This window comes from Amycolatopsis sp. NPDC003676, from assembly GCF_053587275.1.
In genome coordinates this window covers 1-115,343 of sequence record NZ_JBSFNS010000018.1, presented here as the reverse complement: position 1 = coordinate 115,343, position 115,343 = coordinate 1, and the positions used below count along the sequence as shown (strand labels likewise).

Below are 115,343 nucleotides of genomic sequence, written 5' to 3'. Positions count from 1 at the left end.
GCAATCCGGACGCATTCCTCGCCACCACCACGACGCGGCTGGCCATCACCGCGAGCCAGACCGCGCGCGTGCGGCACGAAACCTACGTCGGCCCGTGGCTGCCCGAGCCGATCGACGCCTCCGCCGACCCGCAGCTGGGTGCCGAGCGGGCCGCCGCGCTCGAGGTCGCGGTGCTGTTCCTGCTGGAGAAACTGCCAGCGACGGAACGCGCGGCGTACGTGCTGCGCGAGGCGTTCGACTACCCGTACCAGCAGATCGCCGACATCGTGCAGACCACCGAGGTCAGCGCGCGCCAGCTGGTCAGCCGGGCGCGCAAACACCTCGCCGCGGAACGCCGGACGCCCGTCGAACCGGAGGAACAGCGGCGGCTGCTCACCGCGTTCGTGGACGCCGCCCGCAGCGGCGACCTGGCGACGCTGGAGAAACTGCTCGCCGAGGACGTCGTCAGCTACTCCGACGGCGGCGGCGCAGTCCGCGCGACGCGGATCCCGGTGGTCGGAGCGGTCACGGTCGCGAAGTACGTCCGCGCGTTCGCCGGCCGGTTCTGGCCCGGCACCGAGGTGGGCTGGAGCGACGTCAACGGCCAGCCCGCGGCGGTGGTGCGCCACAGCGGAGCGGTGATCGCGGTGCTGACCGTGTCCGCGTCGGCCGAGGGCATCGACCGGCTGTTCTGGCTGATGAATCCGGCCAAGCTCGGGGCGTATACCGCCTGAGCACGGGGTACCCGGCGGGCATGAAGCGTCCCGGCCCGGTGCGCTGGCTGCACTACGTGTACGGCGGGGTACTCCCCGACGAGTACCGCGAGTGGGTGCTGCACGACGCGACCGCGAAAACCTGGGTGCTGCGCTTCGCGTTCCGGATCTTCATCGAGGCGCTGCCCTGGCTGATCGCGGGTTACGTCGTGCTCACGCTCGTCACGCCGATGCCCGCCGGGATGATCATCGCCGCACTGCTGATCAGCCTGCTGCTGAGCCTGTTCCTCACCGTCACCAGCGCCGACGAGCTCGCCGAGGTCCGGCTCACCAAGCACGGTTTCCCTCCCGGCGCGGGGAAAGAGGTCCGCAAACGCCGCGGCGGCGCGTCGACCTGGCCGTGACGTGCTTGCCGGAAGCGTAACCGCTGGGTTACGCTTCTTCTCGTGGATCTGGTCGCCAACGCGATCGCCGACCCGGTGCGGCGGGACATCCTGGCGCTCCTGCAGCGACAACGGCTGCCCGCCGGGGAGATTGCAGCGCGCTTCGACATCAGCCGGCCCGCAGTGTCGCGCCATCTGCGCGTGCTGCGGGAAAGTGGGCTGGTGCGCGACGAACTCGTAGGCAGGCAACGGTTTTACGCGCTCGACCCGCAAGGTTTCGCCGAACTCACCGCCTGGCTCACGCACCTCGTCGCGCCGCCCGCTTGGCAGCAGCGGCTCGACGCGCTGGAGACCGAGGTCCACCGCACCCGTCGCGAACGCCGCCGGGACACCGCTTCCGGAGAGGAAAACACCGCATGAAACCCGTGCCCACCGCGAGAGCGCACCGGCTCGCCGACAGCATCGACCTGGTCCTGCCCCGCACTTTCCGCGCGCCGATCGACGACGTGTGGGCCGCGGTCACCGAACCGGAACGCACCGCGCGCTGGTTCGGCCCCTGGAAGGGCGACGCGACACCCGGTCGGATGATCCAGGCCCAGATGGTGTTCGAAGAGGAGGAACCCTGGATGGACCTCCGCATCGACGCCTGCGAGCCGCCGCACCGCTTGGCTGTTTCGTCGACCGACGAATCCGGGGCATGGCGGATGGAGCTGCGACTGGAGTCCCGAGGCGCGGCAACGGAACTCCAGCTCGTGCACCACCTGGACTCGGCGGACAAGATCCCGGAAGCGGGCCCCGGCTGGGAGTACTACCTCGACATGTTCGCCGCCGCCTTCGAGGGCACGCCGAGGCCGGACTTCGCCGACTACCACCCGGCGATGACGCCCTATTTCACCGAATTGGCCGGAAAGTTTTCCTGACCAGGCGTCAATAGTCCACTTCGGACAGTCGGCAGCCGAACGAAATGTCCTTGAGCAGCCAAGACTTCCCCGGATGGCTGACGACGGCGGCCGGGGCCGAATCGCGCGGCCGACTGCCCGATCCCCGCCGCCATATGGAGTACACTGCTGTACCAGTTACTTTCAGTAGTCCCGCGTGACGAGGTGTGGGCCGGTCCGGTGGGAGGTGCACGGTGGACGCGACGCTGGGCAGCACTCTGGTCACCGATGCGCGAGAGGACGAGCGCACCGACGCCGAACTCCTCGCCGCCGTACGCGCCGGGGATTGCCAGGCAGGCGGCGAATTGTTCCGGCGGCACGTCACGCTGATGCGCCGCGTCGCCGCCGGTTTGGTGCGCCAGCAGGCCGAACGCGACGACCTGGTCGCCGAAGCGTTCGCGCGCGTGCTCAGCACGGTCGCGGCCGGCGGCGGCCCGGAATCGAACGCGCCCGCGTATCTCGTGGCCACAATGCGAAATCTGTTCGCACGATGGAGTCGCCACGAAAATCGTATCGATCTCTACGCGACTGTTCCGGAACCCGTAAATCTCGACGGCGGCGCAGACGAACTCGCAGTCATGCGCTCGGAAGACCGGCTCGTGTGGTCGGCCTACCGGACTCTGCCCGGCCGCTGGCGGACGGTGTTGTGGCGGATGTCCGCCGAGGGCGACACTCCAGCAGAACTGGCCCCGGTGCTCGGCGTTTCGCCGAACGGTGTCGCCGTGCTCGCCCGCCGCGCGCGCGAAGGGCTGCGGCAGGCGTACCTGCAAGTCCAGGTGCCGGACGCGAAGTTGCCGCAGTGCCAAGAAGTCCGCCGCCGGATGGGCGCGTGGCTGCGCGGCACCCTGCCCGCCCGCCGGGCCGGAGTCCTCGCCGGACACCTCGCCGTATGCGAACCGTGCCACGCGGTCGCCGCCGAACTGGCCGAGGTCAACCGCGAACTGCCCCGGATGACCGGGTGCTGCGACCCAGCGATCCCGGAACCTCGCTGACCCAATACCCCCGCGGCCCTTGCCCAGACGTACATGAGGGGAACCCTGAGGGAATCAGATTCCCTCAGGGTTCCCCTCACGTACCTTTCGCTATTCCCGAAGCCTCGCTGGCCAGATTCCGCGTGATCAGGTTGACCATGAAGTCGAACCGGTCATGCCCTTCCCCGGACGTCAGCTCCGCCGCATACTGCCGCGTGCGCGGGAACTTCTCCTCCGGCAGTGCGGTGAACCGCTCGATCAGCTCGTCCTGGCTGAGCATCCACTCGCCGCCGTGCTGCTGCCGCTGCCGGACCAGTGACACTTCCCAGGCGTACGCGGTGACGTAGAGCGTGAGCGAATCCAGCGCCCACGCGGCAGTCTGCGGTTCGATCCCACCAGCCAGCAGGATCGCCAGAATCCCCTCGCTGACCCGCAGCGTTTCCAGGTGCGTCGGCACCATCGCGAGCGCGGCGCGGGAGACGCCGGGGTACTTCAGGTACAGGTCGCGGATCTGCCCGTAAACGTCCAGGACCTGCTGCCGCCACTTCGCCGGGTCCGGTTCGGGCAGTTCGATCTGCGCACAGAGCCTGCCGATGAGCAGATCGTCGAGATCCTCTTTGTTGACGATGTGCGCGTACAGCGACGACGGCCCGGTGCCGAGCACCGCGGTGACCCGGCGGACGGTCAGCGCGTCGTAGCCCTCGGTGGCGACGACCTGCAGCGCGGCGTCGGTGATCCGGTCGACCGTGATGGGCTCTTTCCGCGGTTTCGGCGCCGCTTCGGCGCTGGCGGACGCGTGCCGGGCGGCGCGGCGCTCTCGGGGATCAGCGGGCATGTCCGCCACTATAGCTTGACACGAACTTAGTTCGTAATCTAGAACTTAGTTCGTGACTACTGAACTTAGTTCGTCCCCGCGCGCCGAGCCGCTTCCGCTGGTCCAGGCGTGGCTCGTGCTGGTCGTCGTGGTGATCGCCGACCTGATGGACCTCATCGACACCAGCGTCGCCGCCCTCGCCGGTCCCTCGATCCGCTCCGACCTCGGCGGCGGGCCGGTGACCCTGCAGTGGGTCCTGTCGGCCTACACCGCCGCGTTCGCGCTCGGCCTCGTGACCTCCGGCCGCCTCGGCGACCTGCTCGGCCGGCGCAGGTTGTTCCTGCTCGGCATGACCGGCTTCACCCTCGCGTCGCTGGCCTGCGGGCTCGCGCCCAGCGCCGGGTTCCTGATCGGGGCCCGCGTGTTCCAGGGCCTGTTCGGCGCGGCGATGATCCCGCAGGGCATCGCGCTGGTGAAGGTCGTCTTCCCGCCCGATCAGCTGCGCAAAGCCCTCATGCCGTTCGGCCCGATCATGGGCCTGGCCACCGTCGCCGGGCCGATCCTCGCCGGCTGGCTGCTGCACCTGAACCTCTTCGGCAGCGAGTGGCGCTCGATCTTCCTGATCAATGTCCCGTTCGGCATCCTCGCCGGACTGCTCGGCCTGCGCGTGCTGCCGCGACACAGCGGCGAAGACCGCGGCGCCCGCCTCGACCTGCGCGGCGTCGGACTGCTCACCGCCGCATCAGCGCTGCTCATCGTGCCGCTCATCCAAGGCCGCGAACTCGGCTGGCCTGTCTGGACGTACGTGCTGATGGCCGCCGGCGTGATCGCCTTCGTCTTGTTCGCGAGGTCCGAACGCCGCAGCAGCCATCCTGTCATCGCGCCGTCGCTGTTTTCCAAGCGCGGCTTCGTGTTCGGCCTGCTGATCACCGGCGGGTTTTACGCTTCGCTCAGCGGCTTCGTGCTCGTTGTGAACCTGCTGCTGCAGTCCGGTCTCGGCTGGACGCCGCTGCAGTCCGGGTTCGCCCTGCTCCCCTGGGCCGCCGGCACCGCCATCGCGACCCTGTTGTCCGGCGCGGTACTCGCCGCGAAACTCGGCCGCACTTCGCTCCACTTAGGACTCGCCATCGCCGTCGTCGGGCTGCTCGTCCTGTGGTGGTCGATCGCGCACTGGGGTGCGGCCATCACCGTCTGGCAGCTCGCCCCCGCGCTTTTCATCACCGGTGCCGGTTCCGGGTTGTTGTTCATTCCGCTCTTCGATTTCATTCTCGGCGACGCGACGCCCGAAGAAGTCGGCAGCGGTTCCGGAATGCTCAACGCCGCCCAGCAATTCGCCGGCGCCGTCGGTGTCGCCGCGCTCGGCACAGTGTTCTTCGCCCGCGGTGGGCCGTCTTGGATCCCTGCCGCTGAACTGGTTTTCGGCATCTGCGCCGCCTTGTACCTCGCGGTACTGGCCCTTGTCAGGTTCCTGCCGAAACACTCCGCTCAATCGTGAAATGAGTATCGCAGTGCCCAAAACCGCCCTGATCACCGGAACCAGCCGCGCCGCCGGACTCGGATTCGCCACCGCCCGGCTGCTGTCCGAACAGGACTATCACGTAATCCTGACCGCTCGCGACCTGTCCCGAGCCGAAGCCCTTGCCGCGCAACTCCCGAACGCCACTGCTTTGCGGCTCGACCTCGCCGATCTCGCCACCATGACCGCCGCCGCCGACTACGTCGCCGAATCCTTCGGCCACCTCGACGCGCTGGTCAACAACGCCAGCGACACCGTCGATTTCGCCACCCTGTCTGCTCTCGACGCCGACCTGGCCGCCGTTCAGTCCGCATTGGACATTGACGTCCTCGGCCCGTGGCAGCTCACGCAGTTGTTGCTGCCGCTGTTGAAAGCCGCACCGGCGGCCCGGATCGTCAATGTTTCCAGCGTTTCCGCTTTGCAGATCTCCACCGGGCTAGACCTCGGCGCGAGCCTGCGCGCCCCGGCGCATTCGTTCGCCAAGCACGCGCTGAACACTCTGACCGGCGTGCTGGCCTCGGCGCTGCGGGGCACCTCGATCCTCGTCAACGCCGTCGATCCGGGAGAAACCGCCACCCATCCCGAACGCGGCGACGAGGACACCGCCCGCCCCGCGCTCGACAGCGCCCGCGGCGTGGTGTGGGCCGCGACCCTGGCAGCCGACGGCCCCACCGGCGGCCTCTTCCTCGACAGCCAGCCGCTGTTGTCCCTGCTGCCCGGCACAAAAAACACCGCGGGCCCAGACCGTAACCGGTCCAGGCCCGCGGCGGGAAAGCCCTTGCTACACCAGGATCAGTGACCCAGGTGCAGGCTGTCCAGGTGCACGTTGCTCGCGTGCGACTCGAGGCCGCCCGCGACGTCGTGCAGGTGGTTCTGGACCTCGTTGAGCGGCGCGGCGTGCGCGGCGTCCGGCAGCTCGCCGGTCGTCGCGTGCTGGGTGCCGGTCTCGACGGCGTCCTGGACGGTGCTCGTGACGTGCTGCGCGGCCGCGTTGACGGCCGGAGCGTGCGCGGTCGCACCCTCGATGGCGTGGGTCAGCGAACCCGCGTTCGGGGCGGCCGGCAGCGACGGCAGCGCCGGAGCGTGCGGCAGCTCGCCGACGCCCGGGACCGACGGGGCGTGCGGCAGCGCGCCGACACCCGGGACCTGCGGCAGGGAGCCGACGCCCGGCACCTGCGGCAGCTCGCCCGCACCCGGCACGGCCGGGAGCGCCGGAACGGCCGGGAGCGCCGGAACGGCCGGGAGGCCCGGAACCGCGCCCGCGGCGTGGTCCAGCGTGCCGGACAGGTCGCCGGCCGAGGTCAGGTCGCCAGTCGCGTTGGTCAGGTCGGCGCGGAGGTCGCCGTGCTCGCCCACCGGGGTCGAGCCGATCGCCTCGTTGACGGTGCCCAGCAGGTGCGAGCCGCCCTGGCGGACGTCCTCGACGATGCCGCTGACCGGGCCGCCGACGACCGGCAGCTTGCCGGACTCGGACACGACGGCCTTCCAGGTCAGCGCGTCGCCGAGGTGGTTGGTGGTGGCGTCCACCGCGGAGCCGACGAGCTTGCCGTCGAAGACGTGCTCGCCCACCGCGTTCACGGTGTTCTGGGTGTCGATCGCGGCGGCGTCGACGATCGGGCCGACGACGGGGACCGAGTGGGTCGCGTCGGCGACGTGGTCCAGCACGCCGGAGACCGCGCCCAGGGCGCCGTGGGTGACGGTGTTCAGGCCGGTCGCGTCGGCGACGTTGCTGACGCCCTCGAAGACCGGGCTGAGGTTCGGCAGCGCGCCGGCGAGGCCGCCGAGGCCGTCGCCGACCTGGTGCGCGACCGGCTCGGCGGCGGCGTCGGCCTTGTCGAAGGCACCGGCCAGGTCGGCCGACGGAACGCTCGGGGCGGCGGGCACGCCCGGCACGGCCGGGATGCTCGGAGCCGCCGGAACGCCCGGCACCGCGGGAACGGCCGGGACGGCGGGAGCGGCGGGCAGCGGGGCGCTGTCCATGACCAGCGGCATGATGTCCTGCACGTCCGACGGGTTCAGCTCGCTGAGACCGGCGCCGTTCAGCACGCCTTGCGGGTCAGCTTTGTAGTCCGCCATCGACTGCGGGTCGTTCAGCAGGTTCAGCGCGAATTCGTGCAGCGTCTGCACCGGGCCCATAGTTCGTATTCTCCTGTGGTGACAACGGATCGGGGTGGGGTGTCCGAGAAACGGACGAGCCGGCCCCAGAGCCGGCTCCTTTTCCGAACATAGGACTCCGCCGAATGCCCGCCATCGGGGGGTCACCCGGGTTAGCCGGGGCACTCACTAGGGACTTTATCGATCCCCCGATTAGGGGCATTAGGGGATTCGGCGCGTCTGCACTGGTCACAGGCCTGCGCGCGGAGCACCCCGCCGAGCGCCGCCCACCCCACCGATCGGGGGACGGACGCGGGTCTCCCGGCAAGGTTCGCCAGGACCACCCATTGGTGTGACACCTACAAGGCTTTTCGGGCAGGGCCGGGCTCGGCGGGAAGGCCGAAACGACGACGAGACCGGGTTCATCCGGTTCCGCCGCGTTTCAGATACCGCAGGGAATCCGGACGCGGAATCCGCGTTGAATGGTGTCCGACGAGGTTGATCACGCTTCAATTAAGGAGATTCCGCGCGGAATCCGTCGGCAAGCTGGGGAAACGGCGGCTGGCGGTGAATCCGGCGCGGTCCTCGAGCGAGGATCCGGCCGCCGCTGGACCGCGCCCGACCCGGCCGGTGCGGCTTCGTCCGCTGGCTTCCGGCCGAACCGCGGCTGACGACAGCCTGCCCGGCCGAACGCCTCCGAGACGGCCCAAGCGGATGCCTCGCCTCGAATCCGGCACGGTCACCAGGCCGAAGCAGCCAGCCGCAACCCCACCTCACCAGGCCGAAGCAGCCAACCGAAACCCCACCTCACCAGGCCGCAGCCGCTGCGGCACGATCCCGTCCCGCAGCGGCTCCCGGCTCCCCTCAAGCAGTCGCGACCCGCACCGAGTCCGGCATTTCCAGTTCCTTCAGCAACTCCTCCTGCCGCCTCCGGTAGGCCGCCACGTTGGCCAGCTTGATCTCCTCGTATCCGCGCACCGAGTCCGGCAGCGCGGCCAGTTCGACCAGGCGGGCGTCGCCGCGGTCGGCCACCTCGATGGCGCGCGTCAGCGCCTGCCGGTACTCCCCGATCAGCGCCCGCTCGACCCGGCGGACCTCCGCGCGGCCGAACGGGTCCAACTTCGTGCCGCGAAGCTTGCGCATTGCCTTCAGCGCCGCGAACGCGGGCCGGACGCTTCGGCCGCCGAGGCTGATCTTGCGGTTCATGCCCAGTGCGCGCAGCACTGGCGGGTGCAGCCGGTGCGCGAATCGCGTGCCGACGCCGAACTGGGCTTCGATTTCCGCGGTCAGCTGCGGGTCCAGCGAAAGCCGCGCCACCTCGTACTCGTCCTTGTAGGCCATGAGCTTGTAGAGGTTCCGCGCGACCGCTTCGGTCACCGAAGCGCTGGCGCGCGTGCGGATCCGCTCGACGAATTCCGCGTACTGCCGCGCGTACCGCTCGTCCTGGTAGGCGATGAGGTCCGGGATGCGCAGGTCGAGCAGCCGGGCGAGCTCGCCGTCGGCCCGCACCAGCGCGCGCACCCGGCGGACCGCTTCCGCGTCCACCGCGGCCGGAGCCGAAGCAGACGACGACGGGGAGAGTTCCGCGTTGAGCGCGTCCGGGTCGGCGACCAGCTGCCGCCCGCGCCGGAACGCCTGCAGGTTGGTCTCCACCGCGGTCCCGTTGATCTTGATGGCCTGTTCCAGGCTTTCCGCGGTGACCGCCAGCGAGCCGGTCTGGTAGGCCGCGCCGAGCTGAAGGATGTTGGCGTATTGGTCGTCGCCGAAAATCTGCTCGGCGAGGCCGCGCGCGTCGAGGTAGTGGCCGGAGGCGGTCGCGTCGCCGAGCGCGCCGCGGATGCTCGACTGGTCCGGGTACGAAACTTCCTTGTCCACCACCATTCGCCCGGTCGGAACCTCCGAAGTGGACACCACGGCGACCGTCCGCCCGGCATCAGCCACGCCGAGGTACGCGGGATCGGCGGCGACCAGCGCGTCGCACGCCAAATACAGGTCGCATTCCCCGTTCGCGAGCTTCGGAGCCTGCTCAACTGCACCAGTGGAGATCTTCACGTCCGAAACGACCGCGCCGCCCTTCTGCGCGAGACCGGTCTGGTCGAGGGTGCGCACCTGCTTGCCGTCGAGAACCCCAGCGACACCAAGGATCTGCGCGACGGTGACCACACCGGTGCCGCCGATGCCGGTGATCCGCACAGCGACGTCAGACAACGTCTTCGCCGGCTCCGGCAGGACGTCCGCGCTGATCGGCGCGAGGTGCCGCCGCTTGACCTCGCCGGTCGGGACGACGGTCAGGAACGACGGGCAGTCGCCGTCGAGGCACGAGTAGTCGACGTTGCACGAAGCCTGGTGGATCTGGGTTTTACGGCCGAACTCCGTCTCGACCGGTTGCACCGAAAGACAATTCGACTTCACGCCACAGTCGCCACAGCCTTCGCAAACACGCTCGTTCACGAACACCTTGCGCGCAGGCGTTTCCTGCTTCCCCCGACGGCGCTTACGCCGCTTCTCCGCCGCACATTCCTGCTCGTGAATCAGCACCGTCACACCGCGATGCGCCGCCAGTTCTTCTTGCGTACGAAGAAGTTCCGACCGGTCACGCACCTCGACCCCACGCGGCAGCTTCCGCTTCCGCAGCCGCCGCGGCGCGTCCGAGGTGATGACGACCTTCGCCGCACCTTCAGTCAGCAACAGCGCAGCGACCTTCTCCACAGAAAGCCCGCCGACAGCGTCCTGACCGCCGGTCATCGCGACCGCCGAGTTGTAGAGCAGCTTGTACGTGATGTCGACGCCCGCCGCGACCGCCGCGCGCACGGCGAGGCTGCCGGAGTGCATGAACGTGCCGTCGCCGATGTTCTGCATCAGGTGCGGCGTCTCGACGAACGGCGCCATGCCGATCCACTGCGCGCCCTCGCCGCCCATCTGGGTCAGCCCGACGACCTCGCCAACCTGTTCCGGCTCCATGAACAAAGCCATGGTGTGGCAACCGATCCCGGCGCCGACGAGCGTCCCGTCCGGGACCTTCGTGGACGAGTTGTGCGGGCAGCCGGAGCAGAAGTACGGCGTGCGAGCCAGCAACGGCACCGAAATCCGCTCCCGGCGCCGCCGCCCCTTCCACGCCGCAACGGGTTCCGCCTCGGGCAGACGCTTGGCCAGACCGCTGGCGATGCGGTCCGGGTCCAGTTCGCCGAGTTCGGTGAACAGCACCTGGCCGTGCTGGTCGGACTTGCCGTACACGCGCGGCGCGCCGGTGCGGCCGTAGAGGATTTCCTTGATCGCCGGTTCGACCAGCGCGCGCTTTTCCTCGATCACCAGGATTTCGTCGAGGCCCTCGGCGAATTCCTGGATGATGCCGGGCTCGACCGGGTACACGACGCCGAGCTTCAGCAGCCGAATGCCGTAGCGGGACAGTTCGGACTCGTCGAGACCGAGCATCCGCAGGGCTTGCCGAAGGTCCAAATAGGACTTTCCGGCGGTGACGATGCCGATGCGGTCGTCCGGTCCGGACCGGACGATCCGGTTGATTCCGCTGGCGCGCACGTATTCCATCGCGAGCGGCAGCCGGACGCGGTGCAGGCTGTGTTCGAGGGTGATCAGCTCCGGCCCGAGAAGCCGGCTGTTCGGCTGGTGCTTGTACGCGCCCTCGGGCATTTCCGGCGCGGTCCATTCCGAATCGACCAGCGCGGTGCCGCCGGAGTCGGCGACGTTCGCGACGATCTTCATCGAGGACCACAGCCCGCTCGCGCGGGAAAGTTCGACCGCGTGCCTGCCGTGCTCCAGCACGTCCTGCGCGTCGGCCGGGAAGAACACCGGCATCGCGAGGTCGGCGAGCGCGTGCTCGGACGCACACGGGATGGTCGAGGATTTCGCGTTGGGATCGTCGCCGACCAGCGCGACCGCACCCCCGCGCGGGTCGGTGCCGGCGAGGTTCGCGTGCCGCAGCGCGTCGGTGGCCCGGTCGAGGCCGGGAGCCTTGCCGTACCACATGCCGACGACGCCGTCGTGCCGCATCGTGCCTGCTCGGGCGGCCAGCTGGCTGCCCATGACCGCGGTCGCGCCGAGTTCCTCGTTGACGCCCGGCTTGTGCACGATGTTGTGCTCGGCCAGCAGACCGGACCGCCGCGCCAGCTCCAGGTCGAACCCGCCGAGCGGCGAGCCCTGGTACCCGGACACGAAGGCGGCCGAGTCCGCGCCGTTCAGCCGGTCCAGCCGGATCCGGTCGAGCAGGACGCGCACCAGCGCCTGCACTCCGGTCAAGTAGACAGTGCCCGCTTCGCGCACGTACCGGTCTTCCAACGTGAAGGCGTTCATCCGCACTTCCCTTCCGCACGCCATCAGCCCACGGGCACCCGCCGTTGGGACGTGAGCCACCTCACCCCACCCCTGAGCCCGGGCGCAACGTGCCCGGCCACTGTAGTGGCAAGGACGCAAAGGATGTCGCGCGAGAGGGCGGATCGGGCAGATCTGTTGCGTACGATGCCGCTCATGGCCGAAGAACTGCTGGACGCGACCGACCACGAGATCATCGCGTTGCTCCGCGAGGACGCCCGGCGCACGTTCTCGGACGTCGCCGGGCGGGTGTCGCTCTCCACCGCCGCGGTGAAGCGGCGCGTCGACCGGCTCCGGGAGAAGGGCGTGATCACCGGTTTCACCGTGCAGGTCGACCACGCGAAACTCGGCTGGGGCATCGAGGCGTTCGCCCAGCTGCGGTTCTTCGGCAGCACGAACGTCGCCGAGATCGTGGAGACCACCACGCGGATCCCGGAGGCGCAGGCGGTGTTCACCATCGCCGGCGACCCGGACGCGGTGGTGTGGCTGCGCAGCCGCGACATGGCGCACCTGCAGAGCACGATCGACGAACTGCGGCGCAGCCACCGGATCACCAGCACGCGCACCCTGATCGTGCTCGATTCGTGGGTGCGCGGCGAGGACCGGCCGGAGTGACCTTCGGGCAGCATCGCGGCGATCCGGTTGCCGTCCGGTTTCGTGCGTCGGCATGGTCGAGGTGACGCTTCGAAGGGATGCCATGCCGAGCCACACCGCGACTTTCTCTCCCGCAGGCTGGACCGACGCCGCGCCAGGGGTCTGGACGAAGGACCTGCTCCAGTCACCCGGCGACTCGTTCACGCTGGTCCGGCTGGCTGCTGGAGCGGTGTGGTCCGATCCCGGCAACCGGGTGTTGATGCTGGAAGGCACTCTCGCGCACCATCGCGCCGGTGCTTACCTGGCTGCTGACGGCACACTGTCCAGCACGGACGGCTGTCTCGCGCTGAGCATCAGCGGCGAGCGGCTCGGGGAACCGGCCGAGGACGTGTTCGGGCCTGCCGGCTGGCAGAAATCGAGCCCCGGACTGTGGTTCCGGTTGCTGCTCGACGTGGCCTTTGACGAGACCTTCGACGAGCGCGTGGTCGGACTGTCCTATTTCGAGCCAGGATCATTCTCGGCACCGCATCCGCATCCGACCGCGCACCGGTTTCTGTTCCTGGACGGGGAAGCCGACGACGAACTGGTCTTCCCGGACGGCACCCGCGTTACGGCTCGCCGCGCTCGTGGCGACTTCGTGGACTATCCCGCTCAGGTCGAGCACCAGACGTTCAGCCGCGGCGGCTGCCTGATCCTGTTCCTGCACGAACCCGCTGAGCGTGCTTAGCGCTTGCCGATCGGGCCGGTCGGGAGCACCGTGCGGCCCGCGGTGGCGTTGGTGACGACCGCGAACGAGCCGTACCAGGCGACCACCGCGGTGGCCAGTCCGAGCCAGCCGCCGATCTTGCCCGCGCCTTCCGCGCCGCCCAGTTCGCTGATGGTGAGGAACAGGAAAGTCAGGAACAGGAGGACGAAGACGCCGATGAGGACGGCGTTCGTGCGCAGCGCCGCGATCATCATGTAGCCGGTGAAGATGGTGAACACCAACAGGAACATTCCGGTGGCGGTCGCCGCGTCGGCGGGCGGGATCTTCGGGGCGAACTGCCAGACGTAGAAGGCGAAAGCCAGCCAGAACGCGCCGTACGTGCCGAATGCGGTCGCGCCGAAGGTGTTGTTCTTTCGGAATTCCCACATTCCGGCCAGGAGTTGGGCCAGGCCGCCGTAGAAGAGAGCTAGTGGGAGTACGACGGGCTCGACCGCTTTGGGGATCAAGCCCGCGTTGACCGCGCTCAGGACGAAAGTGGTGGCGGCGAAGCCTGCCAAGCCCAGTGGACCTGGGTCGGCGATGCCTTCGGCGGCGGTTGAGGTCGGGCGAGCGGCTGTTTCACTCATCGGATCCTCGATTCTGCTTTGCGGCAGGATCTTCACATCTGACACCTGACGCAACAGACTTGTCCACTGTCCACAAGGTCCCTCTTTCGAGTGGTGGCTAGTGCGGAATCGGGAATGGGGTTTATTTCGGACTTAGCGGGTGGTGCCGCGCATTCTTCGGGTATTCGACAGTCCATTGTGGATCGCTTTTGGCGGTCCCGCGGTGGGCCGCAGGTGCTGCGGCGGGTCGGTGAGCGAGTAGTGTCACCGGGTGACAGAAGCGTCCGTGGGAGGGGGAGGCATGCCTGCTGATCCGGTCGACGAGGCTCGGCCTCGGCGTGGTCGGCCTCGCGGGACCAGTGCGCGGCAACTGGAGGAGATCGCGCTGCGGCTGTTCACTGAGCAGGGGTTTCACGAGACGACGGTGGATCAGATCGCGGCTGTGGCTGGGGTCAGCCGGCGGACGTTCTTTCGGTACTACGACGCCAAGTCAGACGTGTTGTGGAACGAGTTCGACTCCGAGGTGGAGACGATCCGGGCGCTGCTCGCTGACGTGCCGGAGGATCTTCCCGTGATGGAGGCGGTCCGTCGGGCGGTGCTCGCGGCCAATCACTATCGGGCCGAGGATGTGCCTGAGCTGCGGATGCGGATGAATCTGCTCAGCACCGTGGCTGAGTTGGCGGCCAGTGCTACTCGGCATTATGACGCTTGGGAGCGGGCTGTGATCAGTTTCGTGGCTCGGCGGACTGGGCAAGCTGAGGATTCGTTGTATCCGCTGGCGGTTGGTCGTGCGGTGTTGGCGACCTGCCGGGCGGCTTATGAGCGATGGTCGGCTCGGGCTGATGCTGATTTGACGTTGTATTTGGATGCTGGGTTGCGGGCGTTGGCGGCTGGGTTCGCTGATGAGGTGCTTGTCGGGGAGCCTGGGGTTTGAGTCTCTCGGCTCTTCGCCTGGCGGCGACATTGCGGCTTGCGTGGATGCACCTCGAGTTGGGTGCATTGGCTGCGGTTCGCGACTGGGGCTAGCGCCCCAATGCGGCATTGGGTGCGTGGGACGCACCCAACGTGGCATTGGGGCGCATCGCGGTGGCGCGCGAGCGGGTGGGAGCGGGCAGCGAAGAGCCCCCTGCGGGAATCCAAGCCCGTGAAGGAGCCCCTCGCAGACTGCTTAAAGGTCGTGAGGGGAACCCTGAGGGAATCAGATTCCCTCAGGGTGGCCCTCACGTACATCTACCCGGCGCCAGAAAGCCGTGAAGGACGGTCCAGCAGGGTGGCTAGTGCGGCGGGGGCGGCTGCGGCACCGGTCAAAGGCTGCCAGCGGGCGCCTGATTCTCGAGCGAAGCGTTCTGCTTCTTCGCAGTCTTCGGCTGGGGCCAGGATCAATAGTTCTTCGCAGGCGCGTGCGGCGGGTAACGGGTCCTCGTCATCTGTTGCTCGGCAATCGGACAGCAGGAGGATCGTTTTTCTGGCCGCCCGCGAGGAAGTCAGTTGTTCATTCGCCTTCCGCAAAGCCGCCGCCAGTGCTGTGACTCCGTGGCCTCGCAGCGAAAGGACCGAATCCACTACCGACGCCTTCGAGCGGGAAGACCGTAGAGGGCGGATCACCTCCGCGGTTCGGGCGAACGAAACCACTGCGTGTTCCGCTGGTGCTCGCCACGAACACGCCGCGGCGGTGAGAGCGGCTGCTGCCAGGCGGGCCCCGGTCATTGAGCCGCTGGTGTCGATTACCAAGCACAGAGCCAATTCCGGGCGTGCCCACCGGCGGGCTACCAGGTCGTCCAGGGCTGGGACTCCGCCTACTGCGGCCGCGTCCACCAGGGCAGGCAGCGAGCGGTCCAGGTCTAGTTCGCCGCCTCGGTCGGCTCGGTCTCGGCGTAGTTTTCCTACTCCTCGGGCTCGGGCGACGCCGCGTCGTGCGACGTCGATCATCAGGCGGCTGGCTAGGCCTCGGGCGGCTGCGCGCAATGATTCATCGGTGGCTTTGCTCATCTCGACCAGCAAGGCCATGGCCTCGTCCGCGTCCTCACGGAACGCCGCGCTGAAGGCTTCTTCGTCCAGTACCCCGACTTCGGGGGAGATTTCCGCGAAGCGGCCGTTGCGGGACAATTCGGAGCGCGGGGTGGTGCTGCTCCGCGCGGAGCCTGGCCGGGGTGATCGCTGCTGTGGTGGGCCCGCCGGTGGCGGGCTCAGGCTTCCCCCGGCGGGTCACCAGCCTCTGAATCCGGCGGAGGGGTTTCTGCGCCGAAGACGGCCACGTAAAGTTCGTCGATTACTGATTCCGCGGTGCGGCCGCTGGATTCGTGCAGCCCGATCCGGCCGGACAGGGCGGCCAATGCGGCATCGTGGCCGATTCGCCAGTCCGTGGCGGAAGCGCCGCGGATTCGGGCCAATGAAACCGCCAGGCGTACTACGTCGATTGCGCCGCGTACGGAAGAGCCGACTCGCACATCGGCATGATCGCGGGTGCGGCGCACCAGATCTACTACTTGGTCTCGCCATTCGGCGGGGACTGGCGGGCTGCGGCGGGCAACGATGTCGGCTTCCTCGTCTTGGCTTTGGTAGCCCATGACGATTCGGCAGACGCGATCGTAAATCGCCGACGAGATTCGGGCGGTGCCTACTGCGTCGAAGGGGTTCATCGCGGCTACCAAGCGGAAGCCGTCGGCCGCGCGTACCCGGCCTAAGCGCGGCACGTGGAGTTCGGCTTCCGACATTACCGTGATGAGGACGTTCAGCGTCTCCTCTGGGATTCGGTTGACTTCCTCGACGTACAGCAGGCCGCCGGTGCGCAGGGCTTCGATCAGCGGACCGTCCACAAAGGTCTCTGGCACGTAGCCTTCGGCGAGTACTCGCGACGGGTCGAACTGGCCCACTAAACGCGCGGGGGTCAGTTCGGCGTTGCCTTCGACGAATACGAACGGTGAGCCGCCTGCCTCCGCGACCGCGCGCAGGAGCGTGGTTTTTCCGGTTCCTGGTGGGCCTTCCAGCACAACATGGGCACCGCAGTCGAGACCGGCCAGGAGCAATTCGATTTCGCGGCGGCGGCCGACTACGTCCGCGGTTAACCGGGGTACCGCGGACTGCGGACCGGAAACCGGCCCGCAGTCCGCCGACAAAGCCGTCACGGTGCGTCGTGGACCAGCACGCCGCGCACGTTCCGGCCCTCCAGCAAGTCGTCGTAACCCTGGTTGACCTCGTCCAGGGTGTACGTGCGGGTGATGATCTCGTCCAGCTTCAGGTCCCCGCTCTGGTACAGCCCGAGGATCTTCGGGATGTCCGTGGTCGGGTTGCAGTCGCCGAACAGGCTGCCCTTCACGGTCTTCTTGAACAGCGTCAGGATCGAACCAGGCAGATTGACGTTGTTGACCGACAGTTTGTTCAGCCCGGTCAGCACGATCGTGCCGCCCTTGCCGGTGGCGTTGAACGCGCCGGTCACGATCTCTTCGGTGACGATGCCCGCAGTCACGATCGTCTTGTCCGCACCGTTGCCGTTGGTGAACGACTGCGCCAGCTCGGCCGCCTCCTCCGGCGTCGCGACCGCGTGCGTCGCGCCGAGTTCCATGGCCTTTTCGCGCTTGTTCTCCAGCGGGTCCAGCGCGATCACGTTCTTCGCACCGGCGTAGCGCGCGCCCTGCACCGCGTTGATGCCGATGCCGCCGACGCCGGACACGATCACCGTTTCGCCCGGGCGGACGTTGGCCGCGTTGACCGCCGAACCCCATCCGGTCGGGACGCCGCAGCCGACCAGCACCGCCTTGTCCAGCGGCAGGTCGTCGTCGACCTTCACGACCGAGTTCTGGTGGATGGTCGAGTACTGGCTGAACGTGCCGAGCATGCACATCGCGCCGTACTGCTTGACCGGGCCGGGGCCGCTGAACGGGAACCGCTCGCCGGGCAGATAGCCCTCGAGGATCGTGGCGCCCATGTCGCAGATCGCCTGCTGCCCGGTGGAACACCAGCGGCACACGCCGCAGTTCGGGATGAACGAGCACACCACGTGGTCGCCCGGCTTGACCCGGGTGACGCCGGGGCCGACGTCCTCGATGATGCCCGCGCCCTCGTGGCCGAGCACCATCGGCAGCCGGGCCTCCAGGTCGCCGTGCGCGATGTGCACGTCCGAGTGGCACAGGCCGGCGTGCGTGTACCGGATCAGCACCTCGCCCTCGCCGGGGCCTTCGAGGTCGAGCTCGACCACCTCGATCGGCTTGCCCACCTCGTAGACGACTGCGGCTTTCGTCTTCATCGGGAACTCCTTTGTTCGAGCGGGCGGATCACAGCGCGATGTTCACGGACTTGGTCTGGGTGTAGAGGTCGAGCGCGGCCGCGCCCAGCTCCCGGCCCCAGCCGGACTGCTTGTAACCGCCGAACGGCATCGCCGTGTCGAAGCCGTTGTACTGGTTGACCCACACCGAGCCTGCCTTCAGTTCCTTCGCAGTACGGTGCGCCTTCGCGACGTCGCGTGTCCAGACCCCGGCGGCCAGTCCGTACTCGCTGTTGTTGGCCGCGGCGGCCACGCCAGCTTCGGCGTTGAACGGCATGGCCGCCACGACCGGGCCGAAGATTTCTTCCCGGACGATGCTGAATTCCGGTTTGACGTCAACGAAAACGGTCGGCTCGATGAAGTATCCGGTGTCGCCCCAGCGTTTTCCGCCGGTGAGCGCGCGGGCGCCGTCGGCGAGGCCTTCGCCGAGATAGCGCGAGACGCGGTCGAACTGCTCCTGGGAAACCATCGGGCCCAGCTGGGTTTCCGGGTCGAGTCCCGGGCCGATCTTCACCTGGCTCGCCGCCTGCGCGACCGCCTGGGTGAACTCCTCGAAGATCGTGTCCTCCACGTACAGCCGCGTTCCGGCGACGCAGCACTGGCCGTGGTTGAACATCCACGCATTGACCGAACCGGGCACCGCGAGGTCGAGATCGGCGTCGGCGAACACCACGTTCGGGCTCTTCCCGCCCAGTTCGAGAGAAACCTTCTTCAGGTTTCCGCTCGCCGCTTGGACGATCTTCTTGCCCACCTCGGTCGAACCGGTGAAGGCGACCTTGTCGACGCCCTCGTGTGCGGCCAGCGCGGCCCCGGCGTCGCCGAAACCGGTGACGATGTTGACCACACCGGGCGGGAATCCGGCTTCCTCGAACAGTTTGCCGAGCAGCAGCGCGGTCAGCGGCGTCTGTTCGGCGGGTTTGAGCACCACGGTGTTGCCCGCCGCGAGCGCCGGCGCGATCTTCCACGCGGCCATCAGCAGCGGGAAGTTCCACGGGATGATCTGCCCGCACACGCCGACCGGCTCGCGCAGCGTGTAGGCGTGGAACTGCGCGTCCGGTGCGAACGGCATCGACACATTCACCGTGCTGCCTTCGATCTTGGTCGCCCAGCCCGCGTAGTAGCGGAAGACGTCGGCGGCCCAGTTCGTGTCCACGGCCGTCGCGATGGCCGCGGACTTGCCGTTGTCGAGCGCTTCCAGCTGGCCGAAAATCTCCGCCCGCTCGGACAGCAGATCGCCGATGCGCCAGATCAGCCGTTCGCGCTCATTCGGCTTCATCGCGGCCCACGGACCCGCGTCGAACGCCTTGCGCGCGGCGGCGACGGCGCGGTTGACGTCCTCGGCCTCGCCGTGCGCGACCTCGGCGATCTTCTCCCCGGTGGCCGGGTCGTAGGTCGGGAACGTCCGGCCCGACGCGGCCGGGACCCAGCGCCCGCCGATCAAGAGCTCCAGCGGGCCGGAAACAAACTCCCGGACCTGGGTGTGCAGGGGGAATTCCACCGTTGCGGTCACCTGGCGCCTCCTCACTTCGTTGTGACGGAGGTCATCGTCACCCGGCGGACCGGGGGCGAAGTGTTACAGAAGTGGACAGTCGTCGGTCACGCCCAGCGCCTGCATGCGGCGATACAGCGTGGTGCGGCTGATGCCGAGTTCGCGGGCCGCGCGCAGCTTGTTGCCCTCGCTGGCGCGCAACGCCGTGACGATCGCGTTCCGTTCGGCGAGTTCACGCCCGCCGAGCTGCCTCGTGCGCGAACTGCCGCGGCACGCGGGCGGCAGCTGCGCGAGATCGATCACCCCCGTGTACGGGAGGCGGGAGACTTCGCGCATCGCCGCGCGGAGTTCGTGCAGGTTGCCCGGCCACGGATGCGTGCGCAGCGCGGCCAGCGCGGTGCCGGTGAAGTGCGGCTTCCGGTCCGGATACTCGTCGCGGAGCATCGTCACGGCGATCGCGGGCAGGTCGTCGAGGCGCTCGCGCAGCGGGGCGAGGGTGATGGTTTCCGCGCATCTCGCCGCGATCGCCGCGACGGCTGGGGACATGGCGTCCGACGGGACGGAAGTGAGCAGCAACCGGGCCGATTCGGGGTTGTCGAGCGCTTCGCCGACCAACGGGAGCAGGCTCTCCGGGAGCAGGTGGACGTCGTCCAGGACAACGGCGGTGTGCGGCTGCGCGACGAGGTCAGTGAATCTTGTTGCCCAGGCTCGGGGTTCCTCGCGGAGCGCGGCGGCGGCGTGCAGGACGACCGGATCGTCCACGCCGGCTCGCGCACGGGCCGCGGTGGTGCGGCCGGTGCCCGGTTCGCCCGTGACGAGAACTGAACGGGCGGGTTTTGTCGCGGCTGGGGCCGGTTTTCGGCCGCTGCTCGGTGCCTTCGCGATGCGGAATACGGCACCGTCCGTCGAACCCTCGACGCGTTCGGCTACGACCGAAAGACTGATTCCGTCACCCACATCGAGGCGGGTGTCGAATACGCCGCGTTCCGGGACTTGCGGAAGCAGCGTGCGCAGGAGAGTCGGATCAGCGGGACGGAGCTGTTCGATGCAGGTTTCGTTGGCGAAAACCAGATCGCCGCCGAGCACCGCGACCGGCACGCTGCGGTGGTGTGTGGCCTGCTGGAACGCCAGGAACAGCCGCCGTTCGCAGGCGCGGGCGCTCTCCAGCACGAGTTGTTCGATGTCGCCGACGACGCGTTTCACCAACGGCCCGAACAGCGGGTTGCCGCTGTCGCTCTCGCCGGTGATGTCGAGGACGCCCTCGATGCGTCCGGTGAGCGGATGCCGGATCGGATGGCCGTAGCAGCTGAACCGCTTCAAGGCGTCGGCGTAATGCTCCTGGCCGTGGATTTCCACCGCCTGGCGCGATTCGTGCGGCGTGCCGAGCGCGTTCGTGCCGACCCGGCCCTCGCTGAGCTGCGAACCGTGCAGGACGCCGATCTCCTCCAGCTGCCGTTGCAGGCCGCGCTCGCCGAACCAGCGGAAGACGAGGCGGCAGTCGCGGTCGGCGAGCAGGATGGAGAACCGGGTGCCGGTGAGCTGCTCGACGAGCTGGTCCAGCACCGGGCGGGCGGCGGTCATCAGCCGGCTGCGCGGATCGACCTCGGCGATCGAAATAGCGGCGCGGTCCAGCTCCGGCTCCACGCCGAACAGCCGGGACCGGCGCCACGAATCGGCGATCGGCGGCCGCAGGACGGCGGAGCCCTGCGACGGTATCCCTCCGAGCGACACTGCTCCTCCCGACTACCGGACGGCGACGTAGCGGTTCGTGTGACAGTACCTTCGCGGATCGACAAGTTCCAGACGTGCGTCTTTCTCGCTCTGGTCTGTCCTTTGTGGACAATGGTAAGATCGGGTGAATGCTGCGGCGTTTTCTGATGCTTTTCCTCCTGCTGCTCGGCTGGGCCGAATGGGAACACTGGCGATCCTCCCGGCGCGCAATGGGCGCCCGCCCCGGCACGACGGGAACCGGCGAGGCAGTCGTCGTGCTCGGGTACCGAAACGGCGGGTCGCGGGCCAATTTCGTGAACCGCTGGCGAGTGCGGGCGGCAGTACGTTCACAGGCGCCCGGACCGTCGCGACTGGTGCTGTGCGGCGGAGCCGTCGGCGGCGCGGAGGCGGAGGCCGCGCTGATGGCGCGGTACGCACGGGAGCACGGCTACCGCGGTTCGCTCGTGCTCGAAACCGAGAGCCGGTCGACGTGGGAGAACGTGCTCCACGCGGTGCCGTTGATCGAGGACGCGGACCGGATCAAGATCGTCTCGGATTCCTTGCACGCGGAGAAAGCGCGGCATTACCTGCGGAAGCACCGACCGGACCTGGCGGAGCGACTGGTGCCCGCCGCGGACTACCGATTCGGGGAGTGGCTGGCCCTGAAGCCGGTGCTGGCAGTCATGGGGAAGCGAAGCCTGCGGCGGCTGCGGCGGTAAGCCGGGGCGTCTCGCGGCGCGACTGCGGTGCGGAGCCGAGAGCGAACGTGACCCGGAGCGATCTCGCCGCGCGCCGACCTCGCCACCAAGCTCGGACCGGCGCTTCTCACCGCGCACTGGCGCCGCGAACACCGCGAGCAGGCCGCGCGGCTCGCCGCCCGTCGGCGCTGCGAGCGAGCCGGACACACCTCACCGCGCAAGGCATCGCGAGCAGGCCGCACGCAAGCAAACGCGAGCAATCGACGCGAGCCGCGCCCCTGCCATCCCACAAGCCCACCCCACCCCGCACCCCGCCGAAGGGCGCGCGCGTTCAGGGCTCGTGAGTGGCAAAACCGGTTAGAACCGGCGGTGCCACTCACGAGCCCCCTGGCAGATGCGCGTTGATCTTGGCCACCAACGTCTTCAGCCCGTCCCGCTCCTCCTGGTCGAGCGAAGCGAAGACCATCTCGTCCGCGTCAGCCAACACCGCGTCGAGCCCGGCGGCCAGGGCGGTCCCGGCCGGGGTGGCGTAGACCCGCTTGCGCCCGCCTTCCGTGCGCCGCTCGACCAGTCCGCGGCGTTCGAGCCCCTTCAACAACAGCGAGACGTTCGCGGGCGTTGTATGGCTCATCTCCGCGACGTCGCGCTGGATGACGCCGGGCTGCCGCTCCAGGTAGCCGAGCACCATGGCCTGCTCGAAGGTCAGGTCGCGCGAGCGGCTCCATTCCTCGATCCGCTTGCGCTGCGCCCAGCGAATCGACCGGAAAAGGTCGCCCGGCATCGGTTCCGGTCGCTTTTCGGCAGTCGGAGTTAAATCCTTAACAACTGGCTGCACGAGGGGCAGGAAAAGCTCGTCGACGATCGACCGGATCCGCGCGGGCCGGAGCGGGGCGAGGTCCAGCAGGAGGTCGTGCCGCATCAGCTGGAACGGCATTTCGAGCACCGTCCCGGAGAGACGCGCCAGGTCGATCTCGCCGCGAGCGTGGGCGCGCTGGTAGATGTCTCGCGAGAGCAGCCGGTCGCCGACGATCCGGTCCCGGACCTGCGCGGGCGTGGCACCGGCGCTGGCCGACAACCCGGAGATGGCCGCGGCCGCCGCGATGGCGAAGAATCCGGCCAGTGCTTCGCTCGCCGCGGTCAGGTACGCGAGCAGATCGCCGCGCAGGCTTCCGGTGTCGGGAACGATGATCGGGTGGTCGTCGCGGTGCCGCCGCATCGCGGCCAGCACGAGTTCGTCCTTGTTGGCCCACCGCCGGTAGAGCACGGCCTCGCTCGTGCGGGCGCGGACGGCGACCGACTCCATGGTCAGCCGCGAGTACCCGGCTTCGACCAGTTCGTCCCATCCGGCGGCCAGCAACGCGGATTCCAGTTCCTCGCCATGCCGGCGGCGCGCGGTTTCAGGGGCCACCTCGTCCACGATAGAAAGGTTTGTCTTTCTTAGCAAGTTTCCCTACTCTGGTGGAGAGGAGTTCTTCGGAGCCAGGGGGTAGAGAAATGTCGCGAGCAAACCTGTCCACGCCGGAATTGCCGGTACTGATCGCCGGAGCGGGCCCGACCGGGCTGACGCTGGCCTGCGAACTCGCCCGGCGCGGCGTCGCGTTCCGGCTGATCGAAGCGTCCTCGGGCCCGCGCCCAGGCTCGCGCGGCAAGGGCCTGCAGCCGCGCAGTCTCGAGGTGTTCGACGACCTCGGCGTCATCGACCGCATTCTCGCCAACGGCCAGGCAGCGATGCCGATCCGCCTGACCAGCCCCCGACGGCCGGACGAGCGGCGGCCCGACCTACGAGGAGCGTCCCGATGTCCCTTACCCCGCAACGGTCATCACCCCGCAATGGCGAGTCGAAGAAACCCTCGGCCTCCGCCTCGCCGAACTCGGCGGCGCGGTCGAATTCGGCACCGCGATCGAGAGTTTCGACCAATCCGCCGACGCCGTCACGGCAGTCCTTCGCACCGGCGACCAGACCGAAACCGTCCGCGCACAGTGGCTGGTCGGCTGCGACGGCGGACGCAGCGTCGTGCGCAAACAAGCCGGAATCGCCTTCGACGGCGAAACGGATGAACAGCTGCGGATGATCGTCGCCGACCTGGCCGTCGACGGCCTCGACCGCGACGCCTGGCACATGTGGCGCTGCGACGAGGGCTTCGTCAGCCTCTGCCCGCTGCCCTCCACCGACCTGTTCCAGTATCAGGCGTCCTTCGGCGGCGAACCCAGCCTCGACCTCGCCACCCTGCAAACGATCTTCGACCGCCGCAGCGGCCGCGGCGACCTCCGCCTGCACAAGCCGGAATGGACGTCCGTGTGGCGCTCCAACACCCGCTTGGCCGAGCGATACCGCAACGGCCGCGTCTTCCTCGCCGGCGACGCCGCGCACGTGCACTCCCCCGCCGGCGGCCAGGGCATGAACACCGGCATCCAGGACGCGCACAACCTGGGCTGGAAACTCGCCGCCGCCTCGCCCGCCCTGCTGGACACCTACGAGGCCGAACGCCGCCCGGTCGCCGCCGGCGTGCTGCAGTTGTCGACCGCGCGGCTGGCCGAAGCCGTCAAGCAGAAGAGCATCCCGATCCGCAGCGATCGGGACACGACCCAGCTCAACGTCAACTACCGCGGTTCCGTACTGGCCCGCGACGACCGCAGCGAGTCCGCCCAGCTCCGCGCGGGCGACCGCGCCCCCGACGCCCCCGGCCTCACCACCACGACCGGCGAACGCCGCCTGTTCGACCTCACCCGCGGCGGCCGCTTCACCCTGCTCAACTTCGGCCCCCGGTTCGAGTCCTCCGTGCGCACCTTCCACGTCGTCACCACCCCCTCCGCGGCCGACGAGATCGCCGATTCCGGCGGCCACCTGGCCCGCGCATTCGCCCCGACCGACCGCACCCTCGTCCTGCTCCGCCCCGACGGCTATGTCGGCCTGATCTCGGACGCGGGCGACTTCGCAGCTGTCACGGAGTACCTGCTCTAGCCTCTTCCCATGTCCGCCCCCGACGAACTGGCCGCGACGCTGTACGGCGCGGTCAGCCTGATCGCCCGCAGGCTGCGCCAGAGCCAGGTCACGGCCGAACTGTCCCTGCCGGAACGCTCCGCGCTGGCCCGCCTGGACCGCGACGGCCCCGCCACCACCGCCGCACTGGCCCGCGCCGAGCAGATCACCCCGCAGGCCATGAGCTCGACGATCAGCGGCCTGGCCACCCGCGGTTTCGTCACCCGCGACGCCGACCCCGCCGACGGACGCCAGATGATCGTCTCGCTGACCCCCGAGGGGGTTGAGGTGCTGCGCGCCCGCCGCGACGCCCGGATGCGCCAGTTCGAGGCTTCGCTCAGCTCGGGCTTTTCCCCAGAGGAGCTGGCTGTGCTTAAGGAAGCAGCACCGTTGCTGGAACGGCTAGGCCAGACGTTCTGAACCGCTCCACTGCGCGCCCTTGACTCGCTACGGTGATGTGTCATGAGCGGGCTGGAAGCGGGTGCGGTCAAGATCGGCGGGAAAATCGCGACACACGCGGCGAAGTCGTGGCTGCAGCGATGGAAGGACCGCAAGACCCGAGGCCTGAGCCTGGTCGAACTCGCCGCTGGCGCCGGACCGCTCGGCCAAGCGAACCTGGAGCGGTTGCTGCAGACCATCGGAACCCAGGTCGCGACTGAGCTGGAACCGGTGCTGCGGAACGAATATGCCGCTTTGCCGGAGTCCGAAGCCGCTGCGGTGTTCGCGGCTGTCGAAGATGCGCTGGGCGCGGTCGATCTCTCCGACGATGCCCTTCTAGCTGCTGATGCGGACGAGGAGCAACTCGCTCGACAGGTGCGTGCCCAGTGCCCGGCTAATGAGTTCCTGTCAGCGGCTGGGGCGGCGTTGTATGACGTGGCGTTGGACCAGTCGTGCCGCCAGCTGGTGCTGATCGTGCGGCATCTGCCGTCCTTCCAGCCGACGGCGTTGGTCGAGGTGTTGAAGCGGCTGAATCAGCAGTCCAACCAGCTGGAGGAACTGCTGGCCCGGCTGCCGAAGACGAGCCTGACCGAAGCGGGAACGGATCATGTCCAGTTCCGGAACGAGTACCTGCGGGTGCTGGCGGACAAGCTGGACCATCTGGAACTGCTTGGGCTGACGATGGAGGACCAGCCGACGTTGCCGTTGACGGTCGCGTATCTGAGCCTGAGCGTGACCGCGCAGAACCCACGACGGCGGGTTGCCCGGCGGCCGGACTGGTTCGAGCAGCACTCCGGCGGCACCGTTCGCGTCGAGGACGCGATTCATCGCTCGGACCGCACCCTCGTGCGCGGCGAGGCGGGTTCAGGCAAGACGACGCTGCTGGACTGGCTGGCCGTAACCGCGGCCCGCGGCGGCTTCACCGGACGGCTGGCCTCGTGGAACGGCTTCGTCCCCTTTCCGATCCGCCTGCGGAGCCTCCACAATGGCCAACTGCCGGATGCGGACGACTTCGTCGCGCTGGGAGTCGAAGGGCTGGCCAAGCGGGCACCATCCGACTGGGCAGACAAGGTGCTGCGCTCCGGCAAGGCGATCGTCCTGGTCGACGGAGTGGACGAGGTCGAGCCCGGGCAACGCCGGAAAGTCAAGGTCTGGCTGCGAGAACTCAGGTCGATCTACCCCGCGGCACGCATCGTGGTGACGTCCCGGTCGGCGGCCGCCGAGCAGCATTGGCTGATGTCGGAGGGCTTCGACTCGGTCACGCTCGAACCGATGACCGCCCCGGACATCCACGCGCTGGTGGAACGCTGGCATCAGGCCGCCGCACACGTCCGCCCCGGCGCGGACCTCGCCGCCGCCCAGCGCAGGTTGCTGAGCCAGCTCGACAACCGCCCCCATCTCCAGGCGCTCGCGGCGAATCCCCTGTTGTGCGCGGTGTTGTGCGCGTTGAACCTCGCCCACCGCTCAGAGCTGCCGCGCGACCGGATGGACTTGTACCGCAAGGCATTGTCCATGCTCGTCCACTCGCGCGACGCCGAGCGCAACATCCCGGCCCTGCTCACCGAACAGCAGAAACACGTCCTGCTCGGCCACCTCGCCTGGCGGCTGACGTCGGGCAGCAAGGTGGAGCTTCCGGAAGCCGAAGTCCGGGAACACCTGGAGTACCGGCTGAAATCGCTTCCGCACGTCGCCCACAGCCCGGACAAAGTCGTGAAGCACCTGGTGGAACGCAGCGGTGTGCTGCGTTCCCCGACCAAGGGCCGGATCGACTTCGTGCACCGGACGTTCCAGGAGTACCTCGCCGGAAGCGAAGCCACCGAGGCCGGGTACGTCGACATGTTGATCGCCAACGCCCACCGCGACACCTGGCGCGAGACGGTGGTGATGGCTTGCGGACACGCGAAAAACCACCAGTCGACGAAACTGCTGCGGGAAATTCTGGACCGGGCTGACAGCGAGCCTCGGCACGCTCGTCGGCTACGGTTGCTTGCCGCTGCCTGCCTGGAAACGGTCGGGGATGTGGATCCGGAGGTGATCGAGCGGGTCCGGCAGGCTATCCGGGAGCATCTGGTTCCGCCTCGCAGCATCCGGGAAGCCCGATCGCTGGGGTCGGTCGGGAGCCAGTTGCTGCATTATCTGCCGGAGAACCTGACCGGGTTGAGCGACGCCGTCGCTCGCGCGACCGTTGCCGCCGCGGTGGCGTGCACCGGGGACGAAGTCCTACCGCTGCTGCGGAACTACGCCCAGGATGACCGGGCGGAAGTACAGATGGAGCTCGCGCAAGCATGGGAGTACTTCGATCCCGCGCGCTACGCGGAGGAGGTTCTCGCTGACGCGCCGCTGATCGATGGATACCTCAATGTGCGCAGCAACCACTTGATCCCACACACGAAAAAGCTGAAGAACCTCACCGATTTGCGCATCGGCTTGTGGGACGGCGATTTCGCTGGGGTTTCGGACGCACCGGCGCTTCGCGACTTATTTCTGGTCTTCGCTTTCGAGGAGTCAATCAGCTTGAAACCTCTTGCCAGGCAAACCGGATTGACAAGGGTGTCGTTGCATGGAGCCCGCAGCTACACCGACCTGAACATCCTGAAGCGGCTTCCTGAGCTGGAACACCTTTCTCTGTACCGGCATACTCCCTGGCGGAGCATCCGGGCGTTCGGGGAGCTTGCGCATCTCACGTACCTGTCGCTGGACGCGTTGTCGGCCATCACCAGTCTCGACGTACTGGCAGATCTGAAGAATCTCGCCGACATGCACCTCACGGACTGTCCCGAACAGGCGATCGCCGCTACACCAACCCTCACCACCGTGCGGAGACTGATCCTCTCCGGGGACTCAGTACCTGACCTCGGCCTGCTCACCGATACATTTCCGAACCTCACCATCCTGGGCCTCGAGGGCAGCCCCGCACCCGATCTCCGGCCGCTGTTCGCTTTGCCGCTTCGGCGGCTGAGTCTGGATAACGAAGCCAATTACGATCTCGGCTTGCTGACCACCCATCCGACCCTGACCGAGCTGGCGATCTTCGTCGGCAACGAACCGCTCGACGTGACCCCGCTGAAGGACGGCCAGTTGACGTTGTGCGTCAGCCGGATAGACGAGCTGATCGGAGTCGACCAGCTCGGCCCCGGTGTCAAACTCGAGTACTTCTAGCCCCGTCCACAGTGGAACTCGGATGCGCATCCTCCGCTTCCTGGTATCCTCGCCAACGGACAGCAGCCCCGATCCAGAGGATTCCTATCGTGGTGGGTGAAGACGACATCTCCGGGTGAGCCCGGGGCACGGGCCATCACGGCACCGGCCCCTCGCTGATCCCTGCGCGGCGCAAAGACCGCGCGCGGAGGTTCCCCGTGCACGTCGCACGGGCTGCGAGGCATCCCGACCTCAGGCAAGCGCGCCGAAACCAGGTCGGATGGAGCCCAGAAACAGGCAGGTCGCGGATGGCCCCACCCAAGTCGTCCACATCACTTCGCAGGACAACCCTGCCGATCCACCGCGAGGCCGCACCATGTCCGATCTTCGTATCGTCCTGTCCGGGATTTCCTTCTCCTGGCCCGACGACACCCTCGTCTTCGACCAGCTCTCCGCCACCTTCCCCGCGGGCCGCACCGGGCTTGTCGCGCCCAATGGGGCCGGGAAGTCCACTCTGCTGAAGCTCATCGCCGGGCAGCTCAAACCGGCCGCGGGCAGTGTCAGCGTCGACGGGGTGCTCGGGTATCTCCCCCAGGACCTGCCGCTCACCGCGGATCGCACGGTCGCCGAGGTGCTCGGCATCGACGCGATCCTCAAGGCCATCTCGGCCGTCGAGGAGGGCGACGCGGCCGAGGAGCACTTCACCACCATCGGCGCGGACTGGGACATCGAGGACCGCACCCGCGCGCAGCTCGACCGGCTCGGGCTGGGCGATCTCACGCTCGACCGGCTGCTCGGCACGCTCAGCGGCGGCCAGGTCGTCTCGCTCGGGCTCGCCGCGCAGCTGTTGCGCAGCCCGGACGTCCTGCTGCTCGACGAGCCCACCAACAACCTCGACCACACCGCTCGCCAGCAGCTGTACGACGTGCTCTCCGACTGGTCGGGCTGCCTTCTCGTCGTCAGCCACGACCGCGCGCTGCTCGACCGGATGGACCGGATCGCCGAGCTCGGCGCGGACGAAATCCGTTTCTACGGCGGGAATTTCACCGAGTACGAGCAAACCGTGCAGGCCGAACGGGAGGTCGCGGAAAAGAATATCCGCAACGCCGAACAAGAGGTCAAACGCGAGAAGCGCGAAATGCAGCAGGCCCGGGAACGCGCGGCGAAGCGGGCCAGCAATGCGCAGCGAAATCTGTCCAGCGCGGGTCTGCCAAAGATCTTCGCGGGGACGATGAAGCGCAACGCACAGGAGTCCGCGGCGAAGGCGGACGGTACGCACGCGGCGCGGGTCAGTGCGGCGAAGGCCAAGCTCGACCAGGCGGAACGGTCGTTGCGGGAGGATCAGAAGATCAGCCTGGAGCTGCCCAAAACAGCGGTACCGGCGGGGCGGACGTTGTTTGACGGCAAGCATCTTCGGGTGCGCGGCCTGTTCGCGGGCGAGGGTGCGGATCTGTCGATCCGTGGTCCCGAGCGCATTGCGCTTACCGGACCGAATGGCGTGGGCAAGTCGACCTTGCTGCGGCTGATGCACGGCACGCTCACGCCGGACGCGGGCGAGATCAGCCGGGCGGACGGGCGGATCGCGTATTTGTCGCAGCGGCTCGATTTGCTGAACCCGGAACGCACGGTCGCGGAGAATCTCGCCGACGCGGCACCGGAAATGCTGCCTGCGGACCGGATGAATCTGTTGGCGCGCTTCCTGTTCCGGGGCGCGCGGGCGCACTTGCCGGTCGGCGTGCTGTCCGGCGGCGAACGGCTGCGCGCGACTCTCGCGTGCGTTCTCTTCGCCGAGCCTGCCCCGCAACTGCTGCTGCTCGACGAGCCCACGAACAACCTCGACCTGGTCAGCGCCGGCCAGCTGGAAAGCGCGCTCAACGCCTACCAGGGCGGGTTCGTGGTGGTCAGCCACGACGAGCGGTTCCTGGCCGAGATCGGCGTCGACCGCTGGCTGTGGCTGGAAAACGGGCAGCTGCGGGAAACGGCCGGGATCACGGAATGACCGCCCTGCGCGCGCACGAGATCGTGCGGGTGCTCGGGGAACGGCGCGTGCTCGACGGAGTGTCGGTCACCGCCGCCCCCGGTCGCCGGATCGGGGTGATCGGCGAGAACGGCACCGGGAAATCGACGCTGTTGAGAGTGCTCGCGGGGGTGGACCAGCCGGATCGGGGCGAGGTCGAACGGCCGCCGGATCTTGGCTTCCTGCACCAGGAAATGCCGTTCGACCCGGCCGAGAAGGTCGCTGACGTCCTCGATCAAGCCCTCGCCGCGGCCCGCGAAGTGCTGGCCGAGCTTGACCGGGTCGCAGCACTGCTCGCCGAAGCGCCCGAGGACGCCGCGTTGCTGGCCGAGTACGCCGAATTGCTCGACCAGGCCCAGCAACACGAGGCGTGGGACGCGGACCGGCGAGCGGAGATCGTGCTCACCGGCCTGGGGCTCGACGGGATCGACCGAGGGCGCACGCTCGGCTCCCTTTCCGGCGGCCAGCGCGGGCGGCTCGCCCTGACCGGGCTGCTGGTCCGCCGTCCGTCGGCGGTGCTGCTCGACGAACCGACCAACCACCTCGACGCCGAAGCCGCCGCGTTTCTCGAGGCCCAGCTGCGCGAACTGCCCGGCACCGTCGTGTTCGCGAGCCACGACCGGGCGTTCCTCGACGCGGTGTGCACCGACATCCTCGACCTCGACCCGGCCCCGGACGGCCCGGTGCGCCACGGCGGCACCTACACCGAATACCTCGGCTGGAAACGGGCCGAACGCGAGCGCTGGGAACGGCAGTACCTCGAAGAGCAGGAAGAACTGGAAGAGCTGCGCGACACGCTCGGCGTCACCGCGCATCGGGTCGCCCCGGGCCGCCTCGCGCCGGACAACGAGAAAATGGGGCTCGGCCGCAGGTCCGGCCGCGTGCAGAACCAGATCTCCCGCCGGACCCGGGCCACCACGCGGAAGCTGGACGAGCGGGAACGCGCCCAGGTTCCCGCGCCACCGCCGCCGCTCCGGTTCCGCCCGCACGCGCTGGCCGTCGAGAACCCTGAAGAAACCCTTGTCACGCTGGACAATGTGCGTCTGCCAGACCGGCTTTCCCTAGACCGCCTGGAAATCCAGACCGACACCCGGCTGCTGGTCACCGGCCCGAACGGGGCGGGAAAGTCCACGCTGCTTCTGCTCTTGTCCGGCGACCTCACCGCAAAAGGCGTAACCCGACAGCCCAACCTGAGCACCGGAATCCTCAGCCAGGACACCACTTTCGCCCGCCCGCAACGCACCGCCCGCGCCACCTACCTCGCCACGCTCGGCCCGGAACGCGTCACCGCGGTTCCGCTGAACTCGTTGGGATTGCTGACAAATCGCGAAGCTTCCCGACCGGTCGGCGAGTTGTCCGTCGGGCAGCGCCGCCGTCTCGCGCTCGCGCTCCTCATCGCCGATCCGCCGCACCTGCTGTTGCTCGACGAACCGACCAACCACCTCTCCCCCACGCTGTGCGACGAACTGGAGGACGCCCTCGGCAGCAGCCCGGGCGCGATCGTCGCCGCCACGCACGACCGGCGGCTGCGCGAAAACTGGACCGGGCAAGTCCTCGATATCGGACCCGACCACCGCGCTAGGCCGTTAGAGTGATCCGGACCGGGCGGGTGTCCAGTGGAAGGCCCGGGCGACGACCACTCCGCGGAACATCCGCCCGCGAAGGGAACGACCGATGAAGCACGAAAGCCTCCGCCGCCACGTCGACTCCGGGTTCATCCCGGGCGCGGTAGCCCTCGTCGCGCACGGCGACGACGTCGAGGTGACCGCGCTGGGATCTCTCGACGTCGAGGGCACCTCGCCGATGGCCCGCGACACCATCTTCCGCATCGCCTCCATCACCAAGCCGATCATCGCGGCAGCAGTACTGCTGCTGATCGAGGACGGCCGCTTCGGCCTGGACACCCCCATCGCCGAATGGCTGCCCGAATTGGCCGACCCGATGGTCGTGCGGACGCCGCAAAGCCCGGTCGACGACGTCGTACCCGCGGAAAAGCCGATCACCGTCCGCGACCTGCTGACCTTCCGCGCCGGCTACGGCTTCCCGTCAGACTTCTCCCTCCCGCAGGTCCAGGAGCTGTTCACGGTGCAGACCGACGGCCGCGAGGTCCGGCTGCGCCCGGAACCCGACGAGTGGCTCGCCCGGCTGGCCCGCATCCCGCTGCTGCACCAGCCCGGCACGGCCTGGCTGTACGACACCTGCTCTGACCTGCAAGGCATCCTCATCGCCCGCGCGTCCGGCCAGTCGCTGCCGGACTTCCTCGCCGAGCGGGTGTTCGAGCCGCTCGGCATGGCCGACACCGCGTTCGAGGTGCCCGCCGCCAAACGACACCGGTTCGCCAGCTACTACCGCGCGGGCGAGAACGGCCTGGAGCTGGCCGACGCCCCGGACGGCCAGTGGCGCGAGGTGCCGCCCTTCCCGGCCGGATCCGGCGGGCTCGCGGGCACCGCGGACGATTGGCACCGCTTTGCCCGAATGCTCCTTTCCGACGGCGAAGGATTGCTGTCGAAGGAATCCGTCCGGCAGATGACGGCCAACCACCTCACCGCGGAACAGATCGCGGCCAATCCGGTCTTCCTCGAAGGCCAGGGCTGGGGATTCGGCGGAGCGGTCGACGTCGCGCCGACGCAGCCGTGGCAGGTCGCGGGCCGCTACGGCTGGGTCGGCGGCACCGGAACCAGCGCCTACCTGACGCCGTCGAGGAGTTCGGTGGCGATTCTTCTCACCCAGCGCGGGGTGGACGGACCCGGTGGCATACCGCACATGCAGGACTTTTGGCGCGAGGCGGCCGCGCCGCAGTGATCCGGCGCGGGTCGCGCACTGTACTGTGGCCCGCGGGCACGAGGCAACGACGAGGGGTCAGACGTGGGCATCTTCGACAAGATCCGCGGCGAGTTCATCGACATCATCGAGTGGACCGACGACAGCCGGGACACCATCGTGTGGCGCTTCCCGCGCTACGACAACGAGATCAAGATGGGCGCCAAGCTCACCGTCCGCGAATCGCAGGCCGCGGTGTTCGTGAACGAGGGCCAGGTCGCCGACGCCTACCCGCCGGGCATGTACACGCTGCAGACGCAGAACATGCCGATCATGTCCACCCTCAAGGGCTGGAAGTACGGCTTCAACTCGCCGTTCAAGGCCGAGGTGTATTTCGTCAACACCCGGCAGTTCACCGACCTCAAATGGGGCACGCAGAACCCGGTCATCCTGCGCGACCCCGAGTTCGGCATGGTCCGGCTGCGCGCGTTCGGAGGCTACGCGGTCCGCGTGGTCGAGCCGGTCGCGCTGCTGAAGGAACTGGCCGGCACCGACCCGCAGTTCCGCACCGAAGAGGTGTCGGATTACCTGCGCAGCATGGTCATCAGCAAGCTCGGGCCCGCGATCGCGGCGGCCCAGGTGCCGATGCTCGACCTGGTCACCCAGCAGGAGCAGATCGCGGGCAAGATCGCGGTCGCGCTGAACCTCGAACTGCGCGAGGTCGGCATCGAGATCTCGAAGTTCATGATCGAGAACATCTCGGTGCCGCCCGAGGTCGAGGCCGCGATGGACAAGCGGACCCAGATGGGCGTGGTCGGCGACCTCGACCAGTACACGAAGTTCCAGTCCGCGAACGCGATCGAGGCGGCGGCGAACAACCAGGGCGGCGCGGGCGAGGGGCTGGGCATCGGCCTCGGCATGGCGCTCGGCCAGCGCGCGGCCGGACCGCAGCAGCAGCCCGCCCCGCAGCAGTACCAGCAGCAGGCTCCCCAGCAATACCAGCAGCCGCAGTACCAGCAGGCCCCGCAGTACCAGCAGCAGGCCCCGCCGCAGATGCCGCCGCCGCTGCCGCAGGGCGAGCAGTGGTTCATCGGCGCGAACGGCCAGCAGCTCGGCCCGTTCGACCGCGCGGGCCTCGGCCAGCAGATCTCGGCGGGCACGCTCGCGCGGGACACCCTGGTGTGGAAGGCCGGCATGGCCCAGTGGACCGCGGCCGCGCAGGTGCCGGAGGTGTCGGCGCTGTTCGGCGCGACCCCGCCGCCGCTGCCGCCGTCCTGAGCCGCGTCGACCTTCTGGGGGACCCATGACTGACCCACGCTCCCAGCAGAGCGGCGTGGCCAACACGACCTATCCGTGCGGCGGCTGCGGCGCGCGGCTGGAGTTCGCGCCGGGCACGACGGCCATGCAGTGCCCGTACTGCGGCTTCCGGCAGGAAATCGCCGCGGGCGACCGGGAGATCCGCGAGATCCCTTTCGCCGAGCTGGCGAACCTGGCGCGCAAGCCGGTGGGTTCGATCGGCAAGTACGTCTTCGTGTGCCAGCGGTGCGCGGCCAGGACGGAAACCAACGAGACCGCCAGCATGTGCCAGTTCTGCGGCGCGCCGCTGGTCATCGAGCCAGGAGCGTCCGGTCAGCTGGTCCCTGAAGGCGTGCTGCCGTTCGCGTTCGACCGGCCCGCGGTCAGCACGCATCTGAAGAAGTGGACGTCTTCGCGCTGGTTCGCGCCGACCGCGTTGAAGAAGGTCACCACCGCGGAGTCCACGAAGAGCACGTACATCCCGCATTGGACTTACGACTCGCAGACCGTCTCGGTCTACACCGGCGCGCGCGGCGAGTACTACTACGTCACCGAGAGCTACTACGAGAACGGCGAGCGCAGGACGCGCGAAGTCCGCCATACGCGCTGGTACCCGGCACGCGGACGGGTCGCGCGGAACTTCGACGACGTCCTGGTCCCGGCGAGCACCCAGCTGCCGCTTCCGGAGCTGGACAAGCTCGCGCCGTGGCCGCTGCTCGACTCCGCGCCGTACCAGCCGCAGTTCCTCTCCGGGCACTTCGCGCTGCGGTACGACGTGGAGCCGGAAAACGGCTTCGAAGAGGCGAAAAACCGGATGGCGCCGATCATCGCCGACGACTGCAAGTACGACATCGGCGGCGACACCCAGCAGCTGAATTCGGTCGACACGCAGCACAACAACGTCACCTTCAAGCTGATGCTGCTGCCGGTGTGGGTCGCGACCTATGTGTACGCCGGGAAGAACTGGCAGATCCTCGTCAACGGCCGCACCGGCGAAATCCACGGCCAGCGTCCGTGGAGCAAGGTCAAGATCGCCATCGCGGTGGTGATCGCGCTGATCGTGATCGCGGCGATTGTCTACTTCGTCGCGACGAAGGGCCACAGCACCGGCACGACGCACCATTCGGTTACGCACCACTGAGTTTTCGAAGGAAGTGATGTGCCGTGCTGATGGGCATGGTTCTCGGCGACCGCTGCTCCCGCGTTTCGCGGGAGCACGCGGGCACGCCGCTGTCTTGACCGGCGGGAATCCCTGCCTGCTCTCTGCGAAGCGTCGACGGCTGACTGGCCCTTCGACCCTTCCCGGGAGCATTCATGTCCACCGTTCAGTGGACCGAAAACGGAACCACCCACACCGCCCGCTGGCATTCCGGCAACGGAACTCCGCCGCCGGGCCGCATTGTCGTCGTCGATGATCGGCTGACCGCTGCCGCGGCGCTGCGTTTCGCCCGCGCTGGCACCGGAATGCTGTGGCGCGGCGATTTTCCCAACGCGCGGCAGCTCGTGCGCGCCATGGACCGACGGCTTCCGCAGCGTTCCGGTTCTTTCGCCGAGGTGCGTTCAGCGCGCTCGGAACGCGCCACGCTGCTAGGGAAAATCCTGGTCTCGGTAGAGGATGACTATTCGCTGCGGCTGCGCCGAGCCCCCGACATCCGGGCCGCCTGCGAGCACGCTTTCGGCGGTTTACCCGGCACGATGATCTCGTTGCGTGAGCTGCTCGGCGCCCTGAGCGCTTATCAATGGCACCAGAAAGGCATACACATCAAGGCTTTGAACGCTCGGCTCTATCCCGCGTACAGCGTGTTCGCTCCGACACGCAGCGAATACCTCGATCTGGTCGCACGGGAACCGTTGCCGGGCAAGGGATCCCCGGTCGTGTTCGATCTCGGCACTGGTACCGGAGTGCTCGCCGCCATTCTCGCCCGGCGCGGCGCCGCCGAAGTGGTGGCGACCGACCTGAACCCGCGCGCCGTGCGCTGCGCACGCGACAACCTGCGGCGACTCGGCCTGGCCGACCGGGTCCGCGTCCTCGAAGCCGATCTCTGGCCCTCGCAGCGGCGCGCCGATCTGGTCGTCTGCAATCCGCCTTGGCTGCCCGGAAACCCGACTTCGGCGCTGGAACTCGGGATCTACGACGCCTCGTCCGCCATGCTGAACCGCTTCCTCGACGGCCTCCCGGACCATCTGACGCCGCATGGCGAAGGCTGGCTGATCCTGTCGGACCTCGCCGAGCACCTCGGTCTGCGGACCCGGGCCGACTTGCTCGACCGGATCTCCGCGGCCGGACTCATAGTCGCCGGACGGCGAGAAACCACGCCACGGCACCGAAGCGCCACGGACAGTGCCGATCCCTTGCACGCGCAGCGTTCCCGCGAAGCGACAATGCTGTGGCGGCTAACCATGTCCAGAGCGTGACCCGGCGTTTCCACACTGGACTACACCAATCGAATATCCTCGCCGAAGACACGGGGAGGGACGATGCCCGTACCGGGTTTTGCCGCACCGCGCCGGGACTTCGTGCGGACGCTGCTGCATCGCGGCAGCCCGCCGGAGCGGCCGGACGCGGGCGAGGACCTCACCGCGGTCGGCGACGCGACGCTCGCGCGCGCCGCGCGGTACTGGGTCGTCGTTCCGGTCGCCTACCGGATCGCCGCGTTCGTGAAGGTGTTCATCGGATTCGCCGCTGCCAACGGCAGCACCGGACTGTTCCCGGTGCTGCCCGCGGCCGTGCTGGGCGTCGTCGCGAACGCCGCGTTCCTGTGGTGGCTGCTGCGCTCCGGCGGGCTGCCCGCGCGGCGCACGCGACGGGTCCTCGCCGCGGACCTCTGCGCGGGACTCGCGCTGAACCTGCTGACCGCGGTGCTCGCGCCGGATTCGGTGCAGCCGTTCGCGATCGACGTCACCTGGACGTGGCTGGTCGGTTCGGTGGCGATGTGGGCCGGGACGTCCGGGCTGCCCGCCGCGTTGCTGCTGCTCGCCGCGGCCGTCCCGGTGCGCGTCCTGCTGACCTTGGCGGGCGGGCTGCGGCTGGACGACCATCTCGCGATCAACCGGTCGATCGGCTGTCTCGTAGCGCTGGCCGTGTCGATCGTGGTGGCGTGCGGGATCCTGGTGCTGCTGGGCGTCGGCACCCGGTTCGCCCTCGACATCGGCCTGCGCCGCGGTCAGGAAGCTGAACGCAAACGCACCCAGCGGCTGCTGCACGACAGCGTGCTTCAGACGCTGGAAGCGCTGGCGATCGCCCCGTCCGACGACGCGGACCACGCCGCCGAACGGCTCGCCCAACTGCGCTCAGTCGCGCACGCCGAGGCAGCCGAACTCCGCCGGAGCATCACCGAACCGATCGAACCGCGCACGAGACGCGGCTTCGTGGTCGAACTGGCCGACGTCGCCGCCGACATGGCCCGCGAGGGCCTGCGCACCCAACTCGTGGCTGCCGATTTCGCTGACGACGACCGTCTTTCCGCCGATCGCCGCACCGCGATGTGCGAAGCGGTACGAGAAGCGTTGCGCAACACGGTGAAGCACGCCGGAACCAGCCGCGTCGTGCTCCGAGTGGAAGAACGCGACGGCGGCACCGCGGTGGTCGCCCGAGACCAAGGCCGCGGCTTCGACGTACGCGAACGCGGCCCCGGATTCGGCATCCAGCAGTCGATCGAAGCGCGACTGGCGGAGGTCGGCGGCACCGGGCAAGTGGAATCGACGCCGGGGCACGGAACCCGGGTCACGCTTTGGGTGCCGCACTGACCGGCAGCCATTCCCGATAGCCGGGACGGGACCGCCCGGCCGCGATGATTCCGCAAAAACCACCGCGAGGTGCCAATTATTCAATCCCTCTTTCGCGCACTTGTGTAACCATTTGATAACAAACAACCTCCGCTCCTATGCACCACGTTCGTAGGTTCACATTTCCTGCCCCCGAGGCTGATAATGGAGGGTCGTTCACCTTCAGGCCCAGCAGCGGGAGCGCTTGCATGGACACGCCGGACGAGGCACGCACGAATCGGACCGAGCGGAATCGCCGGATGCTCGAATCCTGGCGGGCCGGCGCGTCGATCACCGAGATCGCCAGGGAACACGGCCTGTCCCTGAGCTGGACCGGACGGCTGCTGCGCCAGGAAGGCGCCGTGCTGCCGGAAATCCGCCAGGGGGTGCGCCGGGAACTCGACGTACCGCGAATAGTCCGCGAGTACCAATCTGGTTCTACTATTCAGAGCATCGCGGACACGCATCAGGCGTCCTATGGAACTATCCGTCGCTTGCTGCTCCGGGAAAAAGTGACGATACGCCCACATGGCGGCCAGAATGCTCTCGATCGGCGCACGCCCGGCGACACCCAGCGACCCTGATCATCGCCTCAGGGGTGGGTGATTCCGGCCGCATTCCGTTTCTTTTGCCACCCGGAGCAGGTAGGGAGGAATAATTGGGGGTGCGGAATGACTGAGGCGCGGCCAGGGGGAACCGTAGCATCCGGCAGACCGGTGCGGGCGCCGGTCCAGCTGCCTCCCGCACCGCCCGTGCTGCTCGGCCGCACCCGGGAACTGGCCCGGCTGGACGAAATCCGGCTCCGGTCCGACCCCGCCCCGTCGGTCGTCGTGCTCACCGGTGTCGGCGGGATCGGCAAAACCGCGCTCGCCCTGCACTGGCTGCACACGCATCGCGCCCGGTTCCCCGACGGCATCCTGTGCACAAGATTTTCCTCCGAGGGCACCGAAACGACAGAATCCGCGAGCGGGGTACTGCACGGTTTCCTTGCCGCACTGGGCATCCCGGCCGATGACATCCCCGCCTCGCTCGCCCACCGGGCCGCCGAGTTCCGTGCGGTGACCGCGGATCGCCGGTTCGCAGTGCTGCTCGACGACGTGGTGCACAGCGCCGACGCCCGCGCCGTGCTGCCGTCCAGCGCGAACGCGGTCGTCCTCGTCACCAGCCGGTCCCAGCTGACCAGCCTCGCACTGGACGGCGCGGAAATCCTTCCGCTCAGCCCGCTTCCGGACCAGCCCGCCCGCGAGGTGCTCGCCCGCGCCGGGCAACGGCAGATCAGCCACGAGGACGCGCAAGACCTGCTGACCGCCTGCGCCGGTCTCCCGCTGGCGCTCGCCATCACCGGAGCGAGACTGCGCGCCCGGCCGCGCCGCAAGCCGCACCAGGAAGCCCGCCGCGGACGTATCCGTTCGGTCGGAGATTTCCCGGCGCTCTCAACGGTTTTCGACGCCTCGTACGCCACGCTCGACGATTCGGCCGCCCGGCTCTACCGAACCTGCGGCATCCTGCCCGGCCCGCACCACACCGTCGACGCGCTCGCCGACACGCTGCAGAGCTCGCCCGCCCACCTTGACGACGCCGTCGACGAGCTCATCGAAGCCAACCTCCTCCACGAACTGGAGGACGAAACAGTGGCACAGCACGACGTCGTCCGCCACGATGCCCGCGTGCGCGCGGAACGCCAGGACGCCGAGGCCGACCGGCACTACCTCGTGCGCCGCTACACTCGTTGGTACCGCGACCAAACCGTCACCGCGAGCGCCCTCATCCATCCTTTCCGGCCGAACTTCGCGGCCGAAACCGTTGCGGCGACGGGATCTTTCGCCGACCGCGACCACGCGGTGAGCTGGTGGCGCCGGGACCGGCCGGTCATCAACGCCGTCGCGAAAGCCGCGTCAGCGCACGGCTGGGACGAGGAACTGTGGCAGCTCGCCGAAGCGTCGTGGGGATTCTTCCTGCACCACCGGGATTACGAACCGTTCCTCGAACTGTGCACGGCGGGGATCGCCGCCGCCCGCCGATGTCAGCTCCCGCTGGTGGAAGCCCGGATGCACAGCCAGGCCGGTTTCGTCTGCGACCAGCTTGGCCGCTACGCCGAAGCCGCCGCGCACAACGCCGTCACCCTCGAAATCGGCGAACGAGAGCAGCACGGCCCGACCCAGGCCTCCGCGCTGGCCCGGCTCGCCAGGAACGCCCGAAGACAGCAAGAGTGGGAAACCGCGCTTGACCTGTATGAGCGCAGCGCCAGGAAGCACGCCGAGATCGGGCGTCCGCGAGGGGTCGGCATGGCCCGTTATCGCCGTGGCGAAGTGCTGATCAAGCTGGGTCGCGACGACGAAGCACTGCGGGAACTGGCTGAAGCCACTGCCATCCTGGACGAGCAAGGCGACGCCGCCCAGCTCGCCCGTGCGGTCATCCCGCTCGCCGCGATCCACGCCCAGCGGGGCGACTACCAGCGGGCGCGCACCGAACTCCGGCACGCGCTCGAAGGCGTCGAACGTCTCCAGTCACCGCATTTCCAGGCCGAGGTCCTCGCCGCGCTCGCCGGTCTCGAACGCGCCGAGGGCGACGAGACAAGCGCCCAGCGCCATCTCGACGAGGCCCGGCGACTCAGCGGGGACTCCTTCGAGCCGCCGCACTGACCACACCGCCCCGCCCGGCCAGCACACCGCCGCGGCGATCGCCCCCGGCCATTCCGCTCTCAGCTCGTCGGCTTCGCACCTCGTCACGGCACGGGCACGGACCCGGACCACGACGTCCGCGCCGGCCGCCTGCCGAGGTCCGGCCCGATCCACGTCGGCGACCAGCACCGGCATCGCGCGACGTCCGGGCAGCGCGATCCGGACGCGCGCGACGCCGGGGGTCACGCGTCCCACCCCGGCAGCGGCCGGGGCTCCGCGGGCAACGGCGGATACGCCAGCGTGTCCGGTTCGGACAATTCCAGCAGCCGGTACATCGCCGACCGCAAAATCCCCGCCGAACAGTCGATCCTCGTGCTGGCGACTGGCAGCACCGCCGCAGTGAGCCTCGGCGCGGCGGCGATCGCGGCTTCCTCCTGGGGTTCGAGCGGCTGATCCGGATCGAGCGGTTTCGCGTGCGCCCGCACGACGTCCGCGACGCTCCCGGCCTGCGGCCGCCCGTCCGGCAGCGACGCGAGCGTCACCGGCCGTCCTGTCGCCGCCGCGTAGCCCGTGGTCGAGCCGTGGTCGCCGATCACCCAGTCAGCCGCGATCATCGTGGCCTGCCATCCCTGCTCAGGCGGGATCACCCGCAGCCCCCGGCATCCGTCGAGCCAGGCAGCGACCTGACGCCGCCCGTGCACCGCCCAGACGTTCGGATGCAGCACCGCCGCCACCGCGTAGCGGTCGTCCGGCAGCGCGTTCACGATCGCCTCGTACATCTTCGGGACCCGGCCGAATGCCGAGTCAGTGAACCAGGTCGAACTCAGCACCACCAGCCGCCGCGAGCCGACATTCAGCGCCCGCCGGTATCGCTCCCGCTGCCCGGCCGCCGCCCGCATCCCGTCAAGGCAGATGTCGCCGGCCACGACGGCCGCGGGCACCGCCTCCGGGCACCGCTCGCGCAGCACTTCGACCTCCGTCTCCGTCCCGAGCGCCAGCACCGACGGAAGCACTCGCCCGCGAAACGTGAGCAGCTCCCGTTCGAGCGCGGTCGTCGCGATGGCCGCCCCTCCCGCCTTCCGGCTGAACCGGCGCCCGGGGACCCGCCCGACTCCGTGCCCGATCAGCATCAGCGGCCCGCGCACCTGGTCGAGCTGCCGATGGCAGGCCGCCAGAACCAGGTCGAACCGATGCGCCACCGCCTGTTCCCAAGGCAGCACCAGCCCGTGCTGCGCCCGCACGTACTCCTCGACCCCGGCCCACCGGTCGGTGCTGTGCGGCACCGTGAACATCACCTGCACCCGCAGATCCCGCTCGAGCAGCGAGATCAGTTCGACCAGCCGCGTCCCCGCAGTCACGGTCGGAACGACCGCCAGCACGGTCCGGCATCCCGGCCGCGTCACCCGCGACGCGGCGTCGAGACCGATCGGGCCGCGTACCCACACGTCGTGCGCCATCTTCATCCCCTCCGTCCAGAACCAAGCCGACGAGCCGAGGCTGCGGCGCGGTTCTGACCGGACGCTTCCCGCCGCTGGACACAAAGCGGACCGATTCCGGACAAGACAATTCCCCGGATGATCGTTATCCCGAACCGGTCGCCGACGAACCGGATCAATGCGAAACTGGGCAATCGACGAGGGAGGACGTCGAATGGACTTCGCCTACGGAATTCTCGGGCAGACTGCGGTGCGGATGCACGGGAAGATGAACGATCAGTGGGGTCAGCGGCAGACCCGGAATATTCTCGGCGTCCTGCTCACCCGGCCGAGGCAGCGCTTTTCCCAGGACGCCCTCATCTCCTGGCTCTGGGACGACGACCTGCCCGGAAACCCGCAGCACGCCCTGCACAAGGCGGTCTACCGGCTGCGCGACGCCCTCGCCGACGCGGACTCGCCCGCTTCGATCACCCGGTCCGGCGACGGCTATCTGGCTGATCTCGATGAGAACATCGTGGACGTGGCAGCCTTTCGGAAACTAATTCGGAAAGCACACGACTCCGCCCGTTCCGCCGATCATGAAACGGCATGCGAATCAGCCGCTTCCGCGCTTTCCTTGTGGCGTGACGAACCGCTGGCGGAGCTCCGCACCGAACGCGCGAGCAATTGGCGCGAGGACAAAGTCAAATCCATGTTGCTTCCCGCGCGAGAAATACTGACAAGCCAATTGCTCGCACTCGGCCGCCCGGACGAGGCGGCGGGCTGGATGCAGGAACTCGCTCCCGAGCACGCCAGCCGGCTGGCTTTCGTCAAGCTCCAGCTCCAGATCTACTACGCGCTCGGGCAGTCCGAGCAGGCCCAGGCTCATTTCCTCGACGCCAACCGCCGATTCAACGAGGCAGCCGACGAGACTGCCAAAGTCCTGCTGCACGCCTTCCACGACAAGCTCCGGGACCGCTACGAGAACCCGCCCGCCCCCATCGTCCCCGTGCGCCGGGCCGCCCCGCCGTCTCATCCGCTCCCCCGCGATCTCCGCGGGTTCATCAGCCGCGCCGACGCGCTGGAAACGCTGGACCAGTGGCTCCGGCCCGGCTCGCCGACGCGCTCGCCCGCTGTCGTGCTCAGCGGTCCGCCCGGGATCGGGAAGACGAGCCTCGCGGTGCACTGGGCGCACCGGGCGGCGGACTGGTTCCCGGGCGGGGCGATCTACCTCGACCTGCACGGCTTCGGCCCGGCCCCGCGGCTCGAACCGGCGGACGTGGTCGACCAGCTGCTCCAGGCGCTCAGCTACCCCGTCGACCACGTCGTCGACGCGGCAGCCCGCGCCGCCGTCCTGCGCCGGCAATTGGCCGACCGGTCCGTCCTGGTCATTCTCGACGACGCGGAGAACTCCGAACACGTCGACCGGCTGCTGAACACTCTGTCCGAATGCGCGGTGATCGTCACCTCGCGCCGCCGCCTCGGCGCGCTGACCCGGCGGCACGAACTCGCCGCGCTGAGCCTCGACCGCCTCGACGACCGCGAATCGCTGGAACTGTTCGCCCGGCGGCTGCACGGCCGCGGCGAACGAGAACCCGACGCGGCCCGCCGGATCGCCCACCTGTGCGACGGCCTGCCCCTCGCGCTGACCCTGATCGCCGAAAGCGCCGCCCGCCGTCCGGGACTGAGCCTCAGCACCATGCTCGACCAGCTGAGAGACCCGGAAATGCTCCTGAGCATCGGCGACGACGGCGACGACCAAAGCCTGCGCGCGGCGTTTTCCTCGTCGTACCAGATGCTCGAACCGCCGAGCCAGGCCGTCTTCCGGCTCTTCGGCCACCACCCCGGCGCGGAAATCCACGTCGACACCCTGCTGTCGGCGGCCGGCCGGCCCGCAGCGGAAACGCGGCGAGCGCTGGAAACCCTGGTCGCGCTGCACTTGATCGACCAGCCCGGCGACACGGACCGCTACCGGATCCTCTCGATCTTCCACCGCTACGCGCAGACCCTGAGCACTCAGCACTACGACCCGCAACCGTTGCGGCGCTTGCTGTCCCACTACTGCAGCACCGCGGACAACGCGCATCGGATGGCACACCCGCACCGCGACCGCCCGCCGCAGCTCGACCCGGAACCGGGTATCCGCCCGACGCAGTTCGAGACCTCAGCCGCCGCCCACCGCTGGTTCCTGCGCGAACGCACCAACCTCACCGCGCTCGCCACGCTCGCCGAGCAACACCAGCTCTTCGACTACGCCTGCACGCTCCCGCATCTCATGCACGACACGTTCGTCATCTACGGCTTCTACGACGAGATGACCGCCGGACTGGCCGTCGCGGCCCGGGCCGCGCGAGCGAACAAGGACTCTCACGCGGAAGGGTCGACGCTCAACGATCTGGGGGAACTGCACCTTACGCTCAGCAACCACAACGCGGCCGAGGACGCGCTCGCCCGGGCGCTGGAGCTGGCCATCAACGACGAATCGCCCGTGGCGAAGCTGACCATCAACATCAATCTCGCCCGGTTGCACCGGCAGACCGGTCGCCACGTGGAGGCGATCGCCCTCTTCCGCAGCTGCATCACACACGCGCAACGCAACGGCGATCCGGTCCGCGAGGCGAAGGCGGAGCAGTACCTCGGCGAAACCCTCGCCGAACTCGACCAGTACGAAAAGGCCCTGCCGCACTACCACCGCGCCTTGCACCTGCGCGCGCTCACCGGCGACGCCTCCGGACAGGCCGCCACGTACATCACGCTGGCCGAACTCCATCTCAGCCAGGAGGAATTCGCGGTCGCCCACCGGCATTGCGAGCTGGCGCAAGCCCAGATCGCGGGCGACCTCACCGCCGGAATGCGGCTGCGCACCGTGCAGGCCCGCCTCGCGGCAGCCGAACGGGACGACCGGGCCGCGCTGCGGTTGTCCCAGGAAGCGGTCGAACTGGCCGAACGGGCGCACAACGCGACCGGCCAGGCGCGGGCGCTGGAGGCGTTCGCGGAGATTCTCTACTCACGGGGAAACCGCGAGGACGCTGTCGACGCCTGGACTCGCGCCGCCGCGTTCTACCGGGGCCGCGGCCGGGACGCCAAGGCCGACCGCGTCGAGGAGCGGCTGGCCGCGGCCCGGGATCCGCACCTGATTCCGCAGGCCAGGGACGGCGAAAGCGACGAGGAAAACACCGTGGCCATGCCCGCTCCGCGACGATCCGTAATCCGCCACCGCTGAAACGGCGGGGGCGCCGAAACGGTTCACTCCACGGTAGGGCAAACTCCTCCTTCCGAGGACGTCTGCATTTGCCGACACACTTTGGGTAACCCCTGAAGCTCGTTCGCAGAGTAGCCTGGGCGGCCTGGCCACAGCGATATCCATGTTGTGGTGAAATAAATTCATAAATTGCCTGAGGAGCGCTAGTTGACCGGCTTCGCGTCAGCTGTTATTAGCATCTTGCCAGTGTCGATCATGGCACTGCACGCCATCAGCGATTGGTGGCGTTGTTGAATAGTCGTTAACACGGAGCTGGCGTTGCGATTAATCTGATTTTCGTAACCGCAACGCCAGCGCCGGACAAGCCGCAGCAGCTCGTCGGGCCTCGGCCAGCAGCGGTTCAGGCACCGAGTCCCCTCGTACCACCGGGTAGCCCCATTCGTCCACAGTGATCAGTTCCGGCAGGACGTCCGCGCACAAACCGTGTGCGCGGCAGGCGATCGGGTCGACCGTCAGGCGGTTCATGCGGCACCTGCTGTGATTCGGCACGAGCCAGCGGTCAGATGCGCTCGGACGTCGGCCGCGAAGACTCGCAGGGCGCTCGCGGCTAGGCGGACCGCTCCGTCCGGGTGGGCGCAGGCGCCTCGTCCTGTGAGGAGCGGGAGGCGGCGGGCCAAGCGGCCGGTGGCGTCCCGACCGGCCAGCAGGTCGGTGAAATCCGCGGCGATGGCGGGGAGTCCGAACATGCACGGGCCGCATTGGCGGGCCGATTCGGCGGCCAATCTCGAGAGAATATTCCTCGTCAGTTCCAGGCCACAGTGCGGTTCTGCGAGCAGGTGCAGGGAGGACAGGCCCGGTTCGCGACCGAGCGGGAGGGGGTCGGCGAGGGAGCGCGGCATCCAGGTTCCGCCATAGCCGCCGATCAGGACTGCTTGTGCGGTAACGGATCCACCGGCTCGGGCGAGGATCGCGGAAATCGGCGTGTCTGCAGGGACTTCCAGTACACCGGGGCGAGACACGGCACCGGTGACGGTGACCAAGTCAGTGTGGACAGAACGATAACGGTCCGCGCCCATTCTGGCGACCATCGCGAATCGGGCCAATGTTTCGACATTCTGGACTAGCGTCGGGCGACCGCGCAGGCCGCGTTCGGTCGGGCGGGGGAATTTGCCAGTGGGGCGGGCATCGCCGGTGCCCAGGAAATGCACTAGCGCGGTTTCTTCGCTGGCGACGTATCGGGGCGGAACCGCGACCAGCTTTACCGGTACGGCATCGCGGCGTTCGGCCAAAGCGGCCAGTATGCTCCGGTTTTCTTCGTGCAGGCAGAGGAAAGCCTCGGTTGCTCCGACTGCGCTAGCCGCTACCTGGATGCCGTCCAAAACCAGGTGTGGCGCGACTTCAAGCAGGGCGCGATCCTTGGTGCTGAACGGGTCGCTCTCGCAGCCGTTGGCGACCACAATGGACCGTCCTGGTGCGACAGAGCGCAGTTTCGCCGCGGCGGGGAAGCCAGCGCCGCCTCGGCCGCGGATACCGGCGGCGTCAATTTCGTGGATCAACGCGTCGCGGTGCAGAACGGGAAGTCCACCGTGGACGGACAGGTGGGCGGCGAGATTGTTCCGGTGCAAGGGAAGCACGTTCACCTCCTAAGTGGAGAGAGGCGGCGAGCCTCGGTGTCGGGACTGGTACTGCCGAACCGCACGCTCGCGGCGGCCAGGACGGCGACCAGGCACGCGATGTCGAGCGCGATGAGCAGCGGACGTGCGCTGTCGGACGCTACGAGACCGATGCTGTGCGCGAGCGCGACCGGCCAGCACAGGTAAGCGAGCCAGTGCACCGCGCGCCACAATCGCGGCGGGAGGTGCGTCCTCAGCAGACTCGTGACGACAATGGCGAGCAGCAAATCCACCGCTACCGCACCGATTCCGATCCAGAATGGTTCGTAGCCGGAGACGAACGGCACGACGACCGCGAGCCAGCTGAGGTCCACATAACCGTCGACGACCGCGAAGATGATGTGTGCGCCCAAGAACACGAGGCTGGCCAGGGCGAGGTTGCGGTGCAGGTCCGCGAGGGCGAAGCGGGGCCACCGTCGCGTCGCGAACCTGCCCGAGTTGAGGAAGCCGAGCACCACGACGGCGGTCGAGAACACCAGCGAGACGATTCCGGTGGCACGGCTGAAATACCAGAGCGCGGAACTCACGACACACGCTCCCGGCGATCGGCAGGCCACCCCGCAGTCATCCGGACCGCGCCGCGCGAACTCACCAGCCGTGCGGGCAACCCACGCGACCCGAGCCAGTCCAACGCCGCCACTCCCAGCACGACCGAAGCGGTGCTCGCGGTGTTGGCGTCCACGCAGGACTTCGCCGCGACCGATACCGTCCGCCAGCACGAATCCGCCGGTTCGCCCGTGCGCGGGTCGACGATGTGGTGCACCACGCGACCGCCGCGGCGCCAAGTCCGCCGGGCCACCCCGGACGTCGCCAGGCCGCCGCTGGTGAGCGTGATCGTCGTGTCTGCGCGGGCAACCGCGTCGCGGTGGTCGTCGCCGATCGCCACCTGCCAGCCACCCGCCGGAGCCGGGCCGGCGACAGCGAGGTCGCCGCCGAGGTTCACCAGCACGCCGCAGCCGGTGCGACGGGCGATCTCGGCGGCAGTCTGGTCCGCGGCATACGCTTTCGCGGTCGCGCCGAGGTCCAGCGTCACGCCGCGCGGCAGCACGACAATCCGCCGGGCCGGTTCGAACAGCACCCAATGCGAGCCCGGCGCGGGGACTGGCGTCGCAGCGGGACCGTCGGCGATCTCGGCGAAATCCCGGTCGTAACCGAGCGCCGCCATCGACCCGCCGACCGTTGGATCGACCAGTCCGCCGCTCAGCCAGGAGGCTCGCAAGGCGGCCGACAGCGCGTCGGCCAGTAGTGCGCTCACTTCCACTTCCCGGCCCGCCGCACGGTGGAGGGCCGAAATTTCCGAATCTGTCCGGAATCGGCTGCATGCCCGATCCAGTTCGGCGAGCCGCGTCCGCAGCAGCGCGGTCGCCGGGCCCAGCGCGGCCTCCTCGGTGACGAGCACCCGCGCCGTCGTGCCGAGCGCGGGAAACGCAGCCGAATACGGCCCGGTCACGACGCACCCGATCCGGTGTGCGCGTGACCGGAGCCGGAGCCGGGATCCTGCGCGGGCACCTGCAGCTGGTCTTGTCCGGAAGTACTCGATCCGCTCGACGTCGAGCCAGTCCCGCCGCTCGACGTCGAGCCAGTCCCGCTGGTGGACGTAGAGCCAGCCGCCGTCAGCCCGTATCCGATTCCTCCGGCCGCCGCGACTCCGAGCACTGCCGCGACCGCCGTGACGAACGCCGTCCGATGCCGGACGCGCGCCCGTTCCTCTTGCCGTCTCCTGATGTCCGGGTCCATGCCGGGTGTCCCTTCCGGTGGTGGGAACACCCAGTCTCAGCCGCGAATCTATGAGTTCGCTGGGAGCGACCTGTCAGTTTGCTTCCAGTCACTACGCTCCGCGCATGAGCACGATCCTCGGGTGGGCAACGCTGGCCGTGTGGGCCGGACTCGCGTTGTGCCACAGCTGGTTCTGGCGCACCGACCAACGTCTTCCCCCGCTGGTCCGGCCGGAAATCTGGCCGTCCGTCGCCATCGTGATCCCCGCCCGCGACGAAGCGGAACTACTCCCGGAAACCCTGCCCACACTGCTCCGCCAGACCTACCCCGGCGATGCGCGAGTCATCCTCGTAGACGACGGCAGCACCGACGGCACCGCGGAAGTCGCCCGTTCGCTGACTGTCCCCAATGGACTCCCGCGCACCGTCACCAGCCCCGGCGAACCACCGGACGGCTGGACCGGGAAACTCTGGGCCGTCGCACACGGCGTCCGCGAAGCAGGAGACGTCGACTTCCTTCTGCTGACGGACGCTGATATCTCACACGAACCCGATTCACTGGAAACCCTCGTCGCCGCTGCCACCAGCGGCCGGGACCTGGTATCTCAGATGGCCGTCCTGCGCACCGCAACGTTCTGGGAGCGGCTGATCGTGCCCGCTTTCGTCTACTTCTTCGCGATGCTCTACCCCTTCCGCCGCGTGAACTCCGCGCGCTGGCGCACCGCCGCCGCAGCCGGCGGGTGCGTCCTCGTCCGCCGCTCGGCGCTCGAACGCGCTGGCGGAATCGAGGCCATCCGCGGCGCAGTCATCGACGACGTCGCACTCGCCCGCGCGGTCTCATCCGCGGGTGGCCGGATTTGGCTGGGTTACGCGTCGAAGGTCCGGAGCGTCCGGGCTTATCCGCGACTCGCGGACCTGTGGCAGATGGTGGCCCGCAGCGCCTACACCCAGCTCCGGCATTCACCGCTGCTGCTGGCCGGGACCGTCGTCGGCATGGTCGCCGTCTTCCTCGCCCCGCCGGTGCTCGCCCTAACCGGCTCGTGGCAGGCCGCCGCGGCATGGCTCCTCATGGCGGGGACGTTCGTCCCGGTCGCCCGGTACTACCGGCAGCCCGTGGTCGCGGGGCTGCTGCTGCCGTTCACCGCGGCGCTCTACACCCTGATGACGCTGGACTCCGCTCGGCGGCGGACCGGTTGGAAGGGCCGCACGTACTGAGCACCTGGCTGCTGACCGAAGATGTGGCATCCTCTTCGCTATGACGTCGACCCGAAGGGGCAATGCCTCGTAGGAAGCCCGGCGCGGTGCGCGCCGATCGACCCGAAGCCCGCGATCCGTGGGCCGAACGCGTTTCCCGAGCACTCGACCAGTACCGGCGATTCCTGCGCCAGCCCGGCCGCTGGCTGCATGTTCCGTGGACCGACTGCCTCTGCTGCGATCCGGTCGAAGCCCGCGACGAACTGGAAGCCGCCCTGCGCGCCCTTCCGCGCCGCGACCGTGCGGAACTGCGCCGAGTCCTGGCTCCTCTAGACGACGAGTTCCGGCGAAGAACCCTGCCCGACCCGGCTGCGAGTTCCCTCAGCTCCTGGCATGCCGAGGCCTGGTGGCGGCAGCGCCTGCAAGAGCGGTGAACCCCGCGAGAGCGAGTTCACACCACCCGGGGATGCACGTTCATACATCGTCGTGCATAATCATTCCTATGTCCAAGGTGCTCACTTCCCTTCCCGTCGGCGAGCGGGTCGGCATCGCGTTCTCCGGCGGCCTCGACACGTCCGTGGCGGTGGCGTGGATGCGCGACAAGGGTGCGGTTCCGTGCACCTACACCGCCGACATCGGCCAGTACGACGAACCCGACATCGCGTCCGTCCCCGGCCGCGCGCACGCCTACGGAGCGGAGCTCGCGCGGCTGGTCGACTGCAAGGAAGCCCTCGTCGAAGAGGGGCTCGCCGCGCTGACCTGCGGGGCCTTCCACATCCGCACCGGCGGCCGGGCCTACTTCAACACCACCCCGCTCGGCCGCGCGGTCACCGGCACGCTGCTGGTGCGCGCGATGCTCGAGGACGACGTCCAGATCTGGGGCGACGGCTCCACCTACAAGGGCAACGACATCGAGCGGTTCTACCGCTACGGCCTGCTGGCCAACCCGGGCCTGCGGATCTACAAGCCGTGGCTCGACGCGGCGTTCGTCGGCGAGCTCGGCGGCCGCAAGGAGATGTCCGAGTGGCTGCAGGCGCACAACCTGCCCTACCGCGACAGCACCGAGAAGGCCTACTCCACCGACGCCAACATCTGGGGCGCCACGCACGAGGCGAAATCCCTCGAGCACCTCGACACCGGCATCGAGATCGTCGAGCCGATCATGGGCGTGCGGTTCTGGGACCCGGCGGTCGAGGTCGCGCCCGAGGACGTCACCATCGGCTTCGAGCAGGGCCGTCCGGTGAGCATCAACGGCAAGGAGTTCGGCACCGCGGTCGAGCTGGTGCTGGAGGCCAACGCGATCGGCGGGCGGCACGGGCTCGGCATGTCCGACCAGATCGAGAACCGGATCATCGAGGCCAAGAGCCGGGGCATCTACGAGGCCCCGGGCATGGCGCTGCTGCACGCGGCGTACGAGCGGCTGGTCAACGCGGTGCACAACGAGGACACCATCGCCAGCTACCACAACGAGGGCCGCCGGCTCGGCAGGCTGATGTACGAGGGCCGCTGGCTGGACCCGCAGGCGATGATGCTGCGCGAATCGCTGCAGCGCTGGGTCGGCACCGCGATCACCGGCGAGGTCACGCTGCGGCTGCGGCGCGGCGAGGACTACTCGATCCTCGACACGTCCGGGCCGGCGTTCAGCTACCACCCGGACAAGCTGTCGATGGAGCGCACCGAGGACTCCGCGTTCGGCCCGGTCGACCGGATCGGCCAGCTGACCATGCGGAACCTCGACATCGCCGACTCGCGCGCCAAGCTGGAGCAGTACGCGAGCCTCGGCATGGTCGGCGGCAACTCGCACCCGAAGCTGATCGGCGCCGCGCAGGCGGCCGCGACCGGCCTGATCGGGGCGATGGCCGAGGGCGGGGCCGAGACGATCGCGTCCCGCGGCCGGGCCGACGACGTCGAACTGCTCGACCGCGCCGCGATGGAATCCGGCACCGACTGAGCTTTTTCCCGCGGATGCCCGCGCCGGAACACCGGCGCGGGCATTCCCTATACCAGCAGCCAGACCCCGCTAACGTCTCTATATTCGGGCGGCGGCTCCCGGCTAACGTGGCGGCGTGACCCCGATTTTTCAGCTGTCCGCCGACCACGTCACGGCCGAGGCAGCGCTCGATCCGATCACCGCGACCTTGGACGGCGTCACCACCGAAGCGACCGCGCTCACCGACCTCACCCCGGACGGTTTCGCGGCCCGAGCCGACCTGGCCCGGCGCACCCTCGCCTCCCTCGCGAAGCTGAATCCCGAGTCCCGCACGGACCGGATCGCGTCCGCGCATCTGCGCGACAGCCTCGAGGCCCAACTGGCCTGGCACGAGCTGGACGAGCCGTTCCGCCAGGTACAGGCGCATTTCGGCACGCTGAGTTCGATCGCCGATTCGGTCCGGCTGCTGCCGCGCCGCGACGCGGACGACTGGCACGTCCTCGCGGTCCGGATGTCCGGCGTCGAAACGATGCTTTCCGGCTGGCAGAAGACCCTGCGGGCCGGTCTCGACCGCGGTGTGCGCGCGGCCCGTCTGCAGGCGCTGGAAACGGCGGCTCAGGCCGAGCGTTACGCCGGTGTCCACAATGCACTCGTCGAGGAGTACGGCGACGGGCCGCGGGCCGCCGAACTGCGGGCCGGTGCCGACGCCGCCCACCGCGGTTACGCGGCGCTCGCCCGGTTCCTGCGCGAGGATTACGCCCCGCACGCCACCGAAACCGACGGCGTCGGCGCGGAACGCTACGCCGTCGCGGCCCGGCTTTCCCTTGGCGCGGACCTCGATCTCGCCGAGGCGTACGAATGGGGCTGGGCGGAACTTCAGCGCATCGAAACGGAAATCGCCGCCGAGGTCGCGAAAATCCAGCCCGGCGCGAGTGTGGCGGAAGTCCTCGCGCGACTGGACGAAGAGTGCGCAGTGGACGGTGAAGAGTCCTATTTGGACTGGCTGCGCCAGGCGCACGACCGTGCGCTGGACGCGGCGAACGAGCACTTCGACATCCCCGAACCGTTGCGCGCCTTGGACGTCGTCCTCGCGTACGGCTCCGCGTCGGGTTCGCCGTACTACACCGGGCCCGCCGAAGACGGCACCCGCCCCGGCCGCACCTGGTGGCCGCTAGGCGGACGCAAGCGCTTCGCAACCTGGTCGGAGCTGACGACGGTGTTCCACGAAGGCGCGCCCGGACATCATCTGCAGATCGGCGTCGCGGGCCTGGCCGGAGAGTCGGTAAGCCGCTACGCGCGCGTCCATTCGGTGAGCGGCCACGCGGAAGGCTGGGCGCTGTACGCCGAACGCCTCGCCGACGAACTGGGCTGGTTCTCCGAGCGCGGCACTCGCCTTGGCATGCTCGCCAGTTCCGCGCTCCGGGCCGCGCGCGTCGTGATCGACCTCGGCTCGCACCTCGACCTGCCGCTGCCGGACGGTTCCCGCTGGGACTTCGCCACCGCGTGCCGATTCCTGCACGAGCGCGGGCTGGCCGCGGAACACCGCGTGCACGCCGAAATCGTGCGGTACCTCGGCTGGCCGGGCCAGGCGATCTCGTACAAGATCGGCGAACGCGCGTGGTTGCAGGCGCGCGCCGAAGCCGCCGCCAAACCCGGATTCACGTTGCGCCAATGGCACCACGACGCGCTGGCCGTCGGGCCGGTCGGGCTCGAGGCGCTGCAGGACGCGCTGCGTTAAGCCTTGGCCTCGCAGTCCGCGCACATCCCCCACCACGTGACCTCGGCCTGGTCCACCCGGAAACCGGGCACCGGACCGGGTTCGAGGCACGGCGCGGCGCCGATCGCGCACGGCACGTCCTGGATCCGGCCGCAGCCGCGGCAGACCAGGTGGTGGTGGTTGTCGTGGGTCTCGAGTTCGAACCGCGCCGGCGAGCCCGCCGGTTCCAGCGGACGCAGCAGCCGGGCGCCGACTAGGTCGTCAAGCACGTTGTAAAGGCCCTGCCTGGACAACGCGCCGACGGCCCCGTCGGCGTCGAGCACCGTCGCGATCTCCGCGGCCGTGACGTGCGGGGTCCGCGCGACCGCGGCCAGCACCGCACGCCGCTGCGGCGTGTTGCGCAGGCCCTTGTCGCGCAGGCGCGCCCCGAACTCGTCCATGGCCCGGATGGTACCCCCAGACTTGACCGAATCAATTCTGGCGTGCAGTGGCTCACAGTCCCAGAGTTGACCCGATCTTACATTTGACTGGATCAACTTTGCGGACTACAAAGGAGGCGTGCTCACGACCTCCGCACCTCTCCCGTCCAGCGCCGACGCCGGCACCCGGCTCCGGCGCGCCGGCCTGCGCGTGACGACCGCCCGGCAGGTCGTGCTGGAAGTGCTGGCCGAAAACCCGCACGTGACCGTCGCGGAGCTGCTGCCGCTGGTCCGCGAACGGCTGTCGATGGCGTCCACGAGGGGCGTCCACGACGTGCTGACCACCGGCGTCACCGCCGGTCTCGTCCACCGCTTCGACCACGTCGGCGTCGCGCAACGCTACGAGCTGGCCGGCTTCGACCACCGGCACCTGCTCTGCCGGCAATGCGGCCGGCTCGAGGCAATCGACGGCGCGCCAACGGAATCCGCCGACGAAGCGGAGTCCGGCCTGTGCTCGCGGTGCGCTCCGGCCGAGTAACCCTCAGCGGAACGCGGCGATATTGCGGGCCACCCAGTCGGCGAAAGACCGCGGCTGGCGGCCGAGAACTCGCTCGACGTCCGGGCTGACCCGCAGTTCGGCCTCGTTCGGGGAGCTGAGGATGTCCAGCGTGTCGTCGGCGAGTTCGCCTGGCACGCTCTCGGTCATGAATGCCTTGGCCTCGGCACGGGTCAGCTCGTGGAACCGCACCGGCCTGCCGAGCGCGGCGGCCAGCACCTCGGCCTGCTGACGCGGCGTGATCACCTCCGGCCCGGTCAGCTCATACACGCCGCCGACGTGCCGGTCGTCCACCAGGCACGCGGCCGCGACCTCGCCGATGTCCGCCGGATCGACGATCGGCACCCCGGTGTCCCCGAACGGCGCGGCGACAATTCCTTGCGTACGAACGGATTCCGCCCACCCCAGCGCATTGGAGTCGAACCCACCGGGACGCAGAATGGCCCAGTCCAGACCGGACACCCGCAGCACGTCCTCCAGCTCGCGCATCGCGATCCGCGTCGTGCCGAACGGCCTGGTCGCCACGCCCAGCGACGACAGCAGAACCACTCGGCGAACCCCGGCGTCCGCGGCCTTCGCGATGAGCTCGGCCGGGCTGGCGCCGACGGCGTGCAAATCGCCGGACAGCAAGAGGAACAACGCTTTCGCCCCGGTCAGCGCGGGTTCGAGACTGGCTGGATCCGCCAGATCCGCCACCACATGGCGAGCACCGTCCGGCACCTCCGCGACCCGCCGCGACACCGCCGTCACCTGCTCGCCCGCGTCGATCAGCGCCCGCACCAACGGTCTGCCGATGTTTCCGGTCGCCCCGGTCACCACAATCATGAATCGCTCCTTCGGTAGGCGACCGACGCTAGGCCGAGTTGCTTACTCTTCGTAAGGACATACCTTTGGGTAAGCTCGATACGTGACAGGAAGCGCGCAGTTCACCCCGGCCGCCGCCGAGCCGCGTTATGAGGTGTTTCACACCGACTGCCCCGCGCGGGCCGTGATCGACCACGTGACCAGCCGGTGGGGCATCTGGATCCTCATCTCGTTGCGGGACAAGGAACTCCGGTTCTACGAACTGCGCGAGAGCATCCGGGGCATCAGCGAAAAGATGCTCGCCCAGTCCCTGCGAGCCCTGGTCGAAGACGGCCTCGTCTGGCGGCACGTCGAGCCGACCACGCCGCCTCAGGTCACCTACGGGCTCACCGAATTCGGCCAAGACGTCCGCGAACCGCTGGACGACCTTTTCGACCGGATCACCCAGCGCATGGGCCCGCGCTAGCCCATATGTCCTGGTCAGCGCGGCCATTACCGCAGAGGTAATTTACATACAGACTGCATGTATGTATCTTCGGCAGCATGAACGCACACGAAGAACTCGGCACTGCCCGGCACGTCAACCTCCCCCAAGGCGAGCTCCGGTACTTCGAACGCGGACGCGGCCGCCCAGTCGTCTTCGTCCACGGCGTACTCACCAACGCCCTGCTGTGGCGGAAGGTCACCCCCGCCGTCGCGGACGCTGGATTCCGTTGCCTGGCCCCAGATCTGCCATTGGGCGCGCACCCGGTCCCGATGCGCTCGGACGCCGACCTCAGCGCCCCCGGTCTCGCCACCCTGCTGGGCGACTTCCTGACCGCGCTGGACCTGGAAGACGTCATCCTGGTCGCCAACGACACCGGCGGCGCCATCACGCAACTGCTGCTCGCGCGGTACCCGGAACGAGTCGGGCGGGTCGTGCTCACGCCGTCGGACAGCTTCGAATACTTCTTCCCGCCGATCTTCCAGCCACTGCCGACCATCGCCCGCGTCCCCGGCTCGATGGCGGTGCTGGGCCAACTGCTGCGAATCAAAGCGCTGTACCGATTGCCGCTGCTGTTCGGCTGGGTCACGAAGCGCCCGCTGCCGCCGGACATCGCGCAGGAGTACCTGGGCAAGCTGCGGAAATCCCCTGGCCTGCGAAGGGATCTGCGCAAGTTCCTGCGCACCGTCGACTCAAAACACACCCTGGCCGCGGCCGAGAAACTGCGCCAATTCAAGCGTCCGGTACTGCTGGTGTGGCCGCCGGAGGAGAAGCTGTTCCCGATCAGCCTCGCCCACCGCCTGGCGGAGGTACTGCCGGACGCGGAGATCGTCGAGGTGCCGGACTCGTACACCTTCGTCTCGGAGGATCAGCCGGACGCTCTGGCCGGGCACATCACGCGCTTCGCCGCCGCCATGGCAGATTAGGTGCGTGCGACGTACCCAGCAAGAACGCTCCGACGCGACGCGAGCCGCACTGATCAAGGCCGCCCGTGACCTCTTCGGCGCGCGCGGCTACCACGACGTGCCAGCCGAAGAAATCACTCGCACGGCCGGCGTCACGCGGGGCGCGCTCTACCACCACTTCGGCGACAAACAAGGCCTGTTCCGGGCCGTGGTCGAGGTGCTGGAACGGGAGCTGACCGCCGAGGTCTCGGAAGTCCTCGATTCCGCGGCGGACCCGCTTTCCGGGCTTTCTTCCGCGCTGGGAGTGTTCCTGGATGCTTGTCTGCGCCCGGACGTCCGGCGGATCTCCCTGACCGACGCCCCCGCCGTGCTGGGCTGGGACGCCTGGCGTGATCTTGAGGCCGAGTACGGCTTGGGGCTGGTCGCGGAGAACCTCGCGGCCGCGCGGGAGGCCGGGTTGATCGTGGATACGCCGGTGGATGCTTTGGCGCAGCTGGTCTTGGCCGCGGTGATGGAGGCCGCGCGGATGATCGCCCATGCCGACGACCCGGCGCGCGTGCGGGGGGACGTGCAGCAGGTGTTTTCGGGGTGGTTGAGCGGGTTGTTGCTTCCTAGGTGAGGAGCCTGGACGTGTAACCGCTCGCTACCAGGTTCTCGAAGGCTCGCTCAACCTTTTTCGGAACGTCTTGGGGTATCGCGAATCCTCGCTGGGCGTAGACGCTGATCCGCTGGGTGTCGCCGACCAGCATGGTGATGACGCGGGCCACGTCGCCGATGCTTTGGAGGTACTCGTCCAATGGCAGCGGCTGGGAGGCGCACCGGACTTCGACCTCGGGCCAGAGCTTTTTGCACGTCGCGTAGGCGCGGCGTTGTTGGTAGGGGCGCGAGATCAGCGTGACTTCCTTGACCCCGATCCCCTGTGCTGCCAACAACTCTCGGCTTCGCTTGATGTTGTCGCCGGTGTTGCGGGCCGTTGGCTCGACCAGGATCGCGTCGTCGGGAACGCCTAGCTCCAACGCGTGCTCCCGGTAGTGCACGGCTTCGCCACGCGGGAATCGCTCCACGGTTGTCGGCGCGTTGGCTCCGGTGAAAAGGATCTTCGGGAAGTAGCCCTGGTGGTACAGCTTCGCGGCGTGGGTGGCGACGCCGAGGTCGTGGCTGCCGAGCCCGATGCCGACGTCCGTGGGGCGGAGGTCGTGGTGCAGGTCGTGGTAGTCCCAGAGCGTTTGGACGTCGGCGCGGAGCTGTTCCGGCAGGGTGGCCAAGCGCTCGGACATGCGGGGACTCCGGGTCAGTCAGGGATCTTGAACGTATAGGACCAGGAGAACCGGCTCGCCGCGTGAACACCACGCGCGAACTCCACGACCCGGCCGTCCGCGGTAAAGGTTCGGCGCTGCAGGACCATGACCGGTTCCCCAGCAAGGAGCTCCAGTGTCTCGATCTCGTCGGGCGTGGGCATGCGTGAGCAGACAGTCTCGCTGATCGTGTCCGGCTCGAGGCCCTGCAGCGTGAGGACCAGGAAGCCACCGCCTCGACCGGCTGGTCCCGGAGTGCCGTCGACGAGGCGGGTGCCCTCGACATCTTCCGGCCGATAGTAGCTGGAGAGAGTGTGTGTCGGTTGGCCTGCATCCTTGACCAGGCGCGCACGCTCGTAGACGGGCGAGCCGACGTCGATGCTCAAAGCTTCGGCGACCTCCGTGTCCGCCTCGATCCGCGAAACGGTCTGGGTCTGATCCGCGGGCTTCCACTCGCGACCGGACGCCTCGCGGTCGGCGATGAACGCCACCGCGTCGCCGTACTTCCACTTGCTCTTGGCGTAGCGATCGGCACCGAGGCGCTTCATCGGCGGGCGTGCGCGAACGACGGTTCCGCGGCGGCGGATCGGTGTGACCAGCCCTTCGGCCTCCAGGAGACCGACAGCTTTGCGGACGGTGTTGACGTTGACGCCGTACTCCGCGGCCAGCTCCTCCTGCTTCGGCAACGTCGAGTCCGGGGCATAGTCGCCTCGCCGGATCGCGTCGCGCAGGATCGCGGCCAGGTCGCGGTACCCAATGCCCACGTCGTCCTCCTCCGTCGGCGATAACGCTAGCGGTATCAGCACCTCCCGACCTACCAGACTAGATAGAGGTAGTCCTATTGACAACGTCCTCAGGGAAGCCTTCAATAGGACTACCTCTAATCCGGCGAGCGGTCCCCGGGGTTCCAGAACTCAGACATGCCAGCGGAAAGGCATCCACGATGGCGGCCAAAGCTGAACCAGCAACACTGCACGACGCGCACGCCTCCGCGACAACCCGACGGCCCGCGGCGGACGCGACCCGTTCCGACTGGGCGGGGTTCCACCTCACGAACGCGCGGATGTACCGAGCTGTCGCGGACTATGACCGCTGGCATCATCACGAAGCCCTGCACTGGGCTGACTATGAAGAGCGTCAGGCTGCGCTGTTCTCCCCGCCGCCCGAAGAGGCCAAGAGCGAACAGAGTTAGTCCACATTAGACACCGATGTCCACTGAGCTACGACTGCTGCTCAAAGCCGGATCGACTTCTGGTTCATGAACTCCTCAATCCCCGACGGCCCCAACTCCCGCCCCATCCCGGACCGTTTGATCCCGCCAAAGGGCAAATCCGCCTGCGACCCGCCGGACTTGTTGAAATACACCATCCCCGCCTCCAGCCGATCCGCCGCGCGACGCATCCGAACCGGATCCGTCCCGAAAACCGCCGCGCCCAAACCGAACGGCGAGTCATTGGCGATCTCAATAGCATGATCATCCGAATCAGCCGGGAACAAGATCGCCACCGGCCCGAAGATCTCCTCCCGGTAAGCGTCCATCTCCGGCGTGACATCAGTCAGCACAGTCGCATCCAGATAAGCCCCCTCACCACGCCGTCCACCCGTCCGCAACGTCGCGCCTTGCTCCACCGCGCGAGCCACCTGACCAGCCACCTCGTCAGCGGCAGCGACGGAAGCCAGCGGAGGCAGCTTGGCAGCCGGGTCCGAGGGATCCCCCGGGACGTAATAGTCCGCGACCCGCTTGGTGAAGCGGTCCACGAATTCCTCATAAAGGTCAGACTGGACAATGATCCGCTTAGGCGCATTACAGGACTGCCCGCAGTTACGCATCCGCGCAGTCGCCACAGCCTGCACCGTTTCGTCCAAATCCGCGGTGTCGAGCACCAGCAACGGATCCGCACCGCCCAGTTCCAGCACGCATCGCTTCAGGTTCCGGCCCGCTTCGGCCGCCACGGAGATACCGGCCTGTTCGCTGCCCGTCAGGGAAACGCCTTGAATCCGCGGATCGGCAAGGATCGACGGAACCTGACGGCTCGAAGCGAAGACGTTTACGTAAGCATCATCCGGAACGCCCGCTTCGTGCAGAATCGCCTCGATCGCCAGCGCTGAACGCGGGCAGATCGACGCGTGCTTGAGCAGGATCGTGTTGCCCAGCACCAGATTCGGCGCGACGAACCGGGCTACCTGGTAGCACGGGAAGTTCCACGGCATCACGCCCAGCAGCGCGCCGATCGGTTCCTTGCGGATCACCGCGGAACCGCCGCGGATGGCGAGCGGCTGGTCGGCGATCAGGTCCGGGCCGCGCTCCGCGTAGTAACGGAAGATGTCCACGACGATCCCGACCTCGCCGCGGCCCTCGTTGACGCGCTTGCCCATCTCCACCGTCATGATGGCGGCCAACTCGTCCGCGCGCTGCTCGAAAAGGTCCGCGGCGCGGGAGACGATCGCTGCCCGTTCCGCCACCGGACGGTCTCGCCAGCTGCGATATCCGTGGCCGACGCGTTCAATCGCCGCGCGAACCTCCGCGTCGGTCGCGTTCTCGATTTCCTCGATCAGCTGGCCCGTTGCCGGGTCGGTCACCGTGTACATCGCGGTCTCCCTACGGTCGGCATCCTCGGCGACATACTATTGCATACAGTATCCCGTGTATAGATGACACAGGGTAGCCGATTCTTGACCGAGCGCGGGCGGCCGAGTATGGTCTAGACCACAAATCTCCCCACCCCCACCGCCCGCGTTCCACCCCACCGCGGGTTCGTCGGTCGTGCCGTGGCTCGTCCGGCCGCCCTCCGGCGCGGGAGCGGGCCCGGCTTCGAAGGAGCCACCATGCCCCGCAAACGCACGATGCTCGCCGCTCTCGGCGGCGCGGTCCTCGCTCCGGTGCTGATGCTGATCGGCCCCGGCATCGCCAGCGCGCACGGGTACGTCAACTCCCCGCAGAGCAGGCAGGCCCAATGCGCGGACGGAACGGTGTCCTGCGGCGACATCAAATGGGAACCGCAGAGCGTCGAAGGGCCCAAGGGCCTGCAGAGCTGCAGCGGCGGCAACGACCGGTTCGCCGACCTCGACGACGACAGCAAGGGCTGGAAGGTCACCCAGGTCGGCACCCAGGTCACCTTCACCTGGGTGTTCACCGCGCGCCACCGCACCAGCGACTACGAGTACTTCATCGGCGGCACCCAGGTCGCGAGCTTCAGCGGCAACGACCAGGCCCCGCCGGAAACCGTTTCGCACCAGGTCGACCTGAGCGGCTACACCGGACAGCAGAAGGTGCTCGCGGTGTGGAACATCGCCGACACCGGCAACGCGTTCTACGCCTGCATCGACTTGAACGTTTCCTGACCGCGCGAATGCCGGGCAGCCGGGCGGAATCCCGCTCCGGCTGCCCGGTGTTTCATCCGACGAAGGCCTCGGCGACGGCGAGGCTGTCTTCGTACACGTGATACCGCGTGATCAATCCGCCTGCGACGGTCAGGCACACCGCGAAGCTCGTCGCGAAATGCTTGCCGGTCAGCTTCACCGTCTGGGCACTCGTCCCGGCGAGCACCGCGTCCGGGCCGTCGATCAGGATTCGGTCGACCCGAACTTCTTCGGGGGCACAAGCGATTCCGAGCGTCCGGAAGTGGTCCGCGACGTCCGCCCGGGTGGAGCGAGGGCGGATCCACGGCACCGCGGGATGCTCCGGTTCCGGCCAGCTGACCCACCAGTCGACCGCTTCCGCGAAAAGCTCCGCGATCCGGTCCGGATCGCCCTGCGTCACCCGGCGTACGAATTCGTCCGCCGTCGCCCGAGCGTCCGCAAACGCGGGACGCGGCGGTTCGGCGAACTGGAAGTCGCGGCGGATGCGGCCGTCCTCGCCGAATTCAGCCACGACAAACCCGGTCCAGGCAACGTCCCCGCCCGCCGCGGGGGCCATGTAGGTGTTGAACCGGACCATCCCGTGATGGCCCACCGCGTCTCCGGCGGACCGGAACACAAATCCCGCCCCGCCAACGAATTCCTCGAAAGCCTCGCCCACCCGGCGCTCAAGAGCCTGATGACCTCGATGCTCCGCGGACTCCGTGAACTGCACCCCGTCCTCGGCCCACAACGAGGTGATCGCCTCGCGCCGGGCGGCCGGGTCGGATTCGTTCCACACTGCGACATACCGGTCGGCGAACGCGCCGGCGTCAATCTCGTGATCCATGCCCGGACGCTAACCGCGCTCCACTGACATCCTGTGTCAGCGAAGCGCGGCGCTCTTCTTGCCGACCAGAAACCACAGCACCGGCCCGAGGAACGGCGCGCAGAACGCGAAGACCACCCACACGAACTTCATCACGAAGCCGAGCGGACTGCCGAGCACGCTCACCAACGCGCCGAGAAACAGCAGAACCGGAAACGCCACCAGTGCCACTATCCCGGCGACGGCGGCGAACTGCAGGCCTTGATGGACAGTGTCGGCCAGGACGGCGGTCATCAGTCAGTTTCCTCTCGCACAGCGGGCTGAGGTCCATTGTGCGAGCCGAACCGCCTGGCCCGGATCGGCTTGACGGCTCGATCCGGGTACCGCTTAAGTCGTACGCGCGTCCACTATGGACATTAGGCTCCGAACAGCTCGAGCAAGGCCGCCGGTGCGTCAGGGCGGAAACAGCTGTCGAGACTTTGCGCCGACTCCGTCGCGGATTTCGCGCTCCGCGGGAACAACGCCGCCTCGTATTCGGCCAGTGCGCGTTCGACGTCGTCCGGGTGCCGGGCCAGTGCGAGCCCCAACTCGGCACCGTCGAGCATGGCGAGGTTCGCGCCCTCCCCCGCGAACGGTGACATCAGGTGCGCGGCATCGCCGACCAGCGTGACGCCGGGCACCCGCGCCCACGAATGCTCGACGGGGAGCGCGTGGATCAGCCGCGGGACCAGGTCGCCGTCCGCGTCCGTGACCAGGGCGCGGAGCTGGTCAGACCAGCCGTCGAAGTGACTCAGCACGGCGGCCTTGGCGGCGTCGCGATCGGTGAAGTCGATCGACGCGACCCAGGTTTCCGGGACACGCACGGCGGCGTAGACGTGCAGGCTGCCGTCCGGTTCGCGGTGCGCGAGGAAGCCTTTGTCCTCGCCGAGCGCGAAACTCATGCCGCCGCCGAGGAGAGCTGCTGCCTCTAGGTGCCGGGAGTCGGCGTCGAGGAGGTCGATCTCGACGAAGGAGATGCCGGTGTAGGCCGGTTTTTCCGGCGAGACCAGCGGGCGGATCCGCGACCAGGCACCGTCGGCCCCGATGAGCACGTCCGTGGTGAGCGACGTGCCGTCGGCGAGAGTGAGGCGATGCCGCCCGTCAGGCAGCGGCTCCGCGGCGGTGACCTTCGTGCCCCAGCGGACGGTGCCTTCCGGCAGCGAATTGAGGAGGAGGTCGCGCAGGGCTCCACGGTCGATCTCCGGACGCCCGCCACTGCCGTCGTCCGCCTCAGAGAACAAGAGGGCAGCGGTTCGGTCGTAGACGCGCGTCTCCTGGCCGCCTGAGTGGACCAGGGCGCGGAATTCCTCGTGCAGACCGGCGGCACGGAGGGCGACCTGGCCGGAGTCGTCGTGGATGTCGAGCATGCCGCCCTGCGCGCGGGCGGACGGAGAGGCGTCGAGGTCGAGGACGATGGCTTCGACGCCGTGGACGTGCAGGACGCGGGCGAGGCTGAGACCGCCGAGGCCGGCGCCGACGATGGTGATGGTCATGAGGTGCTCCGTTTCTTCTTCGCGGGCGACTGGCTTGAGCTTAACGAACATGTTCGTTACGAACAAGTTCGTTGCGGAGTGACGCCGGTCAACTGTCTCCCTCGTTCGCCGGCAGGCGGGCAGGCGGGCAGGCGGGCAGGCGGGCAGGCGGGCAGGCGGGCAGGCGGGCAGGCGGGCAGGCGGGCAGGCGGGCAGGCGGGCAGGCGGGCAGAGGATGATTCAGCCGAGGAACAGCTTCGGAGCACCGGGCCCGGCGGCGAATGCACAACGATTCGCCAAGCGACGCAACCTGATCGAGGTTCGGCCGTCGCCGGCTACCCGAGCCGACCAAGCGGTCACTCGATTGGTGGCGACCCAGATCACCTTATGGGGCCGGAACATTCGCGCGGCTGGCGCGTTGTACAGGGTGTCGGTACGGAGGTGCCCCCGGGCCTCACCTTCTGCCTTCCAGGAATACCGGTTCGGCCGGAGCCTGGTCGTGCCACTCGCCGCGAGGCGGCCCCCGTACCGGCGCAGAACTACCCGCTCCGCGCGACTGCTCCCCCCAGGCGCGGAACGGGATCCGGTGCTCCTGCTCCCGCCGGCCGGTAACCCCCAGCCGGTCCGGAGGAGAGCGGGAGCACACCCCCGGCTGCGGGAATGTTCTTGGCCCGCAACGAGTTTTACTGAATAGCGGCAGCACTGACAACATAGCCGAGCCCGCCGGTCAGCCGTCGGTGCACGGGCGGTCCGGGTGGGACTGTCCGCGCCGAACACACCGGTTTCTCCCAGCCACCCCGTTTCTCCAGCCACCCCGTCCGTTGCGGCATCTCCCCCAGTGCCCCGCGCGGACGGGGATCCCGCGCCCCCGCTCCGGCTCCCGCAAGCCGGAAGCGCGGGGCGCTCAGACCACCTCGCTCGCCGCGCCACCCCTCCCCCACGGTCGCGCGAGCGGGGACATGTGCCCGCCCGGCCGCCGGATCCCGACCGAACCGGCCGGGGCGGGCACCCCCAGCAGGCCAGCCGAGGCTGGTCCGTCGACACACGCCAGTTCGGTGCAGACGAGCCGAGGCAGCTCGGCGAGCCAGCCGATGCAGTCCAACCGACGCGGCTCAGTCGACGCGGCCAGCCGCAGCAGAGCTGCAGAGCAGCAGAGCTGCAGAGCAGCAGAGCTGCAGAGCAGCAGAGCAGCAGAGCAGCAAGCCAGTCAGCGCAAGCCAGCCGACACAGCACAGAAAGCCGACCGGGCAGGCCAACCGACGCGGCTCAGTCGGCGCGGCCAGCCGCTGCAGAGCTGCAGAGCTGCAGACCAGCAAGCCAGTCAGCGCAACCCAGCCAGTGCACGCCAGCCGACACAGCACAGCAAGCCAACCGACGCAGTCCAACCGACGCGGCCCAGTCGACGCAGGCCAGCCGCAGCACAGCAGCCGCTCCGGACCAGTCGACGCGAGCCTGCCGCTGCGGACCAGTCGACGCGGCTCAGTCGACGCAAGCCTGCTGCTGCGGACTAGTCGGCAGTCGGCTCAGACCAGTCCATGCAGGTCCGTCGAAGCAGCTCACCAGCTCAGCCGACGCAGCTCAGTCGATCCACTCGCGGGCGTCGCGCAGCAACCCGAGCATCCCGGAGACCAGCCGCATCTGGTCCACCGTTCTGATGTCCGCCTCGAGCAGCTTCGGCGAGCACACCAGGACCGCGACGGACTGCGCGCGTGAGAGAGCGACATTCAACCGATTGCGGGACAACAAGAAATCAAGGCCTCGTGGCAAGTCTACCGCCGAAGAGGACGTCATTGTCGTCACCACAACGGGTGCTTCTTGCCCTTGGAACCGGTCCACGGTGCCGACCCGGACGTCGCCGAAACCAGCGTCGGACAGTGCACGCGTCACCACTCGCGCCTGCAAGTTATACGGGGCCACGACAAGGAAATCGGCGTCAGTGAGCGGTCGGCCTTCCCACGAACGGCCGTGCAACGACTTGATCACCGAGACGACTTCCTCGGCTTCCTCCACCGAACGCGTTGTATTCCCGCTGTGCTCGACCGTCGCCAGATAGAGACCCGACGGGAAGCCGTCGATCGAACGTTCCGCGCTGGGATGCGAGTGCAGCAAACCGGCGTACGACAGGTTCGAGACCGGCGCGCACACCGCGGGATGCATGCGGCGCGTCAGGTCGAGGAAATATCCGAGTTCCGGCGGGATGATGTCCGCGTCGCCAATCAAGTGGCCCAGCGCGGACGCCTCCGCGCCTGCCGGATGCGTGCCTTGCACCACCTGCGGCAGCTGCTGCGGATCCCCCAGCAGCACCACGTTTTTCGCGCACATCGACACCGCCAGCGCGTCCGCGAGGGCGAACTGACCGGCTTCGTCGATCACCAGGACGTCGAAGGGTTCCTCGCGCACAGCGGCGTTGGCGAAGGTCCATGCAGTGCCGCCGACCAGGTGACCGGTGTCGTGTTCTCCACGCCAGCGTACCAGCGCGTTGTTGTTTTTCGGTTGCTCCCAAGGCAATTCCGGGTCCGGCGTCCGCTTCGCGCGCTTGGCGCAGGCCATCTCCGGCGCGTTCTCCATGGCCGCCGAGAGCACGTTCTCGACCGCTTTGTGGCTGTTCGACGTGACGCCGACCGTCCGGCCGGAACGCACCAGATGTGCGATGAGTTTCCCGGCCAGGTAAGTCTTTCCAGCTCCGGGCGGACCCTGGACGGCGAGGACGGAACCGTCGAGCTGATCGACCGCGGTGATCACCGTGGCGACCAGATCTTCCCCCGGTTCGGGCAAACCGCCGCGCAACCGGGGGATTCGGCGGAGCAGGTCGACGCCGGGGTGTGACGGCAACGCAGGCAGAGTTTCCCCTACCAGCCGGGCGAGATCGGCTACCGCCTCGTCTTTCGGCGACGGACGGACGGGGCTGCCCGGCAGGACCGCCGCGGGAAGGTCGTTGGACGTCCGATCCGGAGCGCTGCTCTCTTCCAGGGTCACTTCGACCGCCGTCGCGGACACGACTTTCGCGTCGCGAGCGTCGGCGCCGTAACGCAATCGCACGTCGTCACCGGGCGCGAAGGGATGCGGCCGGTCCGGGTCGCACCGCACGGTCAGCGTGCGTTTCGCGGTGCGCAACCGGCCGGACGGCGGCACCCACTCGCCCGCTGTCACCGACACCGGGACCGCGCAGGTCGTGTCCACTTCGAGGTCGCTGAGCGGGGCGGCCAGCTGCCGGAAGAACTCCCACCACGCCGGGTTCGTCTCGCGCCGGTGATAGCCGACGGAGGCCGCCAGCAGGGCGCGGGCGTGGTCGTCGGGGGTGAAATCCGCGGGGTCCTCGGGGAGGCCTTCCAGGAGCGGGTCGACCAAAGCCGCCATGGCGGCGGCTCGTTCGGCCCGGCGCTGAGCGGCTTCCTCTTCTTCGGTGCGGCGCAGGAGAGCGTCCACTTCGGACTCGGGGTCCGGTTCGGCCAGGTCGATTCCGGCTTCGGTGCGCACACGGTGGAGGAATTCGTGCAGGCGCAAGGTGGAGACGCAGTCGTACTCGTTGTAGTCCGCGATGCCGCGCAGGATTTCGTCGGCCTGCTCGGTGTTTCCCGCGGAGGAGAGCGTCAGGTAGTCCTCGTACGCCTCGATGCTCGACGCCGCCGTTTTTACCTCGCCGTCGCGAGCTTCGGGCATGTACAGTGGTTCTAAATACTTGATCGAATACGACCGCTGTCCTACCCGCAAAGCCTTGCGCACCACGGCATACAGGTCGATCATCGCGCCGCTGCGCAGCAGCTCGTCCACGGCTTCCTCCCGCGTGCCGTGGACGGCGGCGAGCCGCTTGATCGCCGTGACCTCGTACGGCGCGTAGTGGTAGACGTGCGCGTCGGGGTGTTCCGCGAGCCGCGCGGTGGCGAAGTCGATGAACTCCTCGAACGCTCGTTTCTCCTGCGCGCGCGAGTGCGCCCAGAACGGGGTGAAGCGCTCGTCCGGGGTGACCGCGCCGAAGAGGTACTCCAGGCCGGTGCCGGCCAGAGCGTACGGGTCGCCTTCCATGTCGAAGAAGACGTCGCCGGGGCTGGCTTCGGGCAGTTCGGCGAGCGCGTCCGGGGCGATGATTTCGTAGGCCAGCTCGCCGGTTTCGTCCTGGCAGACCTGGATCGCGGCCTGCGCGCGCAACGAGGCGAACGTGCCCTCGGACATGTCGCGCGGACGGTCGGCGGGTTGCGAGCCGGCGAGCGCGTCGATGGTGCCGAGCCCGGCGGTCACCAGCTTGCGCCGCTGCTCGCTGCGCATTCCGGCGACCAGTGACAGGTCCCGGTCGGCCTCGCGCGCGGACGAACAGTGATCGGCGAACGCACACCCGGTGCACGCCGGACGCTCGTCGGCCCAGACCCGGTCCGGCAACTGCGGCGGACGGTCCTGCAACCGGTCGCGGAGGCGGTCCACGAGCGGGAGGAAGTCGTCGACGCGGAGGCTGCGCGTGCTGCCGTCGCCGAGCAGCAGGTGCATCTCCGGCCCAGTGGGCCAGCCGCCGCGGCGCAGAGCGTCGGCGTACGCGGTGAGCTGCACGACCGCGGACGGCTTGGCGTGCCGGGCGAGTTTCGTGTCGTAGACCTCGTAGCGGCCTTGGTCGTCGCGCAGGAGGAAATCGGCGCGTCCGGAGAACTCGCCGTCGTGGAACACCGCCTGGTAGACGACCGGCGCTCCCGCGCGCAACGCTTCCTCGGTGGCCTTCGCCGCGACGACCGGATCGTGCTCCTCGATCTCGACGACCTGCGTCCGCTCGCCGCGCAACCGGCTCAGCGTGGCCGCCTCGTGCGCGCGCCCGTGCTTCACCGCCAGCCGATCGGGTGCGGAACTGAGTCGTGGCGCGCCGGGTATCCCCGCCGCCAATGCCTGCTTGAGGATGCTCCGGTGCTCGCATTCGAGCAGGTCAGCGAGATCAGACGGCGTGTACATCGCCCGGCAGTCTGTCACGCGCGATGGCGGCCTCTTGCGAGGCGGGTGGCGACACGCCGCCCGGAATTGTCGGTGGTGGGTGGGATGATCTTGGGGTGGTCAGGAGCGGGAGCTGAGAAGGGCGGAGGTGAGTGCTGGAGCGGAGGTTGTGGAGAGATGAGAGTGGGCTGGGGCGCTGGTGGTCTGAGGTGGTGTGGTTGGTCGCAGTTGCTGCGGTTGGTTGAGGTGCTGCGGTTGGTTTGAGGCGGCGCGGTTGGCGTGAGGTGCTGCGGTTGGCTTGAGCGGCGCGGTTGGCTTGAGCGGCGCGATTAGACGGACGTGGTGCGGTTGGCCTCATGTGGTGCTGTTGATCGGAGGTGGCTCTCGTTTGGAGTCTGTGCTGAGTAGCTCTTGGTGATCCGCGAGGTGGCGGGTTGGTCGTGTCGTTCGGCGGGGTGCACACCGTCCGGGCGAACTCGGCAGGCGACTCGCGATTCGCTACGGTACGGAACTTCCTAGCCACTGACCGGAACTGCCTAGCCACCGAGAGGTCTGGCCACGGCGAGGTCTGGCCACTAAAAGGCCTGGCCACCGCGCGGGCACCGACAGCGCCCCGCGCAGCGGCGGCACGCTCCGCGTGCGAGACCAGTCACGCCGACCGCCGCGATCAGGGCATCGTTCGCGTCCATCGGAACCGCTCCAGAGCCAAGGCCCACGAGCCGTGACATACCTCGGCCAGCGCGAACCTGGGCGTGAGGCTTGTGGAAACCATGGAAACCGTGGAACCCACTGGTGGGCGGCGTGGTCGGTCATGTGTTGCGTGAGGTGCGCGCCACCCCAACGGCCTCGGCGGGGCGGCGCGCCATCCGCTACGGCGTCGGCGGGGCGGCGCGCCATCCGCTACGGCGTCGGGCGGCTGAGCAATCGCTCGAGCCAGGACTCGCGTGCCGCGACGCATGCCTTGGCCAGAGCGGATTGCGGGGCCAGGTCGTGGAAGCCGTGGAATGCGCCGCCCCAGACGTGGAGTTCTGCCTCGCCTCCGGAGGCCCAGATGGCGGTTGCGAAGGCTACGTCTTCGTCGCGGAAGACCTCTGCCGCGCCGACGTCGATGAAGGTTGGCGGGAGGCCGCTCAGGTCGGTCGCGCGGGCGGCTGCTGCGTAGGGCGAGACGTCGGCGGTTCCGCGGCGGTCGCCTAGGACTGCTGTCCACGCGGTCAGGTTGCTGGTGCGGTCCCAGACACCGGTGCCGTCGTACTGGCGGGACGACACTGTCTCGTTGCGGTCGTCGATCATCGGGCACTGCAGCAGCAGTCCTAGCAGCGGCGGGCCGTTGCGGTCGCGTGCCAGCAGCGCGGTTCCGGCGGCGAGGCCTCCTCCGCCGCTGCCGCCGAACATGACCAGGCGGTCAGCGGCGAAGCGCAGAGTCTCGGCGTTGGCGGCCATCCATTGCAGACCCGCATAGCAATCCTCGACGGGTACTGGGTCGGGATGCTCTGGGGCCAGCCGGTATTCGACGGTGACGGCGACTGCGTCGTGCTTCAACACCCAGTCGATCAGCGGGCCTGCCGCGGCGAAGCGGTCTCCCATGACCATTCCGCCGCCGTGGAGGTGGTAGATGCCGACGCCCGGAGTGTCGTGGTCCACGTGCGCGAGGACGGAGACCTCGATTTCCGCGCCGCCGTAGCCGGGGATCGTGTGGTGGGTGCAGCGGACTGGGCGGTCGGCGATTTGTTCTTCGATGGCGGGGAAAGGGAGGGCCCGGTAGTGCGGCAGCTGGTCTGCTGTCATGCCGACCGGTACGCCGCCGTCGAGGGTCGGCAGGACTTTGGCCAGTTCTGGATCGAACGGGGGACGCGGCATTTCCTGCGTCATGAGTGCTCCTGAGCGTCATCGATCCCCTCGCCGCCGAACCGACGAACCGGCGCACGGCTGAGCGCACGCGACGGAGCGCGCGAGGAGAGAGGGTGGTGGGAAAGAGTTGCTGCCAGGGCACTCGCCGGCCGGTACGCCGCCGAGAACCCGGCGGCTAGCCTCTGTCCACCTCGATGAGCATGCCGCGAGTTTACCCGACGCCAGGGCATCCCGCGCTGAATTTCTCGGGGACCGCGCTCGAACCCGGTGTCGGGTAAGGACTTTGGGGAGACTCCAGGCGGGACAAGTCTCGACGAGTGCAGAATGGGCGGTCGTGACGGTCATCCTTTCCCTGCCCCGAAGCGAATCCGAGGCAGCCTTGCAGCTGCGGCCGTGGCGGTCGGAGGATCGGCAGGCGCTGGTCGACGCGCATCGCGATCCGCTGTTGCGCCGTCGGTTGATGGCTCCTCTCACTGATGATGGCGATGCCCGGCGGTGGTTGGACGCGCAGGCGTCCGGCTGGGAGACCGCGACTCAGTTCAGTTTCGCGGTGGTGGCTGACGACGACATGCCGCTCGGGCACGTCGTCGTGAAGGTTCGGGATGCTGGGGCCGCTGAGGTCGGGTACTGGACTGCCGCCCAGGCTCGGGGTCGTGGAATCGCTGCTCGGGCGTTGGAAACTACGTCAAGGTGGGCGCTCGGTACGCAGCGGTTCGTTTCGTTGAGCCGTCTCGACTTGCTGCATGCCGAGGACAATCCGGCATCCTGTCGGGTCGCGGAGAAGTGCGGCTACGTCCTCGACGGGCTGCTGCCGCCCGCGCCGCCGGACTTTCCGGTCAGCGGGCATCGGCACGTGCGGACCTCGGGAGGTTGAGTGCCGGTCGGAGCCGTCAAGTGCCTCGGCGCTGCCAGCCGCAGCCGTCGAAGGCCTCTCGACGGCGAGCCGGTCGCGGCGGTGGGCTGAGCAAGCAAGTGGAGGCCGTCTCGTTGATGGACGCCAGGGGCTCGCACCCGTTCCGCTGGTCTCCTTCGACGCACCGTCCCTGCCGACGGCTTGAAGCACCGCCGCCCCATCCGCCACGCGCGAACCCACCCCGGCGGGCTTCCTCCGATGCACCGGACGAAGCCGAGGAGTCGCTAGCCGCGCGCCTCTAACCAGGCGACGACGGCTCGGACGAAACCGTCGACGTTCGACAGGGGTTTGCCTGCGAAGACCGCGTGCAGGTGTTCGACCCCGATCAGGTCGTTCCAGGCCCACGCCCGTTGGCAGGTTTCCTCGTCGGCGGCGCCCCGGAGGACGTCCCAGCCGTGCCAGGTCGCGGCTAGTGCTGCGTCTACGGCTGGGTCCGCCAGGATCGCCAGGTCCCAGTCGAGGACACCGGTGAGCTTGCCATCGGCGTCGAAGTGGACGTTGCTGCCTCCGAGGTCTCCGTGGACGAGTCTGGCGGGTGCCTCGTCCAGGGCCAGGAGCGTGTCCAGTCGCTGCTGGACTCCGCGCCGCCACTGTGCTGGCAGGCGCGGGATGACGTCCTCCACGATCTCCGCCCAGCCCAGGCCGTTGGCATATTTGCGCGGGCGGTGGAGGACGGCTTCGAGGTCCGGTGAGATCTCAACCTCTCGCAGTTCCGTCAGCAGCTGGCCGAACGCCGCCGGGTCGCCGACGCCTTCCGGTAGGCCCTTGCCGTCGATCCAGGAGACTGCGACGGCTGCGCGGTCTCCGAACATGGTCACTGGAGTCAGCGGCTCTGGCACGGCGAAGCGCAGTCCGGCCGCGGCGATGGCGCGGAGGATCTCGACTCGGCGTGGTAGTTCGGCGGCGGCGTCTGGGCGCTTGGCGATTCGCACGGCGGCGACGCCTGGGAGCAGCACGACGTGGTGCATGTTTCCCTGCGCGGCCAGTCGGGCGGGGCCAGCGGCGAAGCCGGGTACGAGTGTTTCGGCGATTTCCAGCAGGTCGGCGGGGACCGGGTGCGGCATTCCGCGAGTCTGCCGGACTCGGCCACCGCTCAGCGTCGCAGGTGTCTCACCGTCGGGGAGGCAGCGGCACCACGTCCAGGTCCCGGGCCACGTGGATCTCTCCGTCGAACACCTTCGCGGCCTCGTCGCGGAACCGGTCCGCCTCCTCATACGGGTAGCGCTGCGAGAAGTGCGTCAGCAGCAGCTCCCGGGCACCCGACTCCGCCGCTAGCCGGCCGGCGTCGGTGCTGGTCAGGTGGCCGTAGCGGTAGGCCAGGTCGGCGTCGTCGGCGCGGAAGGTCGATTCGGCGATCAGGAGGTCCGCTTCTTGCGAGCAGGCGAACGCGCCGGCGCACAGGCGGGTGTCCATCACGAACGCGACCACCTGGCCCCGGCGTGGCACGCTTACGTCTTCCAGGCGGACCACGCCGTCGGCTGTCTCGAAAACACCGTCGGCCTGGAGTTTTCGTACTGCCGGGCCTTGTACGCCTGCTGCGGCTAGGGCGTCCGGCAGCATCCGGATTCCGTCTGGTTCGGCGTAGCGGTAGCCGAAGCAGTCGATGCGGTGTTCCAGCGGGTACGCCGACAGGGCACCGCCCAGCGGGCCCGGCGCCGAGATCGGCAGCGGGACCAGTTCGGCGCGTTCGTGGAACGACGTCGAGTGCCGCAGGCGGTCGAAGTACTCCTGGCCGGACGCTGGGTAGTGGCAGCGCACGGGGTGCGCGACGCCGTCCAGCGACAGCCGTTGGATGATGCCCGCCAGGCCGAGGCTGTGGTCGCCGTGGAAGTGGGTGACGCACAGGTGCGTGAGTTCGCTCGCCGTCGCGCCGGCGTACATCATCTGCCGCTGGGTGCCTTCGCCCGGATCGAAGAGGACGCCGTCGGTGTCGAAGCGCAGCAGGTAGCCGTTGTGGTTGCGGTGCCTGGTCGGCGTCTGGCTCGCCGAGCCGAGCACCACTAGCTCGCGTCGGGACATGACGATCATCTTCGCGCCACGCCCGGGCCCGGCGCCACCGAAATGAACTCCGCGGAAACAGCGGCGGCCGTCCGGGAGGAAATTCCCCGGACGGCCGCGCGCCGCGAACAATTGCCGTTTGAATTCGTTCGATCACTTTCCGCGAATTCGATCTTCACCCGGCCTCGGGAATTGCCAGCGTTTCCCGATACCAGTTCCGGGACTGAGCCATTCGGACGCCGAGTCCCGGCCCGGGAGAAACTCCGGTGGTCTCCCAGACCTTTTCGCTGGCATACCAATGGTCCCGGGTGAGCAGCGACCGCTGGTGCTCGCTGAGCCACGGCGTGCGGGCCCGATGCTCGGCGAGCGGCCGGTCGTGGCTGGGAATCGGCAGGTCAAGCACGGTGCAGACGGCTTCGAGCAGCTCGCGCATCCGCACCGGTTCCGGGTCGGCCACATGGAACACCTCGCCGGGGCGGCCCAGTGCCGGGTCCAGTGCGAAGGCGCTGAGCACGGCAGCGAGATCCCAGGACGAGACCACTGATGTCCGGGACCTGCCGCCGTCGGCCCACGCCGGCACCGCGCGCAGCCACTTCGCCAGCGTCGGGACCACGTGCCGGTCGCCGTCGCCGTACACCAGGTGCGGCCGCAGAACGATCCCGCCCGCGGCGCGGACCTGCTGTTCCCCGGCCAGCCTGGTGCGGCTGGTGGCCGAGGCGGGCCCGAGGTCGAGCGTGTCCTCGGGCGCGCCTCGATGCTCGCCGTCGCGGTAAACCGCACAGGTGCTCAGGTAGACGATCCGGCGCGTGCCCGCCCGTCGCGCTTCCGCGAGGAGCCGGGCCGTGCCGCGATCGTTGACCTGCGCGCATTCCTCTTCGGTGCCGCCGATCCGGGACGCGGCGTGCACGAGCGTCGCAACGCCCGTGCACGCCCCGGCCAGCCCGGCAGCGTCGGTGAGATCGCCTTCGTGGATCCGCGCGCCGGATCGCGTGATCCATTCCGGCACCGCACCGCGCGCCAGCACCCGGACCGCGGCGCCGCGAGCGAGCAACGCCCGCAGCACCGCCGATCCGATGAACCCGGTCGCTCCGGTGACGAGGATTTCCCCGGTCGTACTGTCCGCCCCCAGGCCGGCAGTCATGACCTGCGCATCGCCAGGGTGCCGCTCGCCACGGGACGGCCCTTCTGCTCCGCCGCCACCCGCACCAGACGGGCCCCGTCCGCGTCGACGCCGATTTCTTCCGCCGTCAGCAGGCATTCCGAGTCGAACTCGACGTAGACGGAGAAATCGAAGTCCGTGCGCAACGGCAGTGCGTACGGGTCGCCGAGCGTCAGCAACGCCGCCTGCCGCGCGCCTTCCAGCAGCACCATGCCCGGGACGTGGTCCACCGAGTGGTCGAACAGGACCGGGTGGTCCGGGTCGAACTGCAGGGACCAGGTGCCGGGCTCCGCGGTCTCGGCGACCAGCACGTCTTCCTTGCGTTCCCGGCCGACGAGCACCGGTTCCACCGTGGGCAACGCGATGGCCTGGAACGGCGTCGCCGCGAAGTGGTCGCCGCGCAGCCGGCGGTAGACCGCCGGGGACACGCAGCGAATGGTCTCCGAAGCGGTGCCGATCAGCTCCCCGTCGCGGAAGCAGCCGAACTCGAACCGCATGCCGCCGACGTTGTTGCCCCGGCGGATCACGTCCTGGACGCTCACCCGCAGCACCACGTCGATCGGCCTGCCCTCGGTGACCAGCCCTTCGGGGGTGATAGAGCTGGTCTTGCGGCCGCCGACGAACACGGTGCCGAGCGAGACGCCGTACGCGCGATGCGCGACCAGCATGATCGCTTGGCGGAACGTTTCCAGGTACAGCATGGGATCGTGCGATCCCGGAGTGCGCGGGCCGAAGAACCCGTGCCGGCGCGGCCACTGCGCGCCGACTTCGAACCGGTCCTCGCCCACGATGTTCAGATCAGTGACGAAAACTTCCGAGACGGCCGCGCGGTGCACGAGATTGCGCGGGATCGTCTGCTGGAAGTCGACCGGGCTTCCGCCCGGCGAACTTTCGCCGTCGATGATGAAGTTTCTTCCGACAGACTCCTCTAACAGCGTACCGACCATGTCGGTCCTCCCAGAAAAAAAGTACTTCCCCAGTACCCCCACAACATTTTTAGCGGAAAAGAGCGGACAAAACCATACCTACCTACCGGTTTTTTTCTCTGGCTCCGCGGGCCGTGCGGAGGTAGACTGGTGTGTCAGCGTGGCCCGGCGCGGGCCCGCGATCCCCCCGAGAGGAGTCACAGTGGCTCGCCAGGAACGCGCGGAGCAGACCCGAAATGCCATCCTCGACGCAGCCGCGTCCAGGTTCGACGCGGTCGGCTTCCTAGGCGCGAGCCTGTCGGACATCCTCGCCGAGGCGGGAGTCACCAAGGGCGCGCTGTACTTCCACTTCAAGTCCAAGGAAGAACTCGCGGACGCGCTGATCAACGAGCAGTTCACCGTGTGGGACCCGCTGGCCGACATCGAGAGCCCCGGGCTGCAGACGGTCATCGACCTCACCCAGAACATGGGGCACAGCCTGCGCAAAGACGTGCGCGTGCGCGCCAGCATCCGGCTCGTCATCGAGCAGGGCTCGTTCGTCACGCCCGCCGCGGGCGCGTACAAGCAGTGGACCGACACCATCCACGGCTGCCTGCTCGCCGCGAAGGCCGCGGGCGACGTGCGCAAGGACGTCAACGCGCACGATCTCGCGCAGTACGTGGTCGCGTCGTTCACCGGGACCCAGCTCAGCTCGCAGGTGCTGACCGGGCGGACGGACCTGCACGAGCGGGCCACGTTCATGTGGCAGACGATCCTGAGCGCGGTCGTCCCGCCCCGGCGGCTGCACAAGTTCAATCCGGCCGGGACTTTTCCCGCCGACGACTAGCCAGTTCCGGTGCCGCGGACCGAAACCGGACGGTCGGTTTGGGAGCCTGGATTCGCCGCGGTACGGTCGCGGCGGGCCTCGGGAATCAACCCGGTGCGGTCGCGGTGCGACTCGGGGATCGACCGGGCGCGCAGCGGCTGAGGCATCGGTCGCCTCGGCAATTGCGGCTCGCGAATCAACCTGGCACGCAGCCGCTCAGGTGCCGGTCGCCTCAGCGACGCGACTCGCGAATCAGCCCGGCACACAACCGCTCAGGTGCCGGTCGCCTCGGCGGCGGTCGAATCCGCCGGCTGCGATGCCTCGATCACCCGCCACAGCTCGGAAAGCGTGCTCGCCAGGTCGGTGCCGGCCGGGATCGTCCCGCTCGCCGCCGCCGATTCCAGGCCGACGCAGGTCACCACGACCAGCAGCGCCGCCATGTCCGGCCGGACGTGCGGGCTCATCTCCCCCGCCCCGTGCGCGGCGGCGATGTGCGCGCGCACCTGGCCGAGCCACGCGCGGACGAACGCGACGAACCTCGGGTCGTTCGAGCCCATTTCGCGGGCGAGCCGGAAGCTCGCGCCCACCTTCGCGTCTTCGGCGAGCCAGCCCATCAGCGCCCGGCTCAGATCGGCCAGCCTGCGCAGATGCGGACGGCGCCCGCGCGCCCGCGCGACGTGCTGGTGCAGGACCGCGACGGCCGCCGACTGCACCTCGTCGCAGATTTCGTCCTTCGACGAGAAGTGGAAGTACAGGCCGCCCTTGGTCACGCCCGCTTCGCGCGCGATGTCCACCATGCTCGTGGCCGCGTAGCCGTCGCGGTGCAGCAGCGCCGCGGCGGCGTCCAGCAGCAAGAGCCTGGTGAGCTCCGCACGCGCCTGTTTCGTCACCGGCTTCCCCATCGTCTCGCGCCGGGAACGGCACGGTGTGCGTCCCGACCGGCCAATCATGACATACCGACCGCCCGGTTTACCAGAGATTCCGGCCGATTACCTGGCCCCCGCCGGGAATCCAAGATCAAAACAGACCAACCTCCCGGTTTTTCCTTGAAAACCGACCTCCCGGTTTGCTATGGTCCAGTGGTGGACCCGGCTCGGACCGGCAGGCAGCGGCGCTGGGGGCGCCGCCGGGCGGGTCCGGCGCGAGAGACACCGGAGGGCAGTCATGCTGAACTACGAAATTCTCGGACAGATCAGAGTGAGCGGCCGGCCCGGCGTCTGCGCCCCGCGGGCTCGCAAGATCGAGACCTTGCTGTCCGTGTTGCTGGCCAAGAACAACCAGGTCGTGACCGCTGAGCATCTGATAGGCGAGATCTGGGGCGAGCATCCGCCCGCGAGGGCGAGCGCGGCGTTGTATGTGTACGTGTCGCAGCTGCGGAAACTGTTGCGGGGCGACGGTGAGAGCGCGGAAGACAACCCTGTTGTCACGAGTCCGCGGGGATATTCGCTGCATGTGGGGATCGATGAGCTGGATGCTGATCGGTTCACCCGGCTTTACGAGCAGGGGCGCGCGTTGCACTGGGACCGTGGCTACGGTCAGGCCGCGAAGGTGCTGCGGGAGGCTTCCAATCTGTGGCGCGGCTCGGCGTTCGGGGGGTTCACCGATTCTCCTGATGTGCAGGCGTATGCCACGTTGCTTGAGGAGAGCCGGCTCGGGTGTCTCGAGTTGCTGATGGAGACCGAGCTGCTCATCGGGCGGCATCGCGAGGTGGTCGGGCAGCTGTCGGCGCTCGCGAAGGAGCATACGCTTCGGGAGACGTTCACCGAGTACTTGATGACTGCGCTGGCCCGGTCCAACCGGCGGGCCGAGGCGTTGGAGACGTTCGCGTCCGCGCGGCAGAACCTGGTGCAGCAGTTGGGGATTGAGCCGGGGAGTTCGCTGCGGAAGCTGCATCACAGCATCCTTGTCGGGGAGATGTCGGACGCGGTCTGATCCCGACCCGCGCCGTTTCGGCCCGGTCTTCCGCCACAAGCGGGGGCCGGGCCGTTTTTGTGCGAGCGCCGATCTCCCTGACAAGAAAGGGCAACTGGCACACGCACGACTGCTGACGGTCAGAGCTGAGTCAGAGTCCCGTCGTGCTCGGCCCGCCAAAGATGCTGGCGCTGCCGGAAGGTGACGCTCAGTTTGATCTCCCGAATCACGTCGAGTGTCGTGGCCTTTTCCTCACGAACGAGTTCTTGAAACTCGTCTTCGTCTGTCACGGCGAGGTTCTGCTGTCCCATCCGACTACGAACAGCTATCCGAACCACCTTCTCCAATCGGTTCCCGAGTTCCGTCAGTTCGCCAGTCCGGGACGTGGGGGAACACGTTGCGAGGTGGAACGTCATAGTGAAGTTCAAGATCCGAGTCCTGACCACGACGTCATAGACCGGCAACGCAGTCGTGTTGACGAAGGCGACAACCGGGGTCTCGCTTCCGTCTGAAAAGACCCACATCGCGAACTTGGCCGCCTCGCGCTCGCGAGCCTCCGAGTCGGATCTGTCCCAGCCTCGGTATGCGATCCAGAGCGCCGCTGCCGCGGCGGCGAACGAGCCGATGCCGCCGATCCAGCTCCCCCACGCTGCCCACCAGTTCGCATCGCGACGCGTGGCGATACCGACGTCGAGCAGCACGAGCAGAGCTATCGCAGCGATGAATCCGGCAAACATGCCGCGTTGTCCGAGTTGCATGGATTCTCAGTCGTCCGCTGGCCACTGGTTGTTTCAGCGGAACCATCTCGCGCTGCCGGCTCACGGCCCAGAGGGGCAAAAGCCTTGAGGGGCTCTTTGCGGAATTCCCGCAAGGAGCCCCTCACGACACCCCTAGCTGCGGTAAACCGAGACTACGAACCCGCCGCACGTAACCGGTTCTCCGTACCAGCCGCCCCAGCGGCTGTCCAAAGCCAGGCCTGCCAGTTCGGCCATCAGGTCGAGTTCGGCGGGCCAGACATAGCGCAGGGGCAGCGACGCGTCGGTCAGGTGCACGATCTGCCGCACGTCGTCCACCGCTCGCACCCGGGCGTCTGCGGTCCAGCACGCGGGATCGGGGTGACGGCCCTGCACCACCAGTGCGCCGCCGGGGCGCAGGAGGCGGCTGTAGCGGCCGATGGCTCGCAGCTGGTCTCGTTGGTCTGGCAGGCGGGACAGCACGTCCGCGCCCAGGTATCCCGCGTCGAAGCGGGGGCCGGGTTCCAGGTGGACTTCGTAGCCTTCGCCGGCCAGTGCGTCCGCTACCGGACCGCCGCCGGGGACCAGGATTCGGCCGGAGCCGTGGTGTCGCGAGCAGCGGTCGGTCACTTCGGAGAGGAACGCGACCGCGCCCGCCGGGTCGTCCGCCAGCGGGGCCAGCCACGCGGCTACGGGATCGACCGGCTTTTCCATCACCCGGGTCGGCATGTCGCCACCTCACTTCACGCAGTGGTCCTCTCTACTCCACAGAGAGTGCCGGACCGATCTAAAGCGGATCTAGCGGAATCGGGGTCCCCTAGGCAAGCCTGAAGGGCGACCCGCGGCGTGCGGGTCGCCCTTCGGCGGTGAAAAGTGGTTCAGCCCTTGGTGCGCCGGTTGAACTTGCGCACCGCGAGGAACGAGGCCGCGGCGGTGATCACGCCCCACCAAGCGAGGGCGAGCCACGCCGTACCGCCCGCGGGGGTGCCGTTCATCAGGGCGCGCACGGCGTCCATCAGGACCGTGAACGGCTGGTTGTCCACGATCACGCGCAGCACGCCGGGCATTGCCTGGGTCGGCACGAGAGCGCTGGAGGCGTACGGCACGAACACGAGGATCATGCCGAGGCCGCCGGCGCCTTCGACCGTCTTCGAGATCGAGCCAAGGAGCACCGCCAGCCAGAAGACGCCTGCCGCGAACAGAACCAGCAGGCCGATCGCGGCGAGCCAGCCCAGTGCGCTGCCGCCGGGGCGGAAGCCGATCGCGAAGCCGATCGCCACCATGATCACGAACGACACGAGGCTGCGCAGCATGCCGGCGGCGACGTGGCCCACCAACACCGCCGGGCCGAACATCGGCATCGAGCGGAAGCGTTCCACCAGGCCCTGGGTGAGGTCCGCGGCGACGCCGACGACCGTGGTCGTCGAGTTGAAGCCGATGCTGATGGCCAGCAGGCCGGGCACCAGGTAGTCGACGTAGGCCATGCCGGGCACGTTGATCGCGGGCCCGAACATGAAGCGGAACAGCAGCAGCAGCACGATCGGCAGCGACACCGCCTGCAGCAGCATCTCCGGGTTCCGCGTGATGTGCTTGACGTTGCGCCCGATCAGCACGCGGAAGTCGGACAGCACCGTGGCCAGCCCGGCGCTTTCGGGCGCCGCGGGGAGCTGCGCCCCCTCGGTTTCCCTGGACAAGGTCTGGGTCATCACTTCGCTCCCGCGGTTGAGGTGAGGGTGTGGAACACGTCGTCGAGCGTCGGCTCGGACAGCTCGATCCCGGCGGGCTCGAGCCCGGCGTCGGCGACCCGGTTGAGCGTCGCGCGCACCTGGCCGGGGTGGTCGATCGGGACGCTGACCGTCTCGTCCAGCAGCACGCCGCCGGTGATCTGCTGCGCGCGGCCCGCTTCGGCGACCGACGCGAAGGTCAGCTTCAGCCGTTCGGTGCCGACCCGGCGCTTCAGCTCGGTGGCGGTGCCCTCCGCGACGACGCGGCCCTTGTCGATGACCGCGATCCGGTCGGCGAGCTGGTCGGCCTCGTCGAGGTACTGCGTGGTGAGCAGGACCGTGGTTCCGCCGTCGAGCAGCTTGCGGATCGCGTCCCACATCGCCGAGCGGCTGCGCGGGTCGAGACCCGTGGTGGGCTCGTCGAGGAACAGCACCGGCGGCGACGTGATCAGGCTGATCGCGAGGTCGAGGCGGCGCCGCATGCCGCCGGAGTAGGTCTTCACCGGACGGCTCGCGGCTTCTTCGAGGTCGAACTGCGCCAGCAGCTCGGTGGCCCGCTCCTTCGCCCGCGCGATCGGCAGGTGGAACAGCCGCCCCATCATTTCCAGGTTTTCGCGGCCGGTGAGCAGTTCGTCGACCGCGGTGTTCTGTCCGGTGAGGCCGATCTGCTCGCGGACCTTGCGGGTGCGCTTGGCGACGTCGTGCCCGTTGACCGTCACGGTGCCGCCGTCGGCCTCCAGGAGGGTGCTGAGGATCCGCACCGTCGTGGTCTTGCCGGCGCCGTTGGGGCCCAGCAGCGCGAACATCGTGCCCCGCTCGACGCTGAGGTCGACGCTCTCCAGGACGTCGACATCGCCGTAGGACTTGCGCAGCCCCCGTGCTTCGATTGCGTAGCCGGTGACCATCGGGTTACCTCTCCTCGGTTCGGTCAAGCGGGGAAACTGTCGGGATCAAGTGGGCCACAGCGGCCGCGAGAGCGGCAATACCGGCCGGACCCGATAGGGGTGGGCTAATCGTCGTCCCCACCCCCGATCGCCATGCTGATCAACGCGTCGGTGTCCAGTTCGTCGATCGTGTCCTCGTCCACTGCGGACTGTTCCTCTTCCAGGTGCTCGGCCTGTTCCGGGATCTGGATGCCCGCAAGTTCGAGCAGTCCGTCCAGCAGGCCCGCCGAACGCAGCCGTTCCAGCGGGATCGCCGACAGCGCCTCCCGGATTCCCTGTTCCGACAACGGTTCCGGCTCGGTCTCGGCCGGAGCCAGTTCGGTGACCAGGTGCTCGGCGAGGATCCGCGGCGTCGGGTAGTCGAAGATCAGGCTGACCGGCAGCTTCAGGCCGGTGACGAGGCTGAGCTTGTTGCGGAACCCGGTGGCGGACAGGGAATCGAAGCCGACCTCGTTGAACGAGCGGTCCGCTTCCACTGCCTCCGGACCGGCGTGCCCGAGCAACGTCGCCGCGTGCGTGCGCACCAGGGTGAGCACGGTCGGCACCCGCTTGCCCGGCGGGAGCGCGCCGAGTTTCTGCGCCAGCGATTCGGTGTCCTCCACGGCGTCCTGAGCCGCTCGTCGGCCGCGAGAACCGGCGAGTTCGCGCAGGACGGCTGGGAGGTCGTCGTCGCCCGAGGACGCTAGTACGCGGGTGTCCAAAGCGATCGGCACGAGCAGTGGTTCGGGCGAACCCGCAGCCGCGTCCAGCAATCGCAGACCGTCCTCAGTGGACAGCGCCGTGATGCCGGTTTCGCCGATGCGGTGGGCGTCCGCGTCCTCCAGCGCCGCGCCCATGCCGCCACCCCACAGGCCCCAGGCAAGCGACGAGCCCGCGAGACCTTCGCGTCGGCGGCGGACCGCCAGCGCGTCGAGGTAGGCGTTGGCCGCGGCGTAGCTGCCCTGGCCCGGTGCGCCGAGCACGCCAGCGGCCGAGGAGAACAGGACGAACGCGGTCAGGTTGCGGTCGCGGGTCAGCTCGTCGAGCGTCGCCGCGGCGTCGACCTTCGGGCGCAGGACGTTGTCGAGACGTTCCGGCGTAAGGGAAGCCAGGACACCGTCGTCCAGGACACCGGCTGCGTGCACGACTCCGCGCAGATCAATTCCGTCCAGAAGCGCGGAAACCGCGGCGCGGTCTGCGACGTCGCAGGCGGCGAGCGTGACTTCGGCACCGAGACCGGTCAGTTCGTCCCGCAGCTCGGCCGCGCCCGGTGCGTCCGCGCCACGACGGCTGACCAGCAGGAGGTTCTGTACGCCGTGTTCGGTCACCAGGTGCCGGGCGACGGAACCGCCGAGCGCACCGGTCGCGCCGGTGATCAAGACCGTGCCTTCGGAGTCCCAGACCGGCGCGGCAGCGGCGTCGGCGGCTCGTTGCAGCCGCGGCACCAGCACCGCTCCGGAGCGGAGGGCGACCTGCGGTTCGTCCGATGCCGACACTGCGGCAAGGGTGCGGCCGCTAGGGGTTCCGGTGCCGAGGTCGACCAGGGTGATCCGGTCCGGGTGCTCGGCTTGCGCCGAACGGACCAGCCCGGCCACCGCGGCTCCGACCGGGTCGGGGCTTTCCTCGGCGCCGGCCGCGACCGCGCCTCGGGTGACCACCAGCAGCGAGCCCTCCGGACGGCCGAGGAACGTCTGCAGTTCGCCGAGGACGCGGTGCAGTTCCGCGTGCACGTCGTCGCCGGCGGCGGGCAGCACGACCAGGCCGGAAGCGTCGTCGATGCTGGTCGCGGCGGTGGCGCCGAGGGCATCGGTGAGGCCGAACGGGTCGTCGCCGACCACGGTCCAGTCGGTGACTTCGGCTACCGCGTCGAGGTCGGTCTGCTCCCAGGCGAGGCGGAACAGCGACTCCGTGCCCCCGGTTTCGGCGGCCTGAGGCTGTGCGGACATCGGGCGCAGCAGCAGCGAATCCACCGAAGCGACCGGTGCGCCGGTGGCGTCGGCGATCTTCAGCGCAGCCGCACCCGAACCGATCTGCTTCACGTGCACCCGCAGCGTCGTCGCGCCGACTGCGTGCAGCCGGACGCCTTCCCACGCGAACGGCAGCGCCGGTTCGTCGCCGACCGCGCCGGAGACGCCGATCGTGTGCAAGGCGGCGTCGAGAACGGCCGGGTGGATGCCGTAACGGTCCACATCGGACACCGCAGCAGGCAGCTGGATCTCCGCGAACGCTTCCCCATCGCCCTTCCAGGCAGCGACGAGGCCGCGGAACGCCGGGCCGTACGCGAGACCGTCGGCGGCCAGTTCCTCATAGGTGCCATCGAGTTGCACCTGCTCCGCGGCGGGCGGCCAGGCGGAGAGGTCGAACTTCTCCGACTTGCCTGCCTTGGCAAGGCGTCCAGTGGCATGGCGGGTCCACGGGACGCCGTCCGCCGCACCTTCCGGTCGCGAGTGGACAGTGAAGGTGCGAATACCGTTTTCCGCGGCGTCGAGCGCGAACTGGACGCGCACGCCGGTCCGCTCCGGCACCACCAGCGGGTACTCCAGCGTCAGCTCGTCCAGGCGCGGGCATCCGGCCTCGTCTCCGGCGCGGATCGCCATCTCGACGAACCCGGTGCCGGGGAACAGGATCGAGCCGCCGACGACGTGGTCAGCCAGCCACGGGTGCGTGCCGACGGACAGCCGTCCCGAGAACAGGAGGCCCTCCGCACCGGCCAGCTCCGTCGCGGTGCCGAGCAGCGGGTGGTCTTCCTGCCCCGGCGCGGCAGCCGTGCTCTCCAGCCAGTAACGCTGGCGCTGGAACGGATACGTCGGCACCGGCACCGGGTGCGCGCCGGTCGGAGCGTAGATCGCGGACCAGTCGACGTCGACGCCGCTGACGTGCAGCTGCGCGACACCGGTGAGCGCGGCGACGGCTTCGTCCTGCTCCTTGTGCAGCAGCGAGGCGAGCACGAGACCGTCCGGACGGTCGTCGAGGCTGGCGTCGGCCATCGCGGTGAGTGTGGTGTCCGGACCCAGTTCGAGGAACCGGGTCACACCGTCTGCCGCGGCCCGGGCGACCGCGTCTCGGAATTGCACGCCTTCGCGGACCTGGTTTACCCAGTACTCCGGCGAGGTCAAGTCGGCCGGGCCGCCGGTGACCGTGGAGATAATCGGGATCCGTGGCTCCGCATAGGACAGTCCTTCCGCGACAGTGCGGAACTCGGCAAGCATCGGGTCCATCAGTCGCGAGTGGAATGCGTGCGAAACGCGGAGCTGCTTGGTGCGCTCGAACTTCGCCGCCACTTCGGCGACTGCTTCCGCTGCTCCGGAGATGACGACTGCGGTCAGGCCGTTCACTGCGGCAATGTCCACAGTGTCCCCGGCGGCTTCGCGAACCGCTTCGGGCGTGCCGTCGATCGCGACCATCGCGCCGCCGGTCGGCAGGGCCTGCATCAGCTTGCCCCGGGCGACCACGAGCTTCGCGGCGTCGGCCAGCGAGAAGACTCCAGCGCAGTGCGCGGCGGCGAGTTCGCCGATCGAGTGTCCGGCCAGCAGGTCCGGCTTCACGCCCCAGGAGCGGACCGTACGGAACAGTGCGACTTCCAGCGCGAACAGCGCCGGTTGCGTCCAGCGGGTCTCGTCGAGGCCTTCGCCGCTGTCGATCACTTCGCGGAGCGGACGGTCGAGGTGCTTGTCGAGTTCGGCGCACACCTCGTCGTAGGCCTCGGCGAAGGCCGGGTACCGCGCGGCCAGCTGCGTGCCCATCTGCGCCCGCTGCGAACCCTGACCCGCGAACAGGAACGCGGTTCGGCCGCTGCCGGTCGCGGTGCCACGGATGACGCCCCGTGCGTCTTCCTCGTCCACCAAGGCCGCCAGCCCGCGCACGAACTGCGGCGAACGGCTGCCGATCAGCACCGCGCGACGGTCGAACGCACTACGGGCGGTCGCCAGCGAGAGACCGATGTCGGCGAGGCTGCCTTCCGGGTCCTCGTCCACATAGGACATCAGCTGTTCGGCCTTGGCCCGCAACGCAGCCGCGCCGCGACCGGAGACCGGCCAGGCGACCGGTCCGTCGTACTCAGGGCCAGTCGAGGCGGTGACCTCGCGACGGTCGCCTTCCTCCAGGATCACGTGCGCATTCGTGCCGCTCACGCCGAAGGACGAGACGCCGACGCGGCGGGTGTGGCCGTTCGGCAGCCACTTCACCGGCTCGGCGAGCACTCGCACCGCACCTGTGGACCAGTCGATCTCGCTCGATGGCTTGCCCACGTGCAGCGTCGCGGGGAGTTCGCCGTGCCGCATCGCTTCGATCATCTTGATCACGCCTGCCGCACCGGCGGCGGCCTGCGTGTGTCCGATGTTCGACTTCACCGAACCGATCCACAGAGGACGGTCCGCCGACGTCTGCGTGCCGTAGGTCGCCAGCAGCGCCTGGACTTCGATCGGGTCGCCGAGCTTCGTGCCGGTACCGTGCGCTTCAACGGCGTCCACATCGGACGGTTCGAGTCCAGCGTCGGCCAGCGCGGCGCGGATGACCCGCTGCTGCGCGGGACCGTTGGGCGCGGTCAGGCCGTTCGATGTGCCGTCCTGGTTCACCGCGCTGCCCTTGAGGACCGCGAGCACCGGGTGGCCGTTGGCGCGGGCGTCGGAAAGGCGCTCCAGCACCAGCACGCCGACGCCTTCGGACCAGGTGGTGCCGTCGGCGTCGTCGGAGAACACCTTGCATCGGCCGTCGGCGGCGAGGCCCTGCTGACGGCTGAATTCCACAAAGGTCTCCGGCGTGGCCATCACCGTGACGCCGCCGGCCAGCGCGAGCGAGCAGTCGCCGCCGCGCAGCGCCTGCGCCGCCATGTGCATCGCGACCAGCGAGGACGAGCACGCGGTGTCGACGGAAACGGCCGGTCCTTCGAGGCCGAGGGTGTAGGAAACCCGGCCGGTGACGATCGAGCCGGCGCTGTTCGCACCGACGTAGTCGTGGTACTGGACGCCCGCGTACACGCCGGTCGGGCTGCCCTTGAGCGAGACCGGGTCGATCCCGGACCGCTCGAGCGCTTCCCAGGACGCTTCGAGGAGCAACCGCTGCTGCGGGTCGATCATCGGCGCTTCCTTCGGCGAGACGCCGAAGAACGTCGGGTCGAAATCGCCCGCGTCGTAGACGAATCCGCCTCGCGCGACGTAGGTCGTGCCGGGGCGGCGGCCGGTCGGGTCGAGCAGGCCGTCGATGTCCCAGCCGCGGTCGGCCGGGAAGTCCCCGATCGCGTCGCGACCCTCGGCGACCAGTTCCCACAGCTGTTCCGGCGAGGTGACCCCGCCGGGCAGACGGCAGGCCATACCGACGATCGCGATCGGCTCGTTCGAGTTGTCCTTAGTGGACACCGTGCTGATTTCGACCGCAGTGCCCGCCAGTTCGTCGAGCAGGTGCGCGGCGAGGGCAGTTGGCGTGGGGTGGTCGAAGATCAACGTCGCGGGCAGTCGCTGGCCGGTGGCCGCGGTGAGGCCGTTGCGGAGTTCGATCGCGGTCAGCGAGTCGAAACCGAGCGACTGGAACTGCGCCGACGGCTCGATCTCGTGTGCTGCTCGGTAACCGAGCACGGTGGCGGCGTGACTGCGCACCAGTTCCAGCACCGCGTCGCGACGGTCTTCTTCCGGCATTCCCAGCAGCCTTGCGGCGAACGAGTCCACTGAGGACTCGGCAGCGGCGGCGACCCGGCGGGTGGTGCGGCCGACGAGTTGCTCCAGCGTGCGCGGGAGCCGGTCGAGTTTGCGCAGTACCGGCAGGTCGAGCTTCGCCGGGACGGCGGTCGGCTTGCGGACGGCGATGGCGCGGTCGAACATCGCCAGACCCTCCGCAGTGGACAGTGGCACGATGCCGCTGGCCGCGAGCCGCTGCACCTCCTCTTCGGTGAGCGTGCCGCCCATGCCGCCAACCTCGCCCCACAGGCCCCAGTCCAGCGACAGACCCGGCAGACCGTGCGCGACACGGTGCGACGCGAGGGCGTCCAGGTAGGCGTTGGCCGCGGCGTAGCTGCCCTGGCCGGGCGCGCCGAGGACGCCGGAGACCGACGAGAACAGCACGAACGCGGACAGCGCGATCTCGCGAGTGAGTTCGTGCAGGTTCAGCGCACCGTCGACCTTCGGGGCGAGCACGGCGTCGACCCGCTCCGGCGTCAAAGCGGTGACCACGCCGTCGTCGAGAACGCCGGCGGCGTGCACGACCGCGGTGAGCGGGTTCTCCTCCGGCAGCGACGCCAGGACGCTGGCCAGCGCCTCGCGGTCGGCGACGTCGCAGCGTTCCAGCCGGACGTCGACCTCGCTTTCGCGCAGTTCGGCGGCCAACTGGTCGAGAGCGGGCGTGATCCGGCGGCTGAGCAGCAGCAACCGGCGGACGCCGTGCTCGGCGACCAGGTGCCGGGCGAGCTTCCCGCCCAGCGCTCCGGACGCGCCGGTGACCAGCACCGTGCCGTGCGGACAGAAGTACGGCCGCTCCAGCTCGGGTGTCGTGCGGACCAGCCGAGGCACGAGGACGGTGCCGAGCCGGACCGCCGCCTGCGCCTCGCCCGAGGCCAGCACCTGCGGCAACACCGTTTCCGGCGTGGTTTCGGCGTCGAGGTCGAGCAGGACGAAGGCGTCCGGGTTCTCCTCCTGCGCGGAGCGGACCAGGCCCCAGACCGCGGAGGCGGCGAGGTCGGTGACGTCTCCGGCGGCCGGGACCGCGCCGCGCGTGACCACCACGAGCCGGGCGTGCGCGGGGTGTTCCTCGGTCAGCCAAGCCTGCAGCCCAGCCAGTACACGGTGGGTGAGTTCGTGAGTCTCCGCGGCAGTGCCGGATTCGCCGATGCACTCGAGAAGCTGGACATCGGCAGTGTCCACAGTGGCTTCGACATCCGCGGATCGCTGCCATTCGATCCGGTACAGCGGCGCGGCCTGCTCGGCGACCGGGGCGCTGAACGCGCGGAACACCGTCTCGGCGACCGTCGCGACCGGAGCTCCGGTCGGGTCGGCGAGAGCGATGGTGAAACCGTCCTCTGTGGTCGGGGTGAACCGCACACGCAGCGCGGACGCTCCGGTGGCGTGCAGCTCAACTCCGGTCCAGCAGAACGGAACCCGGCCGACGCCGCCGTCACCGCCACCGGCGACGCGCAGCGCGTGGGTGCACGCGTCGAGCGCGGCCGGGTGGAGGCCGAAGCGGTCAGCGTCGTTGTCCTCCGGCAACGCGACTTCGGCGAAGATCTCGCCGTCGCGCTGCCAGACTGCTTGCAGGGAACGGAAAAGCGGGCCGTACGTCAGGCCGGTGTCGGCGAAGTCGTCGTACAGGCCGTCGATGGCGACCGACTCCGCCCCAGCGGGCGGCCACTCGGTCAGCGCAGTACCGCCGCTGGCCGACTGCGGAGCGACGCTGCCGCTTGCGTGCAGGGTCCAGTCGGCGTCGTCGTCCTCGGGTCGCGAGTGGACAGTCACCGAACGGACGTCGCGCTCCCCCGCCGCACCGACGGTGACTTGCACCTGAATGCCGCCGCGGGCGGGCAGGACGAGCGGGCTGCCCAGGGTCAGTTCCTCGATCCGGCCGGAGCCGACCTGGTCTCCGGCGCGGACGACCAGTTCCAGGAACGCGGTTCCGGGCACGGTGACCGCGTCGCCGAGCTGGTGTTCGGCCAGCCACGGGTGCGTTTCGACGGACAGCCGGCCGGTGAGCACGACGCCGTCGGTGTCGGCGAGCGCGACGGCCGCGCCGAGCAGCGGGTGCCCGGCGGACGTCAGCCCGGCAGCGGTGACCTCGTCGCGGTTGGCGCGGGCATCGAGCCAATACCGCTTGCGCTGGAACGCATACGGCGGCAGATCGACGCGCTGGGCGCCACGGTCGGCGAAGACCGCGGCCCAGTCCGGGGTCAGGCCGCTGACGAACAGCTCAGCCAGCGCGGTGAGGGCGGCGGCCGGTTCTTCGCGGTCCTTGCGGAGCACCGGGACCACGAGCGCGTCGGACGTCTGGCGGACCAGCGCGGACAGCACACCGTCCGGACCGACCTCGACGAACCGTCCGACACCTTGTGCGGCAAGGGTTCCGACGCCGTCGTGGAACCGGACCGCGGCGCGGACCTGGCGCACCCAGTAGTCCGGAGTGGACATGTCGACATCCGGGCCGACCGTGGAGACCAGTGGGATTTCCGGCTGGTGGTAGGTCAGGCCTCGGGCGACAGTGGCGAACTCGGCGAGCATCGGTTCCATCAGTGGCGAGTGGAACGCGTGCGACACCTTGAGCTTCGAGGATTTCCTAGCTGAGAACTCCGCCACCACCGCGGCGACGGCGTCCTCGGTGCCAGAAAGCACCACCGAATCCGGACCGTTGATCGCAGCGATGCTGACCTCGTCAGTCAGATGCGAGGTGACTTCGTCCTCGGTCGCCTGCAGGGCCACCATCGAACCGCCGGACGGGAGTGCCTGCATCAGCCGAGCCCTCGCGGCGACCAAGGTAGCGGCGTCGGCCAGCGAGAAGACTCCGGCGACGTGCGCGGCGGCAAGCTCGCCGATCGAATGGCCGAGCAGGAAGTCCGGCTTGATCCCCCACGACGCCAGCAGCCGGAACAGCGCCACCTCGATCGCGAAGAGCGCGGGCTGGGTGTAGCCGGTTTGGTTGATCAGCCGCGGTTTCTCGAACAGGACTGTCTTGAGTGGACGGTCGAGATGCTGGTCCAGTTCGGCGCAGACCTCGTCCAGCGCGGCACGGAAGACCGGGAACGCGGCAGCCAGCGCGGCCCCCATCCCGGCCCGCTGCGCGCCTTGGCCGGAGAACAGGAACGCGGTCAGTCCTTCCACCTGCGTGCCGGTGACGACGTCCGGAGTGGCGACGCCGTCCGCGAGCGCAGCGATGGCCTGCTTCGGGTCCTCGGCGAGCACGACCGCGCGGTGCGACAGCGGCGATCGCGAAGTGGCGAGGGAAAAGCCCAGGTCAAGCGGGGTCACAGCAGACGAGACCAGTTGCGCGGCCTGTGCCCGCAGCGCCGCGCTGCCGTGACCAGCGAGCGGCAGCGGAACCGCGACGCCCTCCGGCCAGCTCGGCGTAACCGGCGCAGCGGCCTCCACCGCAGGCGCTTCCTCCAGGATGATGTGCGCGTTGGTGCCGCTCACGCCGAACGACGAAACACCCGCGCGGCGTGGGCGTTCCCCAGCCGCCCACGGACGCTCGGTCTTCAACAGCTCAACCGCGCCGGAGGTCCAATCGACCTCTGTGGACGGTTCGGTGACGTGCAGCGTGCGCGGCAGCAGCCCGTGCCGCATCGCCTGCACCATCTTGATCACGCCGCTGACGCCCGCCGCTGCCTGCGCGTGGCCGATGTTCGACTTGATCGACCCGAGCCACAGCGGCTCAGTCCGGTCCTGGCCGTAGGTGGCCAGCAATGCTTGCGCTTCAATGGGATCGCCCAGCGTGGTGCCGGTGCCGTGGCCCTCGACAGCGTCCACATCGGACGCGGACAGCCGGGCGTTGGCCAGCGCCTGCCGGATCACCCGCTGCTGCGAGGGACCGTTCGGTGCGGTGAGGCCGTTGGACGCGCCGTCGGAGTTCACCGCCGAGCCGCGCACGACCGCGAGCACCTGGTGTCCGTTGCGCTGGGCGTCGGAAAGTCGTTCCAGCAGAAGGGTTCCCGCGCCCTCAGCCCAGCCGGTGCCGTCCGCGCTGTCGGAGAACGCCTTGCACCGACCGTCGGCGGCAAGACCGCGCTGACGGCTGAACGCGAGGAACGGACCCGGGCGCGACATGATCATCACGCCGCCCGCCAGTGCGAGCGAGCAGTCCCGCTGGCGCAGCGACTGCACCGCCAAGTGCAGCGCGACCAGCGAAGACGAGCACGCGGAGTCGATCGTGACTGCCGGGCCTTCCAGTCCGAGCGCGTACGCGATCCGGCCGGAAATGACCGAGCCGGCGTTGCCGGTGCTCAGGTAGTCCTCGACCTCGCCCGCGAGCACGGACGGCGGCAGCTCGTCGTAATAGTCCTGCCCGCCGCTGCCGACGAACACGCCGACCTGCTGTTTCGCCAGCGAATGCGGCGCGATGCCGGCCCGCTCGAAGGTCTCCCACGCCAGCTCCAGCACGATCCGCTGCTGCGGGTCCATGGCCAGCGCCTCGCGCGGCGAGATGCCGAAGAACGGCGCGTCGAACTCGCCCGCTTCGTGCACGAACCCGCCTTCGGAGACGTAGCTCGTGCCGGGGCTGTCCGGGTCGGCGTCGAACAGCCGGTCCAGCGCCCAGCCGCGGTCGGACGGGAACTCCCCGATCGCGTCGCGGCCGTTGGCGACCAGCTCCCACAGGTCGTCGGCGGACCGGACGCCGCCGGGATAGCGGCAGCCCATCGCGACGATCGCGATCGGCTCGGACTCGGCGGCCTCGACCGCGCGCAGCCGCGCCCGCGTCTCCTGCAGGTTGGCGGTGACCCGCTTCAGGTAGTCGACCAGCTTGGTTTCGTCGGTCCTGGCTTCGTCAGACATCTGGAGAACCTCTTGTCGCAGAATCAAGGGCGGGTGGTCAGGCGCCGAGCTCGTCGTCGATGAGGGCGAACAGTTCGTCGGTGGTGGCCGCTTCGAGCGCTTCGGAGCCGGATTGGCCGCCGGACAGCGTCTGGTGCAGCGCGGCGACGACCGCCTGCAGCCGGGGCAGGATGCGGGACCGGTCGATCTCCGCGGCGTCGAGCGCGGCGGCCGCCGCTTCGAGCCGGTCGAGCCCGGCTTCGAGCGGGACCTCCGTCTCGCCCGCGCACAGCTGGCTCCACAGGTGCTCGGCCAGCGCCTGCGGGTTGACGTGGTCGAACGCGACCGTGGCGGGCAGCTTCAGCCCGGTGCCGGCGCCGAGCCGGTTGCGCAGGTCGACGGCGGTCACCGAGTCGAAGCCGAGTTCCTTGAACGCTCGCGCGGGTTCGACCGCGCCGCCGTCGTCGTACCCGGCGACCGCGGCGACTTCGCCGCGCACCAGGTCCAGCACGGTCCGGCGCTGTTCGGCCGGGCTCAGCGACGCCAGCCGGGTGGCGAGGTCGCCCGCGCCCACCGGCTCGGCGTCGGTCTGATCGGCCGCCGCCTCGGGGATGCCGCGCAGCAGCGGGCGGGGCCGGGCGAGCTGGTAGACCGGCGCGAACGCGGCCCAATCGATGTCCGCGACGACCAGTTGGGACTCGTCGTGGTCGAGCGCCTGGCCGAGTGCTTCGACGGCCAGCCGCGGGTCCATCTCGGCCAATCCCATGCGGCGCAACAGATCGCTCGCATCCGCGTCGACCATGCCGCCACCGCCCCAGGAACCCCAGGCCACCGCGGTCGCGGTACGCCCGGCCGCACGACGGCGGCGAGCGAGCGCGTCGAGGTAGGCGTTGCTGGCGCCGTAGGCGGGCTGGCCGGAGGTGCCCCACACCGCGGCACCGGAGGACATCAGGACGAACGCGTCGAGTTCGGTGTCGCCGAGCAGCCGGTCGAGCAGCGCGGCCCCGGTGACCTTCGCGCGGATTGCGGCGGTGAACTCCTCCGGCGTGACGTCGGCCAGCGCGGGTTCGCGGGTCAGCACTCCGGCGGCGTGCACCACGGAGGTCGGCGGGTACTCGGCGAGCAGCTTGGACAACGCTGTCTCGTCGGCAACGTCGCAGGCCACGACGGTGACGCGGGTGTCGGACAGCTCCTCGACCAGCTCACGCGCGCCTTCGGCCTCGAGGCCGCGACGGCTGGTCAGCACCAGGTGTTCTGCTCCGCGAGAAGCGAGCCAGCGCGCGACATGGCCGCCGACCGCTCCGGTGCCGCCGGTGATGAGCACGGTGCCGCGCGGCTGCCACGGCTCGGCGACGTCCGAGCCGAGCGGGGCGTGGACCATGCGCTTGGCGAACACTCCGGACGGCCGGATCGCGACCTGGTCCTCGTCGTTGATGCCAGAGACGACGGCGGCGAGCTTCGCCGCGTCTGATGCGTCCGTGACGTCGATCAGGCCGCCCCAGCTGCCGGGCTGGTCCAGGGCGACCACGGTGCCGAGGCCCCAGACCGACGCGGCTTCGGGGTCGGCGTCGGAGAAGGCGTCGACTGCCACCGCGCCTCGGGTGACGACCCAGGCCGGAGCGTCGATCTCGTTGTCCCGCAGGGCTTGCAGGAGCGCGATGGTGGTGAGCGTCGGGTTCTCGGTGAAGGCGAGCAGCGACAGGACGCCGTCGAAGGGGCGAACTGCGGTTGCCTCGCCGAGCAGGTCGGCCAACGCGGTGCGGGTGTAGTCGGCGGCGACCAGGCGGACAACGTCGCCTTGTTCGGCCAGCGCGTCCGCCAGGTCGGTTGCTTGCGTGACTCCGGCGGGGACAACGATCAGCCAGCTGCCGGTGAGTCCGCTGGTCACTCCGGAGAGCGGCGCCCAGGACACGCGGTACCGCCAGGAGTCCACCGTGGACAGTTCGGTGCGGCGGCTGTGCCAGGCGGCCAGTGCCGGGACGACCTCGGCGAGCGGGCCGGTTCCGACGCCGAGCCTTGTGGCGAGCGCGTCTACATCGCCGCCGGTGACGTCCTGCCAGAACTCCTGGTCGGCTACCGGGGTCGCCGTTTCCGCGGTGGCGGCTTCTTCCTCGTGCCAGAAACGCTTGTGCTGGAACGGATAGGTCGGCAGGTCCACGATTTGGCCGCCGGGGACCAGCGAGAGCCAGTCGACCGAGCCGCCGCGGACCGAGTACTCCGCCATCGAGGTCGCGAACCGGGTCAGGTCGCCCTCGTCGCGGCGCAGGGTCCCGACGACCGAGCCGGTGTGCCCGGTTTCGTCCAGCGTCTCCTGGATGCTCATCGCCAGCACCGGGTGCGGGCTGATCTCGATGAACCGGGTGTAGCCAGCCTCGGCGAGCTGCGCGACGACCGGGGCGAACCGGACCGTGCGGCGCAGGTTGGCGAACCAGTACGCGGCATCCACAGTGGACTCTTCGACCGCGTCAAGGGTGACCGTGGAGGTCATCGCGACCTCGCCGCGCTTCGGCTGAATTGGGCCGAGATCGGCGAGCAGCCGGTCGGAGAGGTGTTCGACGTGCGCCGAGTGCGACGCGTAGTCCACCGGGACCAGCTTGGCGCGGAAGCCTTCGGCCACCAGCTGGTCGCGCAGCTCTTCGAGCGCTTCCGTGTCGCCGGACAGCACCGCGGACGTCGCGCCGTTGTCGGCCGCGACCGAGATCCGGCCGTCCCACGCACCGAGCCGCTCTTCCAGCTCGGCGGCCGGGAGACCAGCCGCGAGCATGCCGCCACCGCGTCCGCCAAGGATGTCGCCGATCGCCTTGCTGCGCAGCGCAACCACCAGCGCACCGTCCTCAAGCGACAGTGCACCTGAGACAGTCGCCGCGGCGATCTCGCCCTGCGAGTGGCCGATCACCATGTCCGGCTCGACGCCGTGCGCACGCCACAGCGCGGCCAGCGAAACCATGACCGCCCACAGCATCGGCTGCACGACGTCGACCCGGTCGGCCGGCGGGGTACCCGGTTCGCCGTTGAGAACGGAGATGACCGACCAGTCGGTGAACTTCCGCAGCGCGGTGTCGCATTCGGACATTCGGGCGGCGAAGGCCGGGGACTGCTCGATGAGGTCGAGCGCCATGCCAGTCCACTGTGAACCCTGGCCGGGGAAGACGAAGACCGTCCGGCCACGCACGTCTGCGGTGCCGGTGATCACGTCCGGACGGGAAGCGCCGGAAGCCAAGGCGCGCAAGGCTTCCTCGGCCTGCTTGCGGTCCTGTGCGACGACCACCGCGCGATGGTCCAGCGGCGCGCGACCGGCGACGAGCGTGTGCACGACGTCGGCGAGGTCACTGTCCACTTGAGCCAGTTGCCCAGCGGACTCGGCCAGCGCGGCCGGAGTCTTCGCTGACAGAGCCAGCGGGTAGACGGGTGCCGATACGGGAGTGGTCTCCTCGGCGACCGGAGCCTGTTCCAGGATCACATGCGCGTTCGTCCCGCTCACGCCGAACGACGACACCGCCGCCCGCCGCGGCCGGTTCACCTCGGGCCACTCCTGCGGTTCAGTGAGCAGCTCGACCGCGCCGGACGTCCAGTCCACGTGCTTCGACGGCGTCCCGACGTGCAGCGTCTTCGGCAGCCGAGCATGCTGCAGCGCCTGCACCATCTTGATCACGCCCGCAACGCCAGCGGCGGCCTGCGGGTGGCCCATGTTCGACTTGATCGACCCGAGCAGCAACGGCGCACCACTGCTGCGCTGGCCGTAGGTTTCCAGCAGCGACTGGGCTTCGATCGGGTCGCCCAGAGCAGTTCCGGTGCCGTGTGCCTCGACAGCGTCCACATCGGACAGCGAAAGCCCAGCATCCACGAGTGCGGCTTCGATCACGCGAACCTGCGAAGGACCGTTGGGCGCGGAGAAACCATTGCTGGCCCCGTCCTGGTTCACGGCCGAACCACGCAGCAGCGCGAGCACCCGGTGCCCGTTGCGCTGCGCGTCGGAAAGCCGCTCCAGGACCAGAACGCCGACGCCTTCCGCCCACGAAGTACCGTCGGCGTCGTCGGAGAACGACTTGCTCCGGCCGTCCGCCGCGAGACCGCGACGGCTGCAGAAGTCCACGAACATCTCCGGCGTGCCCATCACCGCGACGCCGCTCGCCAGCGCGAGCGAGCAGTCGCCGCGACGCAGCCCTTGCGCGGCCATGTGCAGCGCGACCAGCGAAGACGAGCACGCGGTGTCCACCGACACCGACGGTCCTTCGAGGCCGAGAGTGTAGGAAACCTGGCCGGACACGAGGCTGCCGTCGGGGCTGCCGCCGCTGTAGTCGTGGTACATCACGCCGGCGTAGACGCCGGTCGAGCTGCCCTTGAGCCCGTGCGGGTCGAGCCCGGCGCGCTCGAACGCCTCCCAGGACGCTTCGAGCAGGATCCGCTGCTGCGGGTCGGCGCGGCGGGCGTCGCGCGGGCTGATGCCGAAGAACTCGGCGTCGAAATCCGCTGCGTTGTACAGGAAACCGCCGTGCCGGGTGTAGGTCTTCCCGGGCCGCTCGGGCGTCGGGTCGTAGACGCCCTCGATGTCCCAGCCGCGGTCGGCCGGGAACTCCCCGATCGCGTCGCGGCCCTCGTCGACGAGGTCCCACAGGTCGTCCGGCGTCCGCACGCCCCCGGGGTAGCGGCAGCTCATGCCGATGATGGCGATCGGCTCGGTGTCGCGCGCCTCGAGCTCGTGCAGCCGGCGGCGGGCCTGCTTGAGATCGGCCGTCGCACGCTTCAGGTAGTCGCGGAGCTTGTCCTCGTTGCTCATGGTCTGCCCGTTCATGAGATGCCCAATTCGTCGTCCAGGACGGCAAACAGCTCGTCGTCGGTGGCCTCGTCCAGATCGGCTTCGGTTTCGGCTCCGGCGTGCGCGTCGGCCCACTTGCGCACCAAGGCGTCCAGCCGCGCGGTGACCTTCGCGGTCGACCCGTTCAGCGTTCCGGCCGCGCCCCCGAGGAGGGTTTCCAGCCGGTCGATCTCGGTCAGCAGCGGCTCGGCCGGACCGCGGCCGACGCCGAGCAGTTCGTGCAGCCGCCGGGCCAGCGCGGCCGGAGTCGGGTGGTCGAACACGATGGTCGCGGTCAGCTTCAACCCGGTGCGCGCGCCGAGCTGGTTGCGCAGCTCGACGGAGGTGAGGGAGTCGAAGCCCATCTCCTGGAACGCGCGTTCCGGCTCGACCGCCGCGGCGTTCGCGAAGCCGAGGATCGCCGCGACCTGCTCGGACACCAGGCCCAGCAGGTACTCCTCGCGTTCGGCCTCGGGGACGGTCGCCAGCCTGGTCGCGGCCGGTGCCTTTTTGGCTGGGCGGCGAACCATGTTCCGGAGGACCGGCGGGAGGTCGTCGGTCCGGGCGCGCAGTGCGGCTTGGTCCAGGCGGACCGGCGCGAGCACGGGTTCGGTCGACGCGAGGCTGGCGTCCAGCAGAGCAAGCGCTTCGGCGGTCGCCATCGGCGGCGTGCCCAGGCGGCGGAGACGACGGAAGTCCGCTTCGGACAGTTCGCCCGCCATGCCGCCGTCCTCGGACCACGCGCCCCAGCAGAGCGAGGTCGCCGGAAGTCCTTGTGCGCGACGGTGTTCGGCCAGTTCGTCGAGGAAGGCATTGGCCGCGGCATATCCAGCCTGGCCGGCCGCGAGGACCGTGCTGGCGGCCGACGAGAACAGGACGAACGCGTCGAGGTCGCTCGTCAGCTCGTGCAGGTGCCAGGCTCCGTCGACCTTCGGGGCGAAGACGCGGGCGGTTTCTTCCTCGGTGAGCGTCTCGACTCGGCCGGCCGACGGTACGCCCGCCGCGTGGATGACCGCGGAGAGCGGGCCGGTCTTAGCGAGCAGCGCCCGCACCGACTCCGCGTCGGTGACGTCGCAGCTTTCGATCGCGACCGTCGCGCCTCGGGAAGTCAGCTCGTCGCGCAGCTCGGCCGCACCGGGAGCGTTCGCTCCCCTGCGACTGGTCAAGACGAGGTTCCGCACGCCGTGCTTGGTCACGAGGTGCCGGGCGACGACGGCACCGAGTCCGCCGGTACCGCCGGTGACCAGCACCTTGTCCCAGTTCAGTTCGGTCGGTTCCGCAGTGACGGTGGTGAATCGCGGAGCGAAGACCTGGCCGTCGCGGACTGCGGTCTCCGGCTCACCGGTGGCCAGCGCGGTCTCCGGGTCGCCATCGACCAGGGCGAAGCGGCCGGGGTTCTCCGCCGCAGCAGCCCGGACCAGTCCCCAGGCCGGGGCGAGCGCCGGATCGACGTCCTCACCGTTGACGGACACCGCTCCGCGGGTGACGACCGCGAGGCGACCGTCTCCGTCGAGATTTTCCTGGATCGCGGCCAGCACCTTCGCGGCGACGGCGCGCGCGGCTTCCGGCACTCGACGCCCCGAAGTGGACACCTCGAGGATCCGGAAGTCGTGCTGTTCGCCGATGTTCTCGACGGACTCCCACTTGACGCGGTACAGCGTGTCTTTCGCCGGGGTCAGCTTGAGCGCCCGTGCGGCGAGTGCCTCGACGGTCAGGACCGGGCCGCCGGTGGCGTCGGCGATCTGCAGGGTGATCGTGTCAGTACCCGCCGGGGCGACTCGGACCCGCAGCGTCGACGCGCCCGGTGAGTGCACTGTGGTGCCGCTGAAGGAGAACGGCAGCATCGGCTCGGCACCGCCCTCCGGGGCCGGGCCGAGGAGCTGCGCGTGCATGGCGGCGTCGAGCAGGGCGGGATGGACGCCGTAGTCGCGGGCTTCGGCACCGTCGGGAAGCGTGACCTCGGCGTAGATGACATCACCGTCTTGCCACATCGCCTGCAGGCCCTGAAAAGCCGGGCCGTAGTCGTAACCGAGCGCGGCGAGGGTCGTGTACGGGTCGTCCAGCTCGACCTTGGTGGCACCGGCGGGCGGCCATTCGGTGAGGTCGAATGACGGAAGTTCTGCATTCGGGGCAACGAAACCGCTCGCGTGCCGGGTCCAGGATTCGGCGCTGTCTGGTCGCGAGTGGACGGTGACCGTGCGACGGCCGTTCTCGTCCGGTGCCTCGACGGATACCTGGATTGCCGCGCTTTCGGTGAGGGTGAGCGGCGCTTCGAGGGTGAGTTCCTCGATGTGCGCGCAACCGACCTCGGCGGCGGCGCGGTGCACGAGCTCGACAAACGCCGTCCCCGGAACCAGGATCGTGCCGAGCACGACGTGGTCGGCGACCCAGCCGACGCTGGTGGTGGACAACCGGCCGGTGAGCACCACCGAGTCGGTTTCCGGCAGGTGGACGACCGAGCTGAGCATCGGGTGTTCGGCGGGCCGCTGGCCGTGCTCGGTCGCGTCGCCGCTGGTCGTGTCTGCGGGGAGCCAGTAGCGGGTGCGGCGGAAGGCGTAGGTCGGCAGTTCGACGCGGCGCGCGCCTGGGTAGAACGCGGTCCAGTCGACCGGGACGCCGCGGGCGTGCAGGGTCGCGAACGCGGTGACAGCCGTCACCGCTTCGCCGCGATCCTTGCGTTGGGACGGGACGAAGGCGAGGGTGTCGTCGTCGAACCCGTTCTGGGCGGCGGCGGTGAGGACTGCGGACGGTCCAATCTCGACAAACGTCCGGACGCCTTCGTCCACCAGCTTCTCGACCCCGGCGTGGAACCGGACTGCGGCACGGACCTGGCGCACCCAGTAGTCCGAAGTGGACAGATTCTCGTGTCCGCCGACAGTCGAGACGATCGGGATTTGCGGCTTCGCGTAGGTGAGCTTCTCCGCCACGACGGCGAATTCGGCGAGCATCGGCTCCATCAGCGGCGAGTGGAACGCGTGCGACACCTTGAGCTTCGAAGACTTCCTTCCGCCGAACTCCGCCACCACTGCGGCAACAGCATCTTCGGCGCCGGAAAGCACCACCGAATCCCGACCGTTGATCGCGGCGATGCTGACCTGCCCGGTCAGATGCGGCGTAACCTCGCCCTCGGTCGCCTGCAAGGCCACCATCGAACCGCCGGACGGCAGCGCCTGCATCAGCCGAGCCCGCGCGCCGACCAACGCCGCCGCGTCCGGGAGCGAGAGAATCCCGGCGACGTGCGCGGCGGCGAGTTCACCGATCGAATGGCCGAGCAGGAAGTCCGGCTTGATCCCCCACGCCGCGAACAACTGGAACAGCGCCACCTCGACGGCGAACAACGCGGGCTGGGTGAAGCCGGTGCGCTCCAGCTCGGCGGCATCGTCGAGGACCGTCTGCAGTGGACGGTCCAGGTGCGGGTCGAGTTCGGCGCACACAGCGTCGAAAGCCTCGGCGAACACCGGGTACTTAGCGGCGAGTTCCTTGCCCATCCCGGCCCGCTGCGCTCCTTGGCCGGTGAAGAGGAACGCCGTACGGCCGTTGGTGCGGCGGTCACGAACCACCTCACGCGTGGCACCGACGAGCACCGCGCGATGGTCGAGCGCGGACCTAGTGGTGGCCAGGGAGAAACCGATATCGGTCGACGAGCCTTCGAGGTCCGAGAGCTGGTTCACTTGGGCATCGAGGGTGTCGGCGCTGTCCGCAGACACCGGCCACGCAAGCACCGGCACCTCAGCTGGCGCGGCGGCCTCCTCGACCGGCTCGGCCTGTTCCACAATCACGTGCGCGTTAGTCCCGCTGATCCCGAACGACGACACCGCGGCGCGGCGGGCGCGTCCGGTCTCCGGCCACGGGCGGGCCTCGGTGAGCAGCTCGACCTCGCCGGCCGACCAGTCCACGTGCGGCGAGGGCGCGTCGACGTGCAGGGTCTTCGGCAGCACGCCGTGCCGGATCGCTTCCACGACCTTGATCACGCCGCCGACCCCGGCCGCGGCCTGGGTGTGTCCGATGTTCGACTTGAGCGAGCCCAGCCACAGCGGCTCGGTGCGGTCCTGGCCGTAGGTCGCGAGCAGCGCCTGCGCCTCGATCGGATCGCCGAGCTTCGTGCCCGTGCCGTGACCCTCGACAAGGTCGACATCCGCCGTCGTCAGCCCGGCCGATTCCAGCGCCTGGCGGATCACTCGCTGCTGCGCGGGTCCATTAGGGACAGTCAGGCCGCTGGACGCGCCATCGGAGTTCACCGCGGAGCCGCGGATCACGGCGAGCACCGGGTGGCCGTTGCGGCGAGCTTCGGAAAGCCGCTCGACCACGAGGACGCCCGCGCCCTCGCCCCAGCCCGTACCGTCGGCCGCGGCGGCGAACGCCTTGCACCGGCCATCGTCGGAAAGCCCGCGCTGCTCGGAGAAATACACGAAAGTTTCGGGAGTGGCCATCACTGTCACGCCGCCGACCAGCGCCAGCGAACAGTCACCGCGGCGAAGCGCCTGCGCGGCCCAGTGGAGCGCGACGAGCGACGACGAGCACGCGGTGTCCACGCTCACCGCCGGGCCTTCGAGCCCGAGCGCGTAAGCGACGCGTCCCGAGACGACGCTGCCAGCGGCGGCGTGTCCGGCGTAGTCGTGGTACATGACGCCGGTGAACACGCCGGTTTCGCTGCCGCGCAACGTCTCCGGCACAATCCCGGCCCGCTCCAGCGCAGTCCACGAGGTCTCCAGCAGGATCCGCTGCTGTGCGTCCATCGCGAGCGCTTCGCGCGGCGAGATGCCGAAGAACTCCGGGTCGAATTCCGCTGCGTCGTAAAGGAATCCGGCCTCGCGCGTGTTCGTGGTGCCGGGCCGCTCGCCGCTGGGATCGTACAGCGTGTCCAACGGCCAGCCGCGGTCCTCCGGGAAGCCGCCGATCGCGTCGGTTCCGGTAGCGACGAGGTTCCACAGGTCCTCGGGCGACGTGACGCCGCCCGGGTACCGGCAGGCCATGCCGACGATCGCGATCGGCTCGCCGGCACGCTCGCGCGTTTCTTGCAGTGCCCGCTTCGCTTCGCGAAGATCGGTCGTCGCGCGTTTGAGGTATGCGAGCAGTTTGCGCTCGTTCTCGCCGCCGGACTGGAAGTCGCTACTCACGCCAATCGCCCCGCCTAACCGCGAAAAAGGGTGGAAAGTGCCACGTCGGGAACGCTACCGACGGCGCTGGCGTGCCCCCACCCCTAGCGGCCCCACATTCAGCTGGCCAGCGCGGCGGCGACCACGCGGGGGGCCGGCAACGCGGCCACCTCCGCACGCAACGCGCTCGCACCGGCACGAAGCGTTTCGTCCGTCAGCTGGGAAATCCCTTCTGCAGCACCGGAAAGCCCCGCACCCGCCGCCGTGACGCGGGTACCGAAGGCGGATTCGGCCAACGACAGCTGCGGCAGTCCGTACGCCACCGCGGCAAGGGCCAAAGCCTCGTCGCCGTCGTGCACCACCGCCGCACAGGTCGGCAATACGGCGGCCGGTGGCGCGGCGTCGACGAGCTTCAATTTCTGCGGCAATTCGAGCCCAGCGGGCAACTCTGCCGCACAGACGACTTCAGCATCCACATCGGACAGTTCCCGGAAGACCGGCTCATACCACGACGGATCATTCAGCGACAGAAGAATGCGAGCCCGACGCGCCTTGCGGCGTAACCAAGTCGGGATCTCAACCGGACCGAAGTACGGCACGTGCCGCAACGGCTGTCCGGGAGATTCCCGCAAGGAAGGCGGAACGACATCGAGCGTGAGGTCCGCGGCAACGTCCGGCTCATCAGCTGTTCCCAGCACGCGCACGGCCTTAGCGTCGACCGCGCGGGCGGCAGCGATTCCGGCGGAGGCATTCGAGATCACCGCCGCAGGCCGCCACAATTGCGCGAACTCGACCAGCGCCGCGGATTCGGTCAGCGCCGCGTCGCCGTCCTCGAGCTCGACCGCGACGCAGCCGGTGCGGAGGATTTCCTCGACGAACGCGGGCCGTCCGGCGATTTTGACGTCGTGCCCGGCACTTCGCAGCGCCCACGCCAGCGGCACCAGAGTGTGGAGACGGGCCGTTGACGACGGCGCGGCCAGGAGTACACGCATGGGGATCACTCCAGATACGACAAAGACCGGGCCGGCCCGGTGCGGACAGTCGTCACGAGACTATCCACCCCGGGCCGGCCCGGCGTACCCCTAGAAACCGTTACTGGCCGGGCATTTTCACCGCTTCGATCGCGTTGCGGCGCATCGCCAGCCTTGCCGAGAGCGCGGTCGCCGGCCACACGATCAGGAAGATCGCGAGCACCACGCCGAGGAACACCCAGATCGGCCCGGACGGAATGATCTCGCCGGTGGTCAGCGCCATCGGGATCACGGTGAAGAGCGAGATCACAATGCCGAGCACCAGCCCGGTCACCGCCACGATCCCGCCTTCCACGAACAACATCCGCCGCACCTGCCCGCGATCGGCACCGGCGAGCCGTTGCGCGCCGAACTCCCGTCGGCGAGCCAGCACGGCCACCGCGAGCGTGTTCACCGCGGCGATCGCGGCGTACGCGATGGCGAGCACGGCCAGCAGGTAGTTGATCAGCGCCTCGACATCAGCACTCGCCTGGAAGCTCGCGGCGAGCGCACTGTCGTCGCCGACCGTGACCCCGGGCCAATCCTTCGCCCGGTCGGACAGCGCCGACACGACCGCGCTGGCGTCCCCGCCCCGCACGAGCACTTGCGACGCCAGGCCGCTGGTGGTGTGCGCGGCCAGGAGGTCCGCGGGCAGGATCATGCTCGCGTAGCTGGACGGGCTGTCCAGCAGCGCGACCACGGTCACCGGGACCTGCGCCCCGTCGCCGAGCCGCATCTTGATGTTCGAGCCGACCTTCACTTCCAGCTTCTCGGCGACCGACGCGGGCAGCGCCACGGAATTCCCGCGCAGCTGCGTCAGCGAGCCTTCGGTGACCTCGGTGGCGAGCACCGTGCCGCCCTGGTCCTGCGCAGCGACACCCAGCAGCCGCAGCGGATCGCTTCCGTTGCCGTCGTAGGGATCCTCGACCCAGCCGGAGCTGGTGACGAGCGGCGACGAGGTCGCCACCCCTGGCGTGCTGCGGATCTGCGCGAGCTCGTCCGGCGAGAACCCGCCCGCGGTCGAGCTGACCACCGCGTCCGCCTTCAACTGCCCGGCATACGCGGCGATCTGCGCTTTTTGGGCGGTGGTCTCGGAATACACGTTGCCGAGCGCGACCGCGCTGGCGAGCGTGATCGGCGTGAGCACCGCCGCGAACGCGACCGCCCGCGCCCGGGTGTTGATGACCGCGAGCGTGGCGTCGCGGCCGGCGACCCGGCGCACGAACGGACCGAACCGGTCCACCACCCACGCGATGATCTCCGGGCCGAGCAGCGCGACGCCGATCGCACCGGTGAGCACCGCCGGTCCGCCGATCGCCGCCGCGGTGTCGGCGGGCATGAAGATCGTGGTCGCGGCGAGCAGAACCGTGGCCGCGCCGCAGATCAACGCACCCATCCGGCGCATCGCGTTCACCTTGACGCCCGGGATCGCCGCTTCGGCCAGCGCTTGGATGGGCCGGGCCCGCGCGGCGGCCAGCGCGGCGAACCACGCGGCCCCGAAGGTGATCGCGAGCGTGACGATGATCCCGCCCGCGAACGCGATGATGTCCTGGGTGAAGGCGAGTTCGTCCGGCACGATGCCGAGCGAGCCGCTGGTGCTGAAGATCCAGTTTCCGAGCAGGCTGCCCAGGAACGCCCCGCACACCGCCGCGATCACGCCGACCGCCATCGTCTCCATGACGACCATGCGGTGCACCTGTTTCGGCGTTGCCCCGGTCGCCCGCAGCAGCGCGAGTTCCTGCTGCCGCTGCCGGACGGTGAGGCTGATCGTCGCGGAGACGACCAGCGCCATCACGACCAGCACCATGCCGCCGAACACCGCCGCGAGCAGGATCAGCGGCAGCTGGCTTCCGCTCACGCCGAGGAATTCGGCCGAACCGCGGTCGTCGCCGGTCAGCACGGTGAGCGAGGGAACCTGCGCGGAGATCTTGCCCGCCAGGTCCGCCGCGTCGACGTCGGCAGCCGGGAAAACGCCGACGAGCCCGACCGTGCCGGGATGCGGGTTGAACCGCTGGGCATCCGTGACCGAGAAGAAGAACGCGGGCGCGCGCACGGTCTGCGAAGGCTGCGCGATCCCGGAAATCTGGAACGACTGCCGCTGCCCGTTCACCGCCAAGTCAACGGCCGAACCCGCGTGCAGCCCAGCCGCGGCCGCAGTAGTCGCGTCAATGACCACTTGCCCCGGCGTGTTCGGGGCCGCGCCCTCGGTGAGCTTGTATCCGCCCAGCGAAGCCGAATCCCAGCCGTGTCCGGAAAGGACAGCCGCACCCGACTCGGCGGGCGCGCCGTCGTGCAGCAGCACGGTCGCGAACGACACGTCCGGCACCGCCTGCCCGACGCCCTGCACCGCGGAGATCTTCGCGACCTGGTCCTCCGGCAGCACCGCACGCTCGGCGTACGGGACGACCTGGGATTCCTCGTCGGGCAGCTTGAACCCGGCGGACCCGCCGACCACGAGCGGCGCCGCGGACAGCCGTTCCGGCGCGGCCTTCAGCACGATCGCCGTCTCGAACAGCCCGGCGCACGCGATCAGCAGACCGCAGCCGATGAGGATGGCGACGAACGACGCGAGCGACGCCGCCGCGCGGTACCGGAGGCTCGACAGCGCGAGCGCGAGCACCACTCGCCGCGAACTCACCGCTGCCTCCTCGCTTGCTCGCCGAGGTGCGCCAGGGTGCTCGCGACCGCGTCGACGCTGGGCGTGGCCATCTGGGTGACGATCCGGCCGTCGACCAGGAACAGCACGTTGTCCGCGTGGGACGCCGCGACCGGGTCGTGGGTGACCATCACGATGGTCTGGCCCGCGCTGACCAGCTCGCGCATCAGGCCGAGCACCTCGAGCGCGGTGGTGGTGTCGAGCGCGCCGGTGGGCTCGTCGGCGAACACCACGGCCGGGCGGGCGGCGAGCGCACGGGCAATCGCGACGCGCTGCTGTTGCCCGCCGGACAGTTCGCCGGGCCGGTGCTTCACGCGCTGGGACAGCCCGACGCGCGCGATCACCTGGTCCACCCACGCCTTGTCCGGCGCGCGGCCGGCCAGGAGCGTCGGCAACGTGACGTTCTGTTCCACGTTCAGCGCCGGCATGAGGTTGAACGACTGGAAAATGAACGCGACGTGCTCGCGGCGCAGCTCGGTGAGCTGGGTTTCGTTCTTGCCCTTGAGGTCGGTCCCCACAAGGGTGACCGTGCCCGAGGTCGGCGTGTCCAGCCCCGCCGCGCAGTGCAGCAGCGTGCTCTTGCCGGACCCGGACGGGCCCATCACCGCGGTGAAGGTGCCTGCCGGGAAGGCAACGGACACGCCGGCGAGCGCTTCGACGGCGCTCTCGCCGCGGCCGTACGTCTTGTGCACCGCGTCCAGCTGGACCGGTGTTGCCACGGAAGTGGTGGTGGGCACGTCGTTCACTCCGATCCGTTCCCGGAACCGCGGCGCTCGAGCGACCACCAGACCGCGAGCACGATCGCGCCTCCGCCCAGCGTCCACAGCCAGAAGGGCGACTTGAAGGACATGCTGATGAGGCTCATCAGCAGCCAGATCACGAACTGGACCCCCGTGATGGCGGCCCAGGCGATCGTGACGATTCGGCGAGCGAGTCCGCTCCCGGAGCGGGTCTTCTCGGTGCTCTCCGACATGAGGCCCCCCAATACGGCTTCGACGGAGTCGGGATTAATTGCGTAAGGCTTGCACAGTTTAGCGGACTCCCGCTGACGGGGGAACCCCAGGGGTTCCGCTCAGGACGCCCGGCCGGCCGTGGCCCGCGCCCGCCGGTCGAAGTCCCGGACGCTCCACACGCCCGCGACCAGCACTCCGCCGCCCAGATAGACCCAGAGCAGCCACAGCGGATCCCACTGCCCGCCGATCACCCCGATCCCGAACCAGATCAGCGTGTTGACCGCCGCGACCACCGCCCAGAGCCCGAACGCGAGCTTCGGCGCGGCCTCCAGCAGCGGAGGCGGCGACCCGGACGCACGCCCTTCGACCGCGGCCCGCAACGCCGCGTGCGACCCGGCAAGCCGAATCCGAGCCAGCCTTCGAGCCGCTTCCTGCCCGTCGCAGACCCCTTCGGAACGGGCGTGCTCAACCTCGGTAGCCGCCAGCTTCCGGTCCAATTCGGTGACCTTCCCGAATCCGAACCGGTTGGTCTCGCTCACGTTGGCTCGCCCCCAGACCAGATCAGTGTAAGACTTGCACAGTTTACTGAAAGACGTACCGGAGCGAAAGATGCCGATCGAGCCCGATCCCCGAGCCCTGCCGCCGGGCCTGACCCCAGCCTGGCTGGGCGCCCCCCGTCCCCGCCGAGGACCGAAGCCGTCGCACACCGTAGAGGCGGTCGTAGCGGCAGCCGTCGAACTGGCCGACACCGAAGGCCTGACCGCCGCGTCACTGCCGAACATCGCGTCCGCGCTGGGCCTGACGACCAACGCGCTGTACCGCTACGTGAGTTCCAAGGACGAGCTGCTGATCCTCCTGGCCGAGGCAGGCTTCGGCCCGCCTCCCGCTGCTCCGGTTGGCCTGGACTGGCGCTCCGCCGTCCGCACCTGGGCGGATGCCGCTACCAAGCGATACGCAGCGCGCCCGTGGCTGCTGGACGTCCGCGAGGGCTTGACCCCACACCGCCTCCGCTGGACTGAGCAGTTGCTGGCGATCTTTGTTGCGGCCGGTTTGTCCACAGTGGACGCTCTGTCTTGCTCGGAACTGGTCTCGGCGGTAGTCCGAGCAACTGCTGACCGCCGACGCACTGTGGCCGACCCGGACTCGCCGGAATCCACCGAGTACGCCGCCGAAGTGCGAGCTTTCCTGCAACCACGCTTGACCGAAGGCGACTACCCGCATCTGGCCGAACTAGCGGAGTCTCGCGAGTTCCCAGCCGCCGCCCCCGAGGACTTCGCCCTGGAACGAGTCCTGGACGGAATCGCCGCCCTGCTCCCTTAACCAGTACGTGAGGGGAACCCTGAGGGAATCAGATTCCCTCAGGGTTCCCCTCACGTACTTTCGGCGGCTCAGTCCAGCTGAGGTGCGACCTCGGAGGCCACGAACTCGATGTGGTCGAGGTCGGACAGGTCGAGCACCTGCAGGTAGAGCCGGGTGATCCCGGTCTTCTCCCGCCACTGCCCGATCCGGTCCACGATCTCCGCCGCGGTCCCGGCCAGGCCGTTGGCCCGCAGTTCGTCGGTCTCCCGGCCGATCGCGGACGCCCGGCGCGCGACCTCGGCCTCGTCCCGGCCCGCCGCCAGCACGAGCGCGACCGAGCGCAGGATCTCCTTGGGGTTGCGGCCGATCGCCTCCGCCGCCGCGTCCACGCGCTCGAACTGCGCGAGCGCGGTTTCGGCGTCCACGAACGGCAGGTTGAACTCGTCGGCGTACTGCGCGGCCAGCGCCGGGGTGCGCTTCTTGCCGCCGCCGCCGATGATCACTGGCGGCGCCGGCGACTGCGCGGGCTTCGGCAGCGCGGGCGAGTCAGCGAGCGTGTAATAGTCGCCGGAGTAGGAGAACTTCTCCCCCGCCGGGGTCTTCCACAGGCCGGTGATCACCGCGAGCTGCTCGGCGTAGCGGTCGAAGCGCTCCTTGAGCGGCGGCAGGGTGAGGCCGTAGGCGGTGTGCTCGTCGTCGTACCAGCCGGTGCCGATGCCGAATTCCACGCGCCCGCCGGACATCTGGTCCACCTGCGCGACGGAGATCGCGAGCGGGCCGGGGTGGCGGAAGGTGGCCGCGGTGACGAGCGTGCCGAGCCGGACCCGCTCGGTCTCGCGGGCGAGGCCGGCGAGGGTGATCCACGCGTCGGTCGGCCCGGGAAGGCCGTCCGCGCTGCCCATCTTGAGGTAGTGGTCGCTGCGGAAGAACGCGTCGTAGCCCGCGGCCTCAGTGGTCCGCGCGACCCGCAGCAGGTCGTCGTAGCTCGCCCCCTGCTGGGGTTCGGTGAAGATCCTCAAGTCCATGTCCGCCAGCCTAACGGCGAAACGATCAGCCCGCGGCGGGCCGTTCCTGGTCGGCGGCCGGACGGCGCAGCCGGAACAGCATCCGCATGATGACGTCCTCGATCTCGGCCCCGACCTTCTTCGGGTCGGCCGCGCCCGCGATCTCGGTGGCCGCGCTCGACAGCGCGCCGAACAACAGCCGCGCGGTCAGGTCGACCGGCACCGGCTCCACCTCGCCCGCGTCGACGAGCAGTTGCAGCCCGGACCGCACGAGCCCGAAGCTGGACTGTTCCTCGGCCTCGCGCCAGCGTTCCCAGCCCATCACGACCGGTCCCTCGTGGATGGCGATCCGCTGGTACGACGGGTCGAGGCAGCTGCGGATGAACGCCTGCAGCCCGCCCATCGCGCGCTCCCACGGCTCGCCGTCCCCGGTCATGATCTTCTGCAGCCGGTCGTAGACCAGGCTTTCGACCTGTTCGAACGCGGCCTCGAAGAGCGCCTGCTTTCCGCTGAAATGGTGGTACAGCGCGCCTTTCGTGACCCGGGCGCGTTTGGCGACCTCGTCGAGCGAGGTGCCCGCGTATCCGCGTTTGGTGAACAGTTCGACCGCGCTGTCGACCAGGGCGGAGCGGGTCGACTCGGAGTAGTCGAGTCGTCGGGACCTCATTGTCGGCACGCTCACAACCTTACGCCGGGGCCCGCCGGACCATACCCGTGGTATGTTGGCTGCGTCAGGTCCGTACCGGGAGTATGCCGCAGACCGGCAGTATGACCCGGGTCACGGAAGGGGAGCCACAACCATGAGCTGGACCGACTTCTACCGGCGGCGAGAGATCCTCGATGCCGCTGTCCGCCAGGCGAGGCGCGCACCGCAAGCGCCGCTTTCGCTGGCCGAAATCCCGGGTGCCGCCGAAGAGTTCGGCACCGAAGAGAACCTGTTGCTGGCACTGCAGTACAAGTGGACGCAGTTGCTCAGCGGCTACCTGCGCGCCGAGTTCGCCGATCCCGACGAGGCGGACGTGCCCGGCGACCAGGTCGACGCCGTCACTCGCGCGTGGCGGCAGGCGCAGCACGACCACGAAGACCTGCGCGCGGTGCTGGACGGCGCTTTGGAGCGCTGCCCCGCACTGGAACCGCTGCACCGCATCGAACTGCACACGCTGGCGCTCACCGCCGGTCTCGCCGAACCGGGCGAACCGGCCGACGAGATCGTCAAGGTCGGGCGGACGCTCGACGCGCTGATGCGCGCGGGCGACGCGGGCCCGGTCCGCAGGCGCGGCCCGGTCGGGCATCTGATGCGCCTGCTCGCGCCGAGTGCCTGACGTGTAGTTAGCTGACCCGATGAACGAACGCTGGACCGAGGCCCGGATCCCCGACCAGAGCAGCCGGACCGTCCTGATCACCGGAGCGAATTCCGGCCTCGGCCTGCGTTCGGCGGAAGTCCTTGCCGCACACGGCGCCCGCGTGCTGCTCGGCTGTCGCTCACCGGAGCGCGGCGAAACCGCGCTCGCCCAGGTCCGGGCTGCCGCTTCGGGCGCCAAACCCGAACTCGTCCGCGTGGACCTCGCCGACCTGGCGTCCGTCCGGAAAGCCGCCGCGGCCGTGCGCGAGCTCACCGGCGACGCGCTGGACGTGCTGATGAACAACGCCGGCGTCATGGCCACCGCACAAGGCCGCACCGCGGACGGTTTCGAGCTGCAGTTCGGCACGAACCACCTCGGCCACGCCGCGCTGACGTGGCTGCTGATGCCCGCCTTGCGCGGCGCACCGGCTGGCCGCGTCGTCACGCTCTCCAGCGTCGCCGCTTTCGGCGCACACCTGCACCTGGACGATCCGAATGCCGAACACCGCCCGTACCGTGCGGCAGCCGCGTACGGCCAGGCGAAACTGTCGAACCAAACCTTCGGCATCGAACTGGACCGACGCCTCCGCGCGGCGGATTCCACTGTGCTCAGCGTGCTGGCGCATCCCGGCTACAGCGCGACCGGCCTGACCACGAACATGGCGAGCTCGTACCAGAATCCCTTGGTACGCACCACGCTCCGGGAAGTGGGCAAGCTCGGCGGAATGCTGCTGGCCCAACGCGTCGAACGCGGCGCGCTGCCCCAGCTGTACGCCGCGACCGCCCCCGGCATCGAAGGCGGCGACTACATCGGACCGGTCTTCGTCGCGCGCGGACGCCCGACGAAGGTGCGGACCCTTGCGCCCGCCCGGAATCCGGAAGCCGGGACCACCTTGTGGGAGCTGACCGCCGAGCTGACCGGCGTCACTCCTGATCCGCGCTGAGTCCCAGCAACGGCAGCGCGATCCGGAAACACGCACCCTCGCCCACGGCAGTCTCCAGTTCGAGCTCGCCGTCGTGCGCTCGCGTCAGGGACCGGGCGATCGCCAGCCCGAGACCCGCATCCGCCCCAGCTGTCCTGGTCCGGGAACGGTCCGCGCGGTAGAACCGGTCGAAGACCCGTTTCGCTTGCGCCGCAGTCATTCCCGGGCCTTCGTCAGCCACCTCCAGCACCGCCCGGCCGCCCGCGGTCCCGACCCCGATGCGGACCGCGGTGCCCGGCGGAGTGTGCGCGACGGCGTTGCCGACAAGGTTGGTGACGACCTGCCGAAGCCGCGCCTCGTCGCCGTTCACCGGAGCCGGACCGGGCACGCCCTCGCCGCCAGGACCGGTCAACTCGATCGGCCGCGACGGGTCGAGCGCGCGCAACGAATGCCGGGCGTCGCCGGCGAGCGTGCGCAGGTCCATCGGCGCGCGGTCGAGCTGCGCTTCCGGAGCTTCGTCAAGCTGGGCAAGCAAAAGCAGGTCCTCGGTGAGCGCGGCGAGCCGGACCGCCTCCCGGTCGATCCGGTGCATGGCTTCGTCTACATCGGACTGTCCGGGGAGCGCGCCCATCCGGTACAGCTCGGCGGTGCCCTTGATCCCGAAAAGCGGCGTGCGCAGTTCGTGGCTGACGTCCGCGACGAACGTCCGCATCCGCGCCTCGGAGGCGGTCCGGTCGGCGAAGGCGCGCTCCAGCTGTCCGAGCATGGTGTTGAGCGACCCCGCCAAGCGCCCGATTTCCGTTCCTGGCGCGGCGATCCCGGGCACCCGGCGGCTGAGGTCGCCCCCGGCGATCGCCGCCGCGGTGTGCTCGATCCGGCGCAACGGACGCAATCCGCCGCGAAGCGCGAACCAGCCCGCACCGGTCAGCAGCACGAGCAGCACGGAGCCGGTCAGCACGCTGCTGAGCCGCAGCCGGGAGATCAGGGCGTCCGCCTCGGCGAGCGGAGCCGCCGCGATCACGGTCCCGCCCGGCGCCGGTGCCGCGACCGCACGCCAGCGCTCCGAACCGGCCCGCAGATCGGCTGGCGCGCCGTGGACGGGAAGCGACCGCAGATCCTCGGGCGAGGGCAGGGTTTCCGCCGCCAGCCGCGAAGAATGGATCCCGCCGGTCACCGCGCCGTTCGCGTCCAGATAGAGCACGTACGGGGCGTCGATGAGGTCCAGCGCCGGATCGAGCGTCTTCGTCCGGGCGTCTCCGGCGGGCAGTCCGCCGGGCGGCACCCGCGCGATCAGCTCGGTGAAACCGCGCAGCTGGGTGTCGATCCGGTCGAGCTGGTAACGCTCCAGGCTGTCCGAGACGACGGCGCTGATCAGCGTGAGCCCAGCCAGCAACAGACCCGCGGTGATCAGCAGAAGCCGGGTGCGCAACGACATCCGGCGCAGCGGATGCCTCACCGCCGCGGTTCCCGCATCACGTAACCGACGCCGTGCACGGTGTGAATCAGCTTGGGGTCGCCGGTGTCGACCTTGCGCCGCACATAGGAAATGTATGTGTCGACGATGCTGGCGTCGCCGCCGAAGTCGTACTGCCACACCCGATCGAGGATCTGCGCCTTCGACACCACGCGCCCGGCGTTCTCCATCAGGTACCGCAACAGCCGGAACTCGGTGGCGGAGACGCGGACCGGCTGCCCGGCCCGCGTCACCTGGTGGCCGTCCGCGTCGAGCACCAGCTCGCCCACCTTCACCACCTCCTGATGTCCTTGCGTGCGCCGGAGGATCGCGCGGATGCGGGCGATCAGCTCCTCCAGGTCGAACGGTTTGGTCACGTAGTCGTCGGCGCCCAGCGACAGTCCGGCGACCTTGTCCGCCTGCCGGTCGCGGGCGGTGAGGAAGAGCACCGGGACCGGCCCGCTCCGGCCGGGCCGATGCCGTTCGCGCAAGCGCCGGGCGACCTCGAAACCGTCCGCGTCCGGCAGCATCACGTCGAGCAGCACCAGGTCAGGCGGCTCCCCCTCGGCCGCGGCGACCGCTTCGCCCGCGGTCGCCGCGGACCTCACCTCGAACCCGGCGAACCGCAGCGCCGCGGACAGCAGCTCCCGCACGGTCGCCTCGTCGTCGACCACCAGCAGACGCGCGGGCGTCATCACTGCCATGCACTCCAGCGTACGGAGACCGCAGTCACACGTCCCGCCGCCGGAAGGCCGCGAAAGCGGCTGCCAGCACCACAACCACACCGGCGTACAGACCGGCGAGGTTGAGCCACGGGTCCGGATACGCCGGATCGAGCTTGACGGAGAAGATCGCCGCCGCGCCCTTGGACGGCCAGAACGTGAACAGCCACTGCATCCAGTCCGGGAAGACGCCCGCGACCGCGGGCACCAGCAGCACGATCCCGACCAGCGCGGCCAACGCGCCCGCGGTCGCCCGGATCAGCGTGCCGAGGCCGACCGCGAGCAGCGCGATCGCGGCGAGATACAGCCCGCCGCCCGCCACAGCACCGAACACCCCAGGATCGCCGAGGCTCGCGTGCGGCAACCGTTGTCCGGCGAGAAACCCTTGCCCGATCAGGAAAGCGGCGAACATCAGCACCTGCCCGGCCACGACGGCTACCGCGGCGGCGAGCACCACCTTCGCCGCGAGCAGCCGCGACCGCCGCGGCGTCGCCGTGAGCGACGACTGGATCAGGCCGGTCGCGTACTCCGACGTGACGACCAGAACGCCCAGCACCCCGATGATCAGCTGCGCGATGATGAAGGACTTGAGGCTGAGGCTGGTCGGGTCCCAAGCCGCGCGTTCCGCGGCCGTCGCTTTGGCGTACTCGGCACTCGCCGAGGACGTCGCCAGCGCGGTGATGCCGATCCCGGCGAAGAACAGGCCGCCCACGGTGTACCAGGTAGAACGCAGACTGCGGAGCTTGATCCACTCCGCCCGGAGGGTTCCGGAGATCATCATGCCGCGGCCCCCTGGTACTCGATGCTGTCCTCGGTGAGCGCGAGGAACGCGTCCTCGAGGGAAACCTGCTGCGGCGTGAGCTCGCTGAGCGCGACCCCGTGGTAGGCGGCCAGTTTTCCGACCTCGTCGCTGGTCAGGCCGGACACGACCAGCGCGCGCCCGGCACCGTCCCGCACGTTGGCCCCGGCGGCGAGCAGGTGCCGCGTGAACCCGTCCGGATCGGACGTGCGGACGAGCACCGTCCCCTCCTGACCGGCCAGCTCGTGGGTCGCGGTGTCGGAGAGCAGCTTTCCCCGGCCGATGACCACCAGATGGTCGGCGGTCTGCGCCATCTCGCTCATGAGATGACTGGACACCAGCACCGCGCGGCCTTCGCGGGCCAGCGAGCGCATGAAGTTCCGGATCCAGCGGATGCCCTCGGGGTCGAGGCCGTTCACCGGTTCGTCGAAAATCAGCACCCGGGGGTCGCCGAGCAACGCCGCCGCGAGCCCGAGCCGCTGCCGCATCCCGAGCGAAAACCCGCCCGCTCTCCGTCCGGCCACGCTCTCCAAGCCGGTACGGGCGAGCACTTCGTCGACCCGACGCCGCGGCAACCGGTTGCTCGCCGCGAGTGCGAGGAGATGGTCACGCGCCTTGCGGGCTCCGTGCACCGCACCCGCGTCCAGGAGCGCGCCGACCTCGGTGAGCGGAACCGGCAGGTCCCGGTACCGCAGCCCGCCGATCGTCACCGACCCGCCGGACGGCGCGGCGAGGCCGGTGATCATCTTGAGGGTCGTGGACTTGCCCGCCCCGTTCGGCCCGAGGAACCCGGTGACCTGGCCGGGCTCGACGGTGAACGACAGGTCGTCCACCACGGTGTCGGGCCCGTAGCGTTTCGTGAGCCCGCGTACTTCGATCGCTGTCATGCCGGCGAGAGTGCCGGGGCGGTCCGGGGGAATCCGGAGAGCTTCTGGGAGAACCCTGTGCGTTCCGGCCCGTCCCGGGGGTTGATCGGGCCCGGTTCACAGGAAAACCCCGGCGTAGGGTGGAGCCCGTGAGTGCTGCACCGGAGGGGCGGAAGTTGTTGCGGCTTGAGGTGCGCAACAGCGAGACGCCGATCGAGAAGAAGCCGTCGTGGATCAAGACGCGCGTGCGGATGGGTCCGGAGTTCACCGAACTCAAGGGCCTGGTCAAGCGCGAGGGTCTGCACACGGTTTGCGAAGAAGCTGGTTGTCCCAACATCTA

At 69.2% G+C, this 115,343-nt stretch carries 89 protein-coding genes and 3 pseudogenes (1 of these 92 running past the window's edge); 42 read left to right on the top strand and 50 right to left on the bottom strand.

Translation table 11 applies throughout. The annotated features are described in order from the left end of the window. From ACWDNU_RS14735 to ACWDNU_RS14715, 5 genes are all read left to right on the top strand, one after another. Window positions 1-713 carry the 3' portion of an RNA polymerase sigma-70 factor gene (locus tag ACWDNU_RS14735; protein ID WP_449669179.1) on the top strand. 154 nt of this gene lie to the left of the window's left edge, so 713 of the gene's 867 nt are visible here — the last part of the coding sequence; its start codon lies off the left edge, out of view; it ends in the stop codon at window positions 711-713. 20 nt (window positions 714-733) lie between these two features. After that, window positions 734-1,096 (top strand): DUF5313 family protein, encoded by a 363-nt coding sequence (locus tag ACWDNU_RS14730; protein ID WP_449669178.1) that lies wholly within the window; start codon window positions 734-736, stop codon window positions 1,094-1,096. Between the two features lie 42 nt (window positions 1,097-1,138). Then, complete coding sequence (locus ACWDNU_RS14725; protein WP_370934952.1) at window positions 1,139-1,495, top strand: metalloregulator ArsR/SmtB family transcription factor; 357 nt, start codon at window positions 1,139-1,141, stop codon at window positions 1,493-1,495. Next, window positions 1,492-1,995, top strand: coding sequence for an SRPBCC family protein (locus ACWDNU_RS14720; RefSeq protein WP_449669177.1), 504 nt, complete (start codon window positions 1,492-1,494; stop codon window positions 1,993-1,995). The genes ACWDNU_RS14725 and ACWDNU_RS14720 overlap by 4 nt, the downstream gene beginning before the upstream one ends. Before the next feature lie 212 nt (window positions 1,996-2,207). Continuing rightward, on the top strand, window positions 2,208-3,005 hold the full coding sequence (locus tag ACWDNU_RS14715; RefSeq protein ID WP_370934950.1) for a sigma-70 family RNA polymerase sigma factor: 798 nt from the start codon (window positions 2,208-2,210) through the stop codon (window positions 3,003-3,005). A gap of 76 nt (window positions 3,006-3,081) precedes the next feature. Here ACWDNU_RS14715 and ACWDNU_RS14710 read toward each other — a convergent pair whose 3' ends face one another. Continuing rightward, window positions 3,082-3,819 (bottom strand): TetR/AcrR family transcriptional regulator, encoded by a 738-nt coding sequence (locus ACWDNU_RS14710; RefSeq protein ID WP_449669176.1) that lies wholly within the window; start codon window positions 3,817-3,819, stop codon window positions 3,082-3,084. Window positions 3,820-3,871: 52 nt separating this feature from the next. Between ACWDNU_RS14710 and ACWDNU_RS14705 the strand changes: the two genes are divergently transcribed. Both ACWDNU_RS14705 and ACWDNU_RS14700 read left to right on the top strand, forming a co-directional pair. After that, a complete protein-coding gene (locus ACWDNU_RS14705; protein WP_449669175.1) occupies window positions 3,872-5,293 on the top strand; it encodes an MFS transporter in 1,422 nt (473 codons plus the stop codon). A 1-nt stretch (window position 5,294) separates the two neighbouring features. Then, window positions 5,295-6,113 carry an SDR family NAD(P)-dependent oxidoreductase gene (locus ACWDNU_RS14700; RefSeq protein WP_449669174.1) on the top strand — a complete coding sequence of 273 codons (819 nt, stop codon included), beginning with the start codon at window positions 5,295-5,297 and terminating at the stop codon, window positions 6,111-6,113. Here the strand turns inward: ACWDNU_RS14700 and ACWDNU_RS14695 are convergent. Then, window positions 6,107-7,450, bottom strand: coding sequence for an IniB N-terminal domain-containing protein (locus ACWDNU_RS14695; protein WP_449669173.1), 1,344 nt, complete (start codon window positions 7,448-7,450; stop codon window positions 6,107-6,109). The two genes, ACWDNU_RS14700 and ACWDNU_RS14695, sit on opposite strands and share 7 nt — an antisense overlap. An 822-nt stretch (window positions 7,451-8,272) precedes the next feature. Continuing rightward, window positions 8,273-11,716 (bottom strand): indolepyruvate ferredoxin oxidoreductase family protein, encoded by a 3,444-nt coding sequence (locus tag ACWDNU_RS14690; RefSeq protein WP_449669172.1) that lies wholly within the window; start codon window positions 11,714-11,716, stop codon window positions 8,273-8,275. Between the two features lie 174 nt (window positions 11,717-11,890). Here ACWDNU_RS14690 and ACWDNU_RS14685 point away from each other — a divergent pair, with 174 nt between their 5' ends. Together ACWDNU_RS14685 and ACWDNU_RS14680 are read left to right on the top strand one after the other, a co-directional pair. Then, on the top strand, window positions 11,891-12,349 hold the full coding sequence (locus ACWDNU_RS14685) for an Lrp/AsnC family transcriptional regulator (protein WP_449669171.1): 459 nt from the start codon (window positions 11,891-11,893) through the stop codon (window positions 12,347-12,349). A gap of 82 nt (window positions 12,350-12,431) precedes the next feature. Beyond that, entirely contained in the window at window positions 12,432-13,055 is a 624-nt protein-coding gene (locus ACWDNU_RS14680; RefSeq protein WP_449669170.1) for a cupin domain-containing protein, read from the top strand. Here the strand turns inward: ACWDNU_RS14680 and ACWDNU_RS14675 are convergent. Further along, the gene (locus ACWDNU_RS14675; protein ID WP_449669169.1) at window positions 13,052-13,660 is read right to left on the bottom strand and encodes an acetate uptake transporter; all 609 of its coding nucleotides are present in this window, start codon (window positions 13,658-13,660) and stop codon (window positions 13,052-13,054) included. The two genes, ACWDNU_RS14680 and ACWDNU_RS14675, sit on opposite strands and share 4 nt — an antisense overlap. Window positions 13,661-13,940: 280 nt before the next feature. Between ACWDNU_RS14675 and mftR the strand changes: the two genes are divergently transcribed. After that, a complete protein-coding gene (gene mftR, locus ACWDNU_RS14670; protein ID WP_449669168.1) occupies window positions 13,941-14,573 on the top strand; it encodes a mycofactocin system transcriptional regulator in 633 nt (210 codons plus the stop codon). A 296-nt stretch (window positions 14,574-14,869) separates the two neighbouring features. On the opposite strand, the gene ACWDNU_RS14665 is transcribed toward mftR, so the two are convergent. The 5 genes from ACWDNU_RS14665 to ACWDNU_RS14645 form a co-directional block, all read right to left on the bottom strand. Further along, window positions 14,870-15,568, bottom strand: a complete 699-nt coding sequence (locus ACWDNU_RS14665; protein WP_449669185.1) for a vWA domain-containing protein — start codon at window positions 15,566-15,568, stop codon at window positions 14,870-14,872. A gap of 257 nt (window positions 15,569-15,825) precedes the next feature. Beyond that, window positions 15,826-16,764 (bottom strand): AAA family ATPase, encoded by a 939-nt coding sequence (locus tag ACWDNU_RS14660; RefSeq protein WP_449669167.1) that lies wholly within the window; start codon window positions 16,762-16,764, stop codon window positions 15,826-15,828. Next, on the bottom strand, window positions 16,761-17,882 hold the full coding sequence (locus ACWDNU_RS14655) for an NDMA-dependent alcohol dehydrogenase (protein ID WP_370934940.1): 1,122 nt from the start codon (window positions 17,880-17,882) through the stop codon (window positions 16,761-16,763). Before ACWDNU_RS14655 ends, ACWDNU_RS14660 begins: the two co-directional genes overlap by 4 nt. A 28-nt stretch (window positions 17,883-17,910) precedes the next feature. Beyond that, window positions 17,911-19,410, bottom strand: a complete 1,500-nt coding sequence (locus ACWDNU_RS14650; protein ID WP_370934939.1) for an aldehyde dehydrogenase family protein — start codon at window positions 19,408-19,410, stop codon at window positions 17,911-17,913. A 63-nt stretch (window positions 19,411-19,473) separates the two neighbouring features. Further along, window positions 19,474-21,120 carry a sigma-54-dependent Fis family transcriptional regulator gene (locus ACWDNU_RS14645; protein ID WP_449669166.1) on the bottom strand — a complete coding sequence of 549 codons (1,647 nt, stop codon included), beginning with the start codon at window positions 21,118-21,120 and terminating at the stop codon, window positions 19,474-19,476. A 128-nt stretch (window positions 21,121-21,248) separates the two neighbouring features. Between ACWDNU_RS14645 and ACWDNU_RS14640 the strand changes: the two genes are divergently transcribed. Beyond that, window positions 21,249-21,818, top strand: coding sequence for a YdcF family protein (locus tag ACWDNU_RS14640; protein ID WP_449669165.1), 570 nt, complete (start codon window positions 21,249-21,251; stop codon window positions 21,816-21,818). 355 nt (window positions 21,819-22,173) lie between these two features. On the opposite strand, the gene ACWDNU_RS14635 is transcribed toward ACWDNU_RS14640, so the two are convergent. After that, entirely contained in the window at window positions 22,174-23,205 is a 1,032-nt protein-coding gene (locus tag ACWDNU_RS14635) for a TetR/AcrR family transcriptional regulator C-terminal ligand-binding domain-containing protein (protein ID WP_449669164.1), read from the bottom strand. A gap of 86 nt (window positions 23,206-23,291) precedes the next feature. Here ACWDNU_RS14635 and ACWDNU_RS14630 point away from each other — a divergent pair. From ACWDNU_RS14630 to ACWDNU_RS14570, 13 genes and pseudogenes are all read left to right on the top strand, one after another. Beyond that, window positions 23,292-23,594 (top strand): annotated as a pseudogene (locus tag ACWDNU_RS14630) (FAD-dependent monooxygenase); the annotation flags it as partial. 22 nt (window positions 23,595-23,616) lie between these two features. Continuing rightward, complete coding sequence (locus ACWDNU_RS14625) at window positions 23,617-24,759, top strand: FAD-dependent monooxygenase (protein WP_449669184.1); 1,143 nt, start codon at window positions 23,617-23,619, stop codon at window positions 24,757-24,759. A gap of 9 nt (window positions 24,760-24,768) precedes the next feature. Beyond that, complete coding sequence (locus ACWDNU_RS14620; RefSeq protein WP_449669163.1) at window positions 24,769-25,197, top strand: MarR family winged helix-turn-helix transcriptional regulator; 429 nt, start codon at window positions 24,769-24,771, stop codon at window positions 25,195-25,197. A gap of 42 nt (window positions 25,198-25,239) precedes the next feature. Continuing rightward, window positions 25,240-28,374, top strand: a complete 3,135-nt coding sequence (locus ACWDNU_RS14615; RefSeq protein WP_449669162.1) for an NACHT domain-containing protein — start codon at window positions 25,240-25,242, stop codon at window positions 28,372-28,374. Window positions 28,375-28,729: 355 nt separating this feature from the next. Next, window positions 28,730-30,352, top strand: coding sequence for a ribosomal protection-like ABC-F family protein (gene abc-f / locus ACWDNU_RS14610; RefSeq protein ID WP_449669161.1), 1,623 nt, complete (start codon window positions 28,730-28,732; stop codon window positions 30,350-30,352). Next, window positions 30,349-31,965 carry an ABC-F family ATP-binding cassette domain-containing protein gene (locus tag ACWDNU_RS14605; protein WP_449669160.1) on the top strand — a complete coding sequence of 539 codons (1,617 nt, stop codon included), beginning with the start codon at window positions 30,349-30,351 and terminating at the stop codon, window positions 31,963-31,965. The genes abc-f and ACWDNU_RS14605 overlap by 4 nt, the downstream gene beginning before the upstream one ends. A gap of 79 nt (window positions 31,966-32,044) precedes the next feature. Next, window positions 32,045-33,172 (top strand): serine hydrolase domain-containing protein, encoded by a 1,128-nt coding sequence (locus ACWDNU_RS14600; protein ID WP_449669159.1) that lies wholly within the window; start codon window positions 32,045-32,047, stop codon window positions 33,170-33,172. Between the two features lie 63 nt (window positions 33,173-33,235). Then, on the top strand, window positions 33,236-34,408 hold the full coding sequence (locus ACWDNU_RS14595; RefSeq protein WP_449669158.1) for an SPFH domain-containing protein: 1,173 nt from the start codon (window positions 33,236-33,238) through the stop codon (window positions 34,406-34,408). A 25-nt stretch (window positions 34,409-34,433) separates the two neighbouring features. Next, on the top strand, window positions 34,434-35,567 hold the full coding sequence (locus ACWDNU_RS14590) for a hypothetical protein (RefSeq protein ID WP_370934928.1): 1,134 nt from the start codon (window positions 34,434-34,436) through the stop codon (window positions 35,565-35,567). Between the two features lie 173 nt (window positions 35,568-35,740). After that, window positions 35,741-36,841: a methyltransferase gene (locus ACWDNU_RS14585; RefSeq protein WP_449669157.1), complete on the top strand. Its 1,101-nt coding sequence runs from the start codon at window positions 35,741-35,743 to the stop codon at window positions 36,839-36,841. A 63-nt stretch (window positions 36,842-36,904) separates the two neighbouring features. Beyond that, window positions 36,905-38,173 carry a sensor histidine kinase gene (locus tag ACWDNU_RS14580; RefSeq protein ID WP_449669156.1) on the top strand — a complete coding sequence of 423 codons (1,269 nt, stop codon included), beginning with the start codon at window positions 36,905-36,907 and terminating at the stop codon, window positions 38,171-38,173. Window positions 38,174-38,400: 227 nt separating this feature from the next. Then, a complete protein-coding gene (locus ACWDNU_RS14575; RefSeq protein ID WP_370934926.1) occupies window positions 38,401-38,775 on the top strand; it encodes a helix-turn-helix domain-containing protein in 375 nt (124 codons plus the stop codon). Window positions 38,776-38,907: 132 nt separating this feature from the next. Further along, window positions 38,908-40,833, top strand: coding sequence for an NB-ARC domain-containing protein (locus ACWDNU_RS14570; RefSeq protein ID WP_449669155.1), 1,926 nt, complete (start codon window positions 38,908-38,910; stop codon window positions 40,831-40,833). 221 nt (window positions 40,834-41,054) lie between these two features. Here the strand turns inward: ACWDNU_RS14570 and ACWDNU_RS14565 are convergent, their stop codons facing one another. Further along, window positions 41,055-42,269 (bottom strand): hypothetical protein, encoded by a 1,215-nt coding sequence (locus tag ACWDNU_RS14565; protein WP_449669154.1) that lies wholly within the window; start codon window positions 42,267-42,269, stop codon window positions 41,055-41,057. Window positions 42,270-42,462: 193 nt separating this feature from the next. Here ACWDNU_RS14565 and ACWDNU_RS14560 point away from each other — a divergent pair, with 193 nt between their 5' ends. Next, window positions 42,463-45,450 (top strand): AfsR/SARP family transcriptional regulator, encoded by a 2,988-nt coding sequence (locus ACWDNU_RS14560; RefSeq protein WP_449669153.1) that lies wholly within the window; start codon window positions 42,463-42,465, stop codon window positions 45,448-45,450. A gap of 303 nt (window positions 45,451-45,753) precedes the next feature. Here the strand turns inward: ACWDNU_RS14560 and ACWDNU_RS14555 are convergent, their stop codons facing one another. Genes ACWDNU_RS14555 through ACWDNU_RS14535 form a run of 5 tightly spaced genes read right to left on the bottom strand, consistent with a single transcriptional unit; the run spans window position 45,754 to window position 48,839 of the window. Beyond that, a complete protein-coding gene (locus ACWDNU_RS14555) occupies window positions 45,754-45,954 on the bottom strand; it encodes a ferredoxin (protein WP_449669152.1) in 201 nt (66 codons plus the stop codon). After that, window positions 45,951-47,063, bottom strand: a complete 1,113-nt coding sequence (locus ACWDNU_RS14550) for an NADH-ubiquinone oxidoreductase-F iron-sulfur binding region domain-containing protein (protein ID WP_449669183.1) — start codon at window positions 47,061-47,063, stop codon at window positions 45,951-45,953. The genes ACWDNU_RS14555 and ACWDNU_RS14550 overlap by 4 nt, the downstream gene beginning before the upstream one ends. Before the next feature lie 2 nt (window positions 47,064-47,065). Beyond that, window positions 47,066-47,629, bottom strand: coding sequence for a ferric reductase-like transmembrane domain-containing protein (locus ACWDNU_RS14545; RefSeq protein WP_449669151.1), 564 nt, complete (start codon window positions 47,627-47,629; stop codon window positions 47,066-47,068). Further along, window positions 47,626-48,552 (bottom strand): FAD:protein FMN transferase, encoded by a 927-nt coding sequence (locus tag ACWDNU_RS14540; RefSeq protein WP_449669150.1) that lies wholly within the window; start codon window positions 48,550-48,552, stop codon window positions 47,626-47,628. Before ACWDNU_RS14540 ends, ACWDNU_RS14545 begins: the two co-directional genes overlap by 4 nt. Further along, a complete protein-coding gene (locus tag ACWDNU_RS14535; protein ID WP_449669149.1) occupies window positions 48,549-48,839 on the bottom strand; it encodes a hypothetical protein in 291 nt (96 codons plus the stop codon). The genes ACWDNU_RS14540 and ACWDNU_RS14535 overlap by 4 nt, the downstream gene beginning before the upstream one ends. A 104-nt stretch (window positions 48,840-48,943) precedes the next feature. Here ACWDNU_RS14535 and ACWDNU_RS14530 point away from each other — a divergent pair, with 104 nt between their 5' ends. From ACWDNU_RS14530 to ACWDNU_RS14515, 4 genes are all read left to right on the top strand, one after another. Then, window positions 48,944-50,032 carry a glycosyltransferase gene (locus tag ACWDNU_RS14530; protein WP_449669148.1) on the top strand — a complete coding sequence of 363 codons (1,089 nt, stop codon included), beginning with the start codon at window positions 48,944-48,946 and terminating at the stop codon, window positions 50,030-50,032. Window positions 50,033-50,094: 62 nt separating this feature from the next. Then, window positions 50,095-50,445, top strand: a complete 351-nt coding sequence (locus tag ACWDNU_RS14525; RefSeq protein ID WP_370934916.1) for a hypothetical protein — start codon at window positions 50,095-50,097, stop codon at window positions 50,443-50,445. 68 nt (window positions 50,446-50,513) lie between these two features. After that, window positions 50,514-51,962 (top strand): argininosuccinate synthase, encoded by a 1,449-nt coding sequence (gene argG / locus ACWDNU_RS14520; protein ID WP_449669147.1) that lies wholly within the window; start codon window positions 50,514-50,516, stop codon window positions 51,960-51,962. Between the two features lie 115 nt (window positions 51,963-52,077). Beyond that, window positions 52,078-53,679, top strand: coding sequence for a DUF885 domain-containing protein (locus ACWDNU_RS14515; protein ID WP_449669146.1), 1,602 nt, complete (start codon window positions 52,078-52,080; stop codon window positions 53,677-53,679). Here ACWDNU_RS14515 and ACWDNU_RS14510 read toward each other — a convergent pair. Continuing rightward, a complete protein-coding gene (locus ACWDNU_RS14510) occupies window positions 53,676-54,098 on the bottom strand; it encodes a Fur family transcriptional regulator (RefSeq protein WP_370934913.1) in 423 nt (140 codons plus the stop codon). The two genes, ACWDNU_RS14515 and ACWDNU_RS14510, sit on opposite strands and share 4 nt — an antisense overlap. 118 nt (window positions 54,099-54,216) lie before the next feature. Between ACWDNU_RS14510 and ACWDNU_RS14505 the strand changes: the two genes are divergently transcribed. Next, window positions 54,217-54,615, top strand: coding sequence for a Fur family transcriptional regulator (locus ACWDNU_RS14505; protein WP_370934912.1), 399 nt, complete (start codon window positions 54,217-54,219; stop codon window positions 54,613-54,615). A 3-nt stretch (window positions 54,616-54,618) separates the two neighbouring features. Here ACWDNU_RS14505 and ACWDNU_RS14500 read toward each other — a convergent pair whose 3' ends face one another. Then, window positions 54,619-55,458 (bottom strand): NAD(P)H-binding protein, encoded by an 840-nt coding sequence (locus tag ACWDNU_RS14500; RefSeq protein ID WP_449669145.1) that lies wholly within the window; start codon window positions 55,456-55,458, stop codon window positions 54,619-54,621. A gap of 82 nt (window positions 55,459-55,540) precedes the next feature. On the opposite strand from ACWDNU_RS14500, the gene ACWDNU_RS14495 reads away from it, so the two are divergent. The 3 genes from ACWDNU_RS14495 (at window position 55,541) to ACWDNU_RS14485 (ending at window position 57,445) form a co-directional block, all read left to right on the top strand. Next, a complete protein-coding gene (locus ACWDNU_RS14495) occupies window positions 55,541-55,903 on the top strand; it encodes a winged helix-turn-helix transcriptional regulator (RefSeq protein ID WP_370934910.1) in 363 nt (120 codons plus the stop codon). Between the two features lie 77 nt (window positions 55,904-55,980). Continuing rightward, complete coding sequence (locus tag ACWDNU_RS14490) at window positions 55,981-56,847, top strand: alpha/beta fold hydrolase (RefSeq protein WP_449669144.1); 867 nt, start codon at window positions 55,981-55,983, stop codon at window positions 56,845-56,847. A gap of 4 nt (window positions 56,848-56,851) precedes the next feature. Then, window positions 56,852-57,445 carry a TetR/AcrR family transcriptional regulator gene (locus ACWDNU_RS14485; RefSeq protein ID WP_370934908.1) on the top strand — a complete coding sequence of 198 codons (594 nt, stop codon included), beginning with the start codon at window positions 56,852-56,854 and terminating at the stop codon, window positions 57,443-57,445. Here the strand turns inward: ACWDNU_RS14485 and ACWDNU_RS14480 are convergent. Both ACWDNU_RS14480 and ACWDNU_RS14475 read right to left on the bottom strand, forming a co-directional pair. Continuing rightward, a complete protein-coding gene (locus tag ACWDNU_RS14480) occupies window positions 57,438-58,103 on the bottom strand; it encodes a YdcF family protein (RefSeq protein WP_449669143.1) in 666 nt (221 codons plus the stop codon). The two genes, ACWDNU_RS14485 and ACWDNU_RS14480, sit on opposite strands and share 8 nt — an antisense overlap. A gap of 14 nt (window positions 58,104-58,117) precedes the next feature. Beyond that, window positions 58,118-58,885 (bottom strand): GntR family transcriptional regulator, encoded by a 768-nt coding sequence (locus ACWDNU_RS14475; protein WP_449669142.1) that lies wholly within the window; start codon window positions 58,883-58,885, stop codon window positions 58,118-58,120. A 179-nt stretch (window positions 58,886-59,064) separates the two neighbouring features. Here ACWDNU_RS14475 and ACWDNU_RS14470 point away from each other — a divergent pair, with 179 nt between their 5' ends. Then, window positions 59,065-59,313: an AMED_5909 family protein gene (locus ACWDNU_RS14470; RefSeq protein WP_449669141.1), complete on the top strand. Its 249-nt coding sequence runs from the start codon at window positions 59,065-59,067 to the stop codon at window positions 59,311-59,313. Window positions 59,314-59,354: 41 nt separating this feature from the next. On the opposite strand, the gene ACWDNU_RS14465 is transcribed toward ACWDNU_RS14470, so the two are convergent. Beyond that, window positions 59,355-60,710 (bottom strand): NAD-dependent succinate-semialdehyde dehydrogenase, encoded by a 1,356-nt coding sequence (locus ACWDNU_RS14465; RefSeq protein WP_449669140.1) that lies wholly within the window; start codon window positions 60,708-60,710, stop codon window positions 59,355-59,357. Between the two features lie 237 nt (window positions 60,711-60,947). On the opposite strand from ACWDNU_RS14465, the gene ACWDNU_RS14460 reads away from it, so the two are divergent. Beyond that, window positions 60,948-61,463, top strand: a complete 516-nt coding sequence (locus ACWDNU_RS14460) for a lytic polysaccharide monooxygenase auxiliary activity family 9 protein (RefSeq protein WP_449669139.1) — start codon at window positions 60,948-60,950, stop codon at window positions 61,461-61,463. A 52-nt stretch (window positions 61,464-61,515) separates the two neighbouring features. On the opposite strand, the gene ACWDNU_RS14455 is transcribed toward ACWDNU_RS14460, so the two are convergent. The 6 genes from ACWDNU_RS14455 to ACWDNU_RS14430 form a co-directional block, all read right to left on the bottom strand. After that, the gene (locus tag ACWDNU_RS14455) at window positions 61,516-62,307 is read right to left on the bottom strand and encodes a nuclear transport factor 2 family protein (RefSeq protein WP_449669138.1); all 792 of its coding nucleotides are present in this window, start codon (window positions 62,305-62,307) and stop codon (window positions 61,516-61,518) included. Between the two features lie 36 nt (window positions 62,308-62,343). Beyond that, window positions 62,344-62,580, bottom strand: coding sequence for a PLDc N-terminal domain-containing protein (locus ACWDNU_RS14450; protein ID WP_449669137.1), 237 nt, complete (start codon window positions 62,578-62,580; stop codon window positions 62,344-62,346). Window positions 62,581-62,702: 122 nt separating this feature from the next. Then, window positions 62,703-63,818, bottom strand: a complete 1,116-nt coding sequence (locus ACWDNU_RS14445) for an FAD-dependent oxidoreductase (protein WP_449669136.1) — start codon at window positions 63,816-63,818, stop codon at window positions 62,703-62,705. 883 nt (window positions 63,819-64,701) lie between these two features. After that, window positions 64,702-64,899, bottom strand: a complete 198-nt coding sequence (locus tag ACWDNU_RS14440; protein WP_449669135.1) for a hypothetical protein — start codon at window positions 64,897-64,899, stop codon at window positions 64,702-64,704. Between the two features lie 476 nt (window positions 64,900-65,375). Beyond that, a complete protein-coding gene (locus ACWDNU_RS14435; RefSeq protein WP_449669134.1) occupies window positions 65,376-68,726 on the bottom strand; it encodes a TM0106 family RecB-like putative nuclease in 3,351 nt (1,116 codons plus the stop codon). Between the two features lie 879 nt (window positions 68,727-69,605). Next, window positions 69,606-70,577: an alpha/beta hydrolase gene (locus tag ACWDNU_RS14430; protein WP_449669133.1), complete on the bottom strand. Its 972-nt coding sequence runs from the start codon at window positions 70,575-70,577 to the stop codon at window positions 69,606-69,608. A gap of 313 nt (window positions 70,578-70,890) precedes the next feature. Here ACWDNU_RS14430 and ACWDNU_RS14425 point away from each other — a divergent pair, with 313 nt between their 5' ends. Further along, window positions 70,891-71,430 carry a GNAT family N-acetyltransferase gene (locus tag ACWDNU_RS14425; protein ID WP_449669132.1) on the top strand — a complete coding sequence of 180 codons (540 nt, stop codon included), beginning with the start codon at window positions 70,891-70,893 and terminating at the stop codon, window positions 71,428-71,430. A 263-nt stretch (window positions 71,431-71,693) separates the two neighbouring features. Here ACWDNU_RS14425 and ACWDNU_RS14420 read toward each other — a convergent pair whose 3' ends face one another. The 4 genes from ACWDNU_RS14420 to ACWDNU_RS14405 all read right to left on the bottom strand — a co-directional run bounded on the left by ACWDNU_RS14420 (window position 71,694) and on the right by ACWDNU_RS14405 (window position 75,573). After that, complete coding sequence (locus ACWDNU_RS14420) at window positions 71,694-72,533, bottom strand: aminoglycoside phosphotransferase family protein (RefSeq protein WP_449669131.1); 840 nt, start codon at window positions 72,531-72,533, stop codon at window positions 71,694-71,696. A gap of 46 nt (window positions 72,534-72,579) precedes the next feature. Then, window positions 72,580-73,488 (bottom strand): ribonuclease Z, encoded by a 909-nt coding sequence (locus ACWDNU_RS14415; protein ID WP_449669130.1) that lies wholly within the window; start codon window positions 73,486-73,488, stop codon window positions 72,580-72,582. Window positions 73,489-73,642: 154 nt separating this feature from the next. After that, entirely contained in the window at window positions 73,643-74,608 is a 966-nt protein-coding gene (locus ACWDNU_RS14410; protein WP_449669129.1) for an NAD-dependent epimerase/dehydratase family protein, read from the bottom strand. Then, entirely contained in the window at window positions 74,605-75,573 is a 969-nt protein-coding gene (locus tag ACWDNU_RS14405) for a ScbA/BarX family gamma-butyrolactone biosynthesis protein (RefSeq protein WP_449669128.1), read from the bottom strand. Before ACWDNU_RS14405 ends, ACWDNU_RS14410 begins: the two co-directional genes overlap by 4 nt. 181 nt (window positions 75,574-75,754) lie before the next feature. Between ACWDNU_RS14405 and ACWDNU_RS14400 the strand changes: the two genes are divergently transcribed. Further along, window positions 75,755-76,378, top strand: coding sequence for a ScbR family autoregulator-binding transcription factor (locus ACWDNU_RS14400; RefSeq protein ID WP_370934881.1), 624 nt, complete (start codon window positions 75,755-75,757; stop codon window positions 76,376-76,378). Window positions 76,379-76,629: 251 nt separating this feature from the next. Here ACWDNU_RS14400 and ACWDNU_RS14395 read toward each other — a convergent pair whose 3' ends face one another. Beyond that, window positions 76,630-77,247 (bottom strand): ScbR family autoregulator-binding transcription factor, encoded by a 618-nt coding sequence (locus tag ACWDNU_RS14395; protein WP_449669127.1) that lies wholly within the window; start codon window positions 77,245-77,247, stop codon window positions 76,630-76,632. Window positions 77,248-77,521: 274 nt separating this feature from the next. Here ACWDNU_RS14395 and ACWDNU_RS14390 point away from each other — a divergent pair, with 274 nt between their 5' ends. Then, entirely contained in the window at window positions 77,522-78,289 is a 768-nt protein-coding gene (locus ACWDNU_RS14390) for an AfsR/SARP family transcriptional regulator (protein WP_370934879.1), read from the top strand. A gap of 119 nt (window positions 78,290-78,408) precedes the next feature. Here the strand turns inward: ACWDNU_RS14390 and ACWDNU_RS14385 are convergent, their stop codons facing one another. The 12 genes and pseudogenes from ACWDNU_RS14385 to ACWDNU_RS14330 form a co-directional block, all read right to left on the bottom strand. Further along, the gene (locus ACWDNU_RS14385) at window positions 78,409-79,026 is read right to left on the bottom strand and encodes a hypothetical protein (protein WP_449669126.1); all 618 of its coding nucleotides are present in this window, start codon (window positions 79,024-79,026) and stop codon (window positions 78,409-78,411) included. Window positions 79,027-79,158: 132 nt separating this feature from the next. Beyond that, window positions 79,159-79,731, bottom strand: coding sequence for a hypothetical protein (locus ACWDNU_RS14380; RefSeq protein ID WP_370934878.1), 573 nt, complete (start codon window positions 79,729-79,731; stop codon window positions 79,159-79,161). 149 nt (window positions 79,732-79,880) lie between these two features. Beyond that, complete coding sequence (locus tag ACWDNU_RS14375) at window positions 79,881-80,708, bottom strand: ABC transporter permease (RefSeq protein WP_370934877.1); 828 nt, start codon at window positions 80,706-80,708, stop codon at window positions 79,881-79,883. Beyond that, window positions 80,708-81,631, bottom strand: coding sequence for an ATP-binding cassette domain-containing protein (locus ACWDNU_RS14370; RefSeq protein ID WP_370934876.1), 924 nt, complete (start codon window positions 81,629-81,631; stop codon window positions 80,708-80,710). Before ACWDNU_RS14370 ends, ACWDNU_RS14375 begins: the two co-directional genes overlap by 1 nt. Before the next feature lie 104 nt (window positions 81,632-81,735). Next, entirely contained in the window at window positions 81,736-92,106 is a 10,371-nt protein-coding gene (locus ACWDNU_RS14365) for an SDR family NAD(P)-dependent oxidoreductase (protein ID WP_449669125.1), read from the bottom strand. 37 nt (window positions 92,107-92,143) lie between these two features. Beyond that, window positions 92,144-96,889 (bottom strand): type I polyketide synthase, encoded by a 4,746-nt coding sequence (locus ACWDNU_RS14360; protein WP_449669182.1) that lies wholly within the window; start codon window positions 96,887-96,889, stop codon window positions 92,144-92,146. Continuing rightward, window positions 96,874-101,880: pseudogene (locus ACWDNU_RS14355) on the bottom strand (SDR family NAD(P)-dependent oxidoreductase); the annotation flags it as partial. The gene ACWDNU_RS14360 and the pseudogene ACWDNU_RS14355, both read right to left, overlap by 16 nt. 215 nt (window positions 101,881-102,095) lie before the next feature. Continuing rightward, window positions 102,096-102,968 (bottom strand): nucleotide disphospho-sugar-binding domain-containing protein, encoded by an 873-nt coding sequence (locus ACWDNU_RS14350; RefSeq protein WP_449669124.1) that lies wholly within the window; start codon window positions 102,966-102,968, stop codon window positions 102,096-102,098. A gap of 100 nt (window positions 102,969-103,068) precedes the next feature. Then, window positions 103,069-105,624 carry an ABC transporter permease gene (locus tag ACWDNU_RS14345; RefSeq protein WP_449669123.1) on the bottom strand — a complete coding sequence of 852 codons (2,556 nt, stop codon included), beginning with the start codon at window positions 105,622-105,624 and terminating at the stop codon, window positions 103,069-103,071. Further along, window positions 105,621-106,388, bottom strand: a complete 768-nt coding sequence (locus ACWDNU_RS14340; RefSeq protein ID WP_370934870.1) for an ABC transporter ATP-binding protein — start codon at window positions 106,386-106,388, stop codon at window positions 105,621-105,623. The genes ACWDNU_RS14345 and ACWDNU_RS14340 overlap by 4 nt, the downstream gene beginning before the upstream one ends. Next, the gene (locus tag ACWDNU_RS14335; protein ID WP_344272109.1) at window positions 106,385-106,615 is read right to left on the bottom strand and encodes a hypothetical protein; all 231 of its coding nucleotides are present in this window, start codon (window positions 106,613-106,615) and stop codon (window positions 106,385-106,387) included. The genes ACWDNU_RS14340 and ACWDNU_RS14335 overlap by 4 nt, the downstream gene beginning before the upstream one ends. 99 nt (window positions 106,616-106,714) lie before the next feature. After that, window positions 106,715-107,134, bottom strand: a complete 420-nt coding sequence (locus tag ACWDNU_RS14330; RefSeq protein WP_449669122.1) for a hypothetical protein — start codon at window positions 107,132-107,134, stop codon at window positions 106,715-106,717. Window positions 107,135-107,204: 70 nt separating this feature from the next. On the opposite strand from ACWDNU_RS14330, the gene ACWDNU_RS14325 reads away from it, so the two are divergent. Next, complete coding sequence (locus ACWDNU_RS14325; RefSeq protein WP_449669121.1) at window positions 107,205-107,915, top strand: TetR/AcrR family transcriptional regulator; 711 nt, start codon at window positions 107,205-107,207, stop codon at window positions 107,913-107,915. 68 nt (window positions 107,916-107,983) lie between these two features. Here ACWDNU_RS14325 and ACWDNU_RS14320 read toward each other — a convergent pair whose 3' ends face one another. Both ACWDNU_RS14320 and ACWDNU_RS14315 read right to left on the bottom strand, forming a co-directional pair. Next, a complete protein-coding gene (locus ACWDNU_RS14320; RefSeq protein WP_344268423.1) occupies window positions 107,984-108,919 on the bottom strand; it encodes an LLM class F420-dependent oxidoreductase in 936 nt (311 codons plus the stop codon). Between the two features lie 25 nt (window positions 108,920-108,944). Then, window positions 108,945-109,565, bottom strand: coding sequence for a TetR/AcrR family transcriptional regulator (locus ACWDNU_RS14315; protein ID WP_354751052.1), 621 nt, complete (start codon window positions 109,563-109,565; stop codon window positions 108,945-108,947). Window positions 109,566-109,698: 133 nt separating this feature from the next. On the opposite strand from ACWDNU_RS14315, the gene ACWDNU_RS14310 reads away from it, so the two are divergent. Further along, entirely contained in the window at window positions 109,699-110,220 is a 522-nt protein-coding gene (locus ACWDNU_RS14310) for a hypothetical protein (protein WP_449669120.1), read from the top strand. A gap of 19 nt (window positions 110,221-110,239) precedes the next feature. Further along, entirely contained in the window at window positions 110,240-111,184 is a 945-nt protein-coding gene (locus ACWDNU_RS14305) for an oxidoreductase (protein WP_449669119.1), read from the top strand. Here ACWDNU_RS14305 and ACWDNU_RS14300 read toward each other — a convergent pair. From ACWDNU_RS14300 to ACWDNU_RS14285, 4 genes are read right to left on the bottom strand one after another with little or no spacing between them, the layout of a single operon-like run. After that, window positions 111,165-112,598, bottom strand: coding sequence for a sensor histidine kinase (locus tag ACWDNU_RS14300; protein ID WP_449669118.1), 1,434 nt, complete (start codon window positions 112,596-112,598; stop codon window positions 111,165-111,167). The genes ACWDNU_RS14305 and ACWDNU_RS14300 overlap by 20 nt on opposite strands. Before the next feature lie 17 nt (window positions 112,599-112,615). Next, on the bottom strand, window positions 112,616-113,311 hold the full coding sequence (locus ACWDNU_RS14295; RefSeq protein ID WP_449669181.1) for a response regulator transcription factor: 696 nt from the start codon (window positions 113,309-113,311) through the stop codon (window positions 112,616-112,618). 34 nt (window positions 113,312-113,345) lie between these two features. Continuing rightward, window positions 113,346-114,119: an ABC transporter permease gene (locus tag ACWDNU_RS14290; protein ID WP_449669117.1), complete on the bottom strand. Its 774-nt coding sequence runs from the start codon at window positions 114,117-114,119 to the stop codon at window positions 113,346-113,348. After that, window positions 114,116-115,024, bottom strand: coding sequence for an ABC transporter ATP-binding protein (locus ACWDNU_RS14285; protein WP_449669116.1), 909 nt, complete (start codon window positions 115,022-115,024; stop codon window positions 114,116-114,118). Before ACWDNU_RS14285 ends, ACWDNU_RS14290 begins: the two co-directional genes overlap by 4 nt. 128 nt (window positions 115,025-115,152) lie before the next feature. Between ACWDNU_RS14285 and ACWDNU_RS14280 the strand changes: the two are divergent. Further along, window positions 115,153-115,343 (top strand): annotated as a pseudogene (locus ACWDNU_RS14280) (lipoyl synthase); the annotation flags it as partial.

What these genes read in the sequence shown, in the direction of transcription:
- ACWDNU_RS14730 (WP_449669178.1), top strand. Translation starts at nt 734, where the DNA reads ATGAAGCGTCCCGGCCCGGTGCGCTGGCTGCACTACGTGTACGGCGGG.
- ACWDNU_RS14720 (WP_449669177.1), top strand. Translation starts at nt 1,492, where the DNA reads ATGAAACCCGTGCCCACCGCGAGAGCGCACCGGCTCGCCGACAGCATC.
- ACWDNU_RS14710 (WP_449669176.1), bottom strand. Translation starts at nt 3,819, where the DNA reads ATGCCCGCTGATCCCCGAGAGCGCCGCGCCGCCCGGCACGCGTCCGCC.
- ACWDNU_RS14700 (WP_449669174.1), top strand. Translation starts at nt 5,295, where the DNA reads ATGAGTATCGCAGTGCCCAAAACCGCCCTGATCACCGGAACCAGCCGC.
- ACWDNU_RS14695 (WP_449669173.1), bottom strand. Translation starts at nt 7,450, where the DNA reads ATGGGCCCGGTGCAGACGCTGCACGAATTCGCGCTGAACCTGCTGAAC.
- ACWDNU_RS14690 (WP_449669172.1), bottom strand. Translation starts at nt 11,716, where the DNA reads ATGAACGCCTTCACGTTGGAAGACCGGTACGTGCGCGAAGCGGGCACT.
- ACWDNU_RS14685 (WP_449669171.1), top strand. Translation starts at nt 11,891, where the DNA reads ATGGCCGAAGAACTGCTGGACGCGACCGACCACGAGATCATCGCGTTG.
- ACWDNU_RS14680 (WP_449669170.1), top strand. Translation starts at nt 12,432, where the DNA reads ATGCCGAGCCACACCGCGACTTTCTCTCCCGCAGGCTGGACCGACGCC.
- ACWDNU_RS14675 (WP_449669169.1), bottom strand. Translation starts at nt 13,660, where the DNA reads ATGAGTGAAACAGCCGCTCGCCCGACCTCAACCGCCGCCGAAGGCATC.
- mftR (WP_449669168.1), top strand. Translation starts at nt 13,941, where the DNA reads ATGCCTGCTGATCCGGTCGACGAGGCTCGGCCTCGGCGTGGTCGGCCT.
- ACWDNU_RS14665 (WP_449669185.1), bottom strand. Translation starts at nt 15,568, where the DNA reads ATGATCGACGTCGCACGACGCGGCGTCGCCCGAGCCCGAGGAGTAGGA.
- ACWDNU_RS14655 (WP_370934940.1), bottom strand. Translation starts at nt 17,882, where the DNA reads ATGAAGACGAAAGCCGCAGTCGTCTACGAGGTGGGCAAGCCGATCGAG.
- ACWDNU_RS14640 (WP_449669165.1), top strand. Translation starts at nt 21,249, where the DNA reads ATGCTGCGGCGTTTTCTGATGCTTTTCCTCCTGCTGCTCGGCTGGGCC.
- ACWDNU_RS14620 (WP_449669163.1), top strand. Translation starts at nt 24,769, where the DNA reads ATGTCCGCCCCCGACGAACTGGCCGCGACGCTGTACGGCGCGGTCAGC.
- ACWDNU_RS14615 (WP_449669162.1), top strand. Translation starts at nt 25,240, where the DNA reads ATGAGCGGGCTGGAAGCGGGTGCGGTCAAGATCGGCGGGAAAATCGCG.
- abc-f (WP_449669161.1), top strand. Translation starts at nt 28,730, where the DNA reads ATGTCCGATCTTCGTATCGTCCTGTCCGGGATTTCCTTCTCCTGGCCC.
- ACWDNU_RS14605 (WP_449669160.1), top strand. Translation starts at nt 30,349, where the DNA reads ATGACCGCCCTGCGCGCGCACGAGATCGTGCGGGTGCTCGGGGAACGG.
- ACWDNU_RS14600 (WP_449669159.1), top strand. Translation starts at nt 32,045, where the DNA reads ATGAAGCACGAAAGCCTCCGCCGCCACGTCGACTCCGGGTTCATCCCG.
- ACWDNU_RS14590 (WP_370934928.1), top strand. Translation starts at nt 34,434, where the DNA reads ATGACTGACCCACGCTCCCAGCAGAGCGGCGTGGCCAACACGACCTAT.
- ACWDNU_RS14585 (WP_449669157.1), top strand. Translation starts at nt 35,741, where the DNA reads ATGTCCACCGTTCAGTGGACCGAAAACGGAACCACCCACACCGCCCGC.
- ACWDNU_RS14580 (WP_449669156.1), top strand. Translation starts at nt 36,905, where the DNA reads ATGCCCGTACCGGGTTTTGCCGCACCGCGCCGGGACTTCGTGCGGACG.
- ACWDNU_RS14575 (WP_370934926.1), top strand. Translation starts at nt 38,401, where the DNA reads ATGGACACGCCGGACGAGGCACGCACGAATCGGACCGAGCGGAATCGC.
- ACWDNU_RS14565 (WP_449669154.1), bottom strand. Translation starts at nt 42,269, where the DNA reads ATGGCGCACGACGTGTGGGTACGCGGCCCGATCGGTCTCGACGCCGCG.
- ACWDNU_RS14560 (WP_449669153.1), top strand. Translation starts at nt 42,463, where the DNA reads ATGGACTTCGCCTACGGAATTCTCGGGCAGACTGCGGTGCGGATGCAC.
- ACWDNU_RS14555 (WP_449669152.1), bottom strand. Translation starts at nt 45,954, where the DNA reads ATGAACCGCCTGACGGTCGACCCGATCGCCTGCCGCGCACACGGTTTG.
- ACWDNU_RS14535 (WP_449669149.1), bottom strand. Translation starts at nt 48,839, where the DNA reads ATGGACCCGGACATCAGGAGACGGCAAGAGGAACGGGCGCGCGTCCGG.
- ACWDNU_RS14530 (WP_449669148.1), top strand. Translation starts at nt 48,944, where the DNA reads ATGAGCACGATCCTCGGGTGGGCAACGCTGGCCGTGTGGGCCGGACTC.
- ACWDNU_RS14525 (WP_370934916.1), top strand. Translation starts at nt 50,095, where the DNA reads ATGCCTCGTAGGAAGCCCGGCGCGGTGCGCGCCGATCGACCCGAAGCC.
- argG (WP_449669147.1), top strand. Translation starts at nt 50,514, where the DNA reads ATGTCCAAGGTGCTCACTTCCCTTCCCGTCGGCGAGCGGGTCGGCATC.
- ACWDNU_RS14510 (WP_370934913.1), bottom strand. Translation starts at nt 54,098, where the DNA reads ATGGACGAGTTCGGGGCGCGCCTGCGCGACAAGGGCCTGCGCAACACG.
- ACWDNU_RS14500 (WP_449669145.1), bottom strand. Translation starts at nt 55,458, where the DNA reads ATGATTGTGGTGACCGGGGCGACCGGAAACATCGGCAGACCGTTGGTG.
- ACWDNU_RS14490 (WP_449669144.1), top strand. Translation starts at nt 55,981, where the DNA reads ATGAACGCACACGAAGAACTCGGCACTGCCCGGCACGTCAACCTCCCC.
- ACWDNU_RS14480 (WP_449669143.1), bottom strand. Translation starts at nt 58,103, where the DNA reads ATGTCCGAGCGCTTGGCCACCCTGCCGGAACAGCTCCGCGCCGACGTC.
- ACWDNU_RS14470 (WP_449669141.1), top strand. Translation starts at nt 59,065, where the DNA reads ATGGCGGCCAAAGCTGAACCAGCAACACTGCACGACGCGCACGCCTCC.
- ACWDNU_RS14465 (WP_449669140.1), bottom strand. Translation starts at nt 60,710, where the DNA reads ATGTACACGGTGACCGACCCGGCAACGGGCCAGCTGATCGAGGAAATC.
- ACWDNU_RS14460 (WP_449669139.1), top strand. Translation starts at nt 60,948, where the DNA reads ATGCCCCGCAAACGCACGATGCTCGCCGCTCTCGGCGGCGCGGTCCTC.
- ACWDNU_RS14455 (WP_449669138.1), bottom strand. Translation starts at nt 62,307, where the DNA reads ATGGATCACGAGATTGACGCCGGCGCGTTCGCCGACCGGTATGTCGCA.
- ACWDNU_RS14450 (WP_449669137.1), bottom strand. Translation starts at nt 62,580, where the DNA reads ATGACCGCCGTCCTGGCCGACACTGTCCATCAAGGCCTGCAGTTCGCC.
- ACWDNU_RS14445 (WP_449669136.1), bottom strand. Translation starts at nt 63,818, where the DNA reads ATGACCATCACCATCGTCGGCGCCGGCCTCGGCGGTCTCAGCCTCGCC.
- ACWDNU_RS14435 (WP_449669134.1), bottom strand. Translation starts at nt 68,726, where the DNA reads ATGTACACGCCGTCTGATCTCGCTGACCTGCTCGAATGCGAGCACCGG.
- ACWDNU_RS14430 (WP_449669133.1), bottom strand. Translation starts at nt 70,577, where the DNA reads ATGACGCAGGAAATGCCGCGTCCCCCGTTCGATCCAGAACTGGCCAAA.
- ACWDNU_RS14420 (WP_449669131.1), bottom strand. Translation starts at nt 72,533, where the DNA reads ATGCCGCACCCGGTCCCCGCCGACCTGCTGGAAATCGCCGAAACACTC.
- ACWDNU_RS14415 (WP_449669130.1), bottom strand. Translation starts at nt 73,488, where the DNA reads ATGTCCCGACGCGAGCTAGTGGTGCTCGGCTCGGCGAGCCAGACGCCG.
- ACWDNU_RS14410 (WP_449669129.1), bottom strand. Translation starts at nt 74,608, where the DNA reads ATGACTGCCGGCCTGGGGGCGGACAGTACGACCGGGGAAATCCTCGTC.
- ACWDNU_RS14405 (WP_449669128.1), bottom strand. Translation starts at nt 75,573, where the DNA reads ATGGTCGGTACGCTGTTAGAGGAGTCTGTCGGAAGAAACTTCATCATC.
- ACWDNU_RS14390 (WP_370934879.1), top strand. Translation starts at nt 77,522, where the DNA reads ATGCTGAACTACGAAATTCTCGGACAGATCAGAGTGAGCGGCCGGCCC.
- ACWDNU_RS14385 (WP_449669126.1), bottom strand. Translation starts at nt 79,026, where the DNA reads ATGCAACTCGGACAACGCGGCATGTTTGCCGGATTCATCGCTGCGATA.
- ACWDNU_RS14380 (WP_370934878.1), bottom strand. Translation starts at nt 79,731, where the DNA reads ATGCCGACCCGGGTGATGGAAAAGCCGGTCGATCCCGTAGCCGCGTGG.
- ACWDNU_RS14375 (WP_370934877.1), bottom strand. Translation starts at nt 80,708, where the DNA reads ATGACCCAGACCTTGTCCAGGGAAACCGAGGGGGCGCAGCTCCCCGCG.
- ACWDNU_RS14370 (WP_370934876.1), bottom strand. Translation starts at nt 81,631, where the DNA reads ATGGTCACCGGCTACGCAATCGAAGCACGGGGGCTGCGCAAGTCCTAC.
- ACWDNU_RS14365 (WP_449669125.1), bottom strand. Translation starts at nt 92,106, where the DNA reads ATGTCTGACGAAGCCAGGACCGACGAAACCAAGCTGGTCGACTACCTG.
- ACWDNU_RS14350 (WP_449669124.1), bottom strand. Translation starts at nt 102,968, where the DNA reads ATGCGTGTACTCCTGGCCGCGCCGTCGTCAACGGCCCGTCTCCACACT.
- ACWDNU_RS14335 (WP_344272109.1), bottom strand. Translation starts at nt 106,615, where the DNA reads ATGTCGGAGAGCACCGAGAAGACCCGCTCCGGGAGCGGACTCGCTCGC.
- ACWDNU_RS14325 (WP_449669121.1), top strand. Translation starts at nt 107,205, where the DNA reads ATGCCGATCGAGCCCGATCCCCGAGCCCTGCCGCCGGGCCTGACCCCA.
- ACWDNU_RS14320 (WP_344268423.1), bottom strand. Translation starts at nt 108,919, where the DNA reads ATGGACTTGAGGATCTTCACCGAACCCCAGCAGGGGGCGAGCTACGAC.
- ACWDNU_RS14315 (WP_354751052.1), bottom strand. Translation starts at nt 109,565, where the DNA reads ATGAGGTCCCGACGACTCGACTACTCCGAGTCGACCCGCTCCGCCCTG.
- ACWDNU_RS14310 (WP_449669120.1), top strand. Translation starts at nt 109,699, where the DNA reads ATGAGCTGGACCGACTTCTACCGGCGGCGAGAGATCCTCGATGCCGCT.
- ACWDNU_RS14305 (WP_449669119.1), top strand. Translation starts at nt 110,240, where the DNA reads ATGAACGAACGCTGGACCGAGGCCCGGATCCCCGACCAGAGCAGCCGG.
- ACWDNU_RS14300 (WP_449669118.1), bottom strand. Translation starts at nt 112,598, where the DNA reads ATGTCGTTGCGCACCCGGCTTCTGCTGATCACCGCGGGTCTGTTGCTG.
- ACWDNU_RS14295 (WP_449669181.1), bottom strand. Translation starts at nt 113,311, where the DNA reads ATGACGCCCGCGCGTCTGCTGGTGGTCGACGACGAGGCGACCGTGCGG.
- ACWDNU_RS14290 (WP_449669117.1), bottom strand. Translation starts at nt 114,119, where the DNA reads ATGATGATCTCCGGAACCCTCCGGGCGGAGTGGATCAAGCTCCGCAGT.
- ACWDNU_RS14285 (WP_449669116.1), bottom strand. Translation starts at nt 115,024, where the DNA reads ATGACAGCGATCGAAGTACGCGGGCTCACGAAACGCTACGGGCCCGAC.